96 protein-coding genes, 2 tRNA genes and 2 riboswitches (1 of these 100 running past the window's edge) are annotated in these 115,343 nt (G+C 39.2%); of the genes, 54 read left to right on the forward strand and 44 right to left on the reverse strand.

Going from position 1 to position 115,343, the window contains the following annotated elements:
* Positions 1–86 precede the first annotated feature (86 nt).
* Both I6F42_RS02290 and I6F42_RS02295 read right to left on the reverse strand, forming a co-directional pair.
* Positions 87–171: transfer RNA gene (locus I6F42_RS02290), tRNA-Tyr, on the reverse strand.
* Positions 172–220: 49 nt separating this feature from the next.
* Positions 221–305, reverse strand: a tRNA-Tyr gene (locus I6F42_RS02295).
* Positions 306–417: 112 nt separating this feature from the next.
* On the opposite strand from I6F42_RS02295, the gene I6F42_RS02300 reads away from it, so the two are divergent.
* The 3 genes from I6F42_RS02300 (at position 418) to I6F42_RS02310 (ending at position 2,538) form a co-directional block, all read left to right on the forward strand.
* Complete coding sequence (locus I6F42_RS02300) at positions 418–945, forward strand: VC2046/SO_2500 family protein (RefSeq protein ID WP_010555085.1); 528 nt, start codon at positions 418–420, stop codon at positions 943–945.
* Positions 946–1,124: 179 nt separating this feature from the next.
* Positions 1,125–1,427 carry a DUF6172 family protein gene (locus tag I6F42_RS02305; protein WP_002961433.1) on the forward strand — a complete coding sequence of 101 codons (303 nt, stop codon included), beginning with the start codon at positions 1,125–1,127 and terminating at the stop codon, positions 1,425–1,427.
* Between the two features lie 193 nt (positions 1,428–1,620).
* Positions 1,621–2,538 (forward strand): diguanylate cyclase, encoded by a 918-nt coding sequence (locus I6F42_RS02310; protein WP_024598317.1) that lies wholly within the window; start codon positions 1,621–1,623, stop codon positions 2,536–2,538.
* Between the two features lie 74 nt (positions 2,539–2,612).
* On the opposite strand, the gene I6F42_RS02315 is transcribed toward I6F42_RS02310, so the two are convergent.
* The 3 genes from I6F42_RS02315 to I6F42_RS02325 all read right to left on the reverse strand — a co-directional run bounded on the left by I6F42_RS02315 (position 2,613) and on the right by I6F42_RS02325 (position 4,327).
* The gene (locus I6F42_RS02315; protein ID WP_010555087.1) at positions 2,613–3,092 is read right to left on the reverse strand and encodes a YchJ family protein; all 480 of its coding nucleotides are present in this window, start codon (positions 3,090–3,092) and stop codon (positions 2,613–2,615) included.
* Between the two features lie 38 nt (positions 3,093–3,130).
* The gene (locus I6F42_RS02320; protein ID WP_007583705.1) at positions 3,131–3,565 is read right to left on the reverse strand and encodes a SulA-like leucine-rich domain-containing protein; all 435 of its coding nucleotides are present in this window, start codon (positions 3,563–3,565) and stop codon (positions 3,131–3,133) included.
* Positions 3,566–3,862: 297 nt separating this feature from the next.
* Positions 3,863–4,327: a tetratricopeptide repeat protein gene (locus tag I6F42_RS02325; protein WP_197150676.1), complete on the reverse strand. Its 465-nt coding sequence runs from the start codon at positions 4,325–4,327 to the stop codon at positions 3,863–3,865.
* A 118-nt stretch (positions 4,328–4,445) separates the two neighbouring features.
* Here I6F42_RS02325 and I6F42_RS02330 point away from each other — a divergent pair, with 118 nt between their 5' ends.
* On the forward strand, positions 4,446–5,738 hold the full coding sequence (locus tag I6F42_RS02330; protein ID WP_010555089.1) for an NCS2 family permease: 1,293 nt from the start codon (positions 4,446–4,448) through the stop codon (positions 5,736–5,738).
* A gap of 75 nt (positions 5,739–5,813) precedes the next feature.
* On the opposite strand, the gene I6F42_RS02335 is transcribed toward I6F42_RS02330, so the two are convergent.
* On the reverse strand, positions 5,814–6,572 hold the full coding sequence (locus I6F42_RS02335) for a hypothetical protein (RefSeq protein WP_197150680.1): 759 nt from the start codon (positions 6,570–6,572) through the stop codon (positions 5,814–5,816).
* A gap of 324 nt (positions 6,573–6,896) precedes the next feature.
* On the opposite strand from I6F42_RS02335, the gene cysB reads away from it, so the two are divergent.
* Positions 6,897–7,874, forward strand: a complete 978-nt coding sequence (cysB, locus tag I6F42_RS02340; protein WP_002961670.1) for an HTH-type transcriptional regulator CysB — start codon at positions 6,897–6,899, stop codon at positions 7,872–7,874.
* A gap of 77 nt (positions 7,875–7,951) precedes the next feature.
* Here the strand turns inward: cysB and I6F42_RS02345 are convergent, their stop codons facing one another.
* The 3 genes from I6F42_RS02345 to pabB form a co-directional block, all read right to left on the reverse strand.
* Positions 7,952–9,328 carry an L-serine ammonia-lyase gene (locus I6F42_RS02345; RefSeq protein WP_197150704.1) on the reverse strand — a complete coding sequence of 459 codons (1,377 nt, stop codon included), beginning with the start codon at positions 9,326–9,328 and terminating at the stop codon, positions 7,952–7,954.
* A 101-nt stretch (positions 9,329–9,429) separates the two neighbouring features.
* Positions 9,430–10,005: a CoA pyrophosphatase gene (locus I6F42_RS02350; protein ID WP_197150707.1), complete on the reverse strand. Its 576-nt coding sequence runs from the start codon at positions 10,003–10,005 to the stop codon at positions 9,430–9,432.
* A gap of 6 nt (positions 10,006–10,011) precedes the next feature.
* Entirely contained in the window at positions 10,012–11,370 is a 1,359-nt protein-coding gene (gene pabB / locus I6F42_RS02355) for an aminodeoxychorismate synthase component I (protein WP_197150709.1), read from the reverse strand.
* Between the two features lie 155 nt (positions 11,371–11,525).
* Here pabB and I6F42_RS02360 point away from each other — a divergent pair, with 155 nt between their 5' ends.
* The 5 genes from I6F42_RS02360 to I6F42_RS02380 all read left to right on the forward strand — a co-directional run bounded on the left by I6F42_RS02360 (position 11,526) and on the right by I6F42_RS02380 (position 19,570).
* Positions 11,526–13,052 carry a fumarate hydratase gene (locus I6F42_RS02360; protein ID WP_007583843.1) on the forward strand — a complete coding sequence of 509 codons (1,527 nt, stop codon included), beginning with the start codon at positions 11,526–11,528 and terminating at the stop codon, positions 13,050–13,052.
* A 427-nt stretch (positions 13,053–13,479) separates the two neighbouring features.
* Entirely contained in the window at positions 13,480–14,520 is a 1,041-nt protein-coding gene (locus tag I6F42_RS02365; RefSeq protein WP_010555094.1) for a Glu/Leu/Phe/Val dehydrogenase, read from the forward strand.
* Positions 14,521–14,656: 136 nt separating this feature from the next.
* The gene (locus tag I6F42_RS02370) at positions 14,657–15,295 is read left to right on the forward strand and encodes a chloramphenicol acetyltransferase (protein ID WP_197151118.1); all 639 of its coding nucleotides are present in this window, start codon (positions 14,657–14,659) and stop codon (positions 15,293–15,295) included.
* A 165-nt stretch (positions 15,296–15,460) separates the two neighbouring features.
* The gene (locus I6F42_RS02375; protein ID WP_002961680.1) at positions 15,461–16,285 is read left to right on the forward strand and encodes a M90 family metallopeptidase; all 825 of its coding nucleotides are present in this window, start codon (positions 15,461–15,463) and stop codon (positions 16,283–16,285) included.
* A gap of 105 nt (positions 16,286–16,390) precedes the next feature.
* Entirely contained in the window at positions 16,391–19,570 is a 3,180-nt protein-coding gene (locus tag I6F42_RS02380; RefSeq protein WP_010555096.1) for an amidohydrolase family protein, read from the forward strand.
* A 41-nt stretch (positions 19,571–19,611) separates the two neighbouring features.
* On the opposite strand, the gene I6F42_RS02385 is transcribed toward I6F42_RS02380, so the two are convergent.
* Positions 19,612–20,184 carry a TetR/AcrR family transcriptional regulator gene (locus I6F42_RS02385; RefSeq protein ID WP_010555097.1) on the reverse strand — a complete coding sequence of 191 codons (573 nt, stop codon included), beginning with the start codon at positions 20,182–20,184 and terminating at the stop codon, positions 19,612–19,614.
* 104 nt (positions 20,185–20,288) lie between these two features.
* Between I6F42_RS02385 and I6F42_RS02390 the strand changes: the two genes are divergently transcribed.
* The gene (locus I6F42_RS02390) at positions 20,289–20,765 is read left to right on the forward strand and encodes an HPP family protein (protein WP_010555098.1); all 477 of its coding nucleotides are present in this window, start codon (positions 20,289–20,291) and stop codon (positions 20,763–20,765) included.
* Between the two features lie 31 nt (positions 20,766–20,796).
* Here I6F42_RS02390 and I6F42_RS02395 read toward each other — a convergent pair whose 3' ends face one another.
* Positions 20,797–21,138: a hypothetical protein gene (locus I6F42_RS02395; protein ID WP_002961684.1), complete on the reverse strand. Its 342-nt coding sequence runs from the start codon at positions 21,136–21,138 to the stop codon at positions 20,797–20,799.
* Positions 21,139–21,288: 150 nt separating this feature from the next.
* On the opposite strand from I6F42_RS02395, the gene I6F42_RS02400 reads away from it, so the two are divergent.
* Entirely contained in the window at positions 21,289–22,041 is a 753-nt protein-coding gene (locus I6F42_RS02400) for a Nif3-like dinuclear metal center hexameric protein (RefSeq protein WP_010555099.1), read from the forward strand.
* An 81-nt stretch (positions 22,042–22,122) separates the two neighbouring features.
* On the opposite strand, the gene I6F42_RS02405 is transcribed toward I6F42_RS02400, so the two are convergent.
* From I6F42_RS02405 to I6F42_RS02415, 3 genes are all read right to left on the reverse strand, one after another.
* A complete protein-coding gene (locus I6F42_RS02405) occupies positions 22,123–22,887 on the reverse strand; it encodes a YdcF family protein (RefSeq protein WP_197150717.1) in 765 nt (254 codons plus the stop codon).
* Between the two features lie 55 nt (positions 22,888–22,942).
* Positions 22,943–23,830 (reverse strand): LysR family transcriptional regulator, encoded by an 888-nt coding sequence (locus I6F42_RS02410; RefSeq protein WP_002961689.1) that lies wholly within the window; start codon positions 23,828–23,830, stop codon positions 22,943–22,945.
* Positions 23,831–24,233: 403 nt separating this feature from the next.
* Entirely contained in the window at positions 24,234–26,603 is a 2,370-nt protein-coding gene (locus I6F42_RS02415) for a GGDEF domain-containing protein (protein ID WP_010553384.1), read from the reverse strand.
* A 290-nt stretch (positions 26,604–26,893) separates the two neighbouring features.
* Between I6F42_RS02415 and pyrC the strand changes: the two genes are divergently transcribed.
* The 9 genes from pyrC to I6F42_RS02460 all read left to right on the forward strand — a co-directional run bounded on the left by pyrC (position 26,894) and on the right by I6F42_RS02460 (position 35,765).
* Complete coding sequence (pyrC, locus tag I6F42_RS02420; protein WP_010553385.1) at positions 26,894–27,946, forward strand: dihydroorotase; 1,053 nt, start codon at positions 26,894–26,896, stop codon at positions 27,944–27,946.
* Between the two features lie 440 nt (positions 27,947–28,386).
* Positions 28,387–28,590 (forward strand): cold-shock protein, encoded by a 204-nt coding sequence (locus I6F42_RS02425; protein WP_002961702.1) that lies wholly within the window; start codon positions 28,387–28,389, stop codon positions 28,588–28,590.
* 1,097 nt (positions 28,591–29,687) lie between these two features.
* Positions 29,688–30,458, forward strand: a complete 771-nt coding sequence (locus I6F42_RS02430; protein ID WP_010553386.1) for a DUF3450 domain-containing protein — start codon at positions 29,688–29,690, stop codon at positions 30,456–30,458.
* Positions 30,459–30,464: 6 nt separating this feature from the next.
* Positions 30,465–31,829: a MotA/TolQ/ExbB proton channel family protein gene (locus I6F42_RS02435; RefSeq protein WP_007583865.1), complete on the forward strand. Its 1,365-nt coding sequence runs from the start codon at positions 30,465–30,467 to the stop codon at positions 31,827–31,829.
* On the forward strand, positions 31,829–32,353 hold the full coding sequence (locus I6F42_RS02440; protein ID WP_002961709.1) for a MotA/TolQ/ExbB proton channel family protein: 525 nt from the start codon (positions 31,829–31,831) through the stop codon (positions 32,351–32,353). Before I6F42_RS02435 ends, I6F42_RS02440 begins: the two co-directional genes overlap by 1 nt.
* A gap of 14 nt (positions 32,354–32,367) precedes the next feature.
* On the forward strand, positions 32,368–32,772 hold the full coding sequence (locus tag I6F42_RS02445) for a biopolymer transporter ExbD (protein ID WP_007583867.1): 405 nt from the start codon (positions 32,368–32,370) through the stop codon (positions 32,770–32,772).
* A complete protein-coding gene (locus I6F42_RS02450; RefSeq protein WP_007583869.1) occupies positions 32,772–33,389 on the forward strand; it encodes an energy transducer TonB in 618 nt (205 codons plus the stop codon). The genes I6F42_RS02445 and I6F42_RS02450 overlap by 1 nt, the downstream gene beginning before the upstream one ends.
* A gap of 11 nt (positions 33,390–33,400) precedes the next feature.
* The gene (locus I6F42_RS02455; protein WP_010553387.1) at positions 33,401–34,660 is read left to right on the forward strand and encodes a tetratricopeptide repeat protein; all 1,260 of its coding nucleotides are present in this window, start codon (positions 33,401–33,403) and stop codon (positions 34,658–34,660) included.
* 61 nt (positions 34,661–34,721) lie between these two features.
* Positions 34,722–35,765 carry a hypothetical protein gene (locus I6F42_RS02460; protein ID WP_197150720.1) on the forward strand — a complete coding sequence of 348 codons (1,044 nt, stop codon included), beginning with the start codon at positions 34,722–34,724 and terminating at the stop codon, positions 35,763–35,765.
* Between the two features lie 16 nt (positions 35,766–35,781).
* Here I6F42_RS02460 and I6F42_RS02465 read toward each other — a convergent pair whose 3' ends face one another.
* Positions 35,782–36,108: a TraR/DksA C4-type zinc finger protein gene (locus I6F42_RS02465; RefSeq protein ID WP_024590816.1), complete on the reverse strand. Its 327-nt coding sequence runs from the start codon at positions 36,106–36,108 to the stop codon at positions 35,782–35,784.
* 61 nt (positions 36,109–36,169) lie between these two features.
* Positions 36,170–37,150: a tRNA-dihydrouridine synthase gene (locus tag I6F42_RS02470; protein ID WP_007583877.1), complete on the reverse strand. Its 981-nt coding sequence runs from the start codon at positions 37,148–37,150 to the stop codon at positions 36,170–36,172.
* Between the two features lie 225 nt (positions 37,151–37,375).
* On the opposite strand from I6F42_RS02470, the gene I6F42_RS02475 reads away from it, so the two are divergent.
* The 12 genes from I6F42_RS02475 to adk all read left to right on the forward strand — a co-directional run bounded on the left by I6F42_RS02475 (position 37,376) and on the right by adk (position 49,859).
* The gene (locus tag I6F42_RS02475) at positions 37,376–37,909 is read left to right on the forward strand and encodes a hypothetical protein (RefSeq protein WP_010553389.1); all 534 of its coding nucleotides are present in this window, start codon (positions 37,376–37,378) and stop codon (positions 37,907–37,909) included.
* Positions 37,910–37,976: 67 nt separating this feature from the next.
* Positions 37,977–38,834, forward strand: a complete 858-nt coding sequence (locus I6F42_RS02480) for a DUF692 domain-containing protein (protein ID WP_197150723.1) — start codon at positions 37,977–37,979, stop codon at positions 38,832–38,834.
* A 36-nt stretch (positions 38,835–38,870) separates the two neighbouring features.
* Positions 38,871–39,623, forward strand: coding sequence for a DUF2063 domain-containing protein (locus I6F42_RS02485; protein WP_024590819.1), 753 nt, complete (start codon positions 38,871–38,873; stop codon positions 39,621–39,623).
* 72 nt (positions 39,624–39,695) lie between these two features.
* Positions 39,696–39,818 carry a hypothetical protein gene (locus tag I6F42_RS20300; protein ID WP_002962301.1) on the forward strand — a complete coding sequence of 41 codons (123 nt, stop codon included), beginning with the start codon at positions 39,696–39,698 and terminating at the stop codon, positions 39,816–39,818.
* 170 nt (positions 39,819–39,988) lie between these two features.
* Positions 39,989–40,534, forward strand: a complete 546-nt coding sequence (gene apt / locus I6F42_RS02490) for an adenine phosphoribosyltransferase (protein WP_007584093.1) — start codon at positions 39,989–39,991, stop codon at positions 40,532–40,534.
* A gap of 3 nt (positions 40,535–40,537) precedes the next feature.
* Entirely contained in the window at positions 40,538–43,063 is a 2,526-nt protein-coding gene (gene dnaX, locus I6F42_RS02495; RefSeq protein ID WP_197150728.1) for a DNA polymerase III subunit gamma/tau, read from the forward strand.
* Between the two features lie 60 nt (positions 43,064–43,123).
* Positions 43,124–43,450: a YbaB/EbfC family nucleoid-associated protein gene (locus tag I6F42_RS02500; RefSeq protein WP_002962306.1), complete on the forward strand. Its 327-nt coding sequence runs from the start codon at positions 43,124–43,126 to the stop codon at positions 43,448–43,450.
* A 7-nt stretch (positions 43,451–43,457) separates the two neighbouring features.
* On the forward strand, positions 43,458–44,066 hold the full coding sequence (recR, locus tag I6F42_RS02505) for a recombination mediator RecR (protein WP_149602422.1): 609 nt from the start codon (positions 43,458–43,460) through the stop codon (positions 44,064–44,066).
* 296 nt (positions 44,067–44,362) lie between these two features.
* A complete protein-coding gene (locus I6F42_RS02510) occupies positions 44,363–46,264 on the forward strand; it encodes an MFS transporter (RefSeq protein WP_197150731.1) in 1,902 nt (633 codons plus the stop codon).
* Positions 46,265–46,268: 4 nt separating this feature from the next.
* Positions 46,269–46,994, forward strand: coding sequence for an RluA family pseudouridine synthase (locus I6F42_RS02515; protein ID WP_197150733.1), 726 nt, complete (start codon positions 46,269–46,271; stop codon positions 46,992–46,994).
* Positions 46,995–47,112: 118 nt separating this feature from the next.
* Positions 47,113–49,026, forward strand: a complete 1,914-nt coding sequence (htpG, locus tag I6F42_RS02520) for a molecular chaperone HtpG (protein ID WP_007584077.1) — start codon at positions 47,113–47,115, stop codon at positions 49,024–49,026.
* Between the two features lie 188 nt (positions 49,027–49,214).
* Positions 49,215–49,859: an adenylate kinase gene (adk, locus tag I6F42_RS02525; RefSeq protein ID WP_010553395.1), complete on the forward strand. Its 645-nt coding sequence runs from the start codon at positions 49,215–49,217 to the stop codon at positions 49,857–49,859.
* 88 nt (positions 49,860–49,947) lie between these two features.
* On the opposite strand, the gene tpx is transcribed toward adk, so the two are convergent.
* Positions 49,948–50,529, reverse strand: a complete 582-nt coding sequence (gene tpx, locus I6F42_RS02530; protein ID WP_010553396.1) for a thiol peroxidase — start codon at positions 50,527–50,529, stop codon at positions 49,948–49,950.
* Between the two features lie 233 nt (positions 50,530–50,762).
* Between tpx and I6F42_RS02535 the strand changes: the two genes are divergently transcribed.
* The gene (locus I6F42_RS02535) at positions 50,763–51,767 is read left to right on the forward strand and encodes a response regulator (RefSeq protein ID WP_010553397.1); all 1,005 of its coding nucleotides are present in this window, start codon (positions 50,763–50,765) and stop codon (positions 51,765–51,767) included.
* Between the two features lie 3 nt (positions 51,768–51,770).
* A complete protein-coding gene (locus tag I6F42_RS02540; RefSeq protein ID WP_010553398.1) occupies positions 51,771–52,742 on the forward strand; it encodes a diguanylate cyclase in 972 nt (323 codons plus the stop codon).
* Positions 52,743–52,857: 115 nt separating this feature from the next.
* On the opposite strand, the gene I6F42_RS02545 is transcribed toward I6F42_RS02540, so the two are convergent.
* The 4 genes from I6F42_RS02545 to I6F42_RS02560 form a co-directional block, all read right to left on the reverse strand.
* On the reverse strand, positions 52,858–54,372 hold the full coding sequence (locus I6F42_RS02545) for a SpoVR family protein (protein WP_197150735.1): 1,515 nt from the start codon (positions 54,370–54,372) through the stop codon (positions 52,858–52,860).
* A 19-nt stretch (positions 54,373–54,391) separates the two neighbouring features.
* On the reverse strand, positions 54,392–55,675 hold the full coding sequence (locus tag I6F42_RS02550; RefSeq protein ID WP_197150737.1) for a YeaH/YhbH family protein: 1,284 nt from the start codon (positions 55,673–55,675) through the stop codon (positions 54,392–54,394).
* 31 nt (positions 55,676–55,706) lie between these two features.
* Entirely contained in the window at positions 55,707–57,629 is a 1,923-nt protein-coding gene (locus I6F42_RS02555; protein ID WP_197150739.1) for a PrkA family serine protein kinase, read from the reverse strand.
* 210 nt (positions 57,630–57,839) lie between these two features.
* Positions 57,840–58,421 carry a superoxide dismutase gene (locus tag I6F42_RS02560; protein WP_197150742.1) on the reverse strand — a complete coding sequence of 194 codons (582 nt, stop codon included), beginning with the start codon at positions 58,419–58,421 and terminating at the stop codon, positions 57,840–57,842.
* A gap of 266 nt (positions 58,422–58,687) precedes the next feature.
* Here I6F42_RS02560 and I6F42_RS02565 point away from each other — a divergent pair, with 266 nt between their 5' ends.
* Positions 58,688–59,026 carry a Grx4 family monothiol glutaredoxin gene (locus I6F42_RS02565; RefSeq protein WP_004335359.1) on the forward strand — a complete coding sequence of 113 codons (339 nt, stop codon included), beginning with the start codon at positions 58,688–58,690 and terminating at the stop codon, positions 59,024–59,026.
* An 89-nt stretch (positions 59,027–59,115) separates the two neighbouring features.
* Here I6F42_RS02565 and I6F42_RS02570 read toward each other — a convergent pair whose 3' ends face one another.
* The 6 genes from I6F42_RS02570 to I6F42_RS02595 form a co-directional block, all read right to left on the reverse strand.
* The gene (locus I6F42_RS02570) at positions 59,116–60,429 is read right to left on the reverse strand and encodes a PAS domain-containing sensor histidine kinase (protein WP_024592689.1); all 1,314 of its coding nucleotides are present in this window, start codon (positions 60,427–60,429) and stop codon (positions 59,116–59,118) included.
* Positions 60,429–61,760 (reverse strand): sigma-54 dependent transcriptional regulator, encoded by a 1,332-nt coding sequence (locus I6F42_RS02575; RefSeq protein ID WP_197150746.1) that lies wholly within the window; start codon positions 61,758–61,760, stop codon positions 60,429–60,431. The genes I6F42_RS02570 and I6F42_RS02575 overlap by 1 nt, the downstream gene beginning before the upstream one ends.
* Before the next feature lie 121 nt (positions 61,761–61,881).
* Entirely contained in the window at positions 61,882–63,090 is a 1,209-nt protein-coding gene (locus tag I6F42_RS02580; RefSeq protein WP_197150749.1) for an FtsX-like permease family protein, read from the reverse strand.
* Between the two features lie 11 nt (positions 63,091–63,101).
* Positions 63,102–64,415: an ABC transporter permease gene (locus tag I6F42_RS02585; RefSeq protein ID WP_010553404.1), complete on the reverse strand. Its 1,314-nt coding sequence runs from the start codon at positions 64,413–64,415 to the stop codon at positions 63,102–63,104.
* 3 nt (positions 64,416–64,418) lie between these two features.
* A complete protein-coding gene (locus I6F42_RS02590; protein ID WP_197150752.1) occupies positions 64,419–65,129 on the reverse strand; it encodes an ABC transporter ATP-binding protein in 711 nt (236 codons plus the stop codon).
* Positions 65,130–65,171: 42 nt separating this feature from the next.
* A complete protein-coding gene (locus I6F42_RS02595; protein ID WP_197150767.1) occupies positions 65,172–66,425 on the reverse strand; it encodes an efflux RND transporter periplasmic adaptor subunit in 1,254 nt (417 codons plus the stop codon).
* 698 nt (positions 66,426–67,123) lie between these two features.
* On the opposite strand from I6F42_RS02595, the gene gltB reads away from it, so the two are divergent.
* The 3 genes from gltB to I6F42_RS02610 all read left to right on the forward strand — a co-directional run bounded on the left by gltB (position 67,124) and on the right by I6F42_RS02610 (position 74,952).
* On the forward strand, positions 67,124–71,581 hold the full coding sequence (gene gltB / locus I6F42_RS02600; RefSeq protein ID WP_197150770.1) for a glutamate synthase large subunit: 4,458 nt from the start codon (positions 67,124–67,126) through the stop codon (positions 71,579–71,581).
* 9 nt (positions 71,582–71,590) lie between these two features.
* Positions 71,591–73,006, forward strand: a complete 1,416-nt coding sequence (locus I6F42_RS02605) for an FAD-dependent oxidoreductase (RefSeq protein WP_007584567.1) — start codon at positions 71,591–71,593, stop codon at positions 73,004–73,006.
* A gap of 923 nt (positions 73,007–73,929) precedes the next feature.
* On the forward strand, positions 73,930–74,952 hold the full coding sequence (locus I6F42_RS02610; protein ID WP_337589868.1) for a GGDEF domain-containing protein: 1,023 nt from the start codon (positions 73,930–73,932) through the stop codon (positions 74,950–74,952).
* A gap of 371 nt (positions 74,953–75,323) precedes the next feature.
* Here the strand turns inward: I6F42_RS02610 and recN are convergent, their stop codons facing one another.
* The 3 genes from recN to nadK form a co-directional block, all read right to left on the reverse strand.
* Positions 75,324–76,997, reverse strand: coding sequence for a DNA repair protein RecN (recN, locus tag I6F42_RS02615; protein ID WP_007584560.1), 1,674 nt, complete (start codon positions 76,995–76,997; stop codon positions 75,324–75,326).
* Positions 76,998–77,072: 75 nt separating this feature from the next.
* A complete protein-coding gene (locus I6F42_RS02620) occupies positions 77,073–77,630 on the reverse strand; it encodes a hypothetical protein (protein ID WP_197150774.1) in 558 nt (185 codons plus the stop codon).
* 77 nt (positions 77,631–77,707) lie between these two features.
* Positions 77,708–78,592, reverse strand: coding sequence for an NAD(+) kinase (nadK, locus tag I6F42_RS02625; protein ID WP_004335384.1), 885 nt, complete (start codon positions 78,590–78,592; stop codon positions 77,708–77,710).
* Between the two features lie 154 nt (positions 78,593–78,746).
* Here nadK and I6F42_RS02630 point away from each other — a divergent pair, with 154 nt between their 5' ends.
* Positions 78,747–79,712: an HrcA family transcriptional regulator gene (locus I6F42_RS02630; RefSeq protein ID WP_024590838.1), complete on the forward strand. Its 966-nt coding sequence runs from the start codon at positions 78,747–78,749 to the stop codon at positions 79,710–79,712.
* A gap of 58 nt (positions 79,713–79,770) precedes the next feature.
* The gene (gene grpE, locus I6F42_RS02635; RefSeq protein WP_007375833.1) at positions 79,771–80,382 is read left to right on the forward strand and encodes a nucleotide exchange factor GrpE; all 612 of its coding nucleotides are present in this window, start codon (positions 79,771–79,773) and stop codon (positions 80,380–80,382) included.
* Positions 80,383–80,416: 34 nt separating this feature from the next.
* Here the strand turns inward: grpE and I6F42_RS02640 are convergent, their stop codons facing one another.
* Positions 80,417–81,619: a Bcr/CflA family efflux MFS transporter gene (locus I6F42_RS02640; protein WP_165725904.1), complete on the reverse strand. Its 1,203-nt coding sequence runs from the start codon at positions 81,617–81,619 to the stop codon at positions 80,417–80,419.
* A gap of 197 nt (positions 81,620–81,816) precedes the next feature.
* On the opposite strand from I6F42_RS02640, the gene I6F42_RS02645 reads away from it, so the two are divergent.
* Positions 81,817–82,614 carry a M48 family metallopeptidase gene (locus I6F42_RS02645; protein ID WP_010553413.1) on the forward strand — a complete coding sequence of 266 codons (798 nt, stop codon included), beginning with the start codon at positions 81,817–81,819 and terminating at the stop codon, positions 82,612–82,614.
* A gap of 72 nt (positions 82,615–82,686) precedes the next feature.
* On the opposite strand, the gene I6F42_RS02650 is transcribed toward I6F42_RS02645, so the two are convergent.
* The 3 genes from I6F42_RS02650 to I6F42_RS02660 form a co-directional block, all read right to left on the reverse strand.
* A complete protein-coding gene (locus tag I6F42_RS02650; protein WP_197150781.1) occupies positions 82,687–83,703 on the reverse strand; it encodes an alpha/beta fold hydrolase in 1,017 nt (338 codons plus the stop codon).
* 161 nt (positions 83,704–83,864) lie between these two features.
* The gene (locus I6F42_RS02655; protein ID WP_010553415.1) at positions 83,865–84,653 is read right to left on the reverse strand and encodes a hypothetical protein; all 789 of its coding nucleotides are present in this window, start codon (positions 84,651–84,653) and stop codon (positions 83,865–83,867) included.
* Positions 84,654–84,785: 132 nt separating this feature from the next.
* Positions 84,786–86,099 carry a Na+/H+ antiporter NhaC family protein gene (locus tag I6F42_RS02660; RefSeq protein WP_007584540.1) on the reverse strand — a complete coding sequence of 438 codons (1,314 nt, stop codon included), beginning with the start codon at positions 86,097–86,099 and terminating at the stop codon, positions 84,786–84,788.
* A gap of 372 nt (positions 86,100–86,471) precedes the next feature.
* On the opposite strand from I6F42_RS02660, the gene dapB reads away from it, so the two are divergent.
* From dapB to ribB, 6 genes are all read left to right on the forward strand, one after another.
* Positions 86,472–87,275, forward strand: coding sequence for a 4-hydroxy-tetrahydrodipicolinate reductase (dapB, locus tag I6F42_RS02665; protein ID WP_024592675.1), 804 nt, complete (start codon positions 86,472–86,474; stop codon positions 87,273–87,275).
* 362 nt (positions 87,276–87,637) lie between these two features.
* Positions 87,638–88,774, forward strand: a complete 1,137-nt coding sequence (carA, locus tag I6F42_RS02670; protein WP_007375827.1) for a glutamine-hydrolyzing carbamoyl-phosphate synthase small subunit — start codon at positions 87,638–87,640, stop codon at positions 88,772–88,774.
* A 16-nt stretch (positions 88,775–88,790) separates the two neighbouring features.
* Positions 88,791–92,009 (forward strand): carbamoyl-phosphate synthase large subunit, encoded by a 3,219-nt coding sequence (gene carB / locus I6F42_RS02675; RefSeq protein ID WP_121955296.1) that lies wholly within the window; start codon positions 88,791–88,793, stop codon positions 92,007–92,009.
* Positions 92,010–92,057: 48 nt separating this feature from the next.
* On the forward strand, positions 92,058–92,534 hold the full coding sequence (greA, locus tag I6F42_RS02680; protein ID WP_010553419.1) for a transcription elongation factor GreA: 477 nt from the start codon (positions 92,058–92,060) through the stop codon (positions 92,532–92,534).
* Between the two features lie 241 nt (positions 92,535–92,775).
* A complete protein-coding gene (locus I6F42_RS02685; protein WP_197150784.1) occupies positions 92,776–93,834 on the forward strand; it encodes a S66 peptidase family protein in 1,059 nt (352 codons plus the stop codon).
* 80 nt (positions 93,835–93,914) lie between these two features.
* A riboswitch (FMN riboswitch) is annotated at positions 93,915–94,092 on the forward strand.
* Between the two features lie 246 nt (positions 94,093–94,338).
* Entirely contained in the window at positions 94,339–94,992 is a 654-nt protein-coding gene (gene ribB / locus I6F42_RS02690) for a 3,4-dihydroxy-2-butanone-4-phosphate synthase (RefSeq protein WP_197151119.1), read from the forward strand.
* A 79-nt stretch (positions 94,993–95,071) separates the two neighbouring features.
* Here ribB and I6F42_RS02695 read toward each other — a convergent pair whose 3' ends face one another.
* Both I6F42_RS02695 and I6F42_RS02700 read right to left on the reverse strand, forming a co-directional pair.
* Entirely contained in the window at positions 95,072–95,728 is a 657-nt protein-coding gene (locus I6F42_RS02695; protein ID WP_197150785.1) for a nitroreductase family protein, read from the reverse strand.
* Between the two features lie 368 nt (positions 95,729–96,096).
* On the reverse strand, positions 96,097–97,122 hold the full coding sequence (locus I6F42_RS02700; RefSeq protein ID WP_197150786.1) for a zinc-binding alcohol dehydrogenase family protein: 1,026 nt from the start codon (positions 97,120–97,122) through the stop codon (positions 96,097–96,099).
* 133 nt (positions 97,123–97,255) lie between these two features.
* Here I6F42_RS02700 and I6F42_RS02705 point away from each other — a divergent pair, with 133 nt between their 5' ends.
* Positions 97,256–98,194: a LysR family transcriptional regulator gene (locus I6F42_RS02705; protein WP_197150787.1), complete on the forward strand. Its 939-nt coding sequence runs from the start codon at positions 97,256–97,258 to the stop codon at positions 98,192–98,194.
* A 12-nt stretch (positions 98,195–98,206) separates the two neighbouring features.
* Here the strand turns inward: I6F42_RS02705 and I6F42_RS02710 are convergent, their stop codons facing one another.
* From I6F42_RS02710 to I6F42_RS02720, 3 genes are all read right to left on the reverse strand, one after another.
* The gene (locus I6F42_RS02710) at positions 98,207–99,097 is read right to left on the reverse strand and encodes a dienelactone hydrolase family protein (protein WP_197150790.1); all 891 of its coding nucleotides are present in this window, start codon (positions 99,095–99,097) and stop codon (positions 98,207–98,209) included.
* A 228-nt stretch (positions 99,098–99,325) separates the two neighbouring features.
* Positions 99,326–102,475 (reverse strand): efflux RND transporter permease subunit, encoded by a 3,150-nt coding sequence (locus I6F42_RS02715; protein WP_197150792.1) that lies wholly within the window; start codon positions 102,473–102,475, stop codon positions 99,326–99,328.
* 2 nt (positions 102,476–102,477) lie between these two features.
* Positions 102,478–103,656 carry an efflux RND transporter periplasmic adaptor subunit gene (locus tag I6F42_RS02720; RefSeq protein WP_007581894.1) on the reverse strand — a complete coding sequence of 393 codons (1,179 nt, stop codon included), beginning with the start codon at positions 103,654–103,656 and terminating at the stop codon, positions 102,478–102,480.
* Positions 103,657–103,825: 169 nt separating this feature from the next.
* Between I6F42_RS02720 and I6F42_RS02725 the strand changes: the two genes are divergently transcribed.
* Both I6F42_RS02725 and I6F42_RS02730 read left to right on the forward strand, forming a co-directional pair.
* Complete coding sequence (locus I6F42_RS02725) at positions 103,826–104,089, forward strand: YkgJ family cysteine cluster protein (RefSeq protein WP_024612699.1); 264 nt, start codon at positions 103,826–103,828, stop codon at positions 104,087–104,089.
* Positions 104,090–104,293: 204 nt separating this feature from the next.
* Positions 104,294–104,764 carry a hypothetical protein gene (locus I6F42_RS02730; RefSeq protein WP_007581896.1) on the forward strand — a complete coding sequence of 157 codons (471 nt, stop codon included), beginning with the start codon at positions 104,294–104,296 and terminating at the stop codon, positions 104,762–104,764.
* 108 nt (positions 104,765–104,872) lie between these two features.
* Here the strand turns inward: I6F42_RS02730 and I6F42_RS02735 are convergent, their stop codons facing one another.
* Positions 104,873–106,738: a TonB-dependent siderophore receptor gene (locus tag I6F42_RS02735; protein WP_197150793.1), complete on the reverse strand. Its 1,866-nt coding sequence runs from the start codon at positions 106,736–106,738 to the stop codon at positions 104,873–104,875.
* A 187-nt stretch (positions 106,739–106,925) separates the two neighbouring features.
* On the opposite strand from I6F42_RS02735, the gene I6F42_RS02740 reads away from it, so the two are divergent.
* Positions 106,926–107,414, forward strand: a complete 489-nt coding sequence (locus tag I6F42_RS02740) for a peptide-methionine (S)-S-oxide reductase (RefSeq protein ID WP_197150794.1) — start codon at positions 106,926–106,928, stop codon at positions 107,412–107,414.
* A gap of 382 nt (positions 107,415–107,796) precedes the next feature.
* Here I6F42_RS02740 and I6F42_RS02745 read toward each other — a convergent pair whose 3' ends face one another.
* The 4 genes from I6F42_RS02745 to I6F42_RS02760 form a co-directional block, all read right to left on the reverse strand.
* Positions 107,797–108,348 carry a DUF4136 domain-containing protein gene (locus I6F42_RS02745; protein ID WP_007581899.1) on the reverse strand — a complete coding sequence of 184 codons (552 nt, stop codon included), beginning with the start codon at positions 108,346–108,348 and terminating at the stop codon, positions 107,797–107,799.
* Between the two features lie 108 nt (positions 108,349–108,456).
* Complete coding sequence (locus I6F42_RS02750) at positions 108,457–111,234, reverse strand: ATPase (RefSeq protein ID WP_197150795.1); 2,778 nt, start codon at positions 111,232–111,234, stop codon at positions 108,457–108,459.
* On the reverse strand, positions 111,231–111,779 hold the full coding sequence (locus tag I6F42_RS02755; RefSeq protein ID WP_010553432.1) for a hypothetical protein: 549 nt from the start codon (positions 111,777–111,779) through the stop codon (positions 111,231–111,233). The genes I6F42_RS02750 and I6F42_RS02755 overlap by 4 nt, the downstream gene beginning before the upstream one ends.
* 3 nt (positions 111,780–111,782) lie before the next feature.
* A complete protein-coding gene (locus I6F42_RS02760) occupies positions 111,783–113,054 on the reverse strand; it encodes a hypothetical protein (protein ID WP_197150796.1) in 1,272 nt (423 codons plus the stop codon).
* A gap of 222 nt (positions 113,055–113,276) precedes the next feature.
* Here I6F42_RS02760 and nhaD point away from each other — a divergent pair, with 222 nt between their 5' ends.
* Both nhaD and lysC read left to right on the forward strand, forming a co-directional pair.
* Positions 113,277–114,524, forward strand: a complete 1,248-nt coding sequence (nhaD, locus tag I6F42_RS02765) for a sodium:proton antiporter NhaD (protein ID WP_033028739.1) — start codon at positions 113,277–113,279, stop codon at positions 114,522–114,524.
* A 101-nt stretch (positions 114,525–114,625) separates the two neighbouring features.
* Positions 114,626–114,798: riboswitch (Lysine riboswitch) on the forward strand.
* A gap of 75 nt (positions 114,799–114,873) precedes the next feature.
* Positions 114,874–115,343, forward strand: partial view of a lysine-sensitive aspartokinase 3 gene (lysC, locus tag I6F42_RS02770; protein WP_024592661.1) — the start only. The gene runs 934 nt beyond the window's last position; the window shows 470 of its 1,404 coding nt (coding positions 1–470); its start codon is at positions 114,874–114,876; its stop codon lies off the right edge, out of view.

A 115,343-nucleotide genomic window follows, 5' to 3' on the forward strand; every position in this document is an offset into this window, starting at 1 on the left:
GAATATAGGAATATAGGAATATAGGAATATAGGAATATAGGAATATAGGAATATAGGAATATAGGAATATAGGAATAGTAGAGAAGTGGTGGAGGGAGCTGGATTCGAACCAGCGAAGGCTGAGCCGTCAGATTTACAGTCTGATCCCTTTGGCCGCTCGGGAACCCCTCCACACTAATTTTATTGCATTTGGCCCCACTTAACTTAGCGGTAAGAAAAGTGGTGGAGGGAGCTGGATTCGAACCAGCGAAGGCTGAGCCGTCAGATTTACAGTCTGATCCCTTTGGCCGCTCGGGAACCCCTCCAATGCAACGGCGCTGATAATAGCAAATTGCGTATTTAAGTAAAGAAAAAAGCTAAAGAAAATTGAAATAAAGCCGATAAATATCTATCAGTTACCACAATCGGCTAAAGACTATGCAAATAGATGATTTGTTAATCACAGAGAGTCAGTTAAACAGTAGACTCAATAATAGTGTGCATGAAAATCGCCGTGGCGAATTTGCACTATTATTAGCGATGCTGTCACATGACGCACTCGACTTTAGTCAATTTCATTTACCAAAAACTGAAATAGATAATTTAGTTATAGAAGAAGAGGCGTTAAGAAAGCAATTTGGCGCAGGTCCAAAGCAACTTTTAGCCCCTGATGAATATAATATGTTGGTTGGACAATTTAATGCATCATTAATATCTCAAGAAGGAGCGCGCTGCGGTATGACAAGTATTAAGTTAAGACAATGCTTAAGCCCTGAACCACTTGCGATTAGAAATGATGACAAGCATATTCCACTTAATATAATAGATAACTGTGAGCTTGCCGTCAGAAGAAGAATTAAAAGCGAACAAACCCAACTAGCTAATCCCCCTATAGATGCAGCTGCTTTTTACGACAGCCTTAATAATGATGCATTACACCAACCACTTCAGCTCATTGCGGTGTGATATATGATTGTAATAATCACCAGTTAATATATGCTTTATAACGGGTCTGCTTTATATATTTGCTAATAATTGATTTAATGAAAAAAAAGCATCCAAAAATTAAATGCAATTGCTATAATGGCGTCAAATGGTATGACATGAAATGCCATTATCATTAAACCAAGGTAATTAGGAACGTAATGAAGAAAACATTCACGCTAAATCACGAGAAAATCAAATACCCTCGTATGGTTGATGCTGCAAAGCACGAAGTGAAAAAATATTTGAAAAGAGAGCGTAATAAAACGCTACCTGAAGATGCTGACTATTGGGCATTTGACTGTAAGTTTGGTAACACAGCTGAAGATGCGCAAGTTGTGCACGTTGCTGAATTAAGTAACCAAATTGGCGAAATTGAAAAGCAAGGTTTGACCTCTTTCTATGTAGAGATTTTAGCTCGACCTGCTCAACGTCAACAGTTAGATTTAGATGATGACGAATAACACTTAATTTAATTAAGTGTTCGAAGTTTTAAAATGAGCCCAAGTGGCTCATTTTTTGTTTTTATGCATTAAAGATTCACCATAAATCATTTTTATTAGTAACTAATAAGTAGAATTTTAATTTATTAACATTTGCATAACAAAATGTAGTGATATAGGGTGTGTTTAATTAAAAAAACAAAACAGTTGTACCATGCCGATAAATTACTCTGACCACCAATTGAAATTAAGCTTAAAGAGCTCTAAGGTACTTGTCGTTGACGATCAGCTATTAAGCTTAATTGTATTAAAAAAAATATTATCAGAGCATTTTAGTGTAACAACAACGAGCTGTGGTGAGGATGCGATTGAAATTTGTAAACATAATCCGCCAGATATAATACTACTCGATATTAATATGGAAGGAATGAGTGGTATTGAAACATGTCTAAAATTAAAAAATATATCTGAAACACAAGATATCCCCGTTATTTTTGTAACCTCATCTGAAAATCAAGAAGAAGAGTGCTGGGAAGCAGGGGCTGTAGATTTTATAAAGAAACCAACTAACTCGGAAACTTTATATAGAAGAGTGCGCGCCCATATTACGATGAAACTGCAACATGACTTACTCAATCAAAAAGTATTTCTAGATGATTTAACAAAGGTATTCAATCGTCGTTATTTTGATGCGCATTTTTCTAAAATGGAACGAAGCGCCTTACGAGAAAAAGTCGACTATGCACTATTACTCATCGATATAGACTACTTTAAGCAATACAACGATCTTTATGGTCATGTGCAAGGCGATACGGTTTTAAACCTTGTTGCACAGACTATTACTAATAGTTTGCAAAGGCCAACCGATTTTGTTGCGCGTTACGGCGGCGAAGAGTTTGTAGTTGTTCTACCGCATACAAGCACTGAAGGTGCGATTTGTGTTGCTGATAAAATTAAACAAAATGTGGTCGATTTAGGAATATTACACAGATATTCAGAATATGACTTTGTGACTATTAGTATTGGCGGTGCAACCCTACAACCGTACGTAAATAACAAAAACACCTTGCAGATCGCAGATGAAAAAATGTATGAGTCCAAAATGCAAGGTCGTAACCAAGTGTGTTTTTAAGTTTAGCTAGCTAATAAATCACTTTGCCACTTAAAAACACCTTGTAGGTGATAAATATTAAATAAGATTATTTATTACACGCTATGACATTTTTTGTACTTTTTATTGCTACCACATGGGCAGTCATCATTTCTGCCCACTTTAATATCTTCAACAGGATATATAGTGCCATCTAAATAACGCCATTGAGTGTTTTCTTTAATAAACTGCGATTTTTCGTGAAGCTCACAAAATAAGTTTTGATAAAAATATTGGGCTTTAAATTCTACAGTGCCGGTATCTCCATCATGGCTTGACCCAATTACATCAAGATTTATAAATCGACAGCTGTTAGCAAAATCATTGATTTCTTTAACCGGATTTTCAGCTTGTTTTTCTTTTGCGTAGGTTTGATAAACATATTCTGCATTTTTAATAACATAAGCACTGAATCGTGAGCGCATAAGTTGTTCAGGAGAATCAGCTTGCTTAACAGATAAGTGAAGCGGCTCGCAGCAATCAGCATAATTGTGCCCACTGCTGCAAAAACATAATGTGGTATTGAGTGAAGTCATAATAATAATACAAAGTCTAAAACATTAGTTTAACAAGCTTATTGGGCGAGTGATATCTCTGTTGTTTGAGACTTTTTAGTAAAACAGTATAGTTTTGTATTCGTTTTACTTAAATCGAACGATAGATTCGTAAGTAGTTGGTTATTAACTATATCGGTCCAGGTAATTACCGCTGCAAAGTTTCCGTTATGTAATGCAGAATTTAATACATACTCTAAATTTACTAGGTGCTTCTGTCTAATAACAAGTAATTTACTTGTATCAATAGAGCATGAGTCAAGTAAAGCTTTGCTAGGTACGTGATCTGGAGCAATTAGTAACGTCCATGCATTAGAGCTATTGTATTGGTGTAATACTTTTAAAAGCTCAAAGGTCGCTGAAATTTCATCTTCAATTTGAATCAAATTCACGCAATCGCTTTGCTCATCTTGTTGGTAACTTTTAACTGTTCTTACGGTAATAGGCTGTAACATAATTTCACTCACTGGGTTTTTATACAGTATTCATATACAGTAGTTTATACAGTGCTTTCGTGCAAGCCTTTTATGCTATTTATTTGTACAGTTATTCAGCTTTTGATCATTGTTTTTATTTTTTAATTTATAATTCTTTATTAATCAGGTTGTTATAGGGTTGTTTTTGAGGAGGTATTCTAAAAATAAATTTTTGAGCAGTGTCTTCATTTTGGGGTTTTATACTGTATAGGATTATCTTTGTAACCATATACAGTATTTTTTTACACTGCATACAGTACTTCTATCATAGTTAGCTTATGTGTTTTCACTCGTGCGAGGGATCATATGAGAAAACTGGAGTTGGTGGATTTGTTCGTACAAACTTGCCGCATAACATTGAGCATCTTTAAATCGCTTAGTTTCGATATGTTTGCGTATATCTGTAACCGCTGCAGTGGCAGGGGCGTACCCTTGGCTACTTGCTAAGCTTAACCAAGCTACAGCATGAAATACACTTTGTGGCACGCCTTCACCTTTCACAAAGAATAAACCTAAATAAAACTGTGCTCTATGGTTTCCCGCCATTGCAGCAAGTCGCATGCATTTTGCAGCCAATGGAGCTTGATTATTTTTTAAATAATATAGGGCTTTATTTAACGTACTTTGCTCATCTTTTTTATTATCAACGGGCACAGAGGTATTTTCGGGTTGAGTAACAAAACCTAAAATATTATCTAGCTGTTGCTCTAAGTCTTGCTCACAAGGTGTTGTTTTAAGCATATCGGTTCATTTATTATTTTAACTACTTTAACAGTTTAGTATATAGCAAGGTAAAATGTCCTGTAAAAGATAATTTTTATGTTAAAATCTCGCCACTTTTTACTATCACAAGTTTATTATGTTCGAAGCCTTATTTAAACTGAGCGAAAATAATTCAACAGTTAAACGCGAATGCGTTGCTGGCCTAACTACCTTTATAACTATGGTATACATTGTATTTGTAAACCCGGCTATGCTCGCAGAGGCTGGGATGGATCAAGGGGCTGCATTTGTAGCGACATGTATAGCAGCTGCAATAGGCTGTTTTATAATGGGTTTATGGGCTAATTATCCATTAGCATTAGCGCCTGGTATGGGACTAAATGCCTTTTTTACGTATGGTGTCGTATTAGGAATGGGTTATACCTGGCAAGCCGCGTTAGGGGCTGTATTTATGTCGGGTTGTATATTTTTGTTTTTAAGCTTATTTAAAGTCAGAGAGTGGATTATTAATGCCATACCTCTGGTGCTCAAGCGAGCAATCGCAACGGGTATAGGTGCTTTTTTAGCATTAATTGCCCTTAAAAATGCAGGCATTATAGTCTCAAGCCCGGCAACATTAGTGCAGTTGGGCGACATTACTTCTCCAGGACCGTTATTGGCTATATTGAGCTTTTTTGTAATTGCAGCGCTTTTATACCGCGATTTTAAAAGTGGCGTGCTTATTAGTATTTTATTAGTGACTGGCATTGCTTTAAGTTTGGGGCTTGTTGAATATCACGGTGTTATGGCTATGCCACCATCAATAATGCCTACTTTTATGCAGCTAGATTTTGCAGCCGCTTTTGATATATCAATGATGAGTGTTATTTTTGCTTTCTTGTTTGTCGATCTTTTTGATACTTCGGGTACATTAGTTGCGGTAACTCAAAAAGCAGGTTTAGCTGATGAAAAAGGTAACATGCCTCGTTTAGGGCGCGCATTAAGTGCTGACAGCTCAGCAACAATTGCAGGTGCGATGCTAGGTACGTCTACGACTACATCGTATATAGAATCGGTTGCTGGTGTATCTGTTGGCGGACGTACTGGCTTAACAGCTGTAGTTGTAGGCATTTGCTTTTTACTAATGATGTTTTTTGCACCGCTTGCACAAATGGTACCGGCTTATGCTACGGCAGGCGCTATTTTATATGTCGCTGTTCTGATGCTGCAAAATTTAAAGTTTGTAAACTGGGATGATATGACCGATGCAATTCCTGTTACTGTGGTATTACTAATGACACCATTAACGTTTTCGATTGCGCACGGTATTGCACTTGGTTTTATATCTTATACGGCGGTTAAAGTCTTGTGCGGTAAGCAAGATCAAGTCAGTATTAGTGTTTGGATATTAACAGCCTTGTTTGTTTTCAAGTTTGCATTTTTGTCTTAATAGCTAATAAAAAACACAAAAAAGCCTGCACAAATTTTAATTTGTGCAGGCTTTTTTAATGCTTTTATAAAAGCACTACCATTTCTTTTTAGGAGCAAACAGTATATCTAAGTCGTCTTGCTCTTCCTCTGTTTTCTTTTTAAGTGCGCTTGCATTAGAAGCTCTCAGTTCAACACTAATTGCCTCTAAGTAACCCTCAACTTCCAAGCGTTTTGAAGTTACGTATTCATCAGAGTAGGTGACTGCACTGAGTGTCGCCTGCGCTTTTTCAAAGTACTGTCTTGCAGAGCCAACCATACTGGCTGAGCGGGCAGATAGGCCCCGTTTTATTTGGCTTTCAATATTAATACGTAGTTGTAGTTTTTCGAGGCGTTTATCTTCTAAAACAAAAATTTGGCTATCAATACGACCTTTATTATGTTCAGAGCGTAAAATTGAGCGCAATTTTTTGATGCCTTGAATTAGGCCAACAAGTTGTTTGTCATTATTGGGTAACGTTAGGGCTTCATTGCTGTTGTCTAGAACTGCATTGGTGAGGTGCGTTTTAGCCTCACCTAAGCGGCTTTTGAGTGCTTTGGATGTTGGCGAACTAGTAACCATCGTGTTTAATGCTTCGTAAATACGGCGTTGCAATACACGGATTATATTTTCAGAAAGAGGTATATTGGCACTATTCATTAGTGCTTCTTCTGTTTCTTCTATTATAGCTTTTTGTTTTGTTAGCTCTTTGCGGCGTTCCGCTTCTTGTTTTTCTTTGTGTTGTTGTACAGCACTTACCCAAAGTGCAATCACAATCAATGCAACTATAAGTACTATTATAATAGAAACGATCATGGTGTAATTCTCGGATATATAACCTAATTACTTAATCTTACATTAAATATACGTTAACAGGGTAGCTTTGCGCCGATTAACTTGAAAAATATACCAAAAAATTGATAGGTTGAGCTCTTTATAAACTGCAGTAAGCCTAAGGACTTATAAACTTGAGCTGAATAATCATCGCTACCTGAAGCATATTTATTATGCTAGCCTTGAACTCTAATCAGATAATTGCACACCTAAAGACCTAAAGTACTATTTTACGTAAATAACACTTGGTTTTAAGCGGTATTGCCTTTATAAATAATATGAATAATAACGTTAAAATTTGCAGCCATGAAATTACAACAACTCAGATACATCGTAGAAGTACAAAATCATAAATTAAATGTTTCAGCGACTGCTGAGAGTTTATTTACCTCGCAGCCAGGAATTTCTAAACAAGTACGCATGTTAGAAGATGAGTTGGGTGTGCAAATTTTTGGTCGCAGTGGTAAGCATTTAACGCATGTAACCGGTGCCGGCGAAGATATTATTAATATTTCTCGTGAAATACTCTCTAAAGTAGAAGGTATTAAAGCCGTTGCTAATGAGCATACGCTACCTGATCAAGGTAAGTTAAATATTGCTACAACACATACCCAAGCTCGTTATGCTTTGCCTAACGTAATTCAAGGGTTTATGAAAAAATACCCTGCGGTATCGCTTCATATGCACCAAGGTACTCCACAGCAAATATCGGATGCTGCAGCACGCGGTGATGCTGATTTTGCTATTGCAACAGAAGCACTGCATTTGTATTCAGATTTAGTTATGCTGCCTTGCTACCATTGGAATCGCAGTATTGTTGTCGCTAAAGACCATCCGTTGGCTAAAAAGGCAAATAGTTTAACTGTGGCTGATATTGCTCAATATCCACTCATTACATATGTATTTGGTTTTACGGGCCGTTCAGAGTTAGATAAAGCGTTTAGCGCACACGGGCTTGAACCACACATTGTATTTACCGCAACCGATGCTGATGTTATAAAAACATACGTACGACTGGGTTTAGGCGTTGGTGTTGTTGCTTCAATGGCCATAGATCAAGTGAGTGATACCGATTTAGTGTGTATTGATGCAAGCCACTTATTTGAAGCTAGTACGACCAAAATTGGTTTTAGAAAGGGCAGCTTTTTGCGTACTTATATGTATGATTTTATCGAACGTTTTGCACCGCACTTAACTAAAGAGCGAGTAGAGCGAGCAAGCTTATTGCGTAACCAAGATGACGTAGATAAGTTATTTGCAGATATAGAGTTACCCGTTAAATAATGTCACTACATTAAACGAATAATAAAAAAGCCGCCTATTTTAAAAATAGGCGGCTTTTTCTTTTTATAGCGAGCTGATTAACATTCGATAATATTAACAGCCAATCCACCGCGAGCGGTTTCTTTATATTTAGTTTTCATATCGTTACCAGTTTCAAGCATGGTTTTAATCACTTTATCAAGCGATACCTTTTGCTCGCCACTGCCACGTATAGCTAAACGTGAAGCGTTAATTGCTTTAATAGCGCCCATTGCATTACGTTCAATACACGGTACTTGTACTAAGCCACCAACAGGGTCGCACGTCAGGCCTAAATTATGTTCCATACCAATTTCTGCTGCGTTTTCTACTTGGACAACATTGCCACCAACAATTTCTGTTAATGCGCCTGCAGCCATAGAGCACGCAACGCCGACTTCACCTTGGCAACCTACTTCGGCACCCGATATAGAGGCATTCTTTTTATATAAAATACCAATAGCAGCAGCGGTTAATAAATAACGCGTGGCTATATCGCGGTCTACTTCTTTTACAAATGTGTGATAGTACATAAGGACAGCCGGTAAAATACCCGCAGCACCATTAGTTGGGGCGGTAACTACACGGCCACCTGCAGCGTTTTCTTCGTTTACGGCAAGGGCAAATAAATCAACCCAGTCCATTGCACGAAGCGGGTCGTTACTGACCTCTATATTTAGTTTTAAGTATAAGCTGGGCGCACGGCGTTTTACTTTTAAGCCGCCAGGTAAAATACCTTCGGTGCGCATACCACGGTCAATACAAGCCATCATTACTTTCCAAATATGGAACAATGTATCTTTTATTTCGTCTTCAGTGCGCAGTGTTTTTTCGTTTTTCATCATCAAGGTAGAAACACTAAACCCAGACTCTTTACACATCTCTAGTAGTTCTTTTGCGCTACCAAATGGGAAAGGGGCTGGATTTTCTTCTCTAATATCGAGGGCCGCCTGTTTTTCGTTTTCAAACTCTTCGTCGGTAACAATGAAGCCACCGCCAATAGAGTAATATACTTTGCTGTAAACTTTTTCGCCGTTGTTTGAGGCGATAATTTCCATTGCATTAGAATGCTTAGGCAGTGTTTTACGACGATGAAAAACAATAGCACCTTGTTTTGGAAACTTAGCTTTGTGTGTTTTGTTTAGATAAATAACCTGATCTTTTTCGATGGTTGCTAAAATGTCGTCGACTAAATCGGCATCAATTGTTTCAGGATCGTAACCGGCTAAACCAAGAATTACGGCTTTACCCGAGCCATGGCCAACACCTGTTTGACCCAAAGAGCCATAAAGCTCTACTTTAATATCGGTAACATTTGCTAATAATTGTTGTTCTTGTAGGTCATTAACAAATAAGCGTGATGCGCGCATTGGGCCAACGGTGTGTGATGACGAAGGGCCAATACCAATGCTAAACATATCAAATGCACTGATCATAATGTGTGTCTCTACTTTGTTTTATCAGCACGAAGCTGCTCTTTGAACGGTCGAGCATGATAACGTGGAATTGTGATTGTGTAACTACTAATAACGAAGATTTAAACTGGTAAGGCGAGTTGTTTTGTAAAGTTTTTTATAATGCTTGCCGTCGCACCCCAAAGTAAACCATGCGGCGTTTTAAAACCTTGCAAAATAATCGTTTTCCCAAATCGTTGAAAAGGTAAGGGTTGCCAGTTAGCTTCGTTATTTAATTCAGTAACAGAGAGCAAAAAGCTCGCTTGTACTTCATTATAGTCATTTTCCCAGGTGGTGTTTTTTTTGAGTAAACCCACATAGGGGCTAATACTAAAACCCGTTAAGGTTGAATACTCAGGTAAGTGACCTAATACATTAACGTTGCTTTGGGCAATATTTAGCTCTTCTTTTAGTTCGCGAAGTGCTGTGGTGCGAAGGGTAATGTCGCTTACTTCAAACTTGCCTCCGGGCAAACAAATCTCCCCAGGGTGATGGTGTAAATAAGTAGGGCGTTTACACAGTAAAATATGTGCATGGTTATCTATATCAATAATTGGCAGCATAACAGCGCTAGCGCGTTTTTTACGTGTGTCTTTTAACTGATTTGGCGCAGCTGTAGGGCTTAACAGAAACCGCGCCATAATGTGTTCACTATTCAAAACGACCTACTGTTTTAATAAAGGGAGGATTTTATTTACTTTATCGTAAGTTTCTTGATATTCCAATTCGACTTTAGAATCAGCGACTATTCCGCCGCCTGCCCAGCAGTAAATTTGCGCTTTGTGGCACACCAAGGTGCGAATAGTGATACTCGTATCCATATTTCCACACGCACTTAAATAACCAATTGAGCCACAATAAATGCTGCGGCGATGCGGCTCTAGTTCTTCAATTATTTCCATAGCTCTAATTTTGGGCGCACCGGTGATTGAGCCACCCGGGAAAGCCGCTTTTAGCTGATCGACCGCTGTTTTACCTTCATCAAGTTCTGAGGTTACCGTGCTTACTAAATGATGCACTGCCGGAAAGCTTTCAATAGCAAAAAGGGAAGGGACGTGAACGCTGCCTGGTTTTGCTACTTTGCCTAAGTCGTTACGCAGTAAATCAACAATCATTACATTTTCAGCGCGATCTTTAGCTGATGCTGCGAGTATTTGCGCTTGGCGTTGATCCTCTAGTGCATCTGCTTTTCGCGGCAGTGTGCCTTTAATTGGCTTGGTTTCTACAACGTTATTATTTACAGATATAAAGCGCTCAGGGGAAATTGATAAAATAGCCCCTTGAGGGTGATTTATAAAGCTTGAAAACGGCGCTTTATTTGCCTCACGCAGTTTAATATAAGCTGCCCAAGGGGAGCCTTCAAACTGAGCGTTAAAGCGCTGCGCTAAATTAATTTGGTAACAATCGCCACTTTTTAAATACTCCTCAATTTGGGCAAACTTTGCAGCGTATTCCGTTTCGCTCATATTTGATTGCCAGTCGCTGTTTAGGGCAAAGGACTGCGTATTAACTTGGGAGTTAGGGTGTGTATTTAAGTATTGCTCATAAAGCGCTAATCGATCGGTGTTTGGCTGCGATACATAAAACCAGCTTTGTTGCTGCTTGTCGTAAATAAGGGCATCTAAGTAAAGGCCAATAGCCATTTGGGGAAGATTAATATCTTCGATAGCACGAGTGGGGATGTTTTCAATTGTACGGCCTAGGTCGTAGCCAAAGTAGCCAAGCCAGCCGCCGTTAAAGGGTAAATCGTAATCGGCTTTTGTTTTATCAAGATGCGAAAGCTCATTATTCATAATTTCAAAGCAGTTATCACTACTTTCTATATTATTTAAAAAGCTTTTATTATTTTTTACTTCAAGGGTACTTTGCGGCTCAATGGCAACAATATCAAAACGGCTGTTTATATGATTACTATTTGCAGAATCTAATAGAATTGCATAAGGCAAATGTGAAAAATGCGCAAAAACGTCAATGCAGTTTTGTGTTATGCCTAATTTAATACAATTTTTTTTATTGTTTAGCATTTACTGCCCCTTTAAGAACTGGCTCGAAACGGGCTGGGAGGGTATCATAAGTCAAATTTTTTGGCAGCACTAAGCTGTAAAAAACAGTGCAAACCACCGTCACCGGTTTGATTTAGATTACGCGACAACGCGTAACGGTAACTTAAGGAACCACTATGAGTACAATTTGTCAGCAAGACTTTATTGATAGCATTGAAGATGCATTGCAATATATTTCGTTCTATCACCCACTCGATTTTGTTCAAGCTCTCGAAAAAGCTTACAACAAAGAACAAAGTAAAGCGGCTAAAGACGCCATTGCACAAATTTTAATTAACTCACGCATGTCGGCTGAAGGCAAGCGTCCACTTTGCCAAGATACCGGTATTATTACCTGTTTTGTTAAAGTAGGTATGGATGTTAAGTGGGATAAAACAGATTTAACCGTTCAACAAATGGTTGATGAAGGTACTCGTCGTGCATATTTGAATCCAGATAACCCTTTACGTGCATCTATTGTTGCAGACCCTGCTGGCACGCGTAAAAACACGAAAGATAATACGCCTTCGGTTGTGCATATTGATTTAGTAGCGGGCGGTAAAGTAGAAGTAATGGTTGCGGCTAAAGGCGGCGGCTCTGAAAACAAAAGTAAAATGGTTATGTTAAACCCGTCAGATGATGTTGCTGAATGGGTAGAAAAAACACTACCAACAATGGGTGCTGGTTGGTGTCCGCCAGGCATGCTAGGAATAGGTATTGGTGGTACGGCTGAAAAAGCGGCAGTAATGGCTAAAGAGTCGTTAATGGACCCGGTTGATATCCATGAACTAATGGAACGCGGCGCAGAAACGACTGAAGAAAAGCTACGTTTAGAAATTTTTGACCGTGCTAATAAATTAGGTATTGGCGCACAAGGCTTAGGCGGTTTAACAACGGTTGTTGATGTTAAAATTAAAACAGCACCAACGCATGCGGCTTCAAAACCTGTAGTAATGATCCCAAATTGTGCGGCAACTCGCCATGTACATTTTACACTTGACGGTTCTGGCCCTGCTAATTTAAAAGCACCTAAGCTAGAAGATTGGCCACAAGTAACATTTGAAGTGGGCGAAGGAACACGTCGTGTTGACTTAAATACACTGACTAAAAAAGATGTTCAAGAATGGAAAATGGGCGAAACTGTTTTACTTTCGGGCACTATTTTAACAGGTCGTGATGCAGCGCATAAACGTCTGCAAGATATGATCAATTCAGGTGAAGGTTTACCAAAAGGCGTAGACTTTGATAATAAATTTATTTATTACGTTGGTCCTGTTGATGCGGTACGCGATGAAGCAGTTGGTCCTGCTGGCCCTACAACGGCAACTCGCATGGATAAATTTACCGATATGATGCTAGAAAAAACAGGCATTGTAGGCATGATTGGTAAAGCTGAACGTGGCCCTGCAACTGTTGAGTCTATTAAAGAGCATAAATCTGTTTATTTGATGGCTGTAGGCGGCGCAGCTTACTTAGTATCTAAAGCGATTAAAAAAGCACGCGTAGTTGCTTTTGAAGATTTAGGTATGGAAGCTATTTACGAATTTGAAGTAGAAGATATGCCAGTGACCGTTGCAGTAGACAGTGAAGGTGCTAATGCGCACACACAAGGCCCTGCAATCTGGAAAGCTAAAATTGAAGAGCTTGATAGCAAGCTAAAATAACGTACGTTATGTTTTTAAAAAGCGAGCCTAGTGCTCGCTTTTTTGTTTTTTAAATAGAGTCATTATCAAGCTTACAGCTCTGACCAGTTTGCGAAAAAGCTCGCTTTTTACTGGAAACCTATAGGCAGCAATACGTGGCGGGCAAGCAGCACTTGTATATTAAACTTTACACGTAATCGCTTTGTTACGTTCACGTAAACGTAAGTTGATGTGGTTGTTCTATTTATAGCTTTTAAAACTTACAAATGACGATTTTGTGAATTTTTTATCTATACAATAGTTTTAATCCGGTTATTTAATTTAAGCTTGATGTTTTCATTGGTTTTATCTTCTGCGAGTATAGCGAACTCGAATATGAAGTGATAAAGTCTCGGCAATTTCCAGCGCGCATACCCTCTCACGGGTTAACTATTTCGGAGTATTTTAAGTGGCTGTGTTTAATCGAGTTGAATTTGATAACCATGAACAAGTGGTTTTTTGTTCTGATGAAGAGTCGGGTTTAAAAGCAATTATTGCTGTACATAATACTAACCTAGGTCCTGCAGTTGGTGGATGTAGAATGTGGGATTATGCGAACGACGAAGATGCTGTTTACGACGTGCTACGTTTATCAAAGGGCATGACTTATAAAAATGCAGTGGCGCGCTTACCCTTTGGTGGCGGTAAATCTGTAATTATAGGTAATGCGAAAGAAATTAAATCTGAGCAATTATTCCGTGCATTTGGCCGCCAGTTAGAGCGATTAAATGGCAGCTATTACTCAGCAGAAGATGTAAACATCACATGTGCTGATGTAGCTATTATGAATAAAGAAACTAATTACGTACTGGGTCTTGAAGGTAAAAGTGGTAACCCATCGCCATTTACAGCATACGGTACGTTTTTAGGAATTAAAGCAGCGCTACAGCATCAACGTGGTCATCAAGATTTTGCAGGTGTGAAAGTGGCTGTTCAAGGTTTAGGTGCTGTTGCATATGGTTTATGTAAGCATTTAGCCGATGCGGGCGCTGAGTTGTTTGTAACTGACATTAACCAAGTTGCAATTGATCGCGTAGTTAATGATTTTGGCGCGACTGCGGTTGGCATTGATGACATTTACGACTTAGATGTTGATGTTTATGCACCTTGTGCATTAGGTGCAACCGTTAACGATTTAACGATACCGCGTTTAAAAGCGACTATTATTGCAGGCTGTGCTAACAATCAGCTGGCAGAATCTCGCCACGGTGAAGTTATTCGTGAAAAAGGCATTTTATATGCACCAGATTACGTAATTAACGCCGGTGGTATTATTAATGTTTATTATGAAACAGCGCCAGATGGTTACAGTGCAGCAGCGTCTAATAAACATGTTGAAGGTATTTTTAATACGTTAACTGAAATTTTTGCTCGCAGCGAAAAAGAGCAAAAATCAACGCATTTAATTGCTGACGAATTAGCCCAAGAGATCATTAAAAACGGTCTGTGATCTAAGTTCTAATTTATATAAGGGTGTGCAATTGCACACCTTTTGTTTATCTGTAAGTTAATGCAATTATTACTGAACAGCGGTACACTTTATTTTTAATTTTGTGCGGCAAATTATGACTCCCTCAACTTCTCTCATGCAGCCTATCGATTTAGATAATTGGCCTAGAAAGCAACACTTTGAATTATTTAAACACTTTTCTCAGCCTTACTTTAATGTGTGTGTGCGTTTAGATGCTCAAGCACTTTACGACTATTGCAAAAACAATCAATTTTCTTTTTTTCAAGCGTATGTATATTGCACCTTAAAAGCGTGCCATGAGTACGATTCAATAATGCTACGTATAATAGATAATCAACCATGGTTACTTAATAGTGTTCGCGCAAGTGTGGTTGAGTTGTCTGAAAACGATACGTTTGTTTTTAGTTATTTTAACAGCACAGGCGAGTTTAAAGAGTTTGCAAATCATGCAAGTGACGTAAGCAAAAAAGCGAAATTACAGCCGTTATTTTCTGATGCATTTGCCCAAACAGAAGGGCAGGCAGATTTAATTCATATATCTGTTTTGCCGTGGCTGAATTTTAGTGCGTTTTCGCATGCATTTAGTGAAGGGCAGAGTTTAGGCATTCCTAAATTTGTATTTGGTCAGTTTGATAAACACACAGGCACAATGCCTTTAGCTATCGATGTACACCATTCATTAATGGATGGTTTGCACGTAGCGAAATTTATAAACACATTGCAGGGTACATTTGACACTTTTTGCAAAGGTTAACTTTAAACACATCAGTAACGGCAGTGCAAAGCAGTAAACAATTTATAAGTAATCTATAAGCAATGCGATGTGAATTACTTTATATTCAAATACATAACCTTGTATGCTTGAAAAACACGTCTGCTGGACATATTTATATACCATACCTTAGCTCAGGAAATCCCCATGATAAATGGACTGTTAATTGTTGTTTTAATTCTTTTTGTGGTGATTTTCTGGCGTTGGCCATCAATTCAAAACCGATTATGGCGCAGTAAATATAAAGACTTTGCTTTAAATTCGCAGCAAAAAGATATTTTACTGCGTTGCATGCCCATCTATAAAAAAATGACTGACGCCGACAGAGAAAAATTAGAGCGACACATTACGTGGTTTTTAAACGAAAAACGCTTTGTCGGTTGTGATGGCTTAAGGCTAACGTCTGCAATGAAGTTAATTGTTGCCGCCGATGCGTGTGTATTAGTACTTAATAAACCGTGGCCGTTATATAGAAATGTAAAAGAAATTTTATTATATCCAAGTGCTTATTATGCTCCGCAATCAACTCGCGATAGTGCAGGACTTGTGAGTTACCATAATACGGTAAGACTAGGCGAGTCATGGCCTGGCGGCACACTCGTTTTAAGCTGGCATGATGTACTTGAGGGTAATCGTTTACCAAGTGATGGACATAACCTGGTATTTCATGAGTTTGCGCATCAACTCGATCAAGAAACAGGTAAAACAACGGGCACACCCATTTTAAAAAGCTCAGCAGATTACAAAGAGTGGGGCCGAGTATTTAGCCGTGCCTTCACCCAGTTAAAAAGCCATGTTGCCTATAGCATGCCGCATGTTATTCACAGCTATGGTGCGACTAACGAAGCTGAGTTTTTTGCTGTACTCACCGAAACCTTCCTCGAAAAACCCGCAGAGCTTCGCCGATACGATCCTGAAATTTACAGTATGCTAGTTAATTACTATCAATTTGACCCTATTGTTTGGCATTAAACCTACATAAACCGCGCTTTATCATATAACGCTGGCAAGTTGCGTTTGTTTTTGTTGCAATCATGTGAAATAGTTTTTACTGCAACAATAACAAGCGAGAAACGCATGAAAAAAATGCTTCATACAGTATTGGCGCTGTCGGTGTCATTAGCGATAGGGCAGGTAAATGCCGCTGAAAAAGACGAACAAAAATGGCAAGTAGATTCACCTAAGGGGCAATTTGTTGACGCTGCAATTAGCGTTGATCAGGGCACATGGATGAATATAGATATTAGCCCTGATGGTAAAACCGTGGTGTTTGACTTACTTGGCGATATTTACACTATGCCAATGAGTGGTGGTACAGCTACAAAGCTCACCTCTGATATTGCATGGCAAATGCAACCACGCTTTAGTCCTAACGGCAAAAGTATTGCGTTTACCTCCGACCAAGGTGGTGGCGATAACATTTGGATAATGGACTTAAATGGCGAAAACCAACACGCTGTTACCGATGAAACCTTTAGATTACTAAATAGTCCTGCATGGAGTCCTGATGGCGACTACTTAGTTGCGCGTAAACACTTTACAGCTAGCCGCTCATTAGGTGCCGGTGAAGTGTGGTTGTATCATAAAGCGGGTGGCAAGGGTGTGCAGCTTACAAAACGCGAGAACGATCAAAAAGATTTAGGTGAGCCAATGTTTTCACCTGATGGTCGTTATGTATACTTTTCGCATGATGCAACACCCGGTAAAACCTTTCATTATTCAAAGGATTCTGTAGCGGGCATTTATAAAATTAAGCGCTACGACCGTGAAACGGGTGAAATTGAAACCATAATCGATACGATGGGCGGTGCCATTAGGCCTACACCATCACCAGATGGTAAAAAGCTTGCTTATATAAAGCGTGATGATTTTCAAACTAGTCTTTATTTATATGACTTAACCAGCGGTGAGCACACTAAGCTTTACGATAAGCTTGAGCGAGATATGCAAGAAACCTGGGCTATTCATGGTGTATACCCAACCATTGCATGGACACCCGATAATGAAGAACTGGTATTTTGGGCTGGTGGCACAATTCACAAGCTAGATGTTGCAGACAAATCTGTTAAAACCATACCTTTTAAAGTGCAAACAAGTAAAAAAATTCAAAAAGCGGTGCGCTTTACACAAAACTTAGATACTGATGAGTTTGATGTAAAAATGCTGCGTAATGTGCAAGTAAGCCCAGATGGCGAAACTGCAATTTTTGAAGCGCTTGGGCATATTTATAAACGTGATTTAGAGTCAGGTAAAATTAAGCGTTTAACAAAGCAAACTGATCATTACGAATTATTTCCACAGTACTCTCGCGATGGTAAAAAAATAGTTTACACCACATGGGATGATAACAAACAAGGGTCTGTAAGAGTGGTTTCTGCGCGCAGTGGTCGTGGCGATACAATTACTAAAGAGCCCGGGAAATATGTAGAGCCTACGTTTAGTCCCGATGGGAAAACGGTTGTTTATCGAAAAGCCACTGGCGGCAGTATTTTAAACCCTAAGTGGTCACTTAATCCGGGGGTTTATAGCGTAAGCGCTAAAGGCGGTAAAAGTGAGCTTATTTCAAAAAGTGGTTATCAACCACAATTTGGAGATGCAAGCGATCGCGTTTTTATAATGAGTCCTTGGCCAAAACCAACGCTTAGCGTAGTTGAGCTTGAAAGTAAAAAAGTTCGTAAACTGTACGAGTCAGAGCATGCGACAGAATTTAGAGTATCACCAGATGGGCAATACCTCGCTTTTGCTGAGCGATTTAAAGTATTTGTAACCCCGTTTGTACAAAGTGGTAAAACAACTAATATTGGGCCTAAAGACAGTCAATTTCCAATAGAGCAGTTATCGGTACGTGCTGGTGAAAACATTAGCTGGAGTGCTAAGAGCAACAAACTTTATTGGACATTAGGGCCTGAGCTTTATCATGCAAGCCTTGAGGGGATGTTTGCCATTAACAAAGCCGAAGATGCCGACTTTAAAGTGAAAAGTGGCGATAATATCGGTTTCAGTAAAAAAATGGCAGAGCCTAAAGGTATGATTGCGCTCACTGGTGCAAAAATTATAACTATGGATGGCGAAAAGGTTATTGAAAATGGTGTAATTATCACTGATGGTAAGCATATTAAAGCAATTGGTACAGCCAGCGATATAAGCATTCCTAAAGGTGCTGAGGTTATTGATGTAACAGGTAAAACTATTATGCCTGGTATTGTTGATGCTCATGCACATGGCTCGCAAGCAAGTGACGAAATTATACCTGAGCAAAACTGGAAAAACTTTGCAGGTTTAGCGCTAGGTGTTACTACAATTCACGATCCATCAAACGATACCTCTGAAATATTTACCGCAAGCGAAATGCAAAAGGCAGGCATGATTGTTGGCCCGCGTATTTTCTCTACCGGTACTATTTTATATGGCGCAAATATGCCAGGTTATACGTCGCATATTGACTCGTTAGACGATGCTAAATTTCATTTAGAGCGCCTTAAAAAAGTAGGGGCGTTTAGTGTTAAATCGTATAACCAGCCACGCCGAGAGCAGCGCCAACAAGTTATTGAAGCAGGTCGTGAACTTGAAATGATGGTTGTCCCTGAAGGTGGCTCATTATTACAACATAACTTAAGTATGATTGTAGATGGACACACAGGTATTGAGCATTCAATCCCTGTAGAGCACATATATGACGATATAAAGCAGTTATGGTCGCAAAGTGATGTTGGGTATACACCAACACTTGTAGTGGCTTATGGAGGCATTTGGGGTGAAAATTACTGGTACGATAAAACTGATGTGTGGAATCATCCGCGTTTAAGTAAATTTGTGCCAAAAAATCAATTATTACCGCGCTCTATGCGCCGCATTAAAGCGCCCGATCATCACTATAATCACTTTAATAACGCACGCGTTGCTGCTGAGCTGCAAGACCTAGGTGTATTAGTTAACTTAGGTGCTCACGGTCAGCGTGAAGGCTTAGGTGCACACTGGGAGATGTGGATGTTTGCACAAGGCGGAATGACAACGCTTGAGGCAATACGTGCTTCAACACTCGATCCGGCTAAGTATTTAGGGCTTGATAAAAACGTAGGCTCGCTTGAAGTGGGCAAACTGGCTGATTTAATGGTTATAGATGGCGATCCGCTTAAAGACATTCGAGATTCGGATAAAGTAGATTACACCATGATCAATGGTCGCTTATTCAATGCCGAAACAATGAATGAAGTAGGTAAAAAAGAGCGCGAACCACTTTATTTTGAAGAACTGTAATTTATTTTAAACTTTTTAAAGCGGCTACATAGCCGCTTTTTTTAGCTTTGTATTATGTGTTTTAGCAAAGCAGTGCTTGGCATAATAAGTGGTTGAGTATGCATGACACGTGCTTGGCATATAAGCCCTTCCTTTAGAGTAAATAATGTTTGTGCGACATTTTCGGCTTTAGCTTTATTATTTTTTAGCTGAGGAGTGGCAAGTAAAGAATTCAATATAATTTTAAATACAGCTTGTTTATGTGCCTTACACTGTATTGCAATAGTATGCGCTGCGAGTGGATATTCTGCTGCTGCGTTTATGAAGAAGCATCCATTAAAATCGCCCAATTCCGGCACTCCACTATTAAACCAGCTCTCTAAACCTTTAAATAATCCATTCGCAACGTCAAGGGCGCTTTGTTTATCACAGACTTGTTCTAGCCAATTATTAAAATTTTTATCACGTGTGGCTAAGCAAGCAAGTATTAGCTCATCTTTGCTTGCGAAGTGATTATAAAGCGTTTTTTTAGCGATACCTGAAACGGCTAGAATTTCATTAATACCCACAGCATGTAAGCCTTTGCTATAAAAGAGATTAAGTGCTGTTGTAATAATTTGCTCTCGTTTATTCATAAAACCCCCTAAATATTAGCTGAAAGGTATCTTGACATAAGTAGACAGACTTGTCTATCATTGCCAGGTAGACAAGTCTGTCTGCTTTTATTTAAGGATGTAGCATGAATATTGAAGATATTAAATTAGCCTGTGTTGCTGGCTTTTTTTCAGCGCTAGTATTGGGTTTTTTATCTTGGCTGAATAATATTGGAGGCTATGGACTGTGGTTAATGGCACCTTTTGGCGCAACGGCAGTACTTGTATTTGGCATACCAAATAGCCCATTAGCACAACCAAAAAATGTGATTTTTGGTCATCTTTTAACAGCATTTGTGGGGATCGTTTTTGTAACCTATGTTGGTGACGGGAGTGTATCTATTGCATTAGCCGTTGGTTTTGCAATTACACTCATGATGCTTACTAAAACAGTGCACCCTGCGGCGGGTGCTAACCCTATTCTGATTATTGTATCTGGACAAAGTTGGGACTTTTTAATTATGCCAGTATTAGTCGGGACGATGTTCATTGTTATTTGTGGCTTTGCTGCAAAGTGGTTACTGTCTTCCACGGTAAATCGCGCACATAAAAAAACCGCTTAACGCGGTTTCTTTTAAAAATCATAAATGTTGATTAAACAACACCGCGCGGTAAGCGACAGTCATGATCTTTACGAGCTAAAATTACAATCCAAAGTTCTTCCGCTGTGTAACCTTCTTCGTTTTCGGTAACAACAGTGAATGGCGCTTTTTTCTGTGCTTTAACAGGCGCAGCTGCTTTTGGTTTTTTCGTTTTAGTTGTTTTACCAGAGTTTAACTTTTTAGTAAGCTCTGCTACGTCAGCTAGGCGTAAATTTTTACCGCCATCAATGCTGTACCAACCAGGTTTAGTTGTGATTTCAGGTTTTTTACCATTGGCAGTTTCGTACGCTGCTTCAAAGGCAGATAACACTTCTGTTTTGTCTAGTTTGCTCATCAGAGACCCTATACGTTGTGAACACAGATAAAGAAGAGGTATTTATACCTATTTTAAAACGGTTTTTCAATTTTTTGCGATTTTCCTTCCATTTTAAGGCTATAAACGCCAAAATTTGCACAAAATTTAGTGCTAAGTAAGGTAAGTTATATGCAACGTAGAGAATTTAACCAACTCCTAAATGACATTTTAAAACCTCAATTAATTAAAGATTTTTGCCCAAATGGCTTACAGGTCGAAGGTAAAAACGAAATTAAAAAAATTGTGACGGGCGTAACCGCAAGTCAAGCATTAATAGATGCTGCCATTGAGCAACAAGCAGATGCTATTTTAGTTCATCATGGATTTTTTTGGAAAGGGGAATCCCAACCAATAACGGGAATGAAAAAGCGTCGTATAGGTGCGTTATTAGCACACGATATTAATTTATTTGGCTATCACTTACCACTCGATATTCATCCAGCAGTTGGCAATAACGCGCAACTAGCAAAATTATTGGATATTGAAATTGAAACAGGGCTAGAGCCAACTTCAAATAGCGTAGCAATGAAAGGGCGTTTAAAAACACCATTAAGTGGTGAAGATTTTGCAGATAAAATTGCAAAAGTGCTAAATCGAACCCCGCTCACAAGCTTAGTACGTTCAACAAAAATTGAAACCATTGCACTGTGCACCGGTGGTGGGCAAGGGTATATTGATTTAGCTGCAGAGCAAGGCATTGATGCTTATTTAACCGGTGAGGCATCGGAGCAAACAATTCATAGTTCTCGTGAGCAAAACATTGATTTTTTTGCCGCAGGACATCATGCAACAGAGCGCTATGGTGTAAAAGCTCTGGGTGAGTTACTTGCTCAAGAGCATGGTTTTGATGTGACATTTATAGACATAGATAACCCAGTTTAACTAGGCTATCTATTAGTTAACCTGAACGCTACTTGAGATAGATTTTATTATCCAGAGTTCAGGTTAGTTAGACGAAATGAGTTACAGCGCCTCTGGATCTATCCAGCGGCGCAAACTTATCCATGTGTTTCCTACTACTTCGTGACTGTATTGCGTAACCACTAGTAAGGCATGAGCATTGGGAATAAACTGTTTGCTCCATGGAAGTGCAGCAAAATTATGATAATCAGTGGCTGCGGTTATGACTTCAATACCTTGAGCATTAAATAAGTCTTTTGCGCGTGGCATGTGCAGTACAGATGTTACTAGTGCAACCTTAAAGTCGACTAATTTTGATGCCAGTAACTTAGCTTCTTCACCTGTATCCATTGCTTTTGGGTTTTGGAATATACGACTCTTATTAACACCTAAACTAATTGCCGTTTGATACATAAGCCCGCTATTAGTGATATTTTGATAGCCCCCGCCTGAAACTATAAGCTCTGCATTAGGGTAGTGCTTTGCTAGCTTTACACCTTCTACTAAGCGCGTTAGTGCACAATTACCTAATTGATTATTAGCACTGAGTGCTGGGTTTGGATTTATATCGCAACCTAGTACAACTATTTTTTCTATTTTTGGATGCTTTAGGGTATTAAATGCAAGCGACGCAGGTTCATTATTTTGGATAATTAAATTGGCGATAAAGGGTGTGCTCAATGCAAGTAATACAATTAAGCTTAAAGTAGATAAGAAGAGAGCTGATTTGCGGCCTTTAAATGCGAGTAGGAGCATCAGGCACGCAAATAAACCAAATAGAGGCAGTGGCATAAGTAAGCCACCAATCATTTTTTTAATAACAAACATAAGAGTAATATCGCTGTAGAGTTAATTACAGCGATATTACTCATTATATTGATGATTATCGACCGTTATTTAGCTTACACGTATTTAAAAAGTGACGATAAACAGGGTTATCTTTCATGTCTTTTTTCATCGCTAAATACATAGGACGAGTAAGGCCAAGAGCGCCCAGAGGAATTGATTTAATTAAGCCTTGGCTTTCATAAGGTGTAACTAGCCAATCAGGTAAAGCGGCAACGCCCATGCCGGCACTTACTAGTTGAAAAATAAGTAATCCTTGGTCAACCGTTTTTAACGTACCGTCAAAACGTGCATTTTGAATGAAATGCTTAAATATATCTTGGCGTTCACGCGGGATAGGGTATGAAATAATAGTTTCGTTTTTTAAATCAAGCGCTGTTACATACGCTTTTTTAGCAAGTTCATGATCCGGTGCCACAATAAGCTTCAATTTAAAATCAAATAAGTGCGCGTATTCTAATGTGTCGGGTTCACGTATGTCAGATGTTAAAACTAAATCGAGCTCATCGCTTAGTAAGTCAGGAATAGCGTCGTAACTAAAGCCGCGCTCGTAATCAATTTTTATATCAGGCCAAAAGTTATTAAATTCTTTAATAGTAGGCAATAACCAATGAAAACATGCATGGCATTCCACACTTAAACGCAGTTGAGAAATAGGCTGATTTAAGCTTTCTTTCAAACGGCATTTAGTCGCTTCCATTTTTGGTAATATTTCGTGAGCTAACTCAAGTAATAGCATTCCCTGAGGGGTAAAGCGGACTGGTTGAGTTTTACGCTCAAATAATTGGCAATCTAATTTATTCTCTAAATCTTTGATTTGATGAGATAAAGCAGACTGTGTCAAAAATAACTCTCGTGCCGTATTAACCAAAGATCCTGTTTCTTTTAGGGTTGCTATGGTTTTTAAATGTTTAATACCAATCATCTTTAAAAATTCTCATGGGAAAAGTGAGTTCAGCTCAGATTAACCACATACTACGCCTATACAAAAAACGTTTCAACGTCTAGATGGCTAAAAGTTTGCGATTTATTGCAGTTTGTTGCTATGAATCGCGAAAATATTAAAATTAGTAACGGTAAAAGTCATTCAAAAACTGGTTTGATGAGTTTTAGATGAGTTTGCTTCATGTTGTATTTTAAGTATATCGATTGCGGTGTGCTTCACCTCAGTGTGAATTTTGACTATATAAATAACTGTGTGGGGTGGGGAATGGTTACTTTAGGTTGTGGTTTAAAAACTAAAGTCATTTTGCTTTTTAGCTTTAGTTTAGGTTAATGGATGAGTATATACGTAATACCTAAGCCAGCGACCAACTCGCTGGCTCTTTTTATAAAGGCTTATTAATAAGTAATATGGCTTCTTTGGCTGCGACCGGTTTTGACTTTAAAAAACCTTGGCCATAGTCGCACGCGGTCGATTGTAAAATGGCTAATTGTTCAAGTGTTTCTATCCCTTCAGCAACAACCTCAAGTTTTAATGATTGCGCAAGTGATAAAATGGCTTCAACAAGTGGGTTGGTGGAATCTTGTAGGTGGTCAATAAAGCTTTTATCTATTTTTAAAATATGAATAGGCAGTTGGTGCAAGTAGCCCAGTGCTGAATAACCCGTTCCAAAATCGTCAAGGCACAATTTTACTTTTAAAGGTGAAAGACCTTCTATTATTTGAGTGGCGAGTTCTAGATTTTCTATTAAGCCTGATTCGGTAATTTCTAAACATAAAGAACCCAGAGGTAATTGGTATTTATTATAAATAGAATGTATTTGCGCTACAAAATCGAGGCTTGCAAAATGTCGTGACGATACATTAACCGTTACTTTCAAAAAGCGATGACCTTGCTGGTGCCAATTAGAAATCTGCTGAGCGGCTAAATCAAGTAAATGTAAATCAAGATTTATAATTTGCCCTGTAGTTTCAGCTATCGGTATAAAGTCATTAGGTGGTACAAATCCTTTTTTTGGATGATGCCAGCGCACAAGTGCTTCAAATCCGACAACTTCACTTGTGGTAATTGTAAAAATTGGCTGAAAATAGAGTTCAAATTCGTTGTGTTCTATACCGTGTTGCAAGTCGTTTTCGATATCGGCATGGGTTTTAAGTTTTTTACGCATCGTGTTATTAAAAAACTTAACTTGTCCACGCCCGGTGGATTTTGCTTCATACATAGCAGCATCAGCTTGTTGCAGTAATATATAAGCTTTATCGTTTATGTTGTCGGTATAGGCAATACCAATACTAGTAGAAGCTTGAAGTAAGTGGCTATCTACATTTAGAGGTTTTGATAATGCGCTTTTAATTCTGTTTAAAGCTTCATTAACTTGGTTTTTATGTGTGATATTTTCCATGAAAATAGCAAACTCATCACCGCCTAAACGAGCAAATGTATCTGTGCTTCGTACTGTACTTTTAATTAAGTCGCATATTTTTATAAGAAAATGGTCTCCGACCTCATGCCCCAGCGAATCATTAATACTTTTAAAACGGTCAAAATCTAGATACAGCAGGGCATGGCTAGTACTTTTTTTAGCACGCGTTAAACGTAAAATAGCATGCTTTATTCTCTCAATGAGTAATGAGCGGTTAGCAAGGCCGGTAAGCTCGTCATGCAATGCTTTATGTTCGAGCTCTTGTCGGGCTAGTTGTCTATCAATTGCCATACTTATTTGGCGACTTACGTAAGTTAGAAGAGCGCTGTCGTGTTCGTTGTATTGCAGTGTTTTATCGTAGCTTTGTACAACAATAACACCGCTTATACGATCACTTGTTTTAAATGGAACACCCAACCAAGACTCTGATTGCCTCCCTACCATCTTAAAATCACCGTTATCAATATGACTTTGAAAGGCATCTTTATTGAGTAATAAGGTTTGCTCTGTTTGCAGTAGGTAATATGAAGCAGTGTCTTTTAGCTGTTCTTTAGATATTTTTTGATGTGTTTTGGTGTTTATGCCTTCTTCAACTATATAAACAAGGTCAAGTATATCTACTTTTTTGTCATATAAAGCGATAAAAAAGTTATCAGCACGAAGTAAGTTATTAATAATTGAATGCAAAGCTTCAAAGAAGGTATCTAAGTCGTTAGCTTTGTAGGTTAGGTTAGCTATTTGTAATAAGCTATTTTCTAATTTCTGTGCGTTGTTAAGTTGCTCAACTGTTTTTTGTAAGTTATTTACCGTATTTACCTGGTTAATTTTAGCACTGAGTAAGTGGGCAACTGTTGTAAGAATTTCAAGGTGTGCGTTTGTAAAGTAGCCTTTAATAGGATGCTCACAATCAATAACACCTAAAACTTGTTCTTTATATATAAGAGGGACGCATAGTTCTGATTGGGCAGGGCGCTCATCTGCGATATAACGGCTATCTTTTGTTACATCATCGATAACTACGGCTTTACCAGTTGTGGCTACAGCCCCAGTAATTCCTTCACTAAAACGTATTACTTTACGTTCGGCTTGATATTTATCACGGGCGTGAGCAATACCCATCGAGGCAACTTGATTTAATGTATAAGCATTGTTATCGGCAAGGTAAATAACGCAATCAACAAATCCTAAACGGTTTACAACATGCGTTGTAACATACTCAAATAACTCTTCTAGTGTATCGAGTTGTAATAAGCTAGATGAGAACTGATTGATAATACTCAGTTGATCAGTTTTTATTTCAAGTGCTCTTGAGGCATCATTTTTGTAAGACATAGGCAATTTATATTATTCTTTTTATTTTTAAATACGTAGCTAAGTTAACCTAATCTTGGATTTTGTACAAAATAAAGCGATGAGTGGTTTTAATTGGCTGTAAATTATTATGACGAATGGCTTTAATTAATTGTAAGTAATAACAATGGCTAATCCCAATTGAATTGGAGTATTAAGCTTTAATTACACAACTCGGTAATGTCATCAACATATGCATTATTTTTAATAAAATCTTTACTCGAAAACATCATATGCCTATGATCGAATAAATTCAGCCTTGGAACAAAGTAATGACAAGCAATAATACAAACTCTGTAACAACCCTTACTATCACTCGCCCAGATGACTGGCATGTACATTTACGTGATGGCGACCAGCTAAAGGATACTGTACGAGACATTAGTAGATACATGGGTCGCGCTATTATTATGCCAAACCTTGTTCCGCCGGCAACATGTACTGATACCGCTCTTTCCTATCGAGAACGTATTATGGCAGCAGGCCCACAAGGTGCCTTTGAGCCTTTAATGGTACTTTACCTCACTGATAAAACGACACCAGATGAAATAAAGAAAGCAAAAGCAACGGGCAAAATAGTAGCTGCAAAGTTGTATCCTGCTGGCGCTACAACCAATTCTGATTCGGGTGTTACATCAGTCAAAAATATTTACCCGGTTTTAAAAGCAATGCAAGAAGTAGGTATGTTGCTGTTAGTACACGGAGAAGTTACTGATTCATCAATTGATATTTTTGACCGTGAAAAAGTATTTTTAGATACGATTTTAGGGGATGTGGTAAGTGACTTTCCTGAACTTAAAATTGTACTAGAGCATATTACAACTAAAGATGCAGTAGAGTTTGTAGTTAATGCACCTAGCAATGTAGCAGCAACAATTACAGCTCATCATTTGCTTTATAATCGTAATCATATGTTAGCGGGTGGAATTCGCCCACATTATTACTGTTTGCCAATCCTCAAACGTAACATTCACCAGCAAGCATTAATGGCCGCAGCTATAAGTGGAAATAAAAAGTTTTTCTTAGGAACTGATTCTGCACCACATTACAAAGATAAAAAAGAAGCTGCTTGTGGTTGTGCTGGTGCATATACGGCTCATGCCGCTATTGAGTTATACGCTGAAGCATTCGAAGACGCTGGAGCTTTGGACATGCTTGAAGGATTTGCAAGCCACTTTGGTCCTGACTTTTATGAGTTGCCGCGTAATGCCGATACAATAACATTACAAAGAAAACCATGGGACGTACCTGCAAGTTATACCCTAGGCGACTCTGAAGTTGTGCCTATAAAAGCAGAAGATACTATTGATTGGTCTGTTAAATAGTTAATATTTTATATTTAAACCAAAAGCCGCTTAATTTTTAAAGCGGCTTTTTTGTTTGTATTTTTGATGTTATTGAAGCGTTGTTTGACAGTATTGTTGTCGTAGAGGGCTTTTATACGCGTTTATAGCAATATATATTACAATAATACTTTATAGTTTTTGCTTGGAAATTAGTCAGTTAAAGGCGATTTAAAACAAATTTATATTTTTAATAAATAATTCCCAATTAATAGAGCGAAAAAAAATATAATGTGTTAATCTTACCTTGCTTTGAGTTTTTATGTATTGAATTTACGGATATTGTGCTGCGTTTAAGGTTACCGGTTAGGTTATTACTTGTTCCTGTACTGTACCTCCATATTTTTGAGCATTGACTCAGGGAGGATATTGCCATAATAATATGGCTGAATTTTAATTATTGACTTACAGGAAAATTTAGTATGTCGGTTACTGGTAAAGTAAAGTTTTTCAACGAAGCTAAAGGCTTTGGTTTCATTGAACAAGAAAATGGTCCTGACGTGTTTGTACATTTCAGCGCAATCACTGGTTCTGGTTTTCGCACTCTTAGCGAAGGTCAAGCAGTGACATTCAGCATCAAACAAGGTCAAAAAGGCCCTGAAGCTGAGAACGTAGAAGCAGCATAATTTATTATGTGAACTCTAGTTCATCTTGGTGAAGCAGGTCTCTGTTTCACCATAATTCCTCTCTATGTACATAATTAATAAAATCCTTCTTTTTAAATCCTTGAACACAAATTTCATATATTCTTAAATCTTCTATTTTAATACAAACCTAAAATTCAATTATCTGAATAACTTATACAATCGAACCACTTTCTATCGCATTTAAAACATCCCTTACAATTTATCCAACTGATCCGATACTTATATACATAAAAATGATGCCAAATAACAATCTGTGTAAATTTTAGTGTAAGTCTTGCTAGTGCAATCAGGTTGAAGTTTTGTACTTTAACTATAAATGGGCAAGGGAACCTCTATAGGCCTCTGATAGCTTATTATGGAAGCGTTAGGCATCATTTATAGTCCATTATTATTAAAGTTGAGCAACTTTTTGTGATTAACTTTGTTACTAAATAAATTTAACTGTTAAATAGTATTAATGAGCACTCTAAAGCGGTAAATGTAACTCGTCTAATTATCGAAAGCTATTTGGCTATTTCAGGCCTTGCTAAAAGAAACTTATTATTACTATTTATGGGAAACACGTTTTATAAATGGCTTTAGGTATTGCGTGCATAAAGCAAGGTGGGCGGTATTAGAGATTATCCAGTGTTGTTTTTTTGTGCGACAAATGGTTTGTTTTTTCAGATGAAGTGTTATTGGGGAGATAAAATGTGCTGAAATCGTTTAAAAAATAACTTTTGTTATATCTATCTATATTTTTTTTTGTTTTTTTTCAGTGCGAATTCAGCTTTGGCTAAATGTTGCAATAATGTTGTTTTATGTCAGTACAATGCGAATAAATACACCCCTCAAAAGGCTTTAATCGAAATATTAAGCAAAAGCTTAGTTGCAATAATGTTAACAGTTGTGTGCTAGTACTTTTGTTTAAGCATTAACTTAGCTATTTATTTGCAGAGATTAGTAAACATCAAGTTGACAGCGCTAATTGCATTTAGCATTATTGGAAGGTTGATATCTATTAAAAGATATCAGGGTTGTTCTCTTCGGAGGATAATTAAATTATAAAAGTAACATTACTTAATTGGTTGGGAACTATGTCTGTTAAAATCAGAAAGAGTCTTGTAGCAACTGCGTTGGTTGGCGCATTTGCATTTGCAAGCAGCAATGTGATTGCAGATCCTTTGAATGACGTGCAAAAAGCAGGTCAACAAATTCAAAAGGCTGCGGTTAAGTCTCAAACTAAAATTGACAATGTATATGGTCAAACTCAGGAGCTAATCGCTGAGTACCGTAGCGTTGTTGATGAGACTGAACTTATGAAAGTGTATAACGATCACGTGTCGCGCTTGGTTGATAGCCAAAACGCGTCTATTGAATCGTTTGATCGTCAAATCGCTACGATTGATAACACGAAACAAAACGTTGTGCCTTTGATGTATCGCATGATCGATACGCTTGAGCAATTCATCAAAGCGGACGTTCCATTTAATCTAGAGACGCGTTTAGGACGTGTTGAAAGACTACGTGAAATCATGGTTTCTGCGTCTGTAACGACGTCTGAAAAATTCCGTCAAGTACTTGAAGCTTACACTATTGAAACAGCATACAGCTCACTTGTATCTGCTTCACAAGGTACACTAGAAGTTGATGGCAAAAGTATTAACGTTGATATCGGTCAGTTAGGTCGTATTACTTACGTTGCTCAGTCTTTTGACTTGAAACATGCTTGGGTGTGGGATAACAACACTAAACAGTGGAAAAAATTAGGTGAAGAATACCTAAAACCTGTTAAAGAAGTTATTCGTATGGCGCGTAAGCAAGCGACATTAGAACTTGTTAAACTACCTATCTTTGGCGCGGAGTAATCAATAATGAAGAAACTATTTAAAGGTTTTGCTGTTGCCGCAGTACTAACTGTTTCTGCAGGTACCGCGTTAAATGCACATGCAAATACTGGAGCTCTAGATAAAATACTTGAGCAAGTAAAGCAAGAGCGTATCTCTGAAGGTAAAATCGATAAGAAACGTGAACAAGAGTTCTTATCAGATCGTGCTGACAAGCAATCTTTACTTAATAAAGCTAAAAGCCAACTTGCTTCTGAGAAGTCTCGTGGTGAAAGCTTAACTAAGCAATATGCACAAAATGAAAACACGTTAGCTGAAAAAGAAGCAGCTCTTCAAAGTGCTCAAGGTACTTTGGGTGAGATGTTTGGTGTTGTACGTCGTGCAGCTCAAGACGCTATCGGTTCTATCGAAGCATCACTAGTTAGTGCTGAGAAACCTGGCCGTGCAGAAATCTTACGTTCATTAGCTGCTGCTAAAGAACTTCCAACTGTTCGTGAACTTGAAGAACTTTGGATTTCACTTCAAACAGAAATGACTGAATCAGCTAAAGTTTCAACTTTTGAAACTGAAGTTGCTGGTCTTGACGGTAACCCGTCAATGAAGAAAGTAACGCGTATCGGTAACTTTAACTTAGTTACAGACGATGGTTACTTAATTTATTCACCAGAAACTAAGTCTATTCAGCCTCTAGGTAAACAGCCTGATAGCTATATTTTAGACGGTATCACTGATCTTGAAAATACATCACCAGATAACTACGCTGGTGTTTATATCGATCCGACTCGTGGTGCTATCCTACGTATCAACACTCAAAAAGCGACACTTATGGAATACTTCCATCAAGGTGGCGTAGTTGGTTATATCATTACAGCTTTACTAGCTTTAGGTATGCTAATTACTCTAATTCGCTTTGTTGACCTTACACTTACTACTAGTAAGATTAAGAGCCAGCTTAAAAATGTTGCTACACCGAATACAAATAACCCACTGGGTCGTATTCTTAAAGTGTACCATGACAACAAGAACCAAGATGTTGAAAACCTTGAGCTTAAACTTGATGAAGCGATTCTACGTGAAACGCCGCGCATCGAAGCTGGTATCAACATAATTAAGATTCTTGCTGCAATCGCACCGTTACTAGGTCTACTAGGTACAGTAATCGGTATGATCTTAACGTTCCAAACAATCACATTGTTCGGTACGGGTGATCCGAAGATCATGGCAGGTAACATCTCTCTAGCACTTGTAACTACAGCGCTAGGTCTAATTGCTGCATTACCACTAATTCTACTTCATGCTCTTGTAGCTGGTCGTAGTAAGTCGGTATTACACATCCTTGATGAGCAAAGCGCGGGTATCGTTGCTACTCACGCGGAGAAGGAGAAAGCCTAATGCTAGTCCTGATGGAGATATGGGAATCTATCAGGGATTTTGTTGGCACAGGCGGCCAGGTTTTATACGTGGTCGCGATAGCACTCTTTCTGATGTGGGTTTTAATGATTGAGCGCTATTGGTTTCTACTTGCAGAGTTTCCTCGCACAGCGAAAGAAATTGTAGCAAAGTGGGATGCCCGCCAAGACACTACGTCTTGGTACGCACACAGAATCCGTGAAGCATGGATTTCTGAAGCGTCTGAAAAATTAGATCAGCGTATGTTGTTGATTAAGACATTAGTAGCTGTTTGTCCTTTAATAGGCTTACTTGGTACTGTTACTGGTATGATCTCGGTTTTTGAAACCATGGCCAACCAGGGTACGGGTAATGCACGCTTAATGGCATCAGGTATTTCAATGGCAACAATCCCAACAATGGCTGGAATGGTTGCGGCACTATCTGGAGTATTTTTTAGCTCACGTCTTGAGACAAAAGCTAAAATGGTGAAAGCCAAACTTATTGATAGTATGCCTCATCACTAGAGAGAGAATTAAATATGGCACGTAAACAACGTTTTCGTGAAGAAGAAGAAGCAGCGGTTGATATGACGCCAATGCTTGACATCGTATTTATCATGCTTATTTTCTTTATCGTAACTACATCGTTCGTTAAAGAGGCTGGTATCGAGGTCAATAAACCAAAAGCTGCCCAAGCTACTAAGCAAAAAAATGCTAACATTTTTATTGCTATTCGTAGTAACGGCGAAATCTGGGTTGATAAACAACAAATTGATGTTGAACGTATTTCAGCAAAAATCGAAAGTTTATTAGCAGAACAACCTACTGAAGTTGTGATTATACAAGCTGATAAAGAAGCTAAACACGGCACAGTGGTTAAAGTTATGGACCAGATTAAAGCGACGGGTGACAACCTTAGAATTTCAATAGCTGGAGATCAGTAATGATTCGTTTTCTGTTTTCACTGATTGCAGGTGGGGCAGTTACTTTCGGCTTGTTCTACTTCATGGCCTTCCTCATCTCTGGTGGGGCTGACCGTAATACGGAACAAAAAGAGCAGATCATAGTCGAAATAATGACGAATCCGCCTGAATCTAAGGTGCAGGAGAGGAAGCGTGTACCGCCTCCTCCTCCACCACCGCCAAAGCAGCCGCCTAAACCGCAGCCGCCACAGCCGGAAAATAATAATCCAAACCCTGGTGCTATGTCATTTAACATGGGTAGCATTGATGTTGGTAGTTCAGCTGGTGGACTAAGTGGTCCTGGTGCATTTGGACGAGATGGTGATGCGACACCTATCGTTCGTATAGAACCAAAATATCCAACGCAAGCAGCACGTGATGGCAAAGAAGGTTGGGTACAACTTTCATTCACAATTGATGAGTTAGGTGGAGTAACTGACGTTGAAGTAATTGACGCAGATCCAAAACGTATCTTTGACCGTGAAGCTAAACGCGCACTGCGTAAGTGGAAGTACCGTCCTAAGATCATTGACGGAAAACCACAGAAACAACCAGGTTTACAAGTTCAATTAGACTTTAAACTTAACCAAGGCAACTAAGGAGGCGAGTAATGAGAAATTTTTCTAAAGTAACTGCTCTTGCGATTCTTATGTCTGTGTCGGGTGCTACTTTAAGTGCATCTGTTTTAGCAGCGCCAGATTACGCAAAGATTGAAGAGCGTAAAAAAGCAAAAACTAAAATCATGGGCGAGCGTACTGGTAAAAAGGTAATTAAAGCATTTGACTTGTACAACGAAGAAAAAGTTGATGAAGCAATTGTTTTGCTTAGAGAGATTGAACCTTCGAATGACTTTGATAAAGCGACCGTAAATCGTTACTTAGGTAGCATGTACGCTCAAAAAGAAAAGTATGACGAAGCGATTAAGTACTCTAAGCAAGCAGTTGCCCCTGATGTTTTAAACTTTGCTGATCAAGAACAAACTCTAAAGCTGTTAGGTGATTTATACGCTGGCACAGAAAAGTATCAAGAAGCCAAAAAAGCTTATGTTACTTGGATGGATTTTACCGGTGAAGAAGATCCTACGGTTTACACGCGTATTGCCCAAGCTAACTATCAGTTAGAGCAATTTCGTGATGTTTTTGAACCAGCTGATAAGGCAATTAAACTTCAAAAAGAACCTAATAAAGGTCCTTACCAATTAAAACTGGGTGCATACTTTGAACTTAAAGATTATGCAAACATGGTTAAGATTGGCGAAGAGATTGTTCGTGTATGGCCTGATGATAAAAAAGCTTGGGTTAGCTTAGGTAAATATTACCTACAAACCGAAGACTATCAAAAAGGTTTAGCAACGATGGAAGTTGCTTACAAGAACGGTTACTTTGAAAATGAAGTTGAGTATAAAGTCTTATCTAACTTTTACTCTCTAAACGAGATCCCTTTTAGAGCAGCTGTAACGCTAGAAAAGGCCGTTAAGAGTGAAAAAGTAAAACGTACAAAGCAGAATGTTAGCGCGATTGCTAGTAACTATCATCGCTCTAAGGATCTAGAAAAAGCTGCTAAGTACTATGAAGAAGCTGCTAAATTTGATGACGACGCTGAACTTTACCGTAAAGCTGGTTCATTACTTTTACAATCTGAGAAATTCAGTGCTGCTGTTGTTCGTTTGAACAAAGCATTAGAGCTTGGCTCTGACAAAAAAGGTACTATTTATTCAGATTTAGCTGAAGCGTATTACTATCAAGGTAAGTATAAGCAAGCATATGCTGCAATTACTAAAGCTATGGATGACCCTCGCACACGTAAGTTTGCAAAAGGTTGGTCTACATATATTAAAGATAAAGCCGCTCGCAACGGTGTTAAAATTTAATTTTAATTAGCTAAAGCAACTTATAAAAAGCCCCTCTGGGGCTTTTTTTATTGGAACTACTATGTATAAAAAGCTCTCTTTTTCATTACTACTGTGCTTATTTTTAGCTGCATGTTCAAAGCAGCCTCAACCTTATGAGTCATTTGAAGACGCACAAGTTGCTTTAAAAACTTTAAACATGGCACTTGTACAACCAGACGCTAAAAAAATCGATAGGATTACTAAAGAGCAATTGGTCTTTTCTGATGCGTATTTAGTTAAACGTCATACTATTTATCAGAACCTAATGGGTATGGAGCTTAATCTCAATCAAATTGCACAAGTAAACTACTTGGTTATTGCAGAGCGCTTTCCTGAGCGCTATTTTAATTGGCCGGCTCAAGTAGACGTATTAAAAAACATGCTTGCTTTTGAGGATTCAAAAAGTACGCCGGATAATATTATTACTTGGCTTAAGTTAACCCAAGATACGCTAGACAGTGCTAAACAAAGCAATTTAAAGCTGAATAAAATTGAGCTCACACTACTACAAAGCTATGTATTGATTGCGATAGGTAGTAATGACGTTCAACCAGCGCTTAAGAGTCATATAAGAGCTTTTAGCGATTATTTAGCTAGTTACAAGCCTAGAGGTAGTGTTGGTCTGAGAGGCCTGCCAAATGGGTCACAGTGGTATCAGAGCAAACTAAATTACTTTAGTGGCGAAGTACATTCACCGCTAGAGTGGGTTACTATTTTAAATGAAAATATAAAAGTATTAGATCGTGTTGCATTCGACAGTAAATTGTCTATTTCTCATAAAAAATCGTTTTTAGTGCAGTATCTATCGAATGAAAAATTAATTGAAGGGCTTGATTGGCAGGCTGATTATCAAGACTTACCTGCAATGGCGAGCAATATGAACATGTCTGATAAAGATAAAACATTGATGCTTGCAATGATGGAATCAGATATTGGCATTCATTACCATGCGTGGACTTTGCCACAGGCAAAGGTGAATCTTATGAAACGCTTAGAAATCACCCAAGAAGAGGCTCAATATTTAGTTGAAGATATAATACTCTACCCAGGGCAATCATTTAGCTTTATACAACACATTATATAATGATTTGAAAGTGCGCTTATTGTGCGCACTTTGTACACCGTTGAGTTGCGGGGTCTAGTTCAAGTGATTTGGCTGGTATTTTTTCTTCACAGTCGCAGCAGTAGCCATATTGCCCAATTTCTATTTGGCTGACCGCCGCTTCTAATTTGGTCATGCGACTGATCAAAAACGCATACTCAGGACCTAGCTTCTCTGCTGCACAGTCTAACCATTCATTGTTTGCTGTATTATCTAAAATTTGTATTAAATGCTGATGTGTAGGGTAGGCTGATTTAGAAAGCATAGTTAATATATTTAATTTAATTTGTGCTATTTCATCGTTTAGTCTTTTTTGATGATGCATTATCAGTACAACCTTATTAAATTGGCTTCACGTTATACTGATATTATCTAGAGGCTTTAGGTTAGCCGTTATGATTTGAATCAAGTTGCGGTGCTTTGGCGTATTTATTTAATACGCTTGCCACATCTTCTTTACTTTTTAAACGCCTGATTTCATCAAATAAATCGATCGCTTGCGGGTATTGGCGTTTAAGGTAACCTAGCCATTGCTTTGTACGAGAAGCAAAATACTTTTCATCTTTTGCAGGGTCTTGATGAATAGCAGAGTGGATTAAGTGATAAATAATATGCTCCCATTGAAGGCCATCATATTGTTCATTATTTACATGAGCTTTAATTTTTTTTGCTAAATCAGGGTGCGAAAGGGCGCCACGACCAAGCATCAAATCAGTACATCCACTTCGTTTTTGGCAAAGCATTGCGTCCTCAACTTGCCAAATTTCACCATTGGCAACAACGGCAATATTTTTATCTTTTATTATTGGTGGAATTTTTTCCCAATAAGCTGGCGGGTTATAACCATCACGTTTGGTTCTGGCGTGTATAGCTACACTATTTGCGCCTGCGCTTACCACAGCATCAACAATTTCTTGGCTGTTACTGTCATCATCAAAGCCTAAGCGAATTTTTGCACTTACTTCATGTTTATCATCTACAGCATCTCGGACTGCTTTAATAATCGTATACATGTGGTCAGGATCTTTAAGCAGTACAGCACCCCCTCGACTACGATTAACGGTTTTTGCTGGGCAACCAAAGTTAAGGTCGACCCCATGAGATCCTAAAGCAATTGCTCTTACTGCATTTTCGGCTAACGGATTTGCTTCTTGGCCGAGTAATTGAACACGCACAGGAGTACCTGCTCGCGTAAATCCATTATTATGTAGTTCAGGGCAAAATCGATGAAAAACTTTATCAGGTAAGCATGTTTCAACCACTCTTACAAACTCGGTAACGCACAAATCGAACCCACCAATGTCTGTGAGTAATTGGCGCATTTTAAAATCAACGACACCTTCCATAGGTGCTAAAACAAGTTTCATAAAGTGATTAATTTTGATAAAAAACTGGACGCATAGTTTACCTGTAAATCACACATTGATAAATCTGTAATTACCAACCATATTTAATGTAGAAACCGCAAAAGTAAATATTATGAAAATAAATGAAAGTTTTTATTCTCGTACAGGTCTACTTAAGCATACAAGCAATTTAAAATACATTTTTATTGCTGAGATTTACAATACTTGATTAAAGAGAGTCACAAAATGAATACAGTTAAAAAAAATACAATCGCGTTAACTTTAGGTGCAGTAGTTGTTGGCTCTGCAAGCTTTGTATCTGCAGATGTACAAGCCAACCCATTTGAGTTTCAACAATTAGTGACAGGTTACCAACTAGACGCTAAAGAAGGTAAGTGTGGTGAAGGTAAATGTGGCGGCGATGCTAAAGATGCAAAAGCTAAAACAGAAGGTAAGTGCGGCGAAGGTAAATGTGGCGGCGATGCAAAAGATGCAAAAGCTAAAACAGAAGGTAAGTGCGGCGAAGGTAAATGTGGCGGCGATGCAAAAGATGCAAAAGCTAAAACAGAAGGCAAGTGTGGCGAAGGTAAATGTGGCGGCGACGCAAAAGATGCAAAAGCTAAAACAGAAGGCAAGTGTGGTGAAGGTAAATGTGGCGGCGATGCAAAAGATGCAAAAGCTAAAACAGAAGGCAAATGTGGTGAAGGTAAATGCGGCGGCGATGCTAAAAAAACTAAAAAAGAAGGTAAGTGCGGCGAAGGTAAATGTGGCGGTCGTTAATATCTTATTCTAAATAAGTTATGCTAAAAGGGCCTTAAGGCCCTTTTTTGATAAGTTAGAGGTAGTTATGACACAAATCCAGAGTACAGATTTCGGGATGGTGGGCCTTGGCCTACGACGAGAAATGCTTGATGAACTGCTTGAACACGTACCTAATCAAGTAGATTTTTTGGAAGTTGCGCCAGAGAACTGGTTAAAATTAGGTGGACGCTTTAAAAAGCAATTTAGAACATTAACAGATGCAAATAATTTTGTGTGTCATGGATTATCACTGTCTATCGGTTCACCCGAACCACTGGATGTTGAATTTGTTAAATCTTTAAAAGTTTTTTTTGAAGAGCACAATATAAAAATTTTCAGTGAGCACTTAAGTTACTGTTCCGGTACAGGCCATATGTATGACTTAATGCCTATTCCGTTTACACAAGATGCAATAGCACATGTTGTCCCTCGTATTAAACAAGTACAAGACATACTTGAGCAGCAAATTGCGATAGAAAATATTTCTTACTATGGCGCTCCTGGACAGCAATTATCAGAGCTGGAATTTACAAATACCATTTTAGAGCAAGCAGACTGCAAGCTTTTACTGGATGTGAATAACATTTATGTGAATTCGATTAATCATGGCTATAACGCACAAGAATTTTTAACAGGGTTACCCTCTAATCGTATCGCCTATGGGCACGTTGCAGGCCATTATAATGAGGCTGATGACTTAATAGTTGATACACATGGTGCTGATGTCATTGATCCTGTGTGGGAGCTACTGGATAAAGCATATGAAGTGCATGGCGTATTTCCAACCTTGCTTGAGCGCGATTTTAATATCCCTACCATGAATATTTTAACCAAAGAGTTAGATATAATTCATGAGCTACAAGCTAAACACATTACTTCAATGGTTTCAAAACAACGAGCTTAATATAAGCCTTTATAAATATTAAAAGAGTGCCTGGTTATGAGCTTTATTGAAATACAAAACGAATTTATGGCGCATATTCGCGAGCCTAAAAAAAATAAAAAGCCCAGCGGTATCGAAGACAGACGTATGTCCATTTATCGCGACCTATTTTTTAATAACATTGAAGGTTTTATATCATCAGGCTTTCCGGTATTAAAAACCTTATATACAGACAAGCAATGGCTGGTTCTTGTACGCCAGTTTTTTAGCGAATATGATTGTCATTCGCCGTACTTTTTAGATATAGCAGGGGAGTTTATTAATTATTTATCAAGTGATTATAAAATAAAAAGATACGATCCCGTGTTTATGCTAGAACTTGCACATTATGAATGGGTAGAGCTAGATGTATCGATTGCACACGAAGATGAGCAAGAGCAAAAATTACAAACAACAGCGCTTACTAGTTCTGCTTTGTATTTATCGAAAACGGCAAGAAATTTAAGTTATCAATTTCCGGTTCAAAATATTAGCAATCGCTTTAAACCAAAAGAGCCATCACCTCAGCCTAATTATTTTGTTGTATATAGAGATGAAGATGATGACGTTCAATTTCTGGCTACGAATGCGATGACGGCTTTGTTACTATCAATTATTGAGGCAAGTGATGGAGCGACATTTGACGACGTTTGCCAACAGGTATTCGCTCATGCACCACAGTTTAATGCAGATCAAATTGCTCAAGGCGCATTAGTTACCCTCAATGCAATGGTTGAACGCGGTGTAATTGTGACAAAAAATCAAGATTAAGGTCTTTATTGATGATTTTACATCGTCTATTATGGCAGCCTTATTTGTCGTGCTTAATAAAAGGTTGTACCAATGTCAGATGATAAAGACTTTAAAGATCCGTTCAACGCTACTTATTTTCTTGCTTTCTTAGCTGTATTTGCAGGGATTGGTTGTTTAAATGCAATATTAGGCTGGATCACTAGCTTAACTTAAAATGCATAGCGTTTATTAAGGCTGTTGCTTACTTCAGCCTTGAACCACTTTATTTTAATTACCCCCCCATAGTTAATACTTCTTTTATAGTAACGCCAAACTCGCAATTAAAGGTTAGTTAAGGTTATAATCACCTGCTTTGTAATATAAACAATTGAGCAGTTAAAATTATGACTCAAGTAACACCAGCAATTATCAAAAACAGCATAACTACAATTGCTGATTATCCAAAGCCGGGCATCATGTTTCGCGATGTAACCACTTTAATGGCAAATCCAGAAGCCTTTAAAGCAACTATTGACGCGTTTATCGCAGAATATAAAGATCAGGGTTTTACTAAAATAATTGGCACAGAATCACGTGGCTTTATTTTTGGTGCGCCACTGTCTTACGCATTAGGCATTCCGTTTATTCCAGTTCGTAAACCAGGTAAGTTACCACGCGAAGTTATTCGTCAAGATTACTTACTTGAGTACGGTGAAGACACGCTAGAGCTGCATGTTGATGCAATTGTACCTGGCGATAAAGTATTATTAGTTGATGACTTATTAGCAACTGGCGGCACAATTGAAGCCACCGCTAAATTAGTTCATAAACTAGGTGGCGAAGCCACAGATGCTGCATTTGTTGTATCACTACCAGAACTTGGTGGCGAGCAGCGCATCAAAAAAATGGGTATTAAAATCCTAAAATTGGTTGAATTCGAAGGCGAGTAATCGATGAGTTATCAGGTTCTAGCGAGAAAATGGCGTCCTCAAACCTTTCATGAATTGGTTGGGCAGTCTCATGTTAAGCAAGCGCTTGTAAATGCGCTTACACAAAATAGACTGCATCACGCTTATTTATTCACTGGAACCCGCGGTGTAGGTAAAACCACTATTGCCCGTATTTTTGCTAAAAGCTTAAATTGCGACGAAGGTATATCTGCAAATCCGTGTGGCCAATGTAGCAGCTGTTTAGATATAGAAGCAGGGCGCTACATTGACTTACTCGAAATAGATGCGGCTTCTCGTACAAAAGTAGAAGACACCCGCGAAATACTCGATAACGTTCAATATGCACCAACACGTGGACGTTATAAAGTATACCTAATCGATGAAGTTCACATGCTTTCTAAGCACAGCTTTAATGCGCTTTTAAAAACGCTTGAAGAGCCACCAGAGCATGTGAAATTTTTATTGGCGACGACCGATCCTCAAAAACTACCAGTTACTATTTTATCTCGCTGTTTGCAATTTAATTTAAACGCCTTATCGCAAAGTGAAATTAAAACACAGCTTGAACACGTACTTACTCAAGAGCAGCTTAGCTTTGATACCGATGCACTTAGCATTATTTCAAAAGCCGCTGATGGCAGTATGCGTGATGCGCTTAGCTTAACCGACCAAGCTATTGCGCAAACAAATGGTGACATTAATAATCAAGCAGTACAAACTATGCTTGGTTTAATGGATACTCATTATAGCCAAAGCTTGCTTGCAGCATTACTTGCACAAGATGGCGCTGCGCTAATGGATGAGATTGCGCAGGTGGCAAGTCGTAATCCTAATTATGTGGCATTACTTGATGATTTAATTGCACTTACGCATTTGACTCAACTAACCCAGTTAGTGCCAGAAGCGGCAGGGCTAGATGAAAAAAATGTAGATTATATTGCTCATGTTGCACAGCATACGAGCCCACAACAAATTCAAATTTATTATCAGTTACTGTTAAATGGTAAAAAAGATTTACAATGGGCACCAGAGCCTCGCTTAGGTTTTGAAATGATAATGCTAAGATTATTAGCATTTAAGCCTACAGACGCTCAACAAACTATACACACAGTAAACGAAGAGCCGGCCCCAATTAAACAAGGCCGTGCAAATGCACTGCGAGATATATTAAATAAAAATAAAACATCGCAAAACACTGTAGCTAGCCAAAGTAGTGTCCCTGTAAATAATACTAAGCCAGTTAGCAATACAGAGCAGCCTAAATCCCTTGAGATAGAGCCTTTACCAAATGTTGCTGCTCAGACATCGAATAATGATGTCGTACAAAGTAATAATGAGCCTGCCCAAGTTGCAGTAGAGCAACCGGTTCAACAAAGTGAAAACGCTTTTGAACAACAGGCTTCAGCTAATGATCAACCACAAACCAATGTTGTTTCGGATGCTCAAGCCCAGCGCCAAAGTGAAGATGAAGCTTACATGCAACATAGTGATGCTGAGCAAACGTTAGCTTCGCAGTTTGACGATATAATGAGTAGCGCTGTAGATCAGGGTTTTAAACCTGCACCTACTGCAAACTCAGAGTCTTCACCAGAGCCCTTAGCAAATCACAATGCAAGTACGCCAATAGCTGAACAAGAAGCGCAGGCGCAATCTGCCATTGCTCGTATTTTACGTGACAGAAACATATCGGGTGCGGGTAGGTTATCAGGCAAGAGTACAAGTACATCTGCAAATAATGTAGCAGTGCAGCCAAGCCAAGCGCCTGCTAAAAAGCCAGAACAGCATCCAAGAATGCCTCAAGCCCAAAGTGTTCATCAAGGTAGTGCAGATACAAGTGCAAGTGAGCTTAATAGCCCTTCAAGTACTGCGTCTGGCGATATCCCTCCTTGGGCAACTGATAGCGAAGGTAAGAGTGAAAAAAAGCATGAGCTCCCAGTAACAGGGGGCCAAACTCAGGCACATAATCACTCCAACATAAAGCCAGCTAGTAAGATTGATTTTAAAGCAAAGCACCAAACAATTACTGAAAATCTTGCGCCAGAATTACTTGAGCAAATAAACCCTCAAAAAGCGCCTGAAATAGTGCCAGAGGAAGTAAGTATTCCTGCCCCTGATGATTTTCAAAGCCCAATTAGTGAAATTAGATTTGCACATCAACAAGATGAATGGGCTTATTTAATTAAACGTATGGGACTGGGTGGTCGTATGCGCCAATTTGCATTGCATTCAATATTTACCAAGCAAGGCAACAGTTTACATATAGACGTTGATGAATCACAAAAGCATTTAGATACACCGATGCTTCGCCAAAGATTAGATGCCGCATTGTCGAGTATTTATGAGCATAACGTGTCGTTAAGTATTAATTTTGCTAAGGGAGTTATTGACTCTCCTTATCTTATTCAGCAAAAAATTGATGCAGGTCGTCATCAACAAGCAATCGATGTGATCACATCTGATGAAAACATAGTACAATTTCAGCAAGTATTTAGCGCCGAAATTGACGAAAACAGTATTCAGGCATTGTAATTACTTACAATCGCCCTTATGTTCATGTTAATTAATGTATTAAAAGAAAGAGAGAAAGTTATGTTTAAAGGTGGAATGGGCAACATGATGAAGCAAGCGCAGCAAATGCAAGATCGCATGCAAAAAGCCCAAGACGAAATCGCAACATTAGAAGTTGTTGGCGAAGCCGGTGCCGGTTTAGTTAAAGTAACCATGCTTGGTAACCACAATGTACGTCGTGTTCAGCTTGATGAAAGCCTTATGGAAGACGACAAAGACATGATTGAAGATTTACTTGCAGCAGCATGTAACGATGCTGTACGCCGTGTTGCAGAAGAAACACAAGAGCGCATGGGTAAAGTAACTGGCGGTATGCAATTACCACCAGGTATGAAAATGCCGTTTTAAGTAAATAATGCAACTTTCAGATAGTTTAAATCAGCTTATAGAAGCACTGCGCTGTCAACCGGGCATTGGTCCAAAGTCAGCGCAACGTATTGCTTTTCACTTGCTTGAGCGCGACCGAAAGGGAGGCACTCAGCTGGGCAATGCATTGACTAAAGCAATGACAGCCATAGGACATTGTCAGTCTTGTCGTACTTTTTGCGAACAAGCTCAGTGCGATATTTGTTTAAGTACAAAACGCCAAGATAGCGGCATATTATGTGTTGTTGAATCGCCTACTGATGTGCTTGCCATTGAGCAAACAGGTCAGTATTTAGGGCTATACTTTGTTTTAATGGGTCATTTATCGCCAATTGACGGTATCGGCCCTAAAGAAATTGGCTTAGACATTTTAGAGCAAAAACTTGCTCAAGGCGGTATTAATGAGGTTATTTTAGCGACTAACCCTACCGTTGAAGGCGATACTACAGCTCATTATATTGCTCAGCTTTGTCATAAATATAAAGTAGGTGCTTCGCGTATCGCTCACGGTATTCCTGTGGGGGGCGAGCTTGATTTAGTAGATGGTAGAACGCTTATGCATGCTTTTAGCGGCAGGCGTTTAGTTACACAAGACTAACTCTAAGTCACTATTTGAAAAGATATTATAAAGGCCTACATGATTAAATTATGTAGGCTTTTTTGTTTTTAAGGTAAGCTTAGAAGCAATCTAATACCAATCAGCAATAATACTTAATGATTTTGCGGGGCTAAACGTGTCGCTACCTGCGTTAAAAAATTCTCATTTAGAACAACTAAATAGCGAATTTTTTGCCTAGCTATCAACACGTTTTTCCGCCCTCAAAATAGATCATTTAATTAAACAAATTGGTATAATATATTTTTGGGCTATGTCTCTAATTAGTAAGGAATACAATGAAAGATAATCAACCCTACCAAGGTACATTACTGGGTAGTAAGCGTTTTTTACCGCTTTTTATTACGCAGTTTTTCTCAGCGATAAACGATAACGTGTATAAGCAATCAGTGCTTATTTTATTGATATTCCAGGCTGCAACGCTTGCTGATGGCGCACTTTATTCAAATATTGCTGCTGGGTTATTTATCCTACCTTTCTTTTTATTTTCAGGGATGGCGGGGCAGCTAGCTGAAAAAACAGAAAAATCCAAACTAATCAGAATCGTAAAGCTATGTGAAATCCCTATTATGGTTGTAGGGGCTGTCTCTATTTTAACGCAGTATGTTTGGCTGATGTTAGCCACCGTATTTTTAATGGGCGTACAAAGTACGTTTTTTGGTCCATTAAAATACTCTATTTTACCGCAGCACGTAGCCCCTAACGAATTAACAAAAGCGAATGGCTTGGTTGAATCAGGCACGTTTGTGGCGATACTAATGGGTACAATTTTTGGCACCTATTATATTACTCAATCAGTAGGGCCTACGCTTATAAGTATTGCCGTATTAGTACTGGCTGTTATGGGTTATGTGAGCAGTCGCTTTATACCCATTAGTGAGGCAAACGAGCCTAACTTAAAATTTACCTATAATATATTTTCATCCACGAAAAACGTATTTTCAGCACTTAATTCGCAAACAGAATCGGTTGGTAAATCAGTCCTCGGGATCAGTTGGTTTTGGTTAATTGGCGCAATTATTTTAACGTCCCTACCAAATTATGTAAAACACACAATGGGCGGCGATGAACTGGTTGTAACTAGCGCGCTTGTTGTGTTTTCACTAAGTATTGCTATTGGTTCGTTATTGTGTGAAAAGCTTTCTCGCTCTCGAATAGAATTAGGAATTGTGCCTTTTGGCGCTATTTTAATTACCTTGTTTTTATACTTACTGAGCCAAGAGAGCGCTATTAGCTCTTATTTACCTCAAAACCTTGAATTATTGACGCTTGATCAGTTATTAAAAACAGGCGACATGTTGTGGCATTTTGTATGGATGGCAGGCATTGGTATTGGCTCTGGTTTTTATACTGTACCTCTGTATGCGCTTATTCAACAGCGTACTGAAGAGTCGAGTCGCTCACGAGTTATAGCGGCTAACAATGTATTAAATGCACTGTTTATGGTGGGCAGTGCTGTTTTAAGTATTGTAACGCTGTCTGTTTTTCAGTGGAGTATTTCAGAGTTGCTACTGTTACTTGCTGGGCTAAACTTGCTTATATCTGTTTATATTTATACCAAAGTACCAGAGTTCTTTTTACGATTTATTATATATATTTTAGCTATTTGTATGTACAGAGTGCGTACAAAAGGTGAAAGTAATATTCCAGATGAAGGCGCTGCCGTTATAGTGTGTAATCACGTGAGCTTTGTCGATTGGATGTTTATTTTAGCAGCATCACCAAGGCCTATCCGATTTATGGTATTTGCCCCTATTTATTATTCGCCAGCCCTACATTGGTTATTTAAAATGGCCAAAGCTATTCCCATTAACAGTGAAAAAACCAATCCGGAAGCGTTTAAAAAAGCGTTTGACGAAGTGGCTGCTGCGCTTAATAAAGGTGAACTTGTTGGTATTTTCCCTGAAGGAAAACTAACCAGTGACGGCTCTATCGATATTTTTCGCCGTGGAATCGAGCGCATTATTGAGCGCTCACCTGTGCCTGTTATTCCTGTGCATTTAGGGGGCCTGTGGGGAAGTATGTTTAGCCGAAAAGCTAAGTGGCAACTACCACGATTAAAATGGTCTTTGGTGTCGGTTGCAGTAGGTACCCCGATTGCCGCTGACAAAGTAGTAGCAGACGATTTGCGTGAGCAAGTATTGGCTTTAAAAGCGCTTCATTCAAAAGATATTGATTAATTTAATGGCTAACTCAATATTGGATACACCAGTAGAGTCACAAATGATTGTTGATGACTTTGTAGCGCCTAAGTGCGACGGGTTTATTGAAATATTATATCAAGATGATGATATTTTACTGATCAATAAACCCAGTGGGTTATTAAGTTTGTCTGGTAAAAACCCGCTTAACTGGGACTCAGTACATTACCGTTTAGTAAATGGTCAAAAGGGGTTAACAGCCGCATTTGCAGAGGCAAAGTTACCGCATCGGCTAGATTTGGGTACATCGGGTATTATGATTGTAGGGCTAAACGCCGTAGTGTCTAAACATCTTAACAAACAGTTTCAGGCGCGTACTATCCAAAAGCGTTATGTAGCGATGTTAGAAGGTAGCTTAGCTGTTGATGAGGGGGAAATTACTGCACCAATAGCAAAAGATAAACTGCTTTTTCCGCGAGTTAAAATTTGCCAAACGACGGGCAAAGTAGCGGTGAGTGAATACAGTGTGCTTGAGCGGCTTAAACAACCGTGCAGAACCTTAGTGCAATTTACGCCCGTTACCGGACGTACCCATCAATTACGAATACACAGCCAGTTTATAGGCCACCCAATTTTAGGCTGTGATTTATATAAAAGTGCGCAAAGTGAGTACATGGCAGGACGCTTACAATTACATGCCAGCGATTTATATTTTGAACATCCAACAACAGGTGAAAAGATTCATATTAATTGTCCGCACCCATTTTAGATAAACGAGATATTCTATTTTTTCGTTTCACCTTTTTTTGATTTTTCCCTTGAAGTTCTAACACCTCACCCCATATTAAGTGCATAACGCAGACACTTTGCAAATTGGAGATATATAAATGACTGCAGCACAAAAAGAAACATTAGGCTTTCAAACAGAAGTAAAACAATTATTAAACTTAATGATTCATTCTCTTTATTCTAATAAAGAAATATTTTTACGCGAACTTGTGTCAAACGCATCAGATGCGGCAGACAAGTTACGCTTTTTAGCGCTATCTCAAGGCGACCTTTACCAAGGTGATGCCGATTTACGTGTTCGTATTAGTGCTGATAAAGAAGCAAATACAATTACCATTTCTGATAATGGTATTGGTATGACACGTGATGAAGTAATAAGCTCATTGGGTACTATTGCAAAGTCGGGTACTGCTGAGTTTTTCAAAAACTTAACGGGTGATCAAAGTAAAGATTCACAGTTAATTGGTCAATTTGGTGTTGGTTTTTACTCAGCATTTATTGTTGCCGATTTAGTAACTGTTCGTACACGTAAAGCGGGTGAAACAACTGCTTACGAGTGGGAATCTCAAGGTGAAGGCGAATACACGCTTCAAGAAATTGAAAAAGAAGGCCGTGGTACCGACATTATTTTACATCTTCGTGATGAAGAAAAAGAATTTGCTGACGATTACCGCCTGCGCGGCATTGTTACTAAATACTCAGACCATATTTCAACACCGGTACAAATGTTTAAAGCAGAAGTACCAGAGTCTGAAGGCGAAGACGGCGAAAAAATTCCAGCAGTACCAGGTGAGTGGGAAAGTATTAACCGCGCAACTGCATTGTGGACGCGTGATAAGTCAGAGCTTTCTGATGAAGAATACAAAGAGTTTTACAAGCACGTAAGCCACGACTGGGAAGATCCACTTAGCTGGGCACATAATAAGGTTGAAGGTAAAACTGAATACACGAGCCTTTTATACATCCCTAAAAAAGCACCTTTCGATTTATGGAACCGTGAACGTCAAAGTGGCTTAAAGCTTTACGTACAACGTGTATTTGTAATGGATGATGCTGAGCAGTTCATGCCAAGCTACCTTCGTTTTGTGAAAGGTTTACTAGATTCAAACGATTTACCTCTAAACGTATCTCGTGAAATTCTACAAGACAACAAAGTAACGCAAGCTATTCGTAAAGGGTGTACATCGCGCATTATTAAAATGCTTGAGCGTATGGCTAAAAACAAAGCTGACGATTACCAAGTATTTTGGAATGAGTTTGGCCAAGTAATGAAAGAAGGCCCAGCTGAAGATGCGGCAAATAAAGAAGCCGTATGTAAGCTACTACGTTTTTCGTCTACTCATACTGATTCAGAAACGCAAGATGTGTCGCTTGAGCAATATGTTGAGCGTATGAACGAAGGCCAAGACAAAATTTACTATGTAGTAGCTGATACATTTACTTCTGCGAAAAATTCTCCTCATTTAGAGATTTTCCGCAAAAAAGGGATTGAAGTATTGTTACTAAGTGACCGTGTTGACGAGTGGATGATGAGCCACTTAACTGAATTTGCTGATAAGCAACTACAGTCAATCACACGTGGTGATTTAGATTTAGGTAAGCTGGACGACGAAGAGACTAAAAAAGCGCAAGAAGAGTCTGAAAAAGAGATGGCTGGCCTTGTTGAGCGTATTAAAACAGCACTAGGTGATGACGTTAAAGAAGTACGCTTTACGCACCGCTTAACAGATTCTCCAGCATGTGTTGTAAGTGACGACAACGACATGAGCTCACAAATGCAAAAGCTAATGGAATCTGTTGGTCAAGCAGCACCAGAAGCAAAACCTGTGTTTGAGCTAAACCCAGAGCATCAACTTGTTAAGCATTTGAATGACGAACAAGATGAAGATAAATTTTCACAGTGGTCACATGTTTTATTAGACCAAGCATTACTTGCAGAGCGCGGTACACTTAAAGATCCAACAGGATTTGTTACTCGCCTAAACAAACTAATGCTTGAACTAAGTAAGTAGTCAGTTAACTATTTAGTTAATAAAAGTATAAATTATATACTTTAAATAAAAGGGAACGTATGTTCCCTTTTTTAATGCGCTGTAAATACATCAACAACTCATCAATTAGTATAAGTTGCTTGAGTATCGGCGGCGCTTGTGGAAGAATTCAGGCTTTAAAATAAATATCCATACTAGGGGACAATAATATGCGCATTATTCTTTTGGGCGCGCCGGGTGCAGGTAAAGGTACTCAAGCTCAGTTTTTAATGGACAAATACGGTATTCCACAAATTTCTACTGGCGACATGTTACGTGCAGCAATTAAAGAGGGCACGCCATTAGGCTTAGAAGCAAAAAAAGTAATGGATGCTGGTCAACTAATTTCTGACGATATTATTATTGGTTTAGTAAAAGAGCGTATTACTAAAGCTGATTGTGAGAAAGGTTTTTTACTTGATGGCTTCCCGCGTACAATCCCTCAAGCTGATGCGATGAAAGAAAATGGCGTAGTGGTTGATCACGTTATTGAATTTGACGTGGCTGACGAAGTGATTGTTGAACGTATGGGCGGACGTCGCGTTCATCCAGGTTCTGGTCGTGTTTACCATATTGTATATAATCCACCAAAAGTGGAAGGTAAAGACAACGAAACTGGGGAAGACTTAATTGTTCGCGCTGATGATACTGAAGAAACAGTACGTAAACGTTTAGGTATTTATCACGAGCAAACTATGCCATTAGTTGATTACTACCAAGCAGAAGCTGCTGCTGGTAATACTCAATACCACAAACTAGATGGTACACAAGCTGTTGAAGCTGTTAGTTCACAACTTGGTGAGCTTTTAGGTTAATTATAAAAGCACATTAAAAAACCGCCAATTGGCGGTTTTTTGTTTTAAGGCTGTTTAGCATTGCTTAATCAATGCTATTTAATCGGCTTTACAGCGTTTCAAGTTTCTCAATTACGCTGTTGTATTCTGGTTCAGTTGAAAGGCTACTAACTAATTGTTTATAAATGACGTTATGGCTTTCATCTAAAATAAATACAGTTCGCGTTAATAAGCCCATATCTTTAATAATCAATCCGTATTTTTGGCCAAAATCGCGCCAAACAGAATCTGATAACGTAGTGATTTTATCGATATTTTCAGCTTTGCAAAAACGCTTTTGAGCAAATGGTAAATCAGCACTAATTGTTAGCATTACAACACTTGGAAATTGCGAGGCTACTTTTTCATTGAAATGCTTAGTTTGCAGGCTACAAATACCTGTATCAAGACTTGGCACTACACTTATCAATACAGCTTGGCCTTTGTAATCCTCAAGCGTTACAGGGATGAAGTTGTCATCAACTACTTTGAAGTTTGGCGCGCTATCTCCAACAGAGATCCCATTACCTAATAAAGTTACTGGTTTGCCTTGTGCGGAGACTTTTCCTACATCAAGCGTGTTTTCTGGATAGTCGGCTGCAATAGCCACGGAGCAAAATGCACTCAAAGCAAAGGCAAGTGAACGTAACATAAGGTATTTCCTTTTAAATTAACGCAATGGGCGTCAGTGTATTATACTGCGCTATAGTAACCAAGTGATTAAATCTGCTTGACAGAATAAGGGTTAGCTCTGTGATATAAAAATTGTAACTGGGCTAAACTTTGATTAACATGCAGTTACAAAAGGTATATTTAATAATAAAAATAAAAACCTTTATAAAATGACTTTAATGCTCATGACGGGTTTAGAAATAGAGAGATAATATGTCAACATCGGTATTAATATGTGATGACTCAAAATTAGCTAGACGTCAGCTAGCTCGATCATTACCTGAAGATTGGGATATTAAAGTTGAATTTGCACTTGACGGCGTTGACTGCATAAAGCAGATAAAATTAATTGAACCAGAGATACTTTTTCTCGATTTAAACATGCCAGAAATGGATGGTTATGAAGTATTAATAGCTATGAAAGAACAGGGACTTAATATACTCACTGTTGTTGTCTCTGGTGACATTCAACCAAGTGCACACCAAAGAGTGCTTGAACTGGGTGCTATCGATTTTATTCAAAAACCATGTTCCCCCGAAAAACTAGCCAGCATAATTGAACACCATGGAATTAAAGACAAAGCCATGCGTGAACGTCTCTCTCATTCACTAGGAGAGCAAGTTGACCCTGATGTACGTGATATATACCAAGAACTCACTAACGTTGCTATGGGGCAGGCTGGGGATTTGCTTGCGCGCCTGCTTAATGTGTTTGTAAAGCTTCCAATTCCGAATGTAAATATTTTAGAAGTTAACGAACTCGATATGGCGCTACGCTCTATTGATAATAACGCTGCTACATCGGGTGTGTGCCAAGGCTTTATTGGCGGTGGTATTTCTGGTGAAGCACTATTACTTTTAAATGATTCAAGCTTTAAAGAAATAGCTTCATTGATGAATTATGATGGCGAGTTAAACGACAAAGTTGAACTTGAACTGCTTATGGATATTAGTAATATTTTGATAGGTGCCATTTTAACGGGTCTTTCAAAGCAGCTTGATATGTCATTTAGCCAAGGACACCCCATAGTACTTGGTCAGCACAGAGACGTGTCTGAGTTAGTTAAATCAAATAAGTCACGTTGGCAGCGCACGCTTGCTATAGAGATTAGTTACGGTATTGAAAACCATGATATAAATTGCGATCTCATGTTGTTATTTACTGAAGATTCACTTAAAACTTTGAAGTATAAAGTTGCTTACCTATTAGAAGATTAAGTTATGGCTGCTGATTTAGAAATGAATGAGATCCATTGGTTTATGGATATGTTTAATACCGTAGATGTAGGTCTTGTGGTACTTAATAGAGACTACAAGGTGTGTGTATGGAATGGCTTTATGGAAAACCATTCAGGGCTTCTACCAAGCGCAGTAAAAGATAAAGACCTATTTGACTTATTTCCAGCAATAGACGAAAAATGGTTTAGAAGTAAATCAGAGTCGGTTTTTGTTTTAAAAAACCGCTCTTTTACTATTTGGGAGCAACAGCCTTATATTTTCAGGTTTAAAAATTATAGACCGATTACCGGTAAAGCTGATTACATGTACCAAAATGCGACCTTTATTCCACTTACTAATACAGTAGGAGAAGTGAGCCATATTTGTATTATTTTGTACGATGTGACCGATGTTGCGGTAAATAAAAAAGAGCTTGAAGAGTTAAACAAAAAATTAGAACAAGTTAGTCAAACAGATAGTTTAACGCAGCTTGCAAATCGTGGACATTGGGAAGGTACGCTACGCCAAGAGTTTTTAAGAGTTAAGCGAAGTGGTGGCTGTAGTACATTATTAATGTTTGATATTGATCACTTTAAAAAAATAAATGATGAATACGGGCATAGTTGCGGCGATGAAGCGCTCCGTCATCTATCAAACTTATTACGTACTACACTGCGTGAAACAGATATAGCTGGCCGTTACGGTGGTGAAGAGTTTGTAGTAACTTTACTTGATACAGATAAAGAGGGGGCGACTATATTTGCTGAACGTTTAAGAGTACATATAGAGTCAAATCCAGTTAAGTATAAACATTTTGAAATAAAAATGACGGTGAGCATCGGCTTTGCTGGCAATAGTAATGATTTTAAAAATCATGAGCGTTGGATAGAAGCTGCCGATAAAGCGTTATATCACTCAAAAAATACAGGCCGAAACAGAGTAACAGCCTATACAGATATAAAAACTGACGCTTAAGCGTCAGTTTTTATATCTAGAATTTAAGATTAAATAATACTACGTTTGTATATTCTGCTAAGGTAATCCAATCAGTATGAAAACCAATCAATATTAAAAGCTTTATTGTTCCTTACTATTGTGTTGTATGACGAGAGTCATCGACTGGGCATTGGCCAATTATAGAAGCCTCACCACACTTTGACTCTTGCTCTAGTTTTACTTTAAAGCCCCATAATCTGTAAAGATGCTTAAGTACTTCCTCGTGCGAGTTTGCTAAAGGAATGTTGTTATGAGGTACGTAGCGTAGGGTTAGTGAACGGTCACCTCTAATATCAACGTCATATACTTGAATGTTGGGTTCATGATTACTCAAGTTGTACTGCGCTGAGAGCGCTTCTCTTACAGCTTTATAGCCGTTGTCGTTATGTATTGCGCCAATTTCTAAATGGGGATTATTAGTATGGTCAATAATAGTAAATAATTTAAAATCACGAATTAATTTAGGCGATAAAAACTGGCTAATAAAACTCTCATCTTTAAAGTTTTCCATTGCAAAATGCAGTGTATCTAGCCAATTACTGCCTGCATATTCAGGAAACCAGCGTTTATCTTCTTCAGTTGGGTGCTCACATATTCTGCGAATATCAACCATCATATTAAAGCCTAAAGCATATGGGTTAATGCCTGAATAATACTTGCTGTTATAAGGTGGCTGATAAACTACGTTGGTGTGGCTTTGTAAAAGTTCTAACATAAACGAGTCGGTGAGTTTTCCCTCATCATATAAGTGATTAAGGATGGTGTAATGCCAAAAAGTTGCCCAACCTTCATTCATTACTTGAGTTTGTTTTTGTGGGTAAAAGTATTGCGAAATTTTACGAACAATACGTATCACTTCACGTTGCCAAGAGTCGAGTAATGGGGCGTTTTTTTCAATAAAATATAAAATATTCTCTTGGGGTTCAGAAGGGAAATGGCGTACTTTTTTTTTGGTTTCTTGTTGTTGCTCAGGAATAGTTCGCCATAATTCGTTTACTTGCGATTGAAGGTAGTCTTCACGCTCTTGTTGGCGTTTTTGCTCTTCAAATAGCGATATTTGTTGTGGACGTTTGTAGCGATCGACTCCGTAATTCATTAATGCATGACATGAGTCGAGCAGGGCTTCTACTTGTGTAATACCGTATTTTTCTTCACAGCGGCTTATGTAGTTTTTAGCAAATACCAAGTAATCAATAATTGAACCTGCATCTGTCCAGGTTTTAAATAAGTAATTACCTTTAAAAAATGAGTTATGTCCGTAACATGCGTGCGCCATTACAAGCGCTTGCATAGGTAGGGTGTTTTCCTCCATTAAGTACGCAATACAAGGGTCTGAATTTATCACTATTTCGTAAGCAAGGCCCATTTGTCCGCGCTTATAATTTTGCTCTGTTTGAATAAATTTCTTACCGTAAGACCAATGGCTGTAGCCAATAGGCATGCCAACGCTTGAATAAGCATCCATCATCTGCTCTGCGGTTATCACTTCAATTTGATTAGGGTATGTGTCTAACCTGTAGTGAGCTGCAACACGGGCAATTTCACCTTGGTATTCATTTAATAAATCAAAGGTCCAATCTGGGCCATCACTCAATCGTTTATCATTCATAATGCTACCTCGCTTTGGGCTATGCAGAGTTTTGCTGTTGACGACCTTTTTTAAATAGCTCCCTGAAAATAGGGTAAATATCTTCAACGCTTTGAATATGCTGTATGGCGAAATTATTATGACTGTGTGTTATAGATTGATATTCGCGCCATAGACTTTGATGGGCACGAGTAGTTATTTCAATATAAGCAAAATAACGCACTGCGCTTAAGAGCTTATTACGTAAAATTTCACCACACTGCGGAGTGTCGTCCGCCCAGTTATCGCCATCAGAGGCTTGTGCGGCGTATACATTCCACTCGTTTGCGTGATAACGCTCTTTTATTATTTCGTTCATCAATTTAAGTGCGCTTGAAACAATAGTGCCGCCAGTTTCTTGAGAATAAAAAAACTCTTGCTCGTCTACTTCTTTTGCTTGTGTGTGGTGGCGAATATAAACAACGTCTATGTCTTTATAGGTGCGTGTTAAAAATTGATAGAGCAAAATATAAAAGCGCTTTGCCATGTCTTTTGTTGGCTGATCCATTGAGCCTGACACATCCATAATACAAAACATCACCGCTTTGCTGGTGGGATGAGGGCGCTTTTCGTAATTACGAAAACGTAAATCGTAGTTATCAATAAACGGAACCGACTTAATTTGTACTTTTAATGCTGCAATTTCTTTTTGTAATAAAGCAATCGCCGCTTTATCGTTATGTGGACCAGCAAGCAGCAGAGCAAGTTGTTCTTCGAGCTCTTTTAAACGGCGTTTTTTACCTGCACTCATGGCAACACGCCGTGCAAGGGAGCCTTGAAGAGAGCGGACAATGTCAATATTACTTGGCATGCCGTCGCTACAAAACCCTGCGCGATGGGTTTTCATTTGCACTAACTTATCAAGTTGGTTTTCTTGTAAGTTAGGAAGTTCTAAATCTTCAAACAGTAAATCAAGGTATTCATCTTTTGATATCGAAAATACAAACTCATCTTGCCCTTCGCCCGAATCGCTGGCGTCACCTTCACCGGCACCACCGCCTTGCGCGCCTTTAGGGCGATCAATTTTATCGCCCGTAGAAAACTGATCGTTACCTGGGTGAATTTGTTCTCTATCTCCACCTTGCCCTTGATGAAATATAGGTTCGCTGATATCGCGTTGTGGAATAGAAATACTCTCACCAGAGCTTGAATCGGTAACGCTGCGTTTGTTAATCGCATCTGAAACTGCTTCTTTAATTTGCTTTTTATAGCGCCTAATAAAGCGCTGGCGATTAAGCGTACTTTTGTTTTTACCGTTTAAACGCCTATCTATAAAATGCGCCATAATGACCTCCTATATACTACGACTATGAAGGTTATTGCGATTTCCTAACCCGTAAATACCACTCAGAAAGCAAGCGAACTTGTTTTTGTGTATAGCCTTTTTCGACCATACGGTTTACAAAGTCCTCGTGTTTTTGCTGATCCTCTGCAGACGTTTTAGTATTAAACGAAATTACGGGGAGTAAATCTTCGGTATTAGAGAACATTTTTTTCTCAATCACCGTGCGTAGTTTTTCGTAGCTTGTCCATAGTGGGTTTTTACCATTGTTATGCGCACGGGCACGCAATACAAAGTTCACTATTTCATTACGAAAATCTTTAGGGTTAGAAATACCTGCTGGCTTTTCTATTTTTTCAAGTTCGGCATTAAGTGCCTCGCGGTCAAATAGTTGTCCCGTATCAGGGTCGCGATATTCTTGGTCTTGTATCCAAAAGTCTGCATAAATAACATAACGGTCAAAAATGTTTTGCCCGTACTCTGAATACGATTCTAAATAAGCGGTTTGCAGCTCTTTACCTATAAAATCAACGTATTGCGGAATTAAATAGCCTTTTAAAAAGCTTAAATAACGCTCTTCTATTTCGCTTGAAAATTGTTCGCGCTCTATTTGTTGCTCAAGTACATAAAATAAGTGCACTGGGTTTGCGGCAACCTCAGTGGTATCAAAGTTAAACACACGAGATAAAATTTTAAACGCAAAGCGAGTAGAGAGCCCCGTCATGCCTTCATCAACACCAGCGTAATCACGATACTCTTGATACGATTTTGCTTTAGGGTCGGTGTCTTTTAGAGTTTCGCCATCGTATACCCGCATTTTTGAATAGATGCTTGAATTTTCTGGCTCTTTTAAACGTGATAGCGTTGTAAATTGCGCCAATGTTTTAAGTGTACCTGGTGCGCATGGCGCGTTGTATAGCTCGCTGTGCTCAAGTAATTTGTCGTAAATTTTAATTTCTTCAGTTACACGTAAGCAGTAAGGTACTTTTACAATATAAACACGGTCTAAAAATGCTTCGTTGTTTTTATTGTTTTTAAAGGTTTGCCACTCAGACTCATTAGAGTGAGCGAGGATCATGCCATTAAAGGGCAGGGCACTAATGCCTTCTGTGCCGTTGTAGTTACCTTCTTGTGTTGCGGTAAGTAAAGGGTGCAGCACTTTAATAGGCGCTTTAAACATTTCTACAAATTCCATCAGCCCTTGGTTAGCTAAACATAAAGAGCCAGAGTAGGCGTATGCATCAGGATCGTTTTGAGCAAAGTGCTCAAGCTGGCGAATATCGACCTTACCCACTAGCGCCGAAATATCTTGGTTGTTTTCATCTCCAGGTTCGGTTTTGGCAATGCCTATTTGGTTTAAAATTGAGGGGTAGCGCTTAACCACTCTAAACTGGCTAATATCACCATTGAATTCTTTTAAGCGTTTTCCAGCCCAAGGCGACATAATGGTTTTTAAGTAGCGCGGTTTAATACCGTATTCTTGCTTTAGTACGTCGGCGTCCTCTATTGGGTCAAATAATGCAAGAGGATGATCGTTTACCGGAGAGCCTTTAATTGAATAAATAGGCACTTGTTGCATTAAATATTTTAGTTTTTCGGCAATGGATGACTTACCCCCACCAACAGGTCCAAGTAAATAAAGCACTTGTTTGCATTCTTCAAGCCCTTGGGCGGCGTGTTTTAAATAAGAGACTATTTGCTCAATGGCGTCTTCCATACCATAAAAATCAGCAAAGGCAGGGTAGCGCGCAACTACTCTATTAGAAAATAACCGACTTAGTCGTGCATCCGTTGCGGTATCTACCATGTTTGGTTCGCCAATTGCCATGAGTAGGCGTTCTGGTGCGCTGGCGTAGGCAGACTTATCGGTTTTACAAATCTCAAGAAATTCAGCGATACTGTATTCTTCTTCCTGTGCCGCTTCGTATCGTGCTTGGTAATGCTCAAAAATCGTCATAATAACCTCCGAAACCCGCTGTAAAAAGGTGCTTACCTTTTGAAGTCTAGTCACGAATGTGTATTTTTGTGCAATAAAATTAAAAATTTAAGTGAAAAAAGATCATGTTACTAAAAGTGTTTTATTAAATGATGAGGCGCTTGGGTGTGATAAATAAGAAACAAAAAAAGACGCCTAAGCGTCTTTTTTACATTAGCGTTTAAAGGCTAATTAAGCGAAGTTAGCGTTCGCGAATTCCCAGTTAACAAGCGACCAAAAACCTTTAAGGTAATCTGGACGAACGTTACGGTAATCAATGTAGTAAGCGTGTTCCCATAAATCCACTGTAAGGATTGGAGTAACGCCATCATCAGTTAATGGTGTAGCAGCGTTAGATGTATTAACGATGTCTAGTGAACCATCAGCAAGCTTAACTAACCACGTCCAGCTTGAACCAAAGTTATTTACTGCTTTGTCATTTAATGCATCTTTAAACGCATCAAAAGAACCCCATTTAGCGTTGATTGCATCAGCAACTGCGGCAGTAGGCTCGCCGCCGCCGTTTGGAGATAAGCTGTTCCAGTAAAAAGTATGGTTCCAGATTTGTGCTGCGTTGTTAAATACGCCGCCTTCTGATGAACATACGATCTCTTCTAGAGATTTGTTTTCAAACTCAGTACCAGGGATTAAACCATTAAGCTTAACCACGTATGTGTTGTGGTGTTTGCCATGGTGAAACTCTAGCGTTTCTTTTGAAATATGTGGCTCAAGTGCGTCGATTGCATATGGTAGTGACGGTAGTTCAAATGCCATTTTTTTATCTCCATCTTCTTTGGTTGATAGTCCATTTGGTAATACGTAATGCCTGTTGAAACAGACCAGTTACCTATACCAAGCGGTAATATAGTGTTACTATAATTGTTGAGTATTTTACTCAAGTTTAAGCAAACAGCAATGCTATTGCGAAAGACTATTTCAATTGCGGCTTTATTTGCCCATTTTAAGTTATATATTTGTGGTCACGATGAGTTATTTTCAAGACCTAAATATATTTAGCTATCGTTACTTTGAGGTTGTAGATGGAAACCATTGATAAAATTAAACAGCAAATTTCAGAAAACCCAATAATCCTTTTCATGAAAGGGTCACCAAAATTACCAAATTGTGGTTTTTCTTCACAAGCATCGCAAGCGTTAATGTCATGTGGTGAACCATTTGCATACGTTGATATTTTACTTAATCCAGACATTCGTGCTGAGCTTCCAGCATACGCAAATTGGCCAACATTCCCGCAATTATGGGTAGATGGCGAATTAGTTGGTGGTTGTGACATTATTATCGAAATGTTTCAACGCGGTGAATTACAGCCGTTAATTACAGAAACTGCTGCTAAATATAAAGAAGCTGACGCAGAGTAATTTATTACTCAACCTGAACTCAGGTTATTAAGCTCTTTAAACACAAAGCCACTTTTTAAGTGGCTTTGTTGTTTTTAATTTTTGTGAATTTACGAATAAGGAAGGCTCACTTGTACGTTTAAGCCGCCCTCTATTTTGTTATGTAAACTTATATGCCCCTGGTGCGCTTCTGCTATTTCTCTGCATAAGGCTAGCCCTAAACCACTCCCCGTACTTTTTGTAGAATAAAAGGGCACTAAAGCATTTGCCATTACTTGCTCGCTCATTCCTTTGCCGCAGTCGCTCACATTTATAACACAAGCTTGGGGTACAAATTCGACCTGAATATGTATTTCATTGGAGTTGGAGCCTGACTCGTGTGAATTTTTTAATAAGTTTATGAGCAGCTGCTCGAGTTGGGCTTGATCAGCTTGTAATTCATTGTGTGAATTTTTTATTTCGTAGCTAAATTGCCAGTGATTTTTTAAATTATTGAGTGTGTTTTGCCAGTTAATCCGTGTTTTTTGTGGCTGAGGTAATTTAGCAAACTTGCCATAGCCTTGTACAAATTCAGTTAAATGACTAATTCGCTCATCAATAGTTGCAAATACACGGGCAAGGCGGGGCTCATCAACTTTATTTGCGAGCAATTGTGCGCTGTGTAACATGGACGACATAGGGCCGAGTGAATTATTCAATTCGTGGCTGATAATGCGTATTACCTTTTTCCACACGGCAACTTCTTGGCGACTAAGCTCACGGGTTAATTGTTTAAATATATATAAATGATGCTTTTGGTTATTGAGTAAAAACTCCCCGGTGGCTAAATGCCAAGTTTGCGAGTCTTGATTCTCTATTTCTATATTAAAGAGGCCATCAACACCGTGCTCTATAGCTGCTATTAATTGCAGGGGCGAATTTTCGAGCAATTTACTTAGCTGCATACCTTCAAGGCGGGTTGCGCTATTAAATAAACTACGGCTAATTAAATTACTAAATACCACCGTATTATTATCATTGACCAGTAATAACGCTTGCGGCGAGCTTTGCAATACTTTATCAAGCATTAACTCGCGCTGGTAAATCCATTGTTTTTCTTGGCGAAGCTGTTTAGCGGTTTGATTATAAAGTCGGCATAGTTTTCCAAGTTCATCATTACTTTTATACGCTAGTAAGCTGGAGAGCTCACCATCTTTAAAATTAAGCAACCCGGTTTCGAGCGATTGCATGCCAAGCTTTATTGGTTTGGTGAGAGCTCTTGAAAGCAAGGTGCTAAATGCAAGCGTTAGTAATATTAAAAACAGAGTGTAGTACATATCAAAACCACTAAGTGCGGCAATAATAAAAACAGGCAGCGCGCTACAAAGTGCGCAAATTAACACAACCTTTTGGCTTAGGGTAAAGTGGCTAATAATGTTTGGCATTAATAATCAATACCCATTTTTTGTAATCGACGATAAAGAGCTTGTCGGCTTAAACCAAATTCACGGGCCACTTTGGCTATAACACCTTGATGAGCGCGCATTGCGTGTTCTATTTCCTGTTTGGTCGGTTCTGCTTTTGCTTCTTGTTGAGCAGTAACCGATGACGAAATTGCAAAGTCATCGACTGTAAGCGCACCTGTTGGTTTTAGTACCGCTACACGTTTACAAGCATTTTCTAGCTCTCGAACGTTACCTGGCCATTTATAATGTTGAAGTGCTTGCTCTGTGTTTATAGTCAGCTCTCGGTGAGGTAAGAAGTGGCTAATGAGTGCTAAAACATCATCTTGCCTTTCGCTAAGGGCAGGCACATTGAGTTCAATTACATTAAGGCGATAATATAAGTCTTCCCTAAATCGACCTTGTTCAATTGCTTGTAGTAAGTTTTCGTTAGTAGCCGATATTACTCGCACATTTACTTTTTGTGTTTGTGTTGAGCCTAAACGTTCAAACTCGCCGGTTTGTACTACGCGTAGTAATTTTATTTGTCCTGAAAGTGGTAAATTACCAATTTCATCTAAAAATAACGTACCGCCATCAGCTGCTTCAAATCGACCAATACGTTGTTTAGTTATCCCCGTGTATGCGCCAGCTTCAGCGCCAAAAAGTTCGGCTTCTATAAGTTCTTGTGGTAGTGCGCCTGCGTTTACCTTAATAAAAGGTTGCGATACAAGAGGGGAGTTTTTTTGAATGATATGCGCAATGCACTCTTTACCACTTCCATTAGGGCCTGTAATTAATGCAGATATATCAGATTTAGCTACTTGTAGCGCCATAGTGACCAGTCGTTCCATCGCGGTGCTTTTAAATATTAGCCCGGCAAGGTCTGCGCTTTTAAATGTACCTTCACGCTCTTGTTGATGGCGATTATGTGTCGCCACTATTTTTTTAGCACTGCCTAGCTCTATTAAGTTACTGATACAAACTAGTAGTTTTGCATCATCCCAGGGTTTTGGTAAGTAATCGGCAGCACCTGCTTTTACAAGCTCAATAGCGGTAGCAAGTTCGGTCCAGGCTGTAATAAGTATAATAGGGAGGTGTGGGTTTATTTCTCGTAGTTCATAAAACAACGTTTTACCTTCTTCGCCAGAGGTTGTGTCGCTGGTAAAGTTCATGTCTTGAATTACAAGCTCAATTCGCTGATAGCGAACTATTTGCAGAGCATCAAACGGATTTGTTGCAGTGACTACCGAAAAGTCGTGGATCTCGAGCAACAATGAAAGTGCATCGAGTACTGCTTGGTTATCATCAACAATGAGTATTTTATGAGTCATAGGTTATTTTTATAATTTTTTAATGGCTACACTGCCTTACTAATCAGTGTAGCATAGTGATTTTTACATGATTTAGTAACCTAAACTCTGGATAATAAATCTACCTCAAGCGGATTCTAGGTTAAATTGTGCGAGTTGCGATACTGGGCGAAATATTAGCAGCGCGTTTAGCTGGCGCTAATACCGCAAGTAAGCTCATTAAAAATACGGCAATGGCGGTAACGGCTATATAACTTGGCGGTAGTGCAGCTACAGAAAAATACTGCATTAACATTTTCCCAAGCAGTATTGCTGTTACTACACCTAAGGCTAAACCTAGGCTACAAATTAATGCATTTTCTACTAAAAAGTAGCTAACAATAGCTGACTTTCTTGCGCCAAGTGCTCTGCGTGTACCAATTTGCTTAGTACGTTTGCTAATATTAAATAAGGTTAAGCCAAAAATACCGAGAGCGGTTATAAGCACTAAAATAGTGATTAATACTATGAGCATGCGCATCATGAGGCGATCTTGAGCGGTATACTCATTTTTTAATTCATCAAGTCCTTTAATGTTATTAATAACGCGTTTGCTGTAATTTTCGAGCATAACATTTTCTATTTCTTTCATTACAGCTGCTCGCTGACCAGGCTCTGTACGAACGGCAACTTGTGCATAACTTGCTGCTTTAATATAAGGAATAAACGCAAGATTATCGGGTTTACTGTCTTTGAGCCACGGGCCTTTCATGTTTCCGATCACGCCAATAATTTTAAGTGGTAGGTCGCCAAAATAAACTATTTTCCCTAAACCATCTCCATCAGGGTAGAGCTCATCAAGTAAGGCTTTAGTGACTATAGTGACGTTGGTGCGCTTTTGTGTAATTTCGTTTGTAACGAGCACTTCATCTTCGGTAAAGTTTCGCCCTGCAATTAAGTTAACGCCGTAGGTATTAATTGCGTGGTCATCTATAAAAAAATAAGCGGTCCTGACACTTAGGCCTTCTTGTGGAGCAGGTTTTAAATTAAAGCTCGAAGCGCTGCCACTCCCTGATAGTGGAATACTACTGCTTAATGCGGCATCGACCACGCCTGGCATTTTTCTAAGCATGCTTTCATCAAGCTCAAACTGCTGACTTAAGTTAATATCAGTACCAAAGGTCATTACATTAAACTTAAATATATCTTGTTCAGGGTAGCCCGTTTCTTGGTTTAAATAGCTAATTCTGTCTTGAATGATAAATGCAGCATTACTGACTATTGCCGTTGTGATTGCAATTTGAATTAGCAATAATACAGCGCCCACCTTTGAGCGGCATAAGGCGTTGAATATAGGTTTTATTTCTAACATTGTGACATTCCTTATTGGCTCTTAAGATAAATGGCAGGGTTGGTTTTGCACACTAGCCAAGCTGGGTACAAACCAGCCAAAATGCAGGTTGTAATTGCAATCAATGGGGCGCTCAATAGCATGGTTAAATCCATTGTTGCTAAGTTTTCATAGTAGTCGTAGCTTTGCCCTACGCCCATTAAGCCAAGTTGTGCTAGTACAATTCCCAGCATGCCACCTATAAAGCCAAGCATGGCGACCTCAACTAAGTGCTGTAAAAATATTTGCCTTTTACTAGCACCTAATGCGCGTCTTACACCTACTTCTGGTGCTCTGCGTAAAAACTTAGCTAAAAGTAAACCTAAAATATTGGCTAAGCAGACACCTAAGAACATAAAGCTCAGGCCCACTAAAATTTTATTGTCTTCGGTGACGACGTTGTTGTATTGCATCCATTGGTTTACATCGCGAAGTTTATACTCAAGTTCTTTACGATTAAATCGACCACGTTTTTGTTGTTCTTGCATATAGGCTAATAAGTAATTTTGATAGGCTTGTTTTTGTTCAAGCGTATTTAGCTCTGCCCAAAACTGGATCCATACTTGCTCAGATTGCAGTTTATCTGCAAAGGTTGGTGTGTTTTCGTGTTTCCATCCATTGCTATTGCCCCAACTTACGAGCTCTTTTGCCTTTATTAAGCTAAAGGGCATAAATAACTCTTCTACTTGATTAAATGCACCGTTATTTAAATCATAATATTTAATATTGAGAGGCCAATGGTTAATAACACCAACTACTTGATAGCTTGCATCATCTAAGTAAATCAGTTCTCCGACGGAGTTTTGTCCTGCAAATAGTTTATCGTTTATCTCTTGGGTAATAACAACCACAGGTGCTGCTGAGTTTTCTTGCTCTTTGCTCCAAGCCCCTCCGTATAAAAATGACAAATTAAACATGCTAAAAAAGTCAGGCGTTGTCATGCGAGCATTACCTATAAAAGGTTTTATTTTGTCGGAGTCCAGATAAACTGAAAAGCCGGTACGCATCATAGCCACTTTTTTCTCTGACGTGGGTGCGTTTAATAAGTTCTCAGCATCTTGATAGGTCAGTTGCAGTGGCATGTTGTCTTCTGTCCACCACGTACTACCATCGTCCATTGTTTGTAATTGCACACTGTAAAGTTGGCTGCTTTTTTCTGGGATAGGATCGGCCGACATCATGTGATAAACACTAAGGCTGGTCATTGTTATGCCTATACCTATCGCAATGGCAAGTACCATTAAAAAGCTAACCAGTGGGGTGCGCTTGAAGCTGCGCCAACTTAAATCTAAATAATGAATAAACATTAGTTAAACCCCCGATGCTGTTTTTATAGTTTGCGCGCCCTGATAAAGCGTAAAGTCGGCAAGTTGTCCATCAACTACTTGAATATTACGCGGAGCACGGCGGGCTAATTCGCTATCATGCGTTACCATTACAATAGTGGCACCGTCGCTATTGATTTGTTCAAGTAACTCCATAACTTGGCGAGCCATTAGGCTGTCAAGGTTACCTGTTGGCTCATCGGCAAGTAAAAAACGAGGTTTACCAGCAAGCGCACGGGCTATTGCCACACGTTGTTGCTGGCCACCAGAGAGTTGTTGAGGTAAGTGTTTAGCGCGAGATGCTAAACCAACTTGTTCAAGGCATTGCTCAATTCGACGTTTTCGCTCATTTGCTTTAATCCCTCTGTAGCGAAGAGGAACTTCTATGTTTTCATATAAATTTAAATCGGGGATCAAATTAAAACCTTGGAATATAAAGCCAATTTTTTGATTACGTAAATCAGCACGTTGGTTATCGTTTAGGCTGCCAACATTAACGCCATCCAACAGGTATTCACCTTCGTTAAAAGGCTCGAGCATACCTGCAATATTTAAAAAGGTTGTTTTTCCTGAGCCGCTAGGACCGGTAACAGCAATAAATTCGCCTTCGTTTACTTGCAGATTAAAATCTCGAAGCGCATGGGTTTGTACCATTTCTGTTTGGTATACTTTACTTACATTGTTCATTTGTAACATGGTTGTTCCTAATTATTTTTAGCGTTGGTTGAGAACGTCTGTTTAATTTAATAAAATCGTGTTGGCTTGCTTAAAGTCGCTGTAGCTTGAAATAATAATTTCATCGTTTTCTTTTAGTCCACTTAAAAGCTCAACCGCATTAATGCTGGTGGCGCCTATTGTAATAGATATACGCTTTGCGATATTGCCATCGACTTTATAAGCTATAATTCCGCCTTGCTGCATAAATGCACCACGCTTTACTTGCATTACACCTTCTCGGTTGTCGAGTAAAATACGTGCAGTTAAGCGTTGGTTCTGGCGAATGTTGTTAGTAACACCTTTAAACCGGACGCGTGCGGTTACTTCACGATTATTAACTTCTGGTGATATGGCGGATAAATTCCCCATCACTGTTTCATTGCCTAACTTAAGCTCTACTTCCATACCGAGTCCTAATTCGTTTGCGTAACTTTCAGGAACTTGGAGTTCGGCTTCAAAATTACTTGAGTCGACGAGAGTCATAAGAGGTTGGCTTTGCGTCACTGCGGCTTTTTGTTGCACTAATAGGTTACCCACGATCCCAGTAACGGTAGCCTTAATAGATAGGTTGCTTACTTTTCGGATTAAGTCATCAACAATAAGTTGTTGGCGGGTCACATCACTTTTAGCAGCTTGTAGTTCAAAAGCGAGCGTGTCTTTGGCAAGCAATACCTCTTGCTGCGCATGCTTATAGGAGAGCTTAGCTCGGGATAAATCATCAACTGCTTTTTCTAGATCAATTTGGCTAATTAAGTGCTTTTGTATTGATAACTGTGCGCGACGATTTTCGCGCTCAGCGGCGTTAAGCTCAACTTGTGCCATATCGAGTGTTTTATTTAAGGTGAGTGTTTGGCGTCTTGCTTGCAAATGCTGCCTTTGCTGTTCGCCTTCAAGTCTTTTAAGTACAGACTCCTGTTGCTTCAATTCATTAGTTAACTCAGGGCTTTGCAGCAGGGCAAGTGTGTTGCCTTGCTTTACTGTATCGCCGGCCTTTACTTTTAAATCTATAAATCCACGTTCTGGACTGTAGATTTTAGGAGCATTAGCAGCAACAATTTTACCACTGGCGGCAATGTCTCGAATGAGCGCCTTAACATGTACTTTTGCAATCTGTACTTTTGAGCGGCTAATAGAGCTTTTAGCGCTATGGCTCGTTAAAAAAATATAAGCAATTGCAGAGACCACAATGAAAACAATCGCAGTGATTATCGCGTATTTTTTATAGCTTATAGGTGCCTTTACTTGTACGTCTTGTGCGCTGGTATCTTTAATCATTTAATTTCCCCTAAATTGCTTTTATGTATTTTTCGCACAGCAGTAATAAAGCTGCTGTGCAAATAGCGGCAATAGGAGAGAGTAAAAATAAGCTTAGAGTAAACATAGTAATTCCAATTAGCGATTATATATAAAGCTATACGATTAATATGCCAACTATTATGGTGTTGATATTTAAGTGTTTTTATTTTTTTGTTATTGAAATTTATGTCCGCGGACAGTTTATGTGTCCGCATCGGACATAGTTTTAAATAAAAATTCACTATTAACGTACAAAAAATGACATGAACTTTCATAACTATACTAATGAGCAGCAATAATCGGGGATGTTAAGCCATTAAAGTAATGAAATGGCATAAAACTATCTAAATGTTAACTGAATAGCCTCTCTAGCGCTGAATACTTATTCACTTTCGGTTGCCTTTACGTTTACGTAAGCTGGCACGCTGGAGACTCGTGTTTTTTACAATATGTTAAACTTGACACCAGTGTCATGAAAAAATAGTGGTTAAAATAACGCTAAATGTTAAAAATAATGATAAAAAGAAATCTTGCTATGAAGTGAGAAATATTCAAGAATGTGAATATGTATTCAAAGTGCTATTGACTCTATTTAAGATAGAGGCTAGTTTTGTCCGTCTGTTAGCAAATCGTCGAGCAGTTCATCCACGCTAACAGTGCAGCAAGGGGAGGGGTCTATGTTATACGACTCAAAGTTAGAAAAAGAAAATTGTGGCTTTGGCTTAATAGCTCAAGTTAATGGTCAAGCTAGTCATAGGCTTATTCGTACTGCTATTACGGGGCTTGATCGCATGCAGCACCGTGGTGGTATATCTGCCGATGGTAAAACAGGTGATGGCTGTGGTTTATTATTACAAAAACCAGATAGCTTTTTCCGTGCTATTGCTAGTGAACATAACTGGCACTTAGGAAAAAACTACGCAGTGGGTATGATATTTTTAAATTCAGACCCTGTTTTAGCGCAAGCTGCAAAACAAATACTTAGCGAAGAATTAGAAAAAGAAACGTTAAATATTTTAGGTTGGCGCGTTGTGCCAACCGACCCATCTATGTTGGGTCCTATTGCTGTACAGCAATTACCAGGTTTTGAACAAATTTTTGTTAGCGCGCCAGAAGGTTGGCGTTCTAAAGACTTAGAGCGTCGCTTATATGTAGCACGCCGCCGCGCTGAGAAGCGCATTGTTGATGACGAAGCTTTCTATATCGCAAGTCTATCTGGTTTGGTAACTATCTATAAAGGCTTAATGATGCCTGCAGATTTACCAAATTTTTACCTAGATTTAGCTGATATTCGTATGACGAGTGCGATTTGTGTTTTCCATCAACGCTTTTCTACTAATACTCAGCCGCGTTGGCCTTTAGCTCAACCTTTCCGCTATTTAGCACACAATGGTGAAATTAATACTATTGAAGGTAACCGCCAGTGGGCACGCGCACGTTCATATAAGTTTGCGTCACCGCTTATTCCTGATTTACAAAGCGCAGCGCCGTTTGTAAACGAAACCGGCTCTGATTCATCAAGCCTAGATAATATGCTTGAGCTATTTTTAGCTGGTGGCATGGATTTATTCCGCGCTATGCGTATGCTCGTACCACCTGCATGGCAGAAAAACCGTGCAATGGACGACGATTTACGTGCATTTTACGACTTTAACTCTATGCATATGGAACCATGGGATGGCCCGGCAGGTATTGTTATGTCGGATGGTCGTTTTGCGGCTTGTAACCTTGACCGTAATGGACTTCGTCCAGCGCGTTATGTAATTACACAAGATGGCTTTATTACGCTTGCATCAGAAGTGGGTATTTGGGATTACACTGCCGATGAAGTAGTTGAAAAAGGCCGTGTTGGTCCAGGTGAATTATTAGTTATTGATACTAAGCTTGGCAAAATTTGGCACTCAGATGAAATCGATCAAGATTTAAAGTCTCGCCATCCTTACAAGTCATGGCTTGAGGAGAACGTTAAGCGTTTAGTTCCATTTGAAGAGCTTACTGAACAAGACGCGGGTAATCGCTCATTTGATGACGAAACGCTAGCTAAATATCAAAAAATGTTTGGTTATACCAACGAAGAGCTTGATAGTGTTATTCGTGTAATGGGTGAAAACGGCCAAGAAGCAACCGGCTCAATGGGTGATGACACGCCATTTGCAGTGCTTAGTGAAGGGCATCGTTCGCTTTATGATTACTTCCGCCAAAAATTTGCGCAAGTAACAAACCCACCTATCGATCCACTGCGTGAAAATCATGTAATGTCGCTTGCGACATGTATTGGTAGTGAGCAAAACGTATTTAACGAAACAACAGGCCACGCTAAGCGCCTACAGTTTGATACGCCAATTTTAATGTACGCAGACATGCAGCAGCTATTAAATGCTGATGAAGCGCATTACAGCTACTGTAAAATTGATATTACCTACACAGTTGAAGAAGGTTTAGAAAATGCGGTAACGCGTATTTGTGACCAAGCACAAGAAAAAGCAGCCGCGGGTTGTATAATGCTTATTTTAACTGACCGTAACTTTGATGAAGCAAATTTGCCGATTCCAGCAGCTATGGCTGTAGGTGCGGTACAAAAACGATTAGTTGATAACAATCTTCGCTGTGAATCAAACATTATCATTGAAACCGGTAGCGTGCGTGATGCGCATCAGTTTGCTGTGTTATTAGGCTTTGGTGCTACGGCAATTTATCCATACCTTGCGTATGAATCGTTAGTTGCAATGAGCGACAGCAAAATTATTAATAAGTCGTATTGCGAAGTAACTCTTGCTTACCGTAAAGCCATTAACAAGGGCTTATACAAAATCATGTCTAAAATGGGCATAAGTACGGTTGCATCATATCGCTGCTCAATGTTGTTTGAAGCGGTTGGTTTATCTGACGCTATTGTACAAATGTGCTTTAAAGGTGTGGCAAGTCGCATACAGGGCGCATGCTTTACCGACTTTGATGACGATCAGCAAAGCTTACACAAACTCGCTCTAAGTAAGCGTAAATTATTAAGCCACGGCGGCTTGTTTAAGTACGTACATGGCGGCGAGTATCATGCTTATAATCCTGATGTAATCCAAACCCTGCAAAAAGCAGTTCGCTCTGGTGAATATAGTGATTACAGTGAATATGCAAAACTTGTTAATACGCGTCCTATTGCCACTTTACGTGACATGCTTGCGCTTAAAATTCCAGAGCAAGGCATTAGCATCGATGATGTAGAGCCTGCAGAAAACCTATACAAGCGTTTCGATTCAGCAGCAATGAGTATTGGTGCATTATCGCCAGAAGCGCATGAGGCTCTAGCAATTGCAATGAACCGCTTAGGTGGTTGTTCAAACTCTGGTGAAGGCGGCGAAGATAAGCTGCGTTATGGTACCGAGAAAAACTCGCGTATTAAACAAGTTGCTTCAGGTCGATTTGGCGTAACGCCGCATTATTTACGCAGTGCTGACGTTATTCAAATTAAAGTAGCGCAAGGTGCAAAACCAGGCGAAGGCGGTCAATTACCGGGTGAAAAAGTAACCCCATACATTGCTAAACTTCGTTATTCGGTTCCCGGTGTTACGTTAATTTCGCCACCACCACATCACGATATTTATTCAATTGAAGATTTAGCGCAGCTAATTTTCGATTTGAAACAAGTAAACCCTAAAGCGCTAATTTCTGTAAAACTGGTTTCAGAACCAGGCGTAGGAACCATTGCAACGGGTGTTGCTAAAGCGTATGCCGATTTAATTACTATTTCTGGCTATGATGGTGGTACAGGCGCAAGCCCACTTACTTCAGTTAAATATGCAGGTAGCCCATGGGAACTAGGACTTGCAGAAACGCAGCAAGCCCTTGTTGAAAATGGACTGCGTCATCGTATTCGCTTGCAAACAGATGGTGGCTTAAAAACGGGTTTAGATATAATTAAAGCGGCAATTTTAGGTGCAGAAAGTTTTGGCTTTGGTACCGGCCCAATGGTTGCGCTTGGTTGTAAATACTTACGAATTTGCCATTTAAATAACTGTGCGACCGGTGTTGCAACACAAGACGAAACACTTCGTCAAAAGCATTACCACGGCTTACCAGAAATGGCGATGAACTACTTTAAGTTTATAGCGCAAGAAGCACGTGAAATCATGGCAAGCTTAGGTGTTGTAAATTTAACTGATTTAATCGGTCGTTTAGATTTGCTTGAAGCAATTGAAGGCAAAACAGCAAAACAGAAGAAAATTGATTTATCTTCCGTAATTGCTCAGCCTAATAACCCAACAGGTGAAACACTTTATTGTAGTGCGCCTAATAGCTCACATTATTTAGGAAAGCTTAATGAGAGCCTACTTGGTAAGGCGCAAGAAGCAATTGATGCTTCAAGCGGTATTTCACTAGTAAGTCGTATTTGTAATACGGACAGATCGGTAGGTGCAATGCTTTCTGGCTATATTGCCGATAAATATGGCAACCAAGGAATGGCGGCAGATCCTGTAGCAATTGAGCTACACGGTACTGCGGGTCAATCATTTGGTGTGTGGAATGCCGGTGGCCTTGAAATGACACTGGTTGGCGATGCAAACGATTACGTAGGTAAAGGCATGGCGGGTGGCAAGTTAGTTATTCGTCCACCACTTGGCTCGTCGTTCGAAAGTCACAAAGCCACAATTGCAGGCAACACATGTTTATACGGTGCAACAGGCGGCAAACTGTTTGCTGCAGGTTGTGCAGGCGAGCGCTTTGCAGTTCGTAACTCAGGTGTGCAAGCGGTTGTTGAAGGTGTAGGTGACAACTGTTGTGAATACATGACGGGCGGCGTTGTATGTGTACTGGGCAATGTAGGCGTTAACTTTGGTGCGGGTATGACAGGTGGTTTTGCTTATATTTTAGATGAGCGAAATGATTTTGAAAAACGCATTAATCCAGAGCTTGTCGAAATAGTAACACTAGACGAATTAACGTCGCATCAAGAACATTTACGCGGCTTAATTGCTGAGCATTTAGAGCTTACGGGTTCGTGCAGAGCAGAAAGTATTTTGGCTAACTTTGAATTGTACTTACCTATGTTCAAATTAGTAAAACCAATATCAAGTGACGTAAAAAGTTTACTCGGGCATCGCGCTCGCAGTAGTGCCGAACTACGTGTTCAGGCGCAATAAGGGGGCAGTATGAGCGAAAATGTATATCAATTTATAGACGTGCAGCGTGTAGACCCACGCAAAAAACCAATCTCGTCACGTAAAAAATCTTTCGTAGAAATTTACGAACCCTTTTCAGAGAATCAGGTTAACTCACAAGCTGACCGTTGTTTAGATTGTGGTAACCCATACTGTGAGTGGAAATGTCCAGTACATAACTACATTCCACAATGGTTAAAGTTAATACGCACGGGCCGTATTATAGAGGCGGCTGAGCTTTCTCATCGTACAAATAGTTTACCAGAGGTTTGTGGGCGTGTTTGCCCACAAGACCGCTTGTGTGAAGGCTCGTGTACGCTCGATGAAGAGTTTGGTGCGGTTACAATTGGTAATATTGAAAAATACATTACTGATGAGGCATTTAAAATGGGCTGGAAGCCTGATATGTCTTATGTAACATGGACTGACAAAAAAGTAGCCATTATTGGTGCGGGCCCTGCAGGTTTAGGGTGTGCTGATATTTTAGTGCGTAACGGCGTTAAACCAGTAGTGTTTGATCGTCACCCAGAAATAGGTGGACTACTCACATTTGGTATTCCTTCTTTTAAACTTGAAAAATCAGTAATGCAAAAGCGCCGTGAAATTTTCACTGAAATGGGCGTAGAATTTAAGTTAAATGTTGAAGTAGGTGTTGATATTACACTTGATCAAATTTTAGCTGATTACGACGCTGTGTTTTTAGGGGTTGGTACGTATCAGAGTATGCGTGCAGGTCTTGAAAATGAAGATGCAGCGGGTGTTCACGATGCATTGCCGTTTTTGATTGGTAACACGAACCGTGTAATGGGCTACGACGAGACAAAACAACCGTGTATTGATATGGCTAATCAAAAAGTAGTTGTACTTGGTGGTGGTGATACAGCGATGGACTGTGTGCGTACGTCTATTCGACAAAATGCTGCAAAAGTAACGTGTGCTTATCGTCGTGATAAAGAAAATATGCCAGGCTCTAAACGTGAAGTTAAAAACGCGAAAGAAGAAGGCGTTATATTTACGTATAACGTTCAGCCTAAAGGCATTGTACTGAACGATAAAGGTAAAGTGACCGGCGTTAAAATGGTTAAAACTAAATTAGGCGAACCTGACGCAAAAGGCAGAAGCCGTGCTGAAGAAGTACCTGGTTCAGAACATGTTATTGAAGCTGATCAAGTTATTATGGCGTTTGGTTTCCAGCCTCACAAAATGGATTGGTTAGAAAAATACGATGTAGAAATAAACAACTGGGGCGGTATTAACGCACCAGAACAAGGTGAGTTTACACATCAAACTACTAACCCTAAAATATTTGCTGGTGGCGACATTGTACGTGGTTCAGATTTAGTGGTAACTGCTATTTTTGAAGGACGTAACGCTGCAGAAGGTATTATGGATTACTTAAAAGTTTAATTTTTCGTGTTAAAATAACGATATTTAAAGCAAGCCAAGTGGCTTGCTTTTTTATTTGTTTTATCCAAATGTAATGTCAACATAATTAGTGACAAATGGGGCTATATTTATACCACCTTTTGTATGGCTTTCTTGAACAACACCTTTTGTTAGTAACTTCATGTAGAAACCTTATATAGTAACTTTCAGAGAAACTGCTTTGTTATTATGGGTTGTTCTTTATAAGCCAAATGCGATTTCTTTGGGTATCTACTAAGCGGCTTTCAGGGCTCGTTTCATATATATAAACGTTATCGACACTTCTTTCTTCTATGTCGTTTATATACTCTAATACCAATTCGGTTAATTAAGTGATCTATTTTGAGATAACAAAATTATGTCGATAATGGGGCTAAAGTTTTGCTACTTAGGTGTTCTCGGCAATTACCTCTACATTGCTTTGTATTCATGCAGTCGTATTTCGAAAGTTTTAACGCAGTTAGCGCCAAGTTCAATCCTTGAAATTGATTGAGTAATATCGCGGATTGGTATAGTGCGTGTACTTTTTTGTAGCGGCACTTTTATTGATTAATGTGTTGTTGACTCGGTCCTGGCACAATTCATAGAATAGTTATTACCATTTTTAACTGTGCAGGTTTATATTATTTTTTGACTACCAGTCAGTTCGATTATTGCAGGAATAAAAGGGCGTACTTATATAATTTAGCAAATGGTATTAGTGCCAAGCAATTTAATATCGTAAAAATGTACTTACCTGAGATAAATGCAAGAGGCTAAAAATATGTGCACAATTGTCAGTGTTAATTACTAACCTTAATAGTTGATTTAAATATAAAGTAGGTTCATTATTGCACGCTGTTTACGGTTTGCTTACTTTATATCTATAAGTTTGCTTTTATATACAAATAAAATAAATAGAAATTATGTACGAATACTCAAACAATTTAGAAAGGAAGCTCATTGTTCGGTTCTTTTCCTCAATAGGGTTTATAGCAACGTTTTCGATGGCTAGCTTGGCATTTATTAACAACAGCTATTTATTAGCATTTACTTTGGTTGTTTCTTCGTTTGTTTACTTATCGGCGTTTAATATAGGTAGAGGTGTAGAGAAGTCTGCAACTGTAATTTTATATAACCTGTATGCACTGATGTTTTATCTTGTACTTACAGGAGGAGCACAAGGTACAGGGCCTATATGGATATTTATAGTGTCTCCTGTTACTTATTCAATTCGAGGGCTTAAACGAGGGACGTTTGATATTGTTTTATTTTTATCGGCGATTGTTCTCGGTTTCTATTGCGCTGATACATTTAATATATATGACTACAATCCTGAACAGTTTCCAGTCAGAATCATACTCGCTTTTATAATTGTTGCATCGTTGAGTGGTTATTACGAATTTTCAAGAGAAAAATACAGCAGTAAATTAATTGCTTTAAGCAAAAAAAATGAATTTTTAGCAACTATAGATCCACTCACTAATCTGCCAAACCGCCGTTTCACTATGAATAAGCTTATAGCTTTTAAAAATGAGCTTAAAAATAATAATATCCCGTTTGTAATATTATTAGCTGATGTAGATAATTTTAAAAAAATTAATGATCAATTCGGCCATGATTTTGGCGATGAAGCTCTTATCCATTTAGCAAAAACGTTTGAAAATAATATTCCGCAAAATGCGATTGCTTCACGTTGGGGCGGTGAGGAGTTTTTAATTGTGATTCCAAATGTAACCGTTGATGAGGGTGAGCTCGTTGCAGAAAAAATCCATAATGCCCTTAAAGCTTCAGCTGTAAGCTTATTTTCAGATAGTGTAAATATAACGCTAAGTATTGGCATCACAGCTGCAAACGCTGAGCGCTCAATTGACCTAGATATTAAGCATGCTGATGAACTACTTTATAAAGCAAAAGAGCAAGGTAAAAACAGAACGTGCTCTTTTTAAATGTTTATTTACTTTAGTCCATTGAAAACGAATCAAGGGATGGCCTTATTTTAGCCTTTCTGCGTTTTAAGCTCATGTAGCATATTACAATACACGCAATCTGCATTGTAATTAAAACCCAATAACTAACACCTAAATCACTTAGTCCATTTATTTTTTCGCTAGTAAAGTAATAGGCCACAACGATTAGTTGAAAAACTAAAAAGCTATTTAAAAACTTAAATAAACGTTGTTTAAAACAAGTATGTTTATATTTACTAAATATAATTAAACAGGTGCTTAGTACTAATAACAACCAACTTAAAATTATACAAAAATCAACTAAAGTACTGTGCATTATTTAATCCTTGAAGACGTTATTTACTAACACATTAGGCGTGAGCCATTATTAGTTCTTTAGCATTTGCTTTAGCTGTTTTGCTTATGTTATCGCCGCCAAGTAAACGGGCTATTTCATTAATACGGCCATCTTTATTTAAAGGCAGCATATGAGTAAACGTTTCGCCTTGTGCTATTTCTTTAGCTACAAAAAATTGCTGATGTGCACTACTGGCAACTTGCGGTAAATGAGTAACACAAATTACTTGAGTTGATTTACCTAATTGGCGTAATAACTTACCTACAGCAGATGCCGTTGGGCCAGAAATACCTACATCAACTTCATCAAAAATAAGCGTTGGGGTTGTTACTTTTTGGGCAATAATTACCTGTATAGCAAGACTTATACGAGAAAGCTCACCACCTGATGCTACTTTAGCTAATGGCTGAAGTGGTTGCCCCGGATTAGTTGATACTAAAAACGAGACATTATCAAAGCCTAGGCTGTTTGGTGTACGATTACTCTCTTGAGTTAAGGCTATTTCAAAAACACCGTTTTCCATTGATAAGTTAGCCATGCTTTCACTTATTAGTGTGTTAAGTGTATTAGCATATTCGCAGCGGCTTTTACTTAATTCATCAGCAGTTTGCTTGTAACTAAGTAACGCGCTTTCTATTTCTGACTCAAGCTGCTCCAGACGATTACTATTATTACTTATTGACTCAAGTTCTTGAGCAATCGATTGATGAAACTCAACTAACTGCTGTGGTTTTATATGATGCTTACGCGCTAAATCCATAGCTCCACTTAGCCTATTTTCTACTTCAACTAAGCGTGCCGGGTCTAAATCTGCTTGCTCAGTGTAATTGCGCACTTCGCGGCTTGCTTCTTCAACTTGTACAGCGGCTTCGCTAAGCATAGCAGCTACGCTTGCTAAACTTTCGTCATATTGAGCCAGTTCGGTAAATTGTTGAGCGCTGTGCTGTAGTAATGAGCAAGCGTTTTGCTCATCACTTTCATATAAGTGTTGTAACTCACGTTGGCACGATTCTAATATTGTTTGGCTATTGCTTAGTTTGTAATGCTCAGCCTCAATTAAATCAAACTCATTTTCTTGTAATGCAAATTCATCAAGCTCAGCAACTTGATACTCTAACAATTGTTTTTGCGCTGCTTGTTGCTGCTGTTGTTGTTCTAAGTGTTTAAATTCTTTTTGTAAGTTAGCAAACTGTTTATAATTTTTATTTACTGAGTTTACTAAGTGGTGATGCCCTGCATAGGCATCTAAAAGCTGTAACTGATGCTCAGCTTTTAATAAATATTGGTGGGCATGTTGTCCATGAATAGATATTAAATATTGACCAAGTTCTTTTAATTGTGATGCGGTAACTGCACTACCATTAATATAGCTTTTACTACGGCCATTTTTACAAACAACACGACGTAATAAGCACTCGTTGTCAGAAGTGCTTAGCATATGTTGCTCTAAAAATGCTTGAGCAAGCGGTAGATCTGTTAAGTCAAATTGTGCACATACTTCTGCTTTATCAGAGCTTGGGCGAACTGCTGATGCTTCAGCGCGCTCACCTAAGCATAGCGATAGGGCATCAATAGCAATAGATTTACCAGCACCTGTCTCACCTGTGATCGCAGTCATACCGCTGCGCCATTCTGTGCTTAAATTACTTACGATTGCAAAATTTTTAACTTCTAAACCAATTAACATACTGTTTATCCATCCAGTCAATTAACTGTTAATTTATACAGTGTTTTGTTTTTTTGCAAATTAATTTTTTATTATTTAAGCAACACTTACATCTTGAGTAAACTGTGTATCGGAAGTTTGGGAAGATGCATCAATTTGATCATCAACAATATCAGTAGGTTGTATACTCTCTTCGGTTTTAAGCAGAGCAATGAGGGGAGGTAATGTATTAATATAAAAACTCTTATTGTATAAAATGCCTTGCTGGGGCAACTCAGATACAAAGTGCTGTATATTATCAATCAATGGTTGAATTATATTTGTTTGATTGATTTTAATTAACTCGTTGGACAACGTATTAATTAGTAGGTCGGCGGTATCTTCAAGCTGTTGCAAGTTCTCGTCTGTATGTGATTGAACAACAAAAAAATTATTTACAATAGCTTGAATGCGAGGAACGTATTTTGGGCGAATTATTTTAGCATCAAGTAGATCATTAAGCTTTGCTTTAAGGCGCGTATTTACATGCGAAACACGTTCATTAAATAGCTTTTTTCTAGCTTCTATCGCTTTTTTACGGTTACTCTCAATTTTGAGGTAACTGTATAAAAGTGTAATTAATAGCAGTAAAGCAAAGAATACTACATAAGTCATTGCTACTCGTTCCTAAATTAGTTGATTATTATTTTAAGTCGCCATTTTGCTTTATAGTACTAAATTTGGCAATAAAATTAGTACAAACGACTACCCCAATTCAGTTTTGTACGTAAAACGTTGTAGTAAGAGTAATTTTTTGGATGAATTAAGCGCAATTGTTTATCGGCTTTTTTAATTACTACCTCATCGCCGGGTAATACGGCTAGCACTACGTGGCTGTCGCAGCTTACCTGTAGGCTATCTGTATTTTCTAGGCTTAGTTTTAAACGAACTTCATTATCGGCATCTACCACTAAAGGTCTGCTAGATAAGGTATGAGGAAACATAGGTACTAACGATATAGCATTTAGTTCTGGCGTTAATATTGGACCGCCACCTGAAAGTGAATACGCCGTAGAGCCTGTCGGGGTTGATACTATTAAACCATCGGAGCGCTGAGAAAACACAAAGTCATTATTTATAAAAGCTTCAAATTCAATCATGTGCGCTACTTTATCAGCATGAAGTACCGCTTCGTTAACGGCTGAGTTTGCACTCTTTAATTCGTTGTGGCGATATACTTCTACTTCTAATAAAAAACGTTTTTCTTCAAGGTATTCACCACTGAGTACTTGCTCTAAGCTCGCTTCAAACCCTTCAGGGTTTAAATCAGTTAAAAAGCCAAGGTTGCCTCTATTTACACCAATTACAGCAATGTTAAAGCGCGCAAGTACGCGTGCTGCGCCAAGCATGTTACCGTCACCACCTACAACAATGGCTAAATCGGCTTGTTCACCTAAGTCGACTAACTTAACAAGTTTGTCATGCGGAATATCGTCTAACTGACTCCCTGTGCGTTTTTCTACTATTACCTCAAAGCCAAGCGCAAGTAAAAAGGTATGTAAACGCTGAAGGGTAGCAGCGGCTCCCGGGTGATTAGGTTTGCCAATTAGGCCTATGGTGTTAAAAGGAGAGTCCATAATGTACGCACAAAGAGATTTAATAATAGTAGAGTAACTCAAAACAGAAGTGTTTGAAAATACAGATTATAGCAATATTATAAACCTTCAATTTTATTCGTAGTGAGTTAGCTGCACGACTTGAAAAAGAACTAAACGCCCCGATATCTCTTTCATGCAACAAGATGTAGATACCATGAAACTAAACCCACGAGATCAGCAAATTTTTTCAGCTGTTATGAACATGTACTGTAATGGTGAAGGCTTGCCTGTTCCATCAACAAAAATTGCCAAGCTTAAAGGCATGGCAGTGTGTTCGGCTACGGTTCGTAATGCTATGGCTCGCTTAGAAAAAGTGGGCTTATTGTATTCACCTCATACATCCGCAGGGCGAGTGCCGACAAATGAAGGGTTTGATTATTGGTTTGACGAATTTTTTGTGCTTGCTGATATTGCTAATTATTGGCAACCACAGCAGTCACAACTCGTTGAGCTAGCGCATGGTTTGAGCCAAAAATATCAAGTATGTTGTTGTGTTGGTTTACCTCAAGCCAGTTCACAGCAAGTGTTTAGAGTAGAAGTGCTTGATTTTGATTCTACCGACTGGCTCATTTTATTAATAGATAGGGCAGGGCAGAGTCACAATATTTGTATTGATAAACCTCATGATTCGTCAGACTCTGTTCGTTATCAATTTGCCACGTGGTTGAATACTGTATTTAGCCAACAAACCTTAATGGAAGGTTTGTACCGTATGCAAGCTATGGCAAATACAGCGCCTCGAAATTGTCATGATTCGCTTAATCAATGGACGCGACAACTAAGCCAAAAATTAGGCTCAGATAATAGTATTGTTGTTGGTGAAAATTACCTCTACAAACAAATCGATTGCGAACAAAGTTTAAATATTGGTGTTTCGTTTTTAAATTATGTAGAAGATAAGCTTGCTTTTAAAAATGGTGTATCGGTACTTAATAGCGAAAAATTACCTTTTACTGAGTGCGATGAATTAATTGTAATAAGCGTGCCGTACTTTAAAAATCAAGAATATCAAAGCCGTTTTTGTATAATTTGTCCTAAATCAGCGCAGATTGAAGAAATAATTCAAGAATTTAAATTAATTGAGGCATCTAACTCTTGAATCTTTTTATTCAATCCCCATAATTACCGCAGTTGTAAAGAATTGGAGCACGTATTTTATGTCTGAGCAGACACAAAACCCTGAGCAAGAAGTAGAATTAAACGAAGAAATTTCTAAAATGCAGGCTGATGTAGAAGCAGCAGTAGAAGCCGCTGATCAGCATGCAGAACAAGAACAAAGCCCTGAAGCAGAAATTGCGATGTTATATGCAGAGCTTGAAGCTGCAAAGCAAACAATTGCTGATCAAAAAGACGGTGTTGTTCGTGCCGCAGCAGATGTAGATAATATTCGTCGTCGTGCAGCACAAGATGTAGAAAAAGCGCATAAATTTGCACTAGAAAAATTTGCTAACGAATTACTACCTGTAATTGATAACCTTGAACGTGCTATTGAATTTTCTGATAAAGAAAATGAGACACTAAAGCCGTTGCTTGAAGGTATCGATATGACGGTTAAGAGCTTTAATGACGCTGTTTCTAAATTTGGTGTTGAAATTGTAAACCCACAAGGTGAGCAGTTTAATCCAGATTTTCATCAAGCAATGTCAATTCAACCAAGTAACGATGTAACACCTAATACAGTACTTGCTGTTATGCAAAAAGGTTACACATTGAATGGTCGTTTATTACGCCCTGCAATGGTTATGGTTTCTAAAGCTGCAGACGCTTAATTAATTTAAGGTTATTAGCTTTGATAAAAATGCCTCATATTGAGGCATTTTTTTTGTCTTTTTTATAGTGAATTAGCTGTACGAGCATAGTGAGTAACACAGCACTAAACATTAAACTTGAAAATGGCACTGCGCTTTTTGCATGCATAATTGCGAGTAACGGGCCAACTAATGCACCACTACCAAAACGAAGTGTGCCAATTACGGCCGTTGCTGTACCTGTGTTTCTTTCAAACTTCATCAATATTAGCGAATCAGCATTACTTGCAGTGACACCTAAACTCATCATTAATGGCGCAATAGCAGCCACAATATAATAAAGTGATAAGTGCAATAAGCTAAATGTTAACAGCGAAAGGCCCGATACAAACCCACATACAAGCCCAATATAGAGCATTTTTCGAGAGCCCAGCCTTGGTACAATTCGCGTATTTAAAAAGTTACCAAACATAAGCGCCATTACATTAAACGCAAATAACACACCAAATAACTGTTCTGACACTTCATATAAATCTAAATAAATAAATGGTACTGAGGTCAAAAAGCAAAAAAATCCAAACGATACAAACATAGAACTGAGTATATCCGCACGTGCGTCTTTATTACTCAGTACTGTTTTATAGCTATCAAAAAATAGAGCGAGGCCTTTTTTCTCATTTTTATGAATAGGTATATCTATTAAATACACTTGTACAAACGCTAATATTAAAAAGCTATATCCAGCAAGAACCAAAAATATGGTTGACCAAACAGAAAATCCTAAAATAAACGAACCAACAGAGGGGGCTACTAACGGTGCTACCATCATGATCATCGACACATACGACATTCCCTTAGCTGTATTTTGCTGATAAATATGGCGAATAATACCCGGTACGACTACGGTTGCTGCCGCTCCGGTAAATGCTTGCACTGCTCTAAGAGTCCAAAACGCATGGATTTCGGTTGTAAATGCGAGTGCAAGTGAGCTTGCGCCAAATAGGGTTAAGCCAATACGTGCGAGCTTACGGCGGCCAATTTGATCGGCAATAGGGCCAAAAAATAACATCCCCAATGAATAACCCGCTAAGTAAATACTCAACGATATTTGTACATTTGGCATATTAGTTTGTAAATCGCTTGCAATTACCAGCATGGCGGGCAAATACATATCAATAGCCAAAGGAGTAATCGCCACGATACTGGCTAATAAAGGCAATAAAATACGGGTATTAAAAGACGAGGCTGAGGCGTCCATGTGTAAACTCAACAATCACTAAAAACAAGGGCTATAGTGTAACAGGGCATTGTATTTGGATAAACTTAGTTTGCCTGCTAAGTTTATCGTCTCATCGTATCTTTTTAATATAAAGGTATATAAAGCAAATATTTTAAATTGGTACTGTGTTTGCTATTCTACAAGTAATAAAAAATTCATTACTTAAGAGAATTATCATGAAAAAACTAGTACTTGCAGTATTAGCGACAGCCGTTTTAGTCGGTTGTAAAACGTCACCAACAGGACGCACTCAAATAGCGCTTTACTCAGATCAACAAATGAGTGAAATGGGCACTGCTAGTTTTGCAGATATGAAAAAAAGCCAACCAATTAATAAAGATGCAAAAACAAATGCATATGTAAACTGCATTGCTGAAAAAGTAGTGGCTGTATTACCAAAAGAATACGCGTCGCAAAATTGGGAAGTAGTTGTATTTGAAGATGAATCTGCTAATGCTTTTGCACTACCTGGTGGTTACATTGGGGTTCATACGGGCTTATTAAAAATAGCCACCAATCAAGACCAACTAGCAACAGTGCTAGGGCACGAAGTAGGGCACGTAATTGCTGAGCATTCTAATGAACGTGTTTCACAAAGCTCTATTTTAGATACCGGTATGCAACTTGGTAGTGCAGCACTTGAAATGGGTAACATTCAATACCGTAATGAAATTATGCAGGGTCTAGGCTTAGGCGCACAGTATGGTGTTGTTTTGCCATTTAGCCGTTCGCACGAGTCAGAAGCTGATGAAATTGGCTTGGATTTAATGGCTGAAGCAGGCTTTAATCCACAAGAATCAGTAACCCTTTGGCAAAATATGAGTGCAGCAGGTAGTGGTACAACACCTGAGTTTTTATCAACTCACCCAGCGCCAAGCAGTCGTATTAAAGACTTACAAGCACAAATGAGTAAAGCACTTAGTGAGCAAAGTACAGCTAAAGCACAGGGTAAAAACCCACAATGTAAGCTGTAATCTAGTTTAATTACTAAATAAAAACCCCTGTGAGTAATTACTTACAGGGGTTTTTGTATTCAGTACTCACCTTTATTTAGTTGTAAGCGCTTTTTGTAATACATTTTTAAAGCGTTCAAAATCTTCAATGTGCGGCAGGTGCCCTAAGTTATCTAGTTCGAATAATTGTGCGTCAGGAATAAGTGTTGCAGCGTGTTTGCCTAATTTATCGTATCGACCAAGCTCGTAATCAACATCATCTTTTTTCCAGTTACGGCCTGGACCGGTTCTATCGCGTGTACCAATAATTAATTTAACTGGCACAGTTAAATCTTTAAATTCGGTTATTACAGGTTGAGTGAAAATCATATCGTATGTTTTTGCATTCACCCATGCCATTTGTTCTTTATCTGGGCCTTGTATTTGCCCTGTTATAAAGTCAGTTAAAGCTGAATATGTTGTATTCCACTTACCATCGTAGTAATTTTTTTGCTGATAACGTTTAACGCCTTCCGGTGTTTTTGAAAGCTCGTTTTTATAGAAAAAATTAGTATCTTTGTAATCAACATACTGCAAGTAGTTTTCAAGCCCAATAGGGTTTAATAAAATTAGCTTTTTAGTGGCGTTTGGGTACATTAATGCAAAACGACTCGCTAGCATCCCACCCATAGAGTGCCCAAGTACAATCGACTCTTTAATATTAAGTGAATCTATTAACGCGTGAGTATGATGAGCAAGCGTCGCAAACGAATACTGGTAATTAGTTGGCTTAGACGACTTGCCAAAACCAATTTGATCAGGGATTAATACCCCATAACCTAAAGATTGCAGGTATTGCGCAGTGGTAGTCCAGTAGTCAGCATTAAAATTTTTGCCATGCATAAGTGTAACTGTAGGCATATCGGCTTTAGTTGGCTTTAAGTAAATATAAGCCATTTTTAATGATTGTTTTTGCGACTCAAGTGCAAAGTAATTTACCTTAAAGTCGTATTCGTAATTGCTTAATAGTGCATCATAAGAAAGGGCGGATGTATCTTGAGAAGTGCCAGCTAAGGCATTGTTTGTTAGTACTAATAATGTAGAGAAACAAATAACTTTAATCGACGACATTCAGTTACTCCTATTAAAGGCGAGCGCTTGGCTTAAAAAGAAGTACAACAATAACTAAGTATTTAAACCTGTTCAATTAAATGTTTTACGTGGACGAAAAAAAGCGAAGCTAAAATAGTGCTTCGCTTATTATTACTGAGTAAAGAGCTGATTGTTGAAGCTTAAAATGTCCACTCAATATGGATTTGTGGTACCGATTCAGTGACTTCAGTACCTAATTTGTTGTGCCAGTATTGTAATTCCATTCCCAGCAGTAGTGTGTTTTCTTTCATTTGAAGGGCGTGACCCATATCCCACACTAAAATAGGCTGTGCTAATATCCAAGCTTGTACATCGTTACCAAATTCATCTTCACGCTCTGCGATGTATTCAGCGTGGCCTTTAAAGCTAAACTTTTGTGAGCCAATAGTGAAAGGATATTCAAAAGCTACATCAAGCATCCAACTATTAGTTTCGATAGGTGCGCCGCCTTTTGCTACACCTTCACTATCGTCAATGTAGGCTGTGAACAGCGTTTGAAAAAAGTTAAACCCAGGTACATCCCAGCTTAATTTTACACCTGGTAGATACTTCATTACTTTTGCATCACCAGCAACGTTAATACCGCCCGTTAGGCCAACATCTAATAATGCGCCAGAGCCAATTTGCTTACCAGTGATGGCAGATAAGCTAACCGTTGAGTACCACTCACCATAAAAATCAGCATCTTGGTAACCGTCATCTATATCGTCTTTACTGTAATCAATAAAAAAGAAATTATCGCCGTAGTCATAGCCCGATGCATGTTGAAGCGAGTAAACAGTGGTGTCTGACTCTTGCTTAGAAAATGGATTTTTTTGGCTGCCATTATTTATATGTACTGCTGTACTGCTCCAATTGGCAGCGAAAGCCGACGATGATAAAGCGAGAGAAGTAAGGGTAATAAAAGGGAGTAATTTTTTAAATTTCATAACTGTTTATAACTATAATTTTAGTGACACGCGGAAGCGGCAATTATAGCAGAAGAGATTGATTTGTTGATCGCTAATTTAACACATGTTGCAGCCTACTTAATAAGCTGCAACATGTAATGACTCAATTTATTACGCTTTATTACGGCGCAAACAAATAATAGTAATCGCCGTAAATGCTAAAATAAAACAGTAATAAGAAGACGTTGATACTTCCCACGGGCTAATTTTAAACGTAGCACCTAACAGTAGCGCTTGTGCGCCATAAGGAAGTGAGCCTTGCGTTACACAAGCAAATATATCAAGCAAACTTGCAGAGCGTTTACCGCTTATTTCACCATCATCTGCTAGCTTTTTAGCAATAGGGCCAGCAACAATAATTGATACGGTATTATTAGCAATACACATATTACTTGTCATAACCAATGCTGCAATACCTAATTGATCGGCCACTTTACGGTGCCATTTTGCAATGATTTTAGTTATGGCTTGAATTTTTTGAGCAATGAAATCAAGGCCACCGTTAATACGAATAAATTCAGATAAGCCACCAATAAACATTGATAGTAAAAATATTTCCTGCATATCGGTAAAGCCTTTGTAAATGTCTTTTACAAAGCTTGCGCCTTCATAACTTCCTGTAAAGCCCATTAATGCAGCAAAAATAATACCGCTAAACAACACTACAAATACGTTCAAGCCAGCAACTGCTAGCACTAAAATAAAGGCATAAGGAAGTACTAACCAAATATCGTAATCTTTGGTCTCAACTACCTGCGCCGCAGGTGTTAAATAAAACAACAAGCCAATAGTTAGTATTGCAGCAGGGACTGCAATTTTAAGATTCTCTTTAAACTTGTCTTTCATCTCACAGCCCTGCGTTCGCGTGGCTGCGATAGTGGTATCGGAAATAATTGATAAGTTATCACCAAACATAGCGCCAGATACAATCGTACCGGCCATTAACGCAGGGTCGATACCTGTTTTAATTGATACCGCATAAGCAATAGGCCCAATAGCACCGATTGTTCCCATTGACGTCCCCATAGCTGTTGATACAACCGCTGCAATTAAAAATAAGCCAGGGAGCAATAACGAAGGTGGAATAAGTGATAAGCCAGCATTTACTACCGCATCTACACCACCAGTTGCACTGGCAACGGCAGAAAAAGCACCTGCAAGTAAGTAAATTAAACACATGGTAATAATATTGTTGTGTCCGGCACCTTTAATAAAGGTCTCTACACATTCGTTTACTGTGCCTTTATTTAAAATAAACGCAAGCATAATGGCGGGTAATATAGCCACTGGAGCAGGAAGTTGATAAAAAGCGTAGTCAACCCCTTGCGATTGTAAATATAAACCAGAGCCCAAAAATAGTGCTACAAAGGTTAAAAGGGGTAGTAAAGAAAGTATTGCTTTATTTTTGTTAAATGATGGCTGCATCATAATCCTCGAAACCAGTTAATTTACAACAGCCAAAAATTCCTCTTTTAGCTGAATTTAGCAAATCTACCTACTATGTTAATCATTAACAAAATTAGGAGAGTGCAGCGCCCGCAAGCCAAAGACCAAATCGACGCGAAAGAGAAGTTTAAATGTATAGATGGCTAAAGTAAACTGGTATTGTTATTATTATTAAATTAAAAGGTCACCTGACTATTGCATGACTTTTAGATAATATCTACAAAGTAACGCTATTTTCAGCGATTAATATTTGTCCAACTGCATAAAAATGCCCAAGCGCGTATTTGTAATGCACCGGATATATACTCAGATTAGTAAAAAACGGATCCAAATTTAAATTAGGTAAAAACAATGACTACAAATCGAATAGGCGTTTTTGGTGCTAATGGCAGAATGGGCTTAGCTCTATTAGAAGCAGCGACAATTAAAGAGCAAACACAACTTACAGGTGCATACGTTCGTAGCAGTTCATCGTTATTAGGTATTAATGTAAATCAAGTAAATAGCGCAGCCGATAACAGTGTTAGCTTTAGCGAAGAAACCACAATAGATAATGTAGATGTTTTAATCGACTTTACGCTTCCCGCTGGTATGAAAAACCATTTAAAAACCGCTGTAGCACAAAAAATTCCTATGGTTATTGGTACAACGGGCTTAACAAGCGACGATATGGCACTTTTACACGATGCCGCTAAGCATATTCCTATTGTATTTGCGCGAAACTACAGTGTAGGAGTCAATGTATTACTGAACCTTGTGCAAACCGCAGCGACCAAATTTGGTGACGATTTAGATATTGAAATATTTGAAGCGCATCATCGTCATAAAATCGATGCGCCATCGGGCACAGCATTAGCCATTGGCGAATCAATTGCACAGGCTAAAGGCTGGGACCACGACGAGGTTGCTGTATATGACCGCAGCCAAGTGGAGACCGCTAAATCGCAAAATGAAATTGGTTATTCGGTACTAAGAGGGGGCGATATAGTAGGTGAACACACCGCATACTTCGCCACAATGGGCGAAAGACTCGAATTAACCCATAAAGCAAGTTCAAGAATGACATTCGCTCTAGGTGCTGTAAGGGCTGCAAGCTGGTTGAAAAATAAACCTGTAGGACTTTATGATATGCAAGATGTACTAGATCTGAAGTAGTTTAGTTACTTTTTTAACTGTTTGGGTCTAATTTTGCCTACAGTGACTTGTTTGTAACAATTTACTAAATAATATTAGACCTAAAAGCTAACTTAATGTAATATGCAGCCAATTTGCCAAAAATTACTAAATGCGTGTTTCCAATTATACCCAAGTGGCTAGTAAATCCGGGGTTTCAGTGGGAATAAAAATAGTTTTAGGCAAGAAAAAATGATTGAAGGTTGAATGCTTTACATCTGCATCATTTAAGACTGCGTAAAACAATTTAAGCTCACAGAAATCTGGTTTTGACGATCCCTCTGGGTATTGGCGGGGTGTTAAGCAATTGCTTACTCCCGTTTTTTACTGTTAGGAGGTTTAACTTGACTAAATCCGCTCTGTTAGTCCTAGAAGACGGCACAGTGTTTCGCGGTACTGCAATCGGCGCTGACGGCATGTCAGTCGGTGAAGTAGTATTCAATACGTCTATGACTGGTTATCAAGAAATTTTGACTGATCCATCATACGCGGAACAAATCGTAACTTTGACGTACCCACATATCGGTAATACGGGTACCAACAGCGAAGACGAAGAAGCGAATCAAATTTGGGCTAAAGGCCTAGTGATCCGTGATTTGCCACTGCTAGCAAGTAATTTTCGTAACGAGCAATCGTTAGATGATTACTTAAAAGAACGTAATATTTTAGGTATTGCGGACATCGACACCAGAAAATTAACTCGAATTTTGCGTGATAAAGGCGCACAAAACGGGTGTATTATTGCTGGCGACGAGCTAGACGAAAATAAAGCGTTACAAGCCGCGCAAGCCTTCCCAGGTTTAAAAGGTATGGATTTAGCAAAAGTTGTCTCAACCAAGGAAAATTTTGAGTGGCGCGAATCAAGCTGGACATTAGGCGAAGGATTTAAAACCCTTGATGCTGCTGATGAAAAGTTTCATGTTGTTGCCTACGACTTCGGTGTAAAGCGTAATATTTTACGTATGCTTGTAGACCGTGGTTGTAAACTTACAGTAGTACCAGCGCAAACCTCTGCCGCTGACGTACTGGCTTTAAACCCTGATGGTATCTTCCTATCTAATGGCCCTGGCGATCCTGAGCCATGTACTTACGCTATTGATGCAATTAAAACCTTTTTAGAAACCGACACACCAATTTTTGGTATCTGTTTAGGTCATCAGTTATTAGCCCTTGCCTCAGGTGCTAAAACAGAAAAAATGAAATTTGGCCACCACGGCGCTAACCACCCAGTTAAAGACCTAGACCGCGATGTAGTTATGATCACAGCTCAAAACCATGGTTTTGCAGCTCAAGAGTCAAGCCTGCCAAGTACGCTTCGTGCCACGCACAAATCGTTATTTGACGGAACGCTTCAAGGTATTCATCGTACAGATAAACCTGCGTTTAGCTTCCAGGGTCACCCTGAAGCAAGCCCTGGTCCGCACGATGCAGCCCCATTATTTGACCACTTCATCGATTTGATGCAAGCGCGTAAACACTAATTTAACTGGAGTAATAATGCCAAAACGTACCGACATAAAAAGCATTCTTATCTTAGGCGCAGGCCCAATTGTAATTGGTCAAGCTTGTGAATTTGACTACTCTGGTGCTCAAGCGTGTAAAGCACTTAGAGAAGAAGGCTACAGAGTTATATTAGTTAACTCAAACCCTGCAACTATCATGACCGACCCTGATATGGCCGATGCAACATACATCGAACCAATTCACTGGGAAGTGGTAGAAAAAATTATTGAAAAAGAAAAGCCAGATGCAGTACTGCCTACAATGGGTGGTCAAACGGCATTAAACTGTGCGCTTGAACTAGACAAGCACGGTGTATTGGCTAAACATGGTGTTGAACTAATTGGTGCAACAGCTGATGCAATCGACAAAGCAGAAAACCGTGAACGCTTTGACGTAGCAATGAAAAATATTGGTCTTGAATGTCCTCGTGCTGAGATTGCTCACTCTATGGATGAAGCCAAAGACATCATAACGCGCATTGGTTTACCATGTATTATCAGGCCTTCTTTTACTATGGGCGGCACCGGCGGCGGTGTGGCGTATAACTTAGAAGAGTTTGAAGAAATTTGTGAACGAGGCTTAGATTTATCGCCAACGAACGAATTACTAATTGATGAATCACTGATTGGTTGGAAAGAGTACGAAACAGAAGTTGTACGTGATAAAAACGACAACTGTATTATTGTTTGTACCATTGAAAACTTTGACCCTATGGGTGTTCACACTGGCGATTCAATCACCGTTGCACCAGCGCAAACGCTAACCGACAAAGAATACCAAATTATGCGTAACGCCTCTATGGCAGTATTACGTGAAATTGGTGTAGAAACTGGCGGATCTAACGTGCAGTTTGGTATTAATCCTGAAGATGGCCGTATGGTTATCATTGAGATGAACCCACGTGTATCACGTTCATCTGCATTAGCATCAAAAGCAACGGGTTTCCCAATTGCTAAAATTGCAGCAAAACTAGCCGTAGGTTATACGCTTGACGAGCTTCAAAACGACATTACTGGTGGCAAAACTCCCGCGTCTTTTGAGCCTTCAATCGATTACGTTGTTACAAAAATTCCTCGCTTTAACTTTGAAAAATTTGCCGGTGCAAACGACCGTTTAACTACGCAAATGAAATCAGTTGGCGAAGTAATGGCAATTGGTCGTAACCAACAAGAATCATTACACAAAGCATTACGTGGTCTTGAAGTGGGTGCAACGGGATTTAACCCGATAGTTGCGCTTGATGATCCTAAAGCAAAAGAAAAAATAATTCGTGAACTACGCGAGCCAGGCGCTGAGCGTATTTGGTACATTGCCGATGCAATGCGCCATGGTATGAGCGTTGATGATGTTTACGAACTGACTAAAGTTAACCGCTGGTTCTTAGTACAAATAGAAGACATTTTAAAAGACGAAGCAAAAATAGCGAAAGTAGGCATGGCGGGTTTAAATGCTGACTTCCTACGTAAACTTAAACGCAAAGGCTTTGCAGATCCGCGTATAGCAGAAATTGCAGGTGTATCTGAAGCTGAAATTCGTAAAAAACGTCATTTATTAAACATCGTGCCAGTATACAAACGTGTTGATACGTGCGCTGCAGAATTTAGCTCAGACACTGCTTACATGTACTCAACTTACGATGAAGAGTGTGAAGCTAACCCAACAGATCGTGATAAAATCATGGTTATTGGTGGTGGTCCAAACCGTATCGGTCAAGGTATTGAGTTTGATTACTGTTGTGTACATGCCTCGCTTGCGCTTCGCGAAGACGGTTACGAAACAATTATGGTTAACTGTAACCCTGAAACGGTATCTACCGATTACGATACATCTGACAGGTTATACTTTGAACCAATTACGCTTGAAGACGTACTCGAAATCGTACGTGTTGAAAAGCCAAAAGGCGTTATCGTACAGTACGGTGGTCAAACACCACTTAAACTAGCGCGTGAGCTTGAAGCGAATGGTGTACCAGTGATTGGTACTTCACCTGATGCGATTGACCGTGCAGAAGACCGCGAACGCTTCCAACAACTTGTTGAGCGTTTAAACTTACTTCAGCCAGAAAATGCAACAGTAACTTCAACCGAAGAAGCCTTACTTAAATCAGTTGAAATTGGCTTCCCGTTAGTAGTACGCCCGTCGTATGTACTAGGCGGTCGTGCGATGGAAATTGTATACGACGAAGATGATTTACGTCGCTACATGACCGAAGCTGTACAAGCATCAAACGAAGCACCTGTATTACTGGATCGTTTCTTAGATAACGCGATTGAAGTTGACGTTGACGCAATTTGTGACGGCGAGCAAGTAATTATCGGCGGTATTATGGAGCACATTGAGCAAGCGGGTGTTCACTCGGGTGACTCAGCCTGTTCATTACCAGCACATTCTTTATCACAAGAAGTGCAAGACGTAATGCGCAAGCAAGTAACCGACATGGCGCTTGAACTTGGTGTTGTTGGCTTGATGAATACACAGTTTGCAGTTAAAGAAGACAAAGTGTACTTAATCGAAGTTAACCCGCGTGCTGCACGTACTGTACCGTTTGTATCAAAAGCAACCGGTGTGGCGCTTGCAAAAGTAGCTGCACGTTGTATGGCTGGGCAGTCTTTAGCGAGCCAAGGTATTACTAAAGAAGTGATCCCTCCTTACTACAGCGTTAAAGAAGTTGTTTTACCATTTGCTAAGTTTCAGGGTGTGGATCCAATCCGTGGTCCTGAGATGCGTTCAACAGGTGAAGTGATGGGTGTTGGTGATACTTTCGCCGAAGCATTCGCAAAAGCACAATTAGGTGCAAGCAACACTTTACCACGCGGTGGTCGCGCGCTATTATCTGTTCGTAATAGCGATAAGCCACGTATTGTTGAATTAGCCAAAATCATGACCGACTTAGGTTTTGAACTTGACGCAACTGGTGGCACGGCACAAGCTCTTGAAGAAGCTGGCATTGAAGTACGACGTGTAAACAAAGTATATGAAGGCCGCCCGCATATTCTTGATTATATCAAGAATAAAGAGTACAGCTATATCGTTAATACCACCGAAGGTCGCCAAGCGATCGAAGATTCGAAGGTGTTACGTCGTGGTGCATTGCAAAATAAAACCAACTATACGACAACCTTGAACGCGGCATTCGCTAACTGTACTGCTAATAAAGCAGATGACCGCAGCAAAGTGACGTCAGTTCAAGAGCTACATCTGCGATTGAACTAAGGAAATGTGCCAAGGCCAACTAGGGCCTTGGTGTTAAGTGAGAAAAGTATGCAATCAATTCCGATGACAGTTCGTGGCGCAGATTTACTGCGTAAAGAGCTTAACGAATTAAAAACAGTTACCCGTCCTAAAATCGTAAGTGATATTGCGGTTGCACGTGAACATGGTGACTTAAAAGAAAACGCTGAATACCACGCTGCGCGTGAGCAACAGGGTTTTTGTGAAGGGCGTATTCAAGAAATTGAAGCTAAACTTTCAAATGTTCAAATTATCGACGTAACTAAAATGCCAAATACCGGTAGAGTTATTTTTGGTACTACGGTAACTATTGTAAATATAGAAACCGATGCTGAAGTAAAATACCGTATTGTGGGCGATGACGAAGCAAATATTAAAAACAACTTAATATCTGTTAACTCACCGATTGCACGTGGCTTAATTGGTAAACAAATGGACGACGCAGTGTCTATTCAAACGCCAAAAGGTATTGTTGAGTTCGAAATCATTGAAGTTGAGTATCTTTAACGCATAACTCACTTTAACGTTTTTAAATAAAAACCGATGTAATTACATCGGTTTTTTTATGTCTGTAATTTAACCTTTAATGGTAGGCGCGTTTGTACAGTATTCATGTTCTATAAATATGGTCTATGTTGGTATAGTAGGTACTTATATCAATTTACTAAAAAAATGAGCATTTAGCGCATCAAATAACTCGCTGATTTAATGTAATTGGTATTAACGTATTCTCTAAAAAGGAAAATATATGCCTAATATACTTTACCCAGCGCCTTTAAAAGTAGGATCAAAAATAGCAATTTGTTCACTTTCATCAGGCCTTAAAGAAAAGTACCATGCACGGTTAGACATTGTTATTAATGGATTAAAACATCGAGGGTATGATGTTGTTGAAGGAGAGTTTTTACGTCAAAGCAAACCGCTTGGACAGCTTAACGCCAAAGCGCACGCTCAGCAGTTAATGGGTTTTTTATTAGATGATGAGATAGATGCAATTATGCCTCCATTTGGTGGCGAGCTTGCAATGGAAATACTGCCCCTACTTGATTTTAACGCAATTAAAGAAGCAAAGCCTAAATGGTTAGTTGGGTTCTCTGATGTAAGCACCATTGCATGCGCACTCACGGCAAAATGCCAATGGGCAACACTACACAGCGCTAATCTTATGCAGTTACATCCTGACGAAAAAAGTCCTTATTGCCTGCAAATATTTGAAACACTAAGTTATGAAGCAGGTAGCAAATTTGAGCAAGCACCGTCATCTCATTATCAAAAAAATAGACCTGATTACGTACAAAACCCAAATGCATTGTTTGAACACACAGAAGTTACTCAGTGGCAGTGTTTAAATTACTTTGATGCACGCACTATTGAAATGTCGGGTCGTTTATTTGGTGGCTGTTTAGATACAGTCGGCTTATTACTCGACTCTCCATTTTTGGCACTACATGAATTTAAAAAACACAGTGCACCCGAAGGGCTTATTTTATACCTAGAAAACTCAGAGCTGACGCCAACAACCGTTGCACGGTTTTTACTTTCATTAAAATTAGCAGGTATATTTGACGATATAAACGGTATTATTATTGGTCGCAGCGTGATCACTCAAGGTCAAGATGCTTCTTTTGATTACCGCCACGCGCTTGATGTTGCACTAGGTGGGTGTTTATTTCCTGTGATTGTTGATGCCGATATTGGTCATGCTCCACCTAACTTAAATTTAGTAAACGGCGCTACTTGTACAATCACCGCTGATATAAATGAAGGTAAAGTAGTCAAAGCCTCATTAAATACCGAGCTTTGTTAGAAGTTTATTCACTTACCTTTGATAAGTAATTAAGTTAAAGGGTATAATAAGTCCGCTTTTATAGCGCTTTAGTTATAAAAGTACATTCTCAGGGCGGGGCGAAATTCCCCACCGGCGGTATGTTTAATGTTATTTATAACTTAAACGAGCCCGCGAGCGCTTTATTTAACTTATTTTTTAACTAGGTTAAGTAAAGGTCAAGCAGATCTGGTGAGATGCCAGAGCCGACGGTTACAGTCCGGATGAAAGAGAATATGGCTTATTATACTAATACCAATTTTATTAAAGACACGATCATTGTATCGCGTTAAGTGAGCTATTTTTTAGCGTTATAATAGGTCACTAATTTAATGCCGTTGGTATAACAGTGTGCGCTGCTTTTTGCTGCGTGCTTTTTGTTATTTTATTTAAGCTATTTTGGTAGTGATCGTTTTAAATTTAAAGCGATGTATTACTGATCCTTTCACAGTCCTGAATCTATTATTTTTTATTTGGAATATAATGATGATTCAGTCTCTACTTACTCAATTCGGCGAAAGCCATATCCGCGTACAAAGCGCAATTGCTGCACTACAGCAAGGGCAAGGCGTACTTGTTGTTGATGACGAAAACCGTGAAAATGAAGGCGATTTTGTATTTTCAGCTGAGCATTTAACGACTTCTCAAATGGCCGAAATGATCCGCGAAGGCAGCGGTATTGTTTGCTTATGCATGGGGGAGGAGCGCATTAAACAGCTCGACTTACCGCAAATGGTAACCCACAACACAAGTCAAAATAACACCGCTTATACAGTCACTATTGAAGCTAAGCATGGCGTTACAACAGGCGTGTCTGCTGCTGATAGAGTAACTACTATAAAAGCAGCGACAGCCGATAACGCTAAACCAAGTGATTTATCGCGCCCTGGGCATGTATTTGGTTTAAAAGCACAAACGGGCGGAGTATTAGTTCGTCGTGGTCATACCGAAGCATCCGTTGATTTAATGCAGCTTGCCGGCTTAAAACCATTTGGCGTAATTTGCGAACTAACAAATCCAGATGGTTCAATGGCGCGCTTACCTGAGGTGAGTGATTATGCTAATAAACACAATATGACTGTGGTTTCTATTGAGGATTTAGTGCAATACATTCAGGCTGCGCAGCTTCAAGTAAGTTAAACTGCTTTAAAGCAAAAAACCACTTATTTAAATAAGTGGTTTTTTAATATTGTTATCATTTAAGTTTATAACGTATTACTTATAAAACCTGAATAACTTGCTCTTTTGCCAAGCGAGATTTAGGTAATTTAGCATTATAGTCTTCTGCGCTATCGTGATAGCCAAGTACTAATGCTACGTCGCACACGTAACCATCAAGTTCTTTTTCAAAAACTTCGCCAATCAGCTCGGCATCTACGCCTTCCATTGGAGTAGAGTCAACACCTAAGCGTGCAGCTGCATGCATAGTGTTACCCAGTGCAATGTAAGTTTGTGCTTTAGTCCACTCTTCATTAACGCCTTGCTCATCAGTATTCATATCAACAAACGCGTAAGCACCAAAAGCTTGTTCGCGATTTTCTGCTTTAGTACGACCATTTTTAATATCTGCACCAATGATTTGTGCGTAATCATCGCGGGTATATTTAGGGTTGTGAGCAAATAATATTATATGCGAAGCTGTTTTAATGTGTGGCTGGTTAAACGCAAATTTATTAGCAAATGTACTATGCATACGCTCTTTAGCCTCATCTGATTCAATTACGATGAATTTCCAAGGCTGCGAGTTAATAGATGAAGGAGACAGGCGCATAGCTTCGTAAATAACGGTTAAATCGTCTTGAGATACACGTTTCGTTGCATCGTAACGTTTTGCTGTGTAGCGCTTTTCTAAGTCATTAATAATAGGATGAGTCATTAGTTTTTCCATTGAGTAGGTGTTTTACCAGTATTTACTATGTTGAGTCAGTTTTAGTAAAAACAAACCCTTTTAAAAATTTATTACAAAAATAATATCGTGCTTTTAAATCACTCTACTTACTTAATACAATCGATATATCTACGTAACGTAAGGCTTATCAATATAGTTATGTGCGGATAATAGAGGATTATTACAATATGATAAACAGGTATATTGTTGAATCATTATCAAATATTATTAGGTAATAGTTTCTTTAATAAATATAAATACAGCAAAAGCCACCCCGAAATATTGGGCGGAGACGCCAATTGCATTGGCGCCTTTAATCAATTCAGGTATAAATAAGGCGAGTAATATTTATAGAATTAAAAACCTTCCAACACTATTTTGCCAATAGAGCGACCGCCTTCAAGCTCTTCGTGAGCAATACGTAAATTAGCCGCATTTATAGTGCCTAAGTTTTTACCAATCGTGGTTTGAATGTGGCCCTGATCAATTAACTCAGCAACATGATTTAATAACTTACTTTGCTCAATTAAATCTTTGGCATTAAACATTGAGCGGGCAAACATAAATTCCCAATGTAGCGATAAACTCTTCATTTTTAATTTGCTAACGTCTAGTGACTCAGGGTCGTCAATCATTGCAATTTTACCAAATGGTGCAAGTACCTCTGTATACGCTTCAAAGTAAGTATCAGTACTATGCAGGCTTGCTACATGTGTTACCGAGCCAATGTTTAATGCATCAATTTGAGCGGGTAATGGTTTTGTATGGTCAACGACATAATCTGCGCCTAGTTTTTTAACCCATGCTTGCGAGCTTTCGCGCGATGCAGTGGCAATCACTGTTGCGCCAGTAATCGCTTTAGCGAGTTGAATAAAAATAGAGCCAACGCCGCCTGCTGCACCAGTTACTAAAATAACTTCGTCTGATTTTGTTGTTGCATCAGCGGCTTGTTTTACAATGTTTAAATGCTCAAATAATAATTCGTACGCTGTTATTGCAGTAAGTGGTAATGCAGCAGCTTCAGCATCGGTTAAGCTCTGCGGTTTAAATCCTACAATGCGCTCATCCACTATTTGAAATTCTGCATTACTACCTGGGCGAGTAATGTCACCTGCGTAATAAACCACATCACCGAGTTTAAATGCCGTTACAGCATCGCCGATTGCAACAACTTCACCAACGGCATCCCAACCAATAACTTTTACTTCACCCTCAGCAGGGGGCATAGATGCACGCACTTTGTAATCTGCTGGGTTAACTGCAATAGCTTTAACTTTAATTAATAAATCTCGACCTGTTGCAACTGGCTGTGGTAATTCAACATCAATTAACGATTCAGGATTAGAAACAGGAAGAGATTTTTTATAACCAATGGCTTTCATAGTAAATGTCCTAATTTGTTTACATATAAGGTGCAAGCCATGCTTTGGCTAGCTGATGGATATATAGTAGACCTTGCTTTAATATAGATAAACCGCATAATTGTTGAATCATTATCAAATATAAATAGATAATATGAACATAGAAGATTTAAAACTTATTTTAAAAGTCGCTGAGTTTAGAAGTATTACGCTCGCAGCTGCTAAGTTAGATATGCGTACAGCCACAGCAAGCGCTGCTATTAAACGTGTTGAGGCAGCCCTTGGTAGTGAGCTATTTGTTCGTACCACACGTCATTTAAGGTTGTCTGCTGCTGGGGAGCGCTACATACCACAATGTGAACAGGCTCTAGCAGTGCTTGAACTCGCAAAACAAAACCTTAAAGGTGAACACGACGAAATAGAAGGGGAGCTGCGTGTTGCACTTTCATCTGATTTAGGACGTAACTTGGTGATCCCATGGATTGATGAACTCATGGACACTTACCCTAAATTAAGTTTAAGAACACATATAAGTGATAGCAATATCGACTTTTATCGTGACTCAGTTGATATAGCGCTTCGTTATGGCTCGCCTAATGATGCAAGCGTTTATGGTTTTAAAATTTGTAACGTACCACGCTTATTATGTGCAACTGACGAATATCTCTTACAAAACGGGACTCCCGTGCACCCTGATGATTTAGCGTCGCATCAAGGTTTGTTTTATCAGTTGCAGGATATTATAAATAATACGTGGGAATTCAGTGATGGTGAGTCAAAATATAAAGTTAAAATGAATGGCAGGCGCGCCTCAAACGATGGCGATTTAGTCAGGCGCTGGTGCGTTGCAGGTAAGGGCTTAGCTGTAAAGTCGGCACTTGATATAGCCGACGATTTACTCAATGACAGAGTGGTTACTGTTATGCCAAATTATCAACATGTTAATGGTGAACTTTGGCTTATTTGCCCAAGTAGGCAGTCAATAACCCCAGCGGTTCGTTTACTACGTGATGCATGCAGAGAAAAATCCCAAGCTATTTTGCAGCAGTTGGTCAATAAAGGCATTATTGATAAAAGCGTATTAAAGGATTAATACGCAATCAGATCAACTTAGCTTTTTATTAAAAAACTCAACGGTACGTTGCCATGCAAGCTCAGCATTGTCTTTATCATATCGACCTGTAGAGTCGTTATGAAAACCATGATTTGCCCCTTTATACATATGCATAGTGTACTCAACATTATTGGCTTTTAAGTCTTGTTCGTACTGTGGCCACGACGCGTTTACACGTTTATCAAGCTCACCTAATTGAATCATTAATGGTGCTTTAATATTTTTACGTAAACTTTCACTGGCGGGAGTGCCGTAAAAAGGTACGCCGGCACTGATTAAATTACTATCTACAGCCGCTAAATAGTTAACAATGTAGCCGCCAAAACAAAAACCGACAGCGCCTAACTTACCGTTACTGTTAGCATGCGATTTTAAAAAGTGTGCTGCGGCTACAAAATCGTTTTGAATTTTAGCGCGATCCATGGTTTTTTGCATAGCGCGTCCTTCATCATCATTACCAGGGTAGCCACCCAGTGGAAATAGCGCATCGGGTGCAAATGCAATAAAGCCTATCTTCGCTAAGCGTCTTGCTACATCCTTTACGTATGGGTTTAATCCACGGTTTTCGTGTATCACAAGAACAACAGGGAGCTTACCTTCTACATTTTTAGGGGTTGCTAAGTAACCTTTGCCTTTACCGTGCCCGTCTGGCGAATCAAATTCTTCGTATGTTGCTTTAATATCATCGTCATTAAACGATACTTGTTCAGCAAGTGCATAGTTAGGTAATAATGCTGATGTAAGTACAGCCATCGAAAAGCCAAGTGCAGCAAGGCCACCGAGTTTTTTCATAAAAGTACGTCGGTCCATTAAACCGTGGGCGTATTCGTCATACCAATCAAAGGCTTCTTGAGGAATGTGATCAGAGGGAGATGTATTCATGGCTGTTCCTTAATTTTATTATGTCTATTTATTATTTAAATACCATAACGTATTAGGGATAAAAAACGAGCAATATTTCTATCAATTATTAGGACTGTTAATTAATCCTGCGTGTTAAAAAATAAGTAATAGAAGTAATGTTAGCAAATAGGTGAATATCATTTTTAAGCTAAAAATAAAAAGCTCGGCATAATATGCCGAGCTTTTTTGGTTGGGATGTTACTTAATTTAGCTGTGAGTAGGCGCTGGTTGGGCATCTACTAGTGGTGGCTTGCCACGCATTTTACGTACTAATCGTTTAGCATCTTCTAGTGCAACATACTGGCACGGTATAAGTATCAGTGTAATTACTGTGGCAAATAACACACCAAAAGCAAGTGATACAGCCATCGGGATAACAATTTTAGCTTGTAAACTCGTTTCAAAAATAATTGGCATTACACCAATAAAGGTAGTGATTGAGGTGAGTAATATTGCTCTAAAGCGACGAGCACCGGCTTGCATTACAGCATCCTTAATCGAAACACCTTCAGCGCGGGCTTTGTTTACAAAATCAACCATAACGAGGGAATCATTTACGACCACACCCGCTACAGCAATAATGCCAAACATCGATAAGCTACTCATGGTCATACCTAAAATCATATGGCCAAACATAGCGCCCACTACACCAAACGGAATAACCGACATTATAATAAGTGGCTGCGAGTAAGAGCGAAGTGGAATCGCTAACAAGGCAAATATAATCATCATCGATATACCAAAGTCACGAAGCTGCTCTGAAGCGCTATCCATCTCTTCTTGAATACGGCCAGCTACATCACTTGTAACACCAGGGTAGCTTTTAAGTAATGATGGTAAGTATTCATCGCGAATTTCCTCGGCAATCGCAAATGGTTCGGCTTGGTCGGTATTTACCGCAGCCCAAACGTTAACTGTACGTTTAGAGTTTTCGCGACGAATACGGTTTACACCGTCAACCAGCTTAACTTCGGCTATTTCACTTAGCGGTACTTCAGCGCCAGTAGGTGTAATAATACGCACACTTGCTATGTCACTTATTGAGTTACGTTCGTCTTCTGGATAGCGGATCATGACTTTAATTTCTTCGCCTTCACGCAATATTCGCTGCGCTTCTAAGCCGTAGTAACTAAAGCTAACTTGCGATGCGACATCAGCAAGCGTTAAACCCATGCTGTAAGCGAGTGGTTTTAAATCAAGTTGCACTTCGTCGGTAGCGCTTTGCATTGAATCGTTTACGTCGCCAACGCCTTCCATTGTTTGTAATTTGGCTTTTAATTTACCTGCCACTTCTTTTAGCTCGTCAGCATTTTTGCCTTCAAGTTTAAAGCTAACGTCGCCATCATCTCGACCGCCATTCATTATGCTGTCTTGAATAGTCATGGTTTTAATGCCAGGTAGAGCGGGCATTTGCTCGCGCCATAACGCACTTAGGGCAAAGGTATCGATAGGGCGTAAATCAGGCTCTACCAAAATGGCCATAATATTTGCTTGCGTTCGTCCGCGCAGGCTTACCGATAAATCGCGGATCATCGGTTTACCGTATTGCTCTTGTAGTTGCTGATCGACCTTTAACAACACGCTTTCTATTTTACGTGCGGTTTCAAGCGTTGCTTGCTCAGATGAAGCAAGGTTCATCTCTATATCAATACGGGGAAAGTCGTGCGGTATTTTAGGGTTTGGTACAAACTTAACTAAACCACCTGCAAACATACCTGCGCTTACAATAAGCAAACACATAAAGCCAACAATTACGGTATAGCGGTAGTGAATACAGCGGCTAACAAAAGGAAGGTAGTAGTTATTCACAAAGCCTTTTAAACCACTATCAATCACCATACGTAAGCGATGTAATGGATTTTTAGGATTTGGTTTACGCGGGTTCATTGCTGCAATGTGCGCAGGTAAAATAAGTTTTGATTCAATGAGTGAAAAAATCAAACATAAAATAATAACGCCACCAATGGCCTTAGAAAAAGCAGCACCAGGGCCGGTTGCGAGTGTTTGTGGTAAAAATGCCGCAATAGTTGTTAGTACACCAAAGGTTGCTGGCATCGCAACACGTTTTACGCCGCGTACTACGTTATCAAGTGTATGGCCGTATTTTTCTATTTCGGCACTGGCTGACTCGCCCACAACAATGGCGTCATCAACAACAATCCCGAGCACAAGTATAAAGGCAAAAAGAGAGGCTAGGTTAATTGTTACGTCTAAAAAGCCAATGGGCATAAACAAAAAGGCACCTAGAAAAGACACCGGTAAGCCCATCATTACCCAAAATGCCAAGCGTAACGGTAAAAATAGTGCCAGCACTATCATTACTAACAAGCCACCCCAAATCATGTTATCGACCATCATATCAAGTCGACCTTCAAGGTAGTAAGTTAAATCAACAATAGGAGATAGCTTAACACCTGCAGGTAAAAGCGGCTCTTTAGCTGCCATGTAGCTTTTAAGTACTTTTGCTACATCGGTAATGTCTTGATCTTTTGATGCGTTAACTTCAAACGAGAGTGAATTTTTACCATTGTATTTTGAATACTGCAGACCTTCTTCAAAGCCATCATTAATAGTTGCAACATCGCCTAAATAAATTTGTGCGCCATCAGCAAGGGTAATAAGGGGGAGTTTTTCAAACTCAAAACCACGGTAGGCTTGTTTTTCAACACGCATCGAAATATAACCGTTTTCAGATCGTATTTGCCCCGCCGACATATTGGCCGAAAAGTTTTGTACAGCGCCTGCAATATCTCTAAATGTTAAGCCATATTCGCGCAGTTTATCGGGGCTAACTTCTATACCAATTTCGTACTCTAAACCGCCGTTAAAATTAACAAGGTTAACGTGAGGCAGTGCTTGTAACTCGTCTTTTATATCGTTGCCAAGCTCTTTTAACTGGTAGTTACTCATGTCGCCATAAAGCGCGAGTATCATTACCTCTTGCTCAAACTTATCGCGGCGAACAACAGGGCGCTCCATTCCCGCAGGAAAGGTATTTATTGAATCAACTTGTACTTTAATTTCATCAAGTACTTCTTGTGGATTGTATTGTTCTTCTATTTCAATCCACGCTTGTGAAAAACCACGGTTAGAGTAAGTAATTAGGCGTTTAATGCCTTCAATACCTTCGAGGTTTTCTTCAACTTTTATGGTTATGCCTTCTTCAACCTCTTGCGGGGCTGCACCTGGGTAAACTGCTTGTACGCTTATCCAGTTGCTTTCAAACTGTGGGAACATTTGTTTGCGAATGGTCATCGCCATTAAAATACCGCCCACTAATATAAATATCATTAGTAGGTTGGCAGCAACGGGATTTCGGGCAAACCATGCTATTAACCCTGTTTCACGAGTGTTCATGATTATTCCTCTTTCAGCGCAAGTTGAGTTACATCAGTTTTATCAGGCGCAATATCTTCAACTTTTACTGCCATACCTTCAGTTGGATACTCAAGCGCTGAGGTAACAATTTGCTCGCCATTTTTTAGCCCTTGGCTGGCTATAATCATGCCGTTTTGTTCGCGTATAATATTGAGAGTTTTAAACGATAATGTTAAATCGTCATTTAAAATTACAATTTTATTATCTTTAACTAAATGATGCGCAACAATAATTGCGTTATCAAGCGGGCGACCTTCAATGGTAGCGTTAATGTATGAACCAAAACGAAGAGGGCGTGTTTTATCGCCATAAGGTGTTGCAAGTTGTGCAACCAAGTAGCTCATACGGCTTGTTTGATCAACCACACCTTCGGTGCGAATTACTTTGGCTTGCCACATTGTTTGCTTACCCGCGTATTCTGCGTTAAATGTAACATTTGAGCCTACGCCGCCATTTTTTAAATATTGTAGTTCTTGGTCGGCAACGGGTAAACGTACCTCTGCAACTGAGGTTGCACTCAATGCACCAAAACTATTACCTGGGTTTACTACTGAACCCAAGCTAATTGTGCGTTCATTAATAATGGCATCGTATGGGGCTTTAATATAAGTACGTTCAAGATTACGGCTAGCACGTTTAACACTTGCTTGAGCAGAGCGGTAACGCGCTAATTTTTCGGCCAGTTGTGGTTTACGTAAATAAAGTTCTGAGGCAATAGCTTCGCTTGAGTCCGATTTAATACGCTCCCATTCAGCTTTTGCTACATGTGCTTGTGCGCGTTCTATTTCAAGTGCTGAGCTTGCTTGTGCTAAACCTGCTTGCGCTTCAATAAAGTCTGCCTCGTAATCATTTGCATCAATTCGTGCTAAAATATCGCCTTGCTTTACAAACGCGCCTTCAACAAATTGATCTGATACCGAAATAACTTGCCCACTAACTTGTGCTATCAGCTCGGTACGGTCCTTTGGTTTAACAATGCCGTACGATTTAACATCAAGCGTTATAGAATCTAAAAGTATGCTTTGTGTTGCAACTAAAGGGCGTAAATCTTGCTCTGGCTTTTCTTCGGGTGGTTTTTTCATTGCCATAAAGGCGAAAGCTAAAGCAATACCGCCTGCTAAAACAGCAATTGGGAGTATTATTTGTTTTGTAGTAGCCACAAGGCATTCCTTCATAATTGGTGGTGACAGAGCAATAATACGCAATAAAGTGTTTACAAGGCGTTTTAAGATGTAACAAAGCATTACATATGTACATTACAACTGAACATGCGGCTAATTACGTTCCTAAAAAGGAATTAAAGTAAGTGTGTTTTATTCAGAGGATATTATGAAAACCGAATCGATGAGTTGCAGGCTAGGCTGCGGCGCATGTTGTATTGCGCCAAGTATTAGTTCGCCTATACCAGGTATGCCAAATGGTAAAAAGGCCGGAGAGCGCTGTATTCAGCTGGACGAACGTAATTTATGTAAGTTATTTGGTGATTCAAGCCGACCTAAAGTATGTAGTGATTTTAGCGCCACATTTGATGTGTGCGGGTCAACAAATGCACAAGCTTTAGCGCTTATTACAGAGCTTGAAGAGCTAACTTAATCCTCGTTTTTAATACACATCTATTTACAATATATTATTAATAAAAATCTTCACAAGGTTATTAAAAGCAGTCGTTAATTTATTTAATGGCGAAATATTAGACATATTTAACTTTGTTGCTAATATAGGAAATTGTAAGATACTTTTTATAAATCTCATTTATAGGTGATTTCGTTCAATCTTAATTTTTAAAAGGAAAGAAAAATGAAAAATTTACTTACAGCATTTACATTAGGTGTGACTTTATTAGGTTGTTCAAACTTACCCATTAAAACCGATATTAAAGAAGACCACTTTAGACTCGAAAACTTTAAAAGAGAGCAGGGAGTAGATCTAGAATATGTCCACTTGATGTGCTTTAACAAAAAACCTACACAATGGGCTGAACCAAAGCAGTATATCAGTGGTGAGCATGATTTATGGGTAAAGGCGAGTGTTTCAAACCCTGATGTTTTAAATAGTCAAAAAGAAGCTTTTGTTAATTTTAACGTTAATTTAGATTCTGATAAAAGCTACATGCTAAATAGAAAAAGGGAAGGGGATAAAATATCAATCTGGATACAAGAAGTTGAAACCGGTACGGTTGTTTCGCAGGTTCTTACAGATGAGCTTAGTCGCCCTTTACAAATTGATAATGAGCTAAGAAAAAGACAATGTCGTTCTGGTTCAATATAAGCTGAGTAATCAAAGCTCTTAATATTTAGTAGGCCGTTTATTCTTTGCTAAATATTTATTCAAAGACCTGTTTTAAATAAACAGGTCTTTGAATGTGATAGCTCAATTCTACCAACTATACGTTGCGCTTAACGTATATTGCTCACCTCGCCCTGGTGTACCAGGTATCTCTTCAAATGATTCACCCCATAAGTTATCTGCTGCTAAAGTAATAAATAAGTTTTTTAGCATTGGCGGCGTAATTTTTAACGTTAAATGGGTAAATAAAGCATCGTCGTCACTACCGCGCAGCGCATTTTCGTGCTGTTTGCGCCACTCGTTATCTATTCTAAACTGCAATATATCAGTAGGATTCCACACTGCGCCGAGTGTTAGGCGGTGATCAGGGAAGTTTAATGCGTAAAAACTAGCGTCAATATCTGCCGCACCGTAATTTTCTGATTTATGAAGGTAGGTGTAACTCGCTACAATTTCGGTTGTTTCAAAGTGTTTAGTTGCTAAGAACTCAATGCCCGTCGTATTTATATCTACAGGGTTTGCAAAGCGTGCAGAGCTTGAATCAAAATTAAACGTCCAATCGGTTAAGTTGTCATCTTTGCGATAAAAAATAGCCGAATTAAGTTGCCAAGTTTGCTCATCAACTAATAAACCTAGCTCTAGGCTTTTAGTCGTTTCGCGCTCAAGGGTGTAATTACTTCTAAATAACCCGCCTGAATCACTTCCGCCAATGGCGGTATAGCCTGCCACTTGGCTCGCCTCTGCGTACGATAAATAAAACGTGCGCTCAAAACCTTTGCTGTTTTGTGTATTAAGCGTTATATCACCAATAAGTGACAGTTCAGAGTCGTCTCTGTTTGTATCGTCAAACGCAGCGCCTAAACGAAATGTAAGTTGTTTATTATCCTCAAGCGCCATTTTGTATTCAGGCAATACGCTTAATTTATAATACTTACGTGAGGTAAAGTTGTTTTCAAGCGTGGTAGATTCAATTGAGTCGTCAATAAACTGTGCTGAATAATTTACAGCAAATACATCGCTTTGAGCATGATGCCCCGATAGCGCTAACGACTTAACTTCACTTTTGTGAAAAGCTTCAAAAGCGCTTGGATTTTCGCGAGAGTAAATATAATGATCGTCGTGTGTGCGGTAATAAGCCGACACTTCAAAGTTACTATCCTGCGCATAATTTTGCTTATGGTTTAGCATTAATAAGCGGGTTTCTAGCTCTTCTGTTTCGTTAACGCCAAATGGAGTGTACAAATTTGGCCAACCAAAAAACTTATCTTGTGAGCCAAAAAACAAATCTGTTTGAGAATCAGCGCCAGCTAATTGAACGCGACCCGATGCACGCGTAAAGTCGTGATCGCCGTTATCAATAGTGCCATCGCTTTGTGAGTGAGAAATCTCGCCTTCAAAACCAAGCTTCCAATCCTTTGCGCCTTCTAGGGGCATACTTACACCTGCATGTAAGCTTTGTAAGTTAAAATCGTTTGTGCCAGTACCTACCGATACACTGCCGCCCGTGCTAATTGGTTTCCAGCCAAACGATACAGTGCCTACAGAGCTATTAGCACCGTTAAGCGCATTGTCTGCGCCAGTTAAAATATAAGGGCCGGTAAGCATTTGCGGTGCAATAGGAATTTCAGCAAAGTAATGACCAGACTGTGGGTCAAGTAAAGTAGCACTACCAACTCTAAAGCCGGTATTTTCAAAAATACCACCGCGTATAGTTACATCGGCTTGCGCTTCAGCCATATTACGTGATTGTAAATCAACACGTGGGTCATACTCTAAATTAGATACCGGAGAGTCAAATGTACCTACAGGTAATGTGTTTGCCGTGGGCGATGCCTCAACCGTTATTTTTTCGATTGCCGGTGATGCCTCAGTTTTATCAGTTACAGCTTCGCCGTAGGCAAAACTGCTCGCGCTGCATAGCAGTGCAGGGAGTATAAAGTGCGGTGACCATTTCATGTTGTGTGTCTCATTTTTTATATGCAATTACGGTAACAATTAAATTCAGAACACACTTTTAAGGCGTGATAAAATAATTCAATTAAACAACTGCGATTTTGGCGCGATTGTACATTAATTCATTAAAAACTGCATTTGATTATCATTTGTAAAGTTAATGCATCTAACAAACTTGGTCACATTTATTATGAATATAAAACAGCAAGATACTATTTACTTTGCAGGTGGCTGCCTGTGGGGCGTGCAAGAGTTTTTAAAGCACTTACCTGGTGTAATAAGTACTGAAGCAGGGCGGGCTAATGGAAAAAACGATAATACACAAGGCGAATACGACGGTTATGCTGAGTGTGTAAAAGTAATATTTAGTACAAAAGAGGTTAGCTTAAACGAGCTGTTTGGCTTCTTTTTTGAGATTATTGATCCGTATAGCGTTAACAAACAAGGGGATGACGTAGGCCCTAAATATCGCACTGCCATTTATAGCAAAAGCCAAGATCATTTAAAGGTCGCTAGCAATTATATAAGCCAGCGAAGTGATGCCAATAAAATTGTAGTAGGGGTCGAGCTGCTAACTAACTACGTGCCAAGCGATCCTGAGCATCAAGACCGCTTAACTAATCACCCTGATGATTACTGTCATATACCGCTTGAGTTACTGCATAAGTATAAATCGTAACTTAGAGTAGGGTAAGCGCATAAAGATAAGTAATTAGAAGCTATCGCTTCTCGCGCAAGCAAGCTTAGCGCCTACGGGTAAAGTTTGACGCGGTGTTTTTTGCATACGTGCAGCTTGCTGACGTGACGAGTCCAGCTCGTAATTTAAGGTTGAATATAGCGTTAGGTAAAGGTAAGTGATTAGAAGCTATCGCTTCTCGCGCAAGCAAGCTTAGCGCCTACAGGTAAAGTTTAATCCGGTGTTTATTTTGTAGACGTGCAGCTTGCTGACGTGACGGGCGTAGCTCGTAATTACTTTATTTTAAAAGTTCCAAAAATACACACCCACAAAAAAGCTCACGTACTGTGAGCTCTTTTAAAACTTACTTATAGCTAATTTTAACTTACTGCTGCTTTTGTGGCGGGAAGTTACTTAAAATTTCGCTCACTGTTTTGTTAATTGATGCTTCACGCTTTTCTGGCGATTGATTTTTCTTTAATCGACCTTCTTTTGCGCCGCGCCATACTAGCTGGTTAGATTCACGATCTACAATATCAATAATCAGTGTACCCACTTCGTATTCACGCGCAGTTGTATCGCGTTGAAAACCAGTACCCCAATAACCCCAATGCGGGCGGTAGTTTATATTGAAGTTGTCTACTTCAAGCTCTTTGTCTACCGATGCATGATAGTTAACAAGTACATCAGCTTGCGCTGCATCAACTAAGCTCATACCTAATGTTTGGCTCAGCTCTGCGTTAACGGCAGTGCGAACACGCTTTTCCATCAGGCCATTAATTTGATAGTTATTTGTGTCTTTAGTTAGGCTGGCGTTTTCTACCCAAGCAAATGTTTTAAAATTACTAAAGTTAGCTGATTTATCGTAATCCCAATCTGGGGTTTGTGTACAGGCTGTAAGAAGTGCTAGCGCTGCAACAATAAGTATATTTTTCATTACGTTTGCTCCAATAAAATGCATTAATTTAAAATAACACACATAGTTTAAATGTGTATTATTTAAACGTCCTATATTTTAGTTTAGTTGGTTTGCCTTAACGGCCAATTAATTGTGTTCAACTTCAATCCAATCTTTTTCATCTACCCAGTTTTGTGCACCGTCTTTTACCGAGCGAATAGGCACAATGTAGTCACAACTTATTTGTGGCTTAACTGAAGCAAATATAGGCACAAAACCAAAGCTTAGTGCGGTTTCTATAATTGCTTTTTGATTTTGTGGGTCAATGTCGGCCGCTTCATCTATATAAATAGGTATACGGTATAGGTTTTGTTCCTGGTCACTCAATAAGTAACGAATAAACAACATGCCACACAATAACTTAATCGTAATACGTGTGCCGTTTGAACCCGCCGAATCTATTTTTTCAAAGTGCTCTGTTTCACCTGCGCGGTTAACCACTTCAAATCGAATATCAAATAAATCGGTAAGTGTTAAGCCCGCTTTATCTGAGGCGAGTTTAATTAAGTGATCTTTCGCTTCGTTTACCGCATTTTCGCTGTACGGTTCTTGGCTAAGTAAATCAAGCGTGTCACCTTGCTCAAACTGATGCGACGTGCTGATAATGGTATCTATACTATCAACCAGCATTTTGCGCGGTATTACGTTAATTTTAAACGCTTGCAGATTTGAAATGCGGTGCTGGCTTATGCCTTTATTAAAGCTGTTCATTTCGCGGCGAAGTCGGTCTAAATCTTCTCGTAAGCCTTTAATGGTCGCAGCCACTTCGGTAAGCGCAACGCGTGCTTGGCGTTCAACCGCATCGCGTTCGTTATCAATATTATAAAAGGCGCTTATTAGCTTTTGGTATTTAGTATATTCGTCGTTTTCGTTGTCGAATTTAGTAATACCCGCGTTATATACATGCAAATAGGTGTTGCGTACGTTTATGTCAAAATTACGCAGCTCTTGGCAGTCTTTATTAAAGTGATGTACTAGGTCGCTTAAGTTATCAAAGTCGACTGTTATATCAATCATGTACGGGGTTACTTTGCCGCTGTATAAATCAAGCATGTGGTCAATTCGCTCGCTTTTAACTTGGCGCAGACGCTCAGTTTGGCGATTAATTTGCTCTTGTTTTGATTTAATTAACGAGCGACGATCGGCAATTGAGCCACTATTTTTTTGAATGTCTTGCAGGTAGTCGTCAACTTGTTCGCGCTCAGCTAATAACTGCTCTTTTAGCATGGCTTGCGCTTCAACCGACTGCTGCATTATATCAAACTGCTCTAAGCGTTTTAGGGCGCTCTCTGCGCTCATAAGCTCATCGTATAACGCGTCTTTTTCTTTTTGCTTGTCGGCAACGTTTGCAGCAACATCGCGCTGTTGCTTAAACTCTTTAAGTGAATGCTCAAGTGCACTGAGCTGAGCGGTTAATTGCTCTTTGTTTTCGCCGCTTTGCATTTGCACAGGCGAGAGCTTTTTAAGCTTAATGCTTGCACCTGGCAGCGTTAGTACACCGCCTTTAACGTTTTCGCTAAGTAGCGATAAAAATTCACCAAACGCATCTTCGTCATCAATGGTTATATCGCCATTAGTGGTGGTTGCAAACGAGAGAATATCTGGGTTTAAAATCCGCGATATTTCTTCTACTTCTTTTAACGAGAGGTCTTCGCGCATGCGGGTAAACAAATTAAACTCAAGGTTTTTAAGTTGCAGCTTTAAGCTCTTAATTTGTTTTTGTGTTTCGCTAATGCGGTAGTCAAGCGTATGTAGGCTTTGCCCTTGTGCGCTGGTTATAGAGTGTGAAAGCGACTCGTAATCTTGCTTTAACTGAGTCAGGCTGGTTTTGAGCGTGGCTTTATTTACCAGTTCAAACTCGCTTTTAAGCGCATCGTAATCTAAAAACCACTGCTCAATTTGAGTTTGTCGGCGCTCTATATCACGCGATTGCTGTACGTATAGGCTTTGCTTTTGCTCAAACTCGTGTTTTTCGTGCTCTATATCTTCAAGCGCTATACCCAGCTCATTAAGTTGCGATTCTTGATAGGTATCAAAATCAATCAGTGCTTGGTCAATTTTAGGCGCATACGCGGCTAATTTACCTTTAAGCACGGTTTGGTTTTCAAGCATTGATTCAAGCGCGGCTATTGGCTCTTGCATTGACTCAAGGGCTTTTAGTTCGCGTTTTGAGCGGTTTACTTTATCAAACGAGCGACGCCATACTTCATAAAAGTCGACCTTAGAGTTCGACATATGGCGTTCAAACACGCGTAGCATAAAGCGTTTTACGTCGCTTGCGCCTAATTTGTGTAAGTTAAGAATACGTCTAAATATTTCTTTATAAATAGAAGAGTCTTGCACATTATTAAGCGGGATCATTTTTAGGTTAATGTCGCCGTCAAAAGGCGTTGCGCCGCCAGTAAGTAGCGCGTTGAGCTCTTGTGCTTTAAGCTCAATAGGATTGTAATTAAGCGATTTTAAATGGTTGAACAGCTTGGTAAATTTAATAATAGTTTTACCTTGCGTGTACTGCTCTAAATCAAGCTTTCCTTGATAACAAAAGTACTGATGCGCGTAACCGGCAATTTTACCAAGTCCCGCAACGCCTATTACTACCGAGCCATGAGGCAAGTTAGCTTCTAGTAAAATGTACGACTGATCGGATGAAAAATAAAACTTACGGGTTTCATCTAAATCGTGTCCGTCCCATTCTGTTAAGCGTAAATCGTTAATAAGTGGAAACTGCAGGGCGTTAATAACCGAGCTTTTACCTGTGTTATTTGGCGCGCAAATAGAGCTGCTTTTATCAAGCGGGATTACACATTTTGCATAGCCTGCGGTGTTAAGTAGGGCGAGTTTACTTAGTCCGTATAGATTTTTCATTCCTCGTCCTCTGTAATGTAGGTTTCTTCGTTTACTTCCATGAGTGCATCTATGTAGCGGTGAATTGGCGCTTGTAGCATAAAGCCGCCTTCTACTTCACGGGCTAAACCTAAGCGCACCATGCGCAGGTAAACGTCTTTACGCAGGTCCGATCCCGAAAATATCTCAAGCTGATCAAACAAATGTTTGTTAATTTGCACCAGCGTTTGCATAAGCTCTAAATCGTTTACGTCGTCAAACAATGCGCGCATTGGGTCTTTACCCGTATTGGCGTAGTGCTCAATTAAAATGTAAATAGTGAGCGCGATAGCGCGAGATATTTTGCCCATATTGGGTGTGCTTTCGTCGCTACCAAAATAATAAAAGCCACGGCTGTCGCGTTTTAAATCGTTACCTAAAGCGGTAAATAGGGCGGTGTAGTCTTCTATGTGTTGGTCAAGCTCTTGCCACATTACGTTGTCTTGCTCGCAAATGTGATAACCCGCTACTAATTTTTTATTAATGGCTTGTAGGTGGGTTAGCTCGTCTAAGTTTATGTGTGTCATGGTTTATTTACCTGCCTTTGAATCTGGCTGAGGCTCTGAATTAAATGGATATAAAGAAAAGTGCTGACCGGCAATTTTTACGCGGGCTTTTTCATCGCTTTGAATTATTTTAATATCGCTGTCGCTGACTAATTTTTGATACAAAAATAGCATTTCGTCGGCATCGAGATTTGGGTAGCTTTCGTCTAAAAATTGCAGCAAGGGCTGCGGCTTTTTGCGTTTTTTATTAAAGCGCTTAGCAAAGCTGGTTTTAACATCGTTGTAGTCAGGAATATTAGGCGTAACAAATGCAGGCACGTCTTGTTGATCTGGCAATTGGTATTCTTCGTGTTCAAATTCAACCAAGCTTGCCATGTAAGCCACAATATGGCGTTGCTGACCAAGCGAATATCGCTGTGCGTCGCTCACAAAGTGTGGCTGTACAGCACTTAGCATGTTGTCTACGCCATTTTTGCGCACAAGCCCAAGTACTTTGGCTGCTTGGCGAGTAATTAAGTTATTACGGCGTAACTCTTCGCGCAGCGGCATAAGCATGTCGGCACTTTTACGTAAGCTTTCTCGACCCACTAAATGCATTTCGAGTATACGGGTACGTAATTGCTCCAGCATGCGTTTGTCGGTATACGCTTTACCTGAGCGCTCAATGTGCAGTATTTGCTTACTTATTTGCTCTTCAATGAGGGTAAAACATGCATGAAATTCACCGCGAATATCAACCATTTCAAGCATTGGCTCTATGTATTCGTCAAACGCTTCTATTACCGCTTTATAACGCTTTTGCAGCGATTGCACCGCATTATTAGATTTAGCTTGTTCAACAATATTTAAAATTGCGTTTTCGTTGTGTGCGTATAGCTTCATTATTTTACGCACCCGATCATCCATAATGCGGCTGTAGCGGCGTAAATCGTCAAAGTCTTCTATTTCGCCAGCGTTATCTAGGCGGTTACCTAAACGAGCTAGGTCGTCGACTAATACGCTAATTTCTTGCGCTAAGCCTAAATGCTCTTCTTGCAGTAAAAAAGTAGCAAAATCGGCAATGGCACGATTTATTTCAAGCTGAGAAGATTTAGCCAGTGGAATTAAAATATCTTGGTTTAACAAACGATTTGTTTCTTTATAAATGCGTTCGTTTGACCACGTAGGCTGCTTTTGCTTAATCGCGTTTTGTACGTCTTTTAGGCTAAAGTCAGCCATTTTAAAACGTTTAAATAATAGCTCTAATACACCCCAATGTTCGGTTATAGTGTTTAGCAGCTTTTTAGCTGGGATCATAAGAGGTTACAACATCCTAGTATTTTATTATTGAGTTCTTTTAGAAGACTCATTATTACGTATTTTTAATTAACCTTGTCTGTATATAGTATTCGTTTTTAAGACCATTTAATAATAGTTTTTGCATAGAGGCAGTGCTAAAATTCGCGCCGAAAATAGGCACATGAAATGGAATGTTATTTGTGTGTTCTTTAAAACTATATCAAAGGTTGTTTAACTACCATGGTTTCCTCGATTATTCTAACCCTGATAGCGATTGCATTTTTACTGATCGTTATAGAAGATATAATCCACGTTAATAAAGCTAAAACCACGCTGTTTTTTGGTACGCTTTGCTGGATTCTTCTTTTTATATACCCTCTACACGGGCAAAGCCCCGATACGATTCAACATCTTTTAAATGAAAATATTTTAGAAATTGCCTCATTATGGCTATTTTTAATGGCTGCAATGACCTTTGTAGCGTATTTAAATTCAAAGGGGTTTATAGAAAATATTGTGCACCGTGTTATGCCAAAAAGTATTAGCGAAAAAAAGCTCATGTTTTTGGTGGGTGGTTTTGCATTTTTGTTTTCGTCGATTTCAGACAACGTAACAGCTACGCTTATATCGCTCGCGGTTGTTATGTCGTTAAAACTTGAACCTAAAAAGCTCATTAAATACGCCACGCTTATTGTGTTTGGGGTTAACTCAGGTGGGGTATCGCTAATAACAGGTGACGTAACCACACTGATGATATTTTTAGATGGCAAAGTAACCATTGCTCATTTATTACTCCTTATAGCGCCAGCACTTGCAAGCGTTATGCTGCTTGCTGCGTTACTGTCTATCGGTATGAAAGGGCGTGTTGAGTTTGCTAGTGCAGGTAAAACCCGTATTGAAAAAACCGACATAACCATTGCTGTTATATTTTTATCTACCGTAGTGAGCACACTTACGCTGAGTGTAATTTACAGCGTACCGCCTCTATTAACCTTTTTGTTTGGCTTATCGGTCATGTTTTTAGTGGCGCAATTTTTAATGCGTAAAAAAGACATAAACAAAGACATAATCGATTTTGTTCGCGATATAGAATACGACACATTATTGTTTTTTGTAGGCGTACTTTTACTTGTAGGCGCGCTTAAAGAAATTGGTATGCTAAGTAAATTCACCGATCTATACACGGTAATGGCACCAGAATACGCAAACTACTTAATGGGCATATTATCAGCAGGGGTCGATAACGTACCGCTTACTGCTGCTTTATTAAAAGCCGATATAGTAATGAGCCAACAGCACTGGTTGTCGTTTACGTATGCAACGGGCGTGGGCGGTTCAATGCTTATCATTGGGTCGGCTGCGGGTATTATTGCCATGAGTAAAGTTAAAGCGCTTACCTTTATGAGCTACTTGCGCTTATCGCTGCATTTATTAATTTGTTACACGGTTGGATATGCGGGCTCGTATTACATGGGCAGTTTTATTTAACTCATAAATTATTAAATGCTTGACAGCTAGACGTCTAAACGATAACTTTCAAAGCCCCGCTACTTAGTGGGGTTTTGTTTTATTAGCCACTGGTTAATAAAGCATTCAGAAGAGGTGCGATACTTAGGTACTTAATGTTAGGCGACGAAAGCCGATGATCATTAAGGAGGGAAGTACTCGCCGAGGAAAATAATGGTACGTCGTCATTGTTTTTCGGTTTATGGGGCTGAATCCTCAAAACTGTCACCAATATAGGTGGAGAGCTTCTGGCAGTGGACTTATCTTCAAGCATTCCTTTGCCAAGTTCTTCTTGTTTTATTGCGATTTGGATATCGCGAAAGGAGACTAAATGACTACCCAATCAGCGCCACAAACAGTGCCTCAAACAGAGTTAAGCGCAAAATCAGATTATATCGTTGCCAAATTTGGCGGAACAAGTGTTGCAAATTTTGAAGCGATGAGTCGCTGTAGCGAAATTATTGTTGCAGATGAAAGCGTACGTATTGTTGCCGTGAGCGCCAGTGCCGGCGTAACTAACCACTTAGTTGCACTGTGCAAACCAAGTATTACCTCAAGTGAGCGCCAAGAACACATAAATGGCGTGCTTGCTATTCAACACACTATTTTAGATGAGTTATCGCTAGATGCCGATTTAGCGGTTGGCTTTAACGAAACCCTAAAAGCATTTCAAACATTGGCTCAAGAGTCACTAACAACCGATCAGCAACACGACGAGCTACTTAGCTTTGGTGAGCGTTTGTCGTCGTATTTGTTTGCTCAGGTACTGCGTTTACAAGGTTTAAATGCCGATCGCTTTGA

Source organism: Pseudoalteromonas sp. SWYJZ12 (assembly GCF_015864395.1).
Lineage (GTDB): Bacteria > Pseudomonadota > Gammaproteobacteria > Enterobacterales > Alteromonadaceae > Pseudoalteromonas > Pseudoalteromonas arctica.

Coding starts and splice junctions, on each gene's coding strand:
- I6F42_RS02475 (WP_010553389.1), top strand. CDS start 37,376: ATGAATACAGTTAAAAAAAATACAATCGCGTTAACTTTAGGTGCAGTA.
- pyrC (WP_010553385.1), top strand. CDS start 26,894: ATGACAAGCAATAATACAAACTCTGTAACAACCCTTACTATCACTCGC.
- dnaX (WP_197150728.1), top strand. CDS start 40,538: ATGAGTTATCAGGTTCTAGCGAGAAAATGGCGTCCTCAAACCTTTCAT.
- I6F42_RS02755 (WP_010553432.1), bottom strand. CDS start 111,779: ATGACACACATAAACTTAGACGAGCTAACCCACCTACAAGCCATTAAT.
- I6F42_RS02370 (WP_197151118.1), top strand. CDS start 14,657: ATGCAGCCTATCGATTTAGATAATTGGCCTAGAAAGCAACACTTTGAA.
- I6F42_RS02335 (WP_197150680.1), bottom strand. CDS start 6,572: ATGATCGTTTCTATTATAATAGTACTTATAGTTGCATTGATTGTGATT.
- pabB (WP_197150709.1), bottom strand. CDS start 11,370: ATGCTAAACAATAAAAAAAATTGTATTAAATTAGGCATAACACAAAAC.
- adk (WP_010553395.1), top strand. CDS start 49,215: ATGCGCATTATTCTTTTGGGCGCGCCGGGTGCAGGTAAAGGTACTCAA.
- I6F42_RS02550 (WP_197150737.1), bottom strand. CDS start 55,675: ATGGCGCATTTTATAGATAGGCGTTTAAACGGTAAAAACAAAAGTACG.
- I6F42_RS02570 (WP_024592689.1), bottom strand. CDS start 60,429: ATGCCAAACATTATTAGCCACTTTACCCTAAGCCAAAAGGTTGTGTTA.
- I6F42_RS02735 (WP_197150793.1), bottom strand. CDS start 106,738: ATGAAATGGTCACCGCACTTTATACTCCCTGCACTGCTATGCAGCGCG.
- I6F42_RS02610 (WP_337589868.1), top strand. CDS start 73,930: ATGTACGAATACTCAAACAATTTAGAAAGGAAGCTCATTGTTCGGTTC.
- carB (WP_121955296.1), top strand. CDS start 88,791: ATGCCAAAACGTACCGACATAAAAAGCATTCTTATCTTAGGCGCAGGC.
- I6F42_RS02510 (WP_197150731.1), top strand. CDS start 44,363: ATGAAAGATAATCAACCCTACCAAGGTACATTACTGGGTAGTAAGCGT.
- I6F42_RS02710 (WP_197150790.1), bottom strand. CDS start 99,097: ATGAATACATCTCCCTCTGATCACATTCCTCAAGAAGCCTTTGATTGG.
- I6F42_RS02465 (WP_024590816.1), bottom strand. CDS start 36,108: ATGCATCATCAAAAAAGACTAAACGATGAAATAGCACAAATTAAATTA.
- I6F42_RS02695 (WP_197150785.1), bottom strand. CDS start 95,728: ATGACTCATCCTATTATTAATGACTTAGAAAAGCGCTACACAGCAAAA.
- I6F42_RS02565 (WP_004335359.1), top strand. CDS start 58,688: ATGGAAACCATTGATAAAATTAAACAGCAAATTTCAGAAAACCCAATA.
- I6F42_RS02345 (WP_197150704.1), bottom strand. CDS start 9,328: ATGATCAGTGCATTTGATATGTTTAGCATTGGTATTGGCCCTTCGTCA.
- I6F42_RS20300 (WP_002962301.1), top strand. CDS start 39,696: ATGTCAGATGATAAAGACTTTAAAGATCCGTTCAACGCTACTTATTTT.
- I6F42_RS02450 (WP_007583869.1), top strand. CDS start 32,772: ATGATTCGTTTTCTGTTTTCACTGATTGCAGGTGGGGCAGTTACTTTC.
- nadK (WP_004335384.1), bottom strand. CDS start 78,592: ATGGACTCTCCTTTTAACACCATAGGCCTAATTGGCAAACCTAATCAC.
- I6F42_RS02325 (WP_197150676.1), bottom strand. CDS start 4,327: ATGCTTAAAACAACACCTTGTGAGCAAGACTTAGAGCAACAGCTAGAT.
- I6F42_RS02410 (WP_002961689.1), bottom strand. CDS start 23,830: ATGATTGGTATTAAACATTTAAAAACCATAGCAACCCTAAAAGAAACA.
- tpx (WP_010553396.1), bottom strand. CDS start 50,529: ATGTTACGTTCACTTGCCTTTGCTTTGAGTGCATTTTGCTCCGTGGCT.
- I6F42_RS02560 (WP_197150742.1), bottom strand. CDS start 58,421: ATGGCATTTGAACTACCGTCACTACCATATGCAATCGACGCACTTGAG.
- I6F42_RS02385 (WP_010555097.1), bottom strand. CDS start 20,184: ATGAATAAACGAGAGCAAATTATTACAACAGCACTTAATCTCTTTTAT.
- I6F42_RS02535 (WP_010553397.1), top strand. CDS start 50,763: ATGTCAACATCGGTATTAATATGTGATGACTCAAAATTAGCTAGACGT.
- I6F42_RS02320 (WP_007583705.1), bottom strand. CDS start 3,565: ATGTTACAGCCTATTACCGTAAGAACAGTTAAAAGTTACCAACAAGAT.
- I6F42_RS02480 (WP_197150723.1), top strand. CDS start 37,977: ATGACACAAATCCAGAGTACAGATTTCGGGATGGTGGGCCTTGGCCTA.
- I6F42_RS02630 (WP_024590838.1), top strand. CDS start 78,747: ATGCAACAAGATGTAGATACCATGAAACTAAACCCACGAGATCAGCAA.
- greA (WP_010553419.1), top strand. CDS start 92,058: ATGCAATCAATTCCGATGACAGTTCGTGGCGCAGATTTACTGCGTAAA.
- apt (WP_007584093.1), top strand. CDS start 39,989: ATGACTCAAGTAACACCAGCAATTATCAAAAACAGCATAACTACAATT.
- recR (WP_149602422.1), top strand. CDS start 43,458: ATGCAACTTTCAGATAGTTTAAATCAGCTTATAGAAGCACTGCGCTGT.
- I6F42_RS02585 (WP_010553404.1), bottom strand. CDS start 64,415: ATGTTTATTCATTATTTAGATTTAAGTTGGCGCAGCTTCAAGCGCACC.
- I6F42_RS02395 (WP_002961684.1), bottom strand. CDS start 21,138: ATGAGCAAACTAGACAAAACAGAAGTGTTATCTGCCTTTGAAGCAGCG.
- I6F42_RS02435 (WP_007583865.1), top strand. CDS start 30,465: ATGAAGAAACTATTTAAAGGTTTTGCTGTTGCCGCAGTACTAACTGTT.
- I6F42_RS02655 (WP_010553415.1), bottom strand. CDS start 84,653: ATGAAATTTAAAAAATTACTCCCTTTTATTACCCTTACTTCTCTCGCT.
- I6F42_RS02640 (WP_165725904.1), bottom strand. CDS start 81,619: ATGGACGCCTCAGCCTCGTCTTTTAATACCCGTATTTTATTGCCTTTA.
- I6F42_RS02375 (WP_002961680.1), top strand. CDS start 15,461: ATGATAAATGGACTGTTAATTGTTGTTTTAATTCTTTTTGTGGTGATT.
- I6F42_RS02760 (WP_197150796.1), bottom strand. CDS start 113,054: ATGATCCCAGCTAAAAAGCTGCTAAACACTATAACCGAACATTGGGGT.
- I6F42_RS02400 (WP_010555099.1), top strand. CDS start 21,289: ATGCAACGTAGAGAATTTAACCAACTCCTAAATGACATTTTAAAACCT.
- ribB (WP_197151119.1), top strand. CDS start 94,339: ATGATTCAGTCTCTACTTACTCAATTCGGCGAAAGCCATATCCGCGTA.
- nhaD (WP_033028739.1), top strand. CDS start 113,277: ATGGTTTCCTCGATTATTCTAACCCTGATAGCGATTGCATTTTTACTG.
- I6F42_RS02700 (WP_197150786.1), bottom strand. CDS start 97,122: ATGAAAGCCATTGGTTATAAAAAATCTCTTCCTGTTTCTAATCCTGAA.
- I6F42_RS02315 (WP_010555087.1), bottom strand. CDS start 3,092: ATGACTTCACTCAATACCACATTATGTTTTTGCAGCAGTGGGCACAAT.
- dapB (WP_024592675.1), top strand. CDS start 86,472: ATGACTACAAATCGAATAGGCGTTTTTGGTGCTAATGGCAGAATGGGC.
- htpG (WP_007584077.1), top strand. CDS start 47,113: ATGACTGCAGCACAAAAAGAAACATTAGGCTTTCAAACAGAAGTAAAA.
- I6F42_RS02645 (WP_010553413.1), top strand. CDS start 81,817: ATGAAAAAACTAGTACTTGCAGTATTAGCGACAGCCGTTTTAGTCGGT.
- I6F42_RS02405 (WP_197150717.1), bottom strand. CDS start 22,887: ATGTTTGTTATTAAAAAAATGATTGGTGGCTTACTTATGCCACTGCCT.
- I6F42_RS02575 (WP_197150746.1), bottom strand. CDS start 61,760: ATGACTCATAAAATACTCATTGTTGATGATAACCAAGCAGTACTCGAT.
- I6F42_RS02725 (WP_024612699.1), top strand. CDS start 103,826: ATGAAAACCGAATCGATGAGTTGCAGGCTAGGCTGCGGCGCATGTTGT.
- I6F42_RS02305 (WP_002961433.1), top strand. CDS start 1,125: ATGAAGAAAACATTCACGCTAAATCACGAGAAAATCAAATACCCTCGT.
- I6F42_RS02330 (WP_010555089.1), top strand. CDS start 4,446: ATGTTCGAAGCCTTATTTAAACTGAGCGAAAATAATTCAACAGTTAAA.
- I6F42_RS02390 (WP_010555098.1), top strand. CDS start 20,289: ATGAATATTGAAGATATTAAATTAGCCTGTGTTGCTGGCTTTTTTTCA.
- grpE (WP_007375833.1), top strand. CDS start 79,771: ATGTCTGAGCAGACACAAAACCCTGAGCAAGAAGTAGAATTAAACGAA.
- I6F42_RS02745 (WP_007581899.1), bottom strand. CDS start 108,348: ATGAAAAATATACTTATTGTTGCAGCGCTAGCACTTCTTACAGCCTGT.
- I6F42_RS02555 (WP_197150739.1), bottom strand. CDS start 57,629: ATGACGATTTTTGAGCATTACCAAGCACGATACGAAGCGGCACAGGAA.
- I6F42_RS02730 (WP_007581896.1), top strand. CDS start 104,294: ATGAAAAATTTACTTACAGCATTTACATTAGGTGTGACTTTATTAGGT.
- I6F42_RS02380 (WP_010555096.1), top strand. CDS start 16,391: ATGAAAAAAATGCTTCATACAGTATTGGCGCTGTCGGTGTCATTAGCG.
- I6F42_RS02360 (WP_007583843.1), top strand. CDS start 11,526: ATGAGTACAATTTGTCAGCAAGACTTTATTGATAGCATTGAAGATGCA.
- I6F42_RS02705 (WP_197150787.1), top strand. CDS start 97,256: ATGAACATAGAAGATTTAAAACTTATTTTAAAAGTCGCTGAGTTTAGA.
- I6F42_RS02620 (WP_197150774.1), bottom strand. CDS start 77,630: ATGACTTATGTAGTATTCTTTGCTTTACTGCTATTAATTACACTTTTA.
- I6F42_RS02415 (WP_010553384.1), bottom strand. CDS start 26,603: ATGTCTTACAAAAATGATGCCTCAAGAGCACTTGAAATAAAAACTGAT.
- I6F42_RS02440 (WP_002961709.1), top strand. CDS start 31,829: ATGCTAGTCCTGATGGAGATATGGGAATCTATCAGGGATTTTGTTGGC.
- I6F42_RS02310 (WP_024598317.1), top strand. CDS start 1,621: ATGCCGATAAATTACTCTGACCACCAATTGAAATTAAGCTTAAAGAGC.
- I6F42_RS02500 (WP_002962306.1), top strand. CDS start 43,124: ATGTTTAAAGGTGGAATGGGCAACATGATGAAGCAAGCGCAGCAAATG.
- I6F42_RS02425 (WP_002961702.1), top strand. CDS start 28,387: ATGTCGGTTACTGGTAAAGTAAAGTTTTTCAACGAAGCTAAAGGCTTT.
- gltB (WP_197150770.1), top strand. CDS start 67,124: ATGTTATACGACTCAAAGTTAGAAAAAGAAAATTGTGGCTTTGGCTTA.
- I6F42_RS02660 (WP_007584540.1), bottom strand. CDS start 86,099: ATGCAGCCATCATTTAACAAAAATAAAGCAATACTTTCTTTACTACCC.
- I6F42_RS02740 (WP_197150794.1), top strand. CDS start 106,926: ATGAATATAAAACAGCAAGATACTATTTACTTTGCAGGTGGCTGCCTG.
- I6F42_RS02650 (WP_197150781.1), bottom strand. CDS start 83,703: ATGTCGTCGATTAAAGTTATTTGTTTCTCTACATTATTAGTACTAACA.
- I6F42_RS02300 (WP_010555085.1), top strand. CDS start 418: ATGCAAATAGATGATTTGTTAATCACAGAGAGTCAGTTAAACAGTAGA.
- I6F42_RS02515 (WP_197150733.1), top strand. CDS start 46,269: ATGGCTAACTCAATATTGGATACACCAGTAGAGTCACAAATGATTGTT.
- I6F42_RS02580 (WP_197150749.1), bottom strand. CDS start 63,090: ATGTTAGAAATAAAACCTATATTCAACGCCTTATGCCGCTCAAAGGTG.
- I6F42_RS02445 (WP_007583867.1), top strand. CDS start 32,368: ATGGCACGTAAACAACGTTTTCGTGAAGAAGAAGAAGCAGCGGTTGAT.
- I6F42_RS02715 (WP_197150792.1), bottom strand. CDS start 102,475: ATGAACACTCGTGAAACAGGGTTAATAGCATGGTTTGCCCGAAATCCC.
- I6F42_RS02685 (WP_197150784.1), top strand. CDS start 92,776: ATGCCTAATATACTTTACCCAGCGCCTTTAAAAGTAGGATCAAAAATA.
- I6F42_RS02470 (WP_007583877.1), bottom strand. CDS start 37,150: ATGAAACTTGTTTTAGCACCTATGGAAGGTGTCGTTGATTTTAAAATG.
- I6F42_RS02590 (WP_197150752.1), bottom strand. CDS start 65,129: ATGTTACAAATGAACAATGTAAGTAAAGTATACCAAACAGAAATGGTA.
- I6F42_RS02595 (WP_197150767.1), bottom strand. CDS start 66,425: ATGATTAAAGATACCAGCGCACAAGACGTACAAGTAAAGGCACCTATA.
- I6F42_RS02545 (WP_197150735.1), bottom strand. CDS start 54,372: ATGAATGATAAACGATTGAGTGATGGCCCAGATTGGACCTTTGATTTA.
- cysB (WP_002961670.1), top strand. CDS start 6,897: ATGAAATTACAACAACTCAGATACATCGTAGAAGTACAAAATCATAAA.
- I6F42_RS02750 (WP_197150795.1), bottom strand. CDS start 111,234: ATGAAAAATCTATACGGACTAAGTAAACTCGCCCTACTTAACACCGCA.
- I6F42_RS02455 (WP_010553387.1), top strand. CDS start 33,401: ATGAGAAATTTTTCTAAAGTAACTGCTCTTGCGATTCTTATGTCTGTG.
- I6F42_RS02485 (WP_024590819.1), top strand. CDS start 38,871: ATGAGCTTTATTGAAATACAAAACGAATTTATGGCGCATATTCGCGAG.
- I6F42_RS02460 (WP_197150720.1), top strand. CDS start 34,722: ATGTATAAAAAGCTCTCTTTTTCATTACTACTGTGCTTATTTTTAGCT.
- recN (WP_007584560.1), bottom strand. CDS start 76,997: ATGTTAATTGGTTTAGAAGTTAAAAATTTTGCAATCGTAAGTAATTTA.
- I6F42_RS02605 (WP_007584567.1), top strand. CDS start 71,591: ATGAGCGAAAATGTATATCAATTTATAGACGTGCAGCGTGTAGACCCA.
- I6F42_RS02430 (WP_010553386.1), top strand. CDS start 29,688: ATGTCTGTTAAAATCAGAAAGAGTCTTGTAGCAACTGCGTTGGTTGGC.
- I6F42_RS02540 (WP_010553398.1), top strand. CDS start 51,771: ATGGCTGCTGATTTAGAAATGAATGAGATCCATTGGTTTATGGATATG.